Raw genomic sequence first — 111,996 nt, 5'->3', positions numbered from 1 at the left:
GCCGACGCCGCCCCGGCCGCGGCCGGGGCCGGAAGCCGTCCCGGGAGGCCGCCCCGCGACGGCTTCCTCCACCGGGTGCCCGAAGGCGTCGGTGCCTTCTTCGGCGCGCTCGGCCTGTTCTGCGTCCTGCTGGACCTCGTCGCCCCGCTGCGCGTGCTGCTCCGCCCGGTCGTCCGCGTCCTCGAACTCCTCCTCGTCCCGGTCAGCGCCAACCTCGCCTACGCCGCCTTCCTCTTCCTGCTGGCCGCGGCGACCGCCGCCCGCAAGAAGGTCGCCTGGTGGCTGGTCGTCGTCTACCTGGGCCTCGTGGTCCTCAGCGACGTGGTCGGCCTGGCGGCCGGCGAGTACGCCGAGTCGCTGCCGTCCCTCGTGGTCTGCTCCCTGGCGCTGCTGCTGCTCGTCGCCGCCCGCGACGAGTTCTACGCCGCCTCCCGCCGCGGCGCCGTGTGGCGGGCGCTGGCCGTGCTGGCCGCCGGGATCGCGGTGGCGATCCTGGCCGGCTGGGGCCTGGTCGCGCTGTTCCCCGGCACCCTGCCCGAGGGCCAGTACCTGGCCTGGGCCGCCGACCGCGTCTGCGGCGGACTGGTCGGCGCACGCGCCTTCGACGGCCGGCCGCCGCGCGCCGTCACCTTCCTGCTCGGCCTGTTCGGCGCGCTCGCCCTGCTCAACGCAGCCGCCACGCTGTTCCGCTCGCAGCGTCTGGAGGCGGCCCTGCACGGCGACGAGGAGGACCGTATCCGCGCCCTGCTGACGGCCTACGGCGAACAGGACTCCCTCGGCTACTTCGCCACCCGCCGCGACAAGGCCGTGGTCTTCTCGCCGAGCGGCAAGGCCGCCGTCACCTACCGCGTCGAGGCCGGGGTGTGCCTGGCCAGCGGCGACCCCGTAGGCGACCGCGAGGCCTGGCCGCACGCCATCGCCGCCTGGCTGGACGTCGCCCGCCGCCACGCCTGGGCGCCCGCCGTGATGGGCGCCTCCGAGGACGGGGCCAGGGCCTACGCCCGCGCCGGACTCGGCGCCCTGCAACTGGGCGACGAGGCGATCGTGCACGTCGCCGACTTCGACCTCGCGGGCCGGGACATGCGCGTGACCCGGCAGGCCGTGCACCGCGTCCGGCGCACCGGCGCCACCTGCCGCATCCGCCGCCACGCCACCCTCGGCGACGCCGAGATGGAGGAGGTGATCGACAAGGCCGACGCCTGGCGCGACACCGAGACCGAACGCGGGTTCTCCATGGCCCTGGACCGCCTCGGCGACCCCGCGGACGGCGACTGCCTCCTCGTGGAGGCCCTCAGCGCCGACGGGCGGCTGCTCGCCCTGCTCTCCTTCGTCCCCTGGGGCCAGGACGGCGTCTCCCTGGACCTGATGCGCCGGGACCGCGCCGCCCCCAACGGCGTCATGGAGTTCATGGTCGCCGAGCTGTGCGCGGCCGCTGCGAAGCGGGGCGTGCACCGCATCTCGCTGAACTTCGCCGTCTTCCGCTCGGCGTTCGAGGAGGGCGCCCGCATCGGCGCCGGGCCGGTGCTGCGGCTGTGGCGCCGCCTGCTGCTGTTCCTCTCCCGCTGGTGGCAGCTGGAGGCGCTGTACCGCTCCAACGCCAAGTACCACCCCGAGTGGTACCCCCGCTTCATCTGCTACGGCGACGCCGCCCAGCTCGCCCGGATCGGCCTGGCCTCCGGCATCGCCGAGGGCTTCGTCTCCGTACCCTCGCTGCGCAAGCTCTGGGGCAAGGGCCACACCGGGCACGGGCGCGGGCCCGCCGCGGCCGGCGCCCCGCCCGCCCCGGCGGTCCCCGGCGGCGAGGTGCGGCGGGCCGCGCCCGCCGACCCGCTCGCCGGCCTGCCCGAGCAGGTCCGGGTCCGCCACCGCACCCTCGACCGGCTGCGCGCCGCGGGCACCGACCCCTACCCGGTCGGCGTCCCGGCCCGCACCCGCGTCCTCTCCGAGGTCCGCGACGGGGAGCAGGTCACGGTCGCCGGGCGGATCATGCTGGTGCGCGACTTCGGCGGCATCGTCTTCGTCGTCCTGCGCGACTGGTCCGGCGACCGCCAACTCGCCCTCACCCGCTCCGGCTCCGGCCCGGCCCTGGAGCGCTTCACCGCCGACGCCGACCTCGGCGACCACATCACCGCCACCGGCCGGGCGGGCGTCAGCGACCGGGGCGAGCCGACCGTCTTCGTCACCTCCTGGACGCTGCTCGGCAAGTGCCTGCACCCGCTGCCCGACAAGCGCCGCGGCCTCGCCGACCCCGAGGCGAGGATCCGCCGCCGCCACCTCGACCTGGTGACGAGCCCCGAGGCCCGCGCCGTCGTCCGCACCCGCTCCGCCGCCGTCCAGGCCCTGCGCCAGGGCCTGCTGGACCGCGGTTTCCTCGAGGTCGAGACCCCGATGCTGCAGCAGGTCCACGGCGGCGCCCACGCCCGCCCGTTCACCACCCACATCAACGCCTACGACCTGGACCTGTACCTGCGCATCGCCCCCGAGCTGTACCTGAAGCGGCTCTGCGTCGGCGGCCTGGAGCGGGTCTTCGAACTGGGCCGCACCTTCCGCAACGAGGGCGTCTCCTACAAGCACAACCCCGAGTTCACGATGCTGGAGGCCTACCAGGCCTACGCCGACTACGACGTGATGCTCGACCTCACCCGCGAACTGATCCAGGCCGCCGCGACCGCCGCCCTCGGCCGTCCGGTCGCCCGCCGGGGCGGCACCGAGTACGACATCTCCGGGCCCTGGCCGGTCAAGACCGTCCACGGCGCGATCTCCGAGGCGCTGGGGGAGGAGATCGACGCGGGCACGGCCCTGGCGGTGCTGCACCGGCACTGCGACCGCGCGGGCGTGCCCTACACCGCCGACGACGGCCCGGGGGACGTGGTCCTGGAGATGTACGAGCGGCTGGTGGAGGAACGGACCGGACCGCCCACCTTCTACAAGGACTTCCCGACCGAGGTCTCCCCCCTCACCCGGCAGCACCGCACCGACCCGCGCCTGGCCGAGCGCTGGGACCTCGTCGCCTTCGGCACCGAACTCGGCACCGCCTACTCGGAACTGACCGACCCCGTCGAGCAGCGGCGCCGCCTCACCGCCCAGTCGCTGCTCGCCGCCGGCGGCGACCCCGAGGCGATGGAACTCGACGAGGACTTCCTCGACGCCCTCTCCTACGCCATGCCGCCCACCGGCGGCCTCGGTCTCGGCGTCGACCGGCTGGTCATGTTCCTCACCGGACTGACCATCCGCGAGACGCTGCCCTTCCCGCTGGTGCGCCGCCGCTGAACCGGACCGGACCGGCCCGGCACTGGGCCAGGCGGGTGTTTTCCCGGCCCCGCTCCGGCGGTCGCGTGGTCCCGAGGTGCTCCACGGGCGACTGATGAGTCATGCAGAAGGAACAGTTGCTCACGCGGCGGCGGGCCCTGCTCGCCGGGGCCGCCACCCTGGGGGCGGCGGGAGCGGCCGGCACCGCCGGTCTGCTGTTCTCCGGCTCCTCGGGCTCCTCGGGCTCCTCCGGCTCTTCCGGCTCCTCCGCCACTTCCGGCTCTTCCGGTCCTTCCGTGCGAGGCGCCGGCCCGGCCGGGGGCTCCTCTGCGGCGCGCGGCGCCCTCGCCCCCTCCGCCTACCGTCTGCGGCCGCTGACGGGCGAGGGCACGCCACGCGCCGTCCCCGGACCGACCCGGGTGCGCCGCGCGCCGATCCTGCGCATGCCCGGCCGCGGCCGGACCATGATGCTGACGTTCGACGACGGTCCCGACCCCCGATACACCCCGCACATCCTGGACACCCTGGCCAGGTACGACGTCCGGGCCACGTTCTTCGTGTGCGGGGCGAGGGCCGCCGGGAACCGGGACCTGCTGGCCCGGATGGCCGACGAGGGACACGTCGTCGGCAACCACACCTGGACCCACCCGCTGCTCACCAAGCTCTCCCGCCCCCGCATCCGCTCCGAGATGGAACGCACCAGCGACATCGTCGAACGCGCCTACGGCGCACGCCCCCTGTGGTTCCGCGCGCCCTACGGCGCCTGGAACCGGGAGGCATTCCGGCTCGGCGCCGAGATGGGCATGGAACCGCTGGCCTGGACGCTGGACAGCTTCGACTGGACCGAACCGCCCCCCGCCGCCGACGCGATCACCGACCAGGTGGTGGGCGGCGCCGCCCCGGGCTTCCTGGTCCTCAACCACGACGCCGGCGGCGACCGTTCGCAGACCGTCCGCGCGCTGCGCGCCTACCTGCCGGTCCTGCTGGACGAGGGCTACCACCTCACCGTGCCCCGCCGGTCGTACACCTGACCGGGCGTCGGGGCCGCCGGGCCGGGCGCCGCTCGGCGGACCGCGGCCGGTGGACCGCGGTCGGCGGACCTCGGCGGGTGGCCGTCGCTCAGCGGACCTCGGTCAGGCGGGCGAAGACGACGACGTTGCCGTCGTAGCCGATCCCCTGGGAGAAGCCGCCGCCGCAGGTGATCACCCGCAGCTCCGGTGCCCCCTTCGAGCCGTACACACGGTCCCCGGGGAAGCCCTCCTTGGCGAACACCTCGACGCCGTAGATCCCGAACACGGCCGTCCTCCCGTCCTGCCGCCGGATCTCGATCCGGCTCCCCTTCCGCAGCGCGCCCAGTCCGTAGAACACAGCGGGACCGGTCCTGTTGTCCACATGGCCGACGACGACGGCGGTGCCCTTCTCGCCGGGGGTGACCGCGCCGGTGAACCAGCCCGCCAGATTCGGGTTCTCCGGCGGCGGCGCGCCGACCCAGCCGTCCGCGTCCAGACCGACCGGTGTCATGGGTGCGTCGACCCGGATCACGGGGATCCTGACCCGTTGCGGAACCGAGTACGGCAGGGGCGCCGGGGCCGCCGAGGACGTACGGCTCCCGTCCGGGGCGACCGCTCTCGCGGGCTGCGGCGGGCCGGAGCCGAAGTCCCCCGAGCCACCGCGGACGAACGCGATCCCGGTGAGCAGGACGAGTGCCGTCACGCCCCACGGGACCTGCTTCCTCGGGGCGCGCTCCACCTCGTCGGCCGCCCCGGACAGCCCGCCCACAGACATCCGTCCTCCTCTCCCGCTCCCGCCGTCGCCCCTTCGAGCCCGCACACGAGAACGCTAAGGACCGCACGCGCGGCCGGCGACGGGGCGGGCGCGAACGGGTGGCCCGGCGGCTCCTCGCCGCCGTCCCGTGGCTCCGGGCCCGATGCCGGGCCGTGGTCAGGTGCCGTCCTCGCCGGCGCGGCGGCGCGCGAGACAGTACGCCGTGCCGAGCGCCCCGGTGACGAGGGCGGTGCCCATGCCGAGTTCCCCGAGGCCGAGGCCGGCGAGCGTTCCGCCCCCGCCCGCGCGGGCGCCGTGCTGGAAGGCGGCCGGGCCGCCGCCGTCCTGGCCGTGGCCGCCGGCGATCGTCAGGTCCGCGGCGCCGCTGTGGCCGTCGCAGGTGAACGTCACCTGGTAGACGGCACCCGGCCGGGCGTCCCCGTCGCCCCGCACGGTCCGGGACGAGCGCCCCCGCGGGATGCTGACCGCGTCGAAGACACCGGACGAGACGGTCGCGGGGCCCCGGCAGCCGCCCCGGCCGCGATCGATCTCCAGCGTGACCTGCGCGCCCGGCGCGACGGTGGACGGCCTCACGCCGACCCGGAACGCGGGGCCGCCGGGGTGGCCGTCGCCGCCGCTCGCCACGGCGGCAGGGGCTGCCAGGGCGAGAGCGGCGACGGCCGGCAGCGCGGCCGAGGCGGCACGTGCGACGCGCATGACGGTTCCTCCCGGTTCCCGAGGAGCGGCAGCGGAACTCCTGCGTCCGTGCCGGAAACGCACCTCGATGATCGAAACGCTAGGAAGGTCCGCGCCCGGCCGCGATCGCACCCGGGCGAACGGGGCAACCGGGTGCGCCGCCCAGGGGACGGCCCTCCCGGCGCCCCGTCGGCTGAGGGGCCGTCACCGTCCCGGTCCTTCGGCGAGGTGGGGGAACAGGGCGAGGAAGGGGTCCGCCGACGCCGCGATGCCCCGGCTGAAGGGGGCGTCGAAGTCCCAGATCAGGAAGAGCAGGAAGGCGATCAGCGCGGAGAACAGCCCGGCCAGGACCAGTTCCCGCGTCGTCCGCCTGATCTGGAGCGCGAACACCATGCCGATGGTGATCACGGCGCCCGCGATCAGCCCGAACCACACCACGCCCGGCATGGTCGCCCCCGTGGAGTCGGCCCGCGCGGTGCGTGCCTGGTCGGCCGCGGCCACCTGGTCCACGAGCGGCTGGTACGCCTGCGCCTGGAAGTCCGACGTCGGACGGTAGTCGGTGACGTCCGCGCGGACCCGGGCGAGCAGCCGTCCGCCCTGCGGGGTGACCTCGCCGCGGTCCGCCATCGCCTTCCACTCGGTGGTGACGACGTGTCCGACATAGGCGTTGACATCGGAACGAATGCGGTCACGGACGTCGGGCGGGTAGGCCCGGACCCGTTCGGAGACCTCGTGCAGCGCCTGGGCCTCCGCCTGGACGTGGTCCTGGGCGGCGACGCGGCCCTCCCAGACACCGGCGATGGCCAGGCCCAGGACGATGGCGTACACCACGCCGATCCACATCGTCATGTACTCGATGACGTCCGGGGTCTCACTGGGATCGTCGTCCTCGGCGGCCGTGCGGTGCCGCAGGAAGGTGACGATGACGACCACGGCACAGGCGGCCAGCATCGCGAGGACGAGAACAAGCCATTCCGACAACAGTTTCCTCCAGGGATCGGTGCGAGGGATCGGTGGGAGCGGTGCGAGGGATCGGGGTCCGGGCCGGGGTGAGGGCGGGGTCGGGGTCAGCGCGGACGGAGCGCGGCGACGGCGGCCAGCGCGGGCACCGCGATGAGCAGCACGTAGGTGACCGGCGACGGGCCGTGCTGGGGCGTGCGCCGGTGCGGCCGGGGGTGGTACGGCGGGTAGCTCACCGGCGTCACCGACGGGCGGGGGCGGGGCCTGGGTGCCGGCTTCGGAGCCGGTTCCGGGGGCGGGGCGGGCGCCGGCCGGGGCGGCGGGGGCGCCGGACGCGGAGGGGGCGGGGGCGCGGGCCGCGGTTTCACGGGCCCAGGCGCCGGGCGGGGAGCCGGCTCGGGAGGAGGAGGCGGTGGTGGCGGTGGAGGAGTGGGGGTCGGGGTGGGAGTCGGGGTGGGAGCCGGTGCCGGCGTGGGTCCGCACGGCGGGAACGCCGGCCGGGAGCCTCCGGCCACCGACACCGCCACCACGCCGTCCGGGCCCGTGGAGGCGTACGCGCAGGCGTCGGCCGCGGCCGGTCCGCTCGGCACGCCCACGCCCACGCCCACGCCCACGCACAGCCATGCCAGTGTCACCGGGACCAACACCCGGAGAATGAGGGCGAATCGGGTCGGTTCGGGTCGATGCACGACGAAGATCATGAGCCGCGACACGCCCCGGCACTCCGCCGGGAGCGCGGATTGCCCCGAAGGGGGGACGGGTGGCGCGAAACATGTCACGGCTCTCGAAAGAAATTCGCGCCGCCGTTGAACACAACCACCGCTCCCGTGCGTACCCAGTGTCGTGCGGCGGCGCAGCAGGGCGCCACAACACCATTGGGATCATTGGGAGTTGACGATGAAGACCTCCTGGCGGAGCGCCTCGCTCGTGGCGACGGCCGCAGCCGTGCTGGCGCTGACGACGGCGTGCGGTCAGGAAAGCACTCCGCCGGCGGGCAGCCAGAACGTGGGCGCGACGGCCCCGGTCGGCGGCTACGGCAACTCCGGCACGGGCACCGGCGTCGGCGCGGGCACGGGGGTCGGCAACGGCTACGGTGCCGACGGCCAGCAGTCCGCGGCCGGCTCCAAGTCCGCGGGGAAGCTCGCCGTCTCCGCCAACGCGGAGCTGGGCAAGGTGCTGACCGACAGCGCCGGGATGACCCTGTACCGCTTCGACCAGGACACGGCCGAACCCCCCAAGTCCTCCTGCGACGGCGACTGCGCCAAGACCTGGCCCCCGGTCCCGGCGGACGACGCCACCGCCGGCGCCGGCATCGACAAGGCCCTGCTGGGCGAGGTCACCCGATCCGACGGCACCAAGCAGCTGACCGTCGCCGGCTGGCCCGCGTACCGCTACGCGAAGGACGCCAAGGCCGGTCAGACCAGCGGCCAGGGCGTGGGCGGCAAGTGGTACGCCCTCGCGCCCGACGGCAAGAAGGCCTCGCTGTCGAGCCTGCCCGGCCTCTCGGTGAAGAAGACCGACCTCGGCGACATCGTCGTCGACAAGAACGGCATGACGGTCTACCGCTTCCTGAAGGACGAGGCGTGGCCCAAGCCGGTGTCCGCGTGCACCGGGGCGTGCCTGGAGAAGTGGCCGGCCGTGGCCCCGGTCGCCGCCGGCGACACCAAGGGCGTCAAGAAGAAGGGCCTGATGGGCTTCACCCGGCCGGACGGGGTCAAGCAGATGACCGTGAACTGCTGGCCGATCTACACCTTCTCCGGGGACAAGGTGCCCGGGGACATCAACGGCCAGGGCGTCGGCGGCACCTGGTACGCCGTCTCCCCGGACGGAAAGCCGGTCGGCGCGCCGGCGAAGTAGGTAACCCCCCGACCGGACCGCCCCCTCCGCACCGCACGGAGGGGGCGGTTCGCCGTGTCCGCATGTCCCCGCGATTGCTCCGTCGCGGGCGCGGGCAGGGCGAGTGCCGCAGGCAGTGACCGGGAACGGATGGTCAATTTCCGGTTCCGCTCGCTCCTTTGGCGGGCGATCAGTAGCCTCTGCTCGAACACCGGATCGCCTCAGCCTTGGAGAGATCGATGGAGCGTCCCGCCTGGGCCCCCCGGAGCATCGACATCTCGGTGCCGAGCGTCGCCCGCATCTACGACTACTACCTGGGCGGTTCGCACAACTTCGAGGTCGACCGGGAAGCGGCCCGCAGGGCCATGGAGTTCCTGCCGGGCATGCCCAAGATCATGCAGGCCAACCGGGCGTTCATGCGCCGGGCCGTGCGCTTCGCCCTCGACGAGGGCGTCACCCAGTTCCTGGACATCGGCTCCGGCATCCCCACCTTCGGAAGCGCCCACGAGGTCGCCCAGACCGCCCGTCCCGGCGCGCGCGTGGTGTACGTCGACCACGACCCGGTGGCGGTCGCGCACAGCCAGGCGGTTCTCGCGGGAAACGACGACGCGGACGTCGTCGCGGCCGACCTGCGCAAGCCCTCGGACATCCTCAACAGCCCCCAAGTGGAACGGCTGATCGACCTGAATCGGCCAGTGGCGCTGCTTCTCGTTGCCATACTGCACTTCGTGGAAGACGCGGACGACCCTTACTGTGCGGTGGGACAGTTGCGCGACGCCCTCGCGCCCGGCAGCCTGCTCGTACTCACGCACGCCTCGTACGAGGGGATCCCGCTGCCGCCGGAACGGAGCGAGGGTGCGGTGGACGTGTACAAGGACATTCGCAACCCGCTGATCATGCGTTCGCGCGACGAGATCGCGCGGTTCTTCGAGGGGTACGACATGGTGGAGCCCGGACTGGTGCCGATGCCTCAGTGGCGGCCGGAGACGGCACCGGAGGACGAGGATCCGTATGCCTTCTCCGGTTTCGCCGGCGTGGGGCGTACGGCGTGAGCGCGGAGCCGGACGGGCCGGAGGACAGACTGCGCCGGCTGACGACGATCTGGAGCCGGGCGGTCTTCCCGGTCACCGCGACGTCGCTCACCCGGCCGGAGTTCGAGGAACGACTCCTGCCGCTGGCCCGCCGGTTGAGCCAGGCGCTGCGGGCCAGGACGTTCGACGCCGGCGAGGGCGAGGCGGTCGGCGCGGCGCTGGTCGGCGCGCACTGCACCGCCCCCGAGGCGCTCAGCCGTTCCCTGGACTGCGTGGACGCCTACCTGGTGCTCTACTGCGGCGGGGACGGCGAGCAGGAGGACCTGCGCGCCCGCTCCTCCCGGCTGCAGCACGCGATGGCCGCCGGATTCGCCCGGGCGCTGCGGGACCGCACCCTGGCCGAGCAGGAGGCGATCGCGCAGGCCGCGCTGCGCGCCCAGGGCGTGGTGGCGCAGGCGCTGCACGCGAGCGAGGCCCGCTTCCGGGCGGTGTTCGAAGGCGCGGCCATAGGCATCGGGATCGCCGACCTGGAGGGCAACATCCTCCAGGGCAACGGCGCGTTGCTGCGCATGTTCGGCGGGGCCGAGCCGGGCATGCGCGGCCGCAACTTCAAGGAGTGGACACACGCCGAGGACGCCCCGCAGATCTGGCGGCTGTACGAGGAACTCGTGCGCGGCGAGCGTGAGCACTACCACGTGGAGAAGGCCTTCTCCCGCCCCGACGGAACGGCCCTGTGGACCAACCTGAGCGTCTCCCTGCTGCGGGACGCCGACGGCAGGCCCCAGTACCAGCTCGCCCTGATGGAGGACACCACCGAGCGGCGGCTGCTGAACCTCCGGCTGCGCTACGAGGCCACCCACGACGCCCTCACCGGCCTGCCCAACCGCACTCTGTTCTTCGAACGCCTGGAGAAGGCGCTGAACGCGGGCGAGGGCCAGCGCTTCGGCCTGTGCTACCTCGACCTGGACGGCTTCAAGACCATCAACGACAGCCTCGGGCACGCCGCCGGCGACCGCCTGCTCGTCGAGGTCGCCGACCGCCTCCAGTCCTGTGCGACGGCGCCCGGCGAGATGGTCGCCCGGCTCGGCGGCGACGAGTTCGTCGCGCTGACCACCGGGCCCGACACCGAGCGCGAGGTGGACGAGCTCGCCGCCCGCATCATGAACGCCCTCGTCGCGCCGGTCAGCGTCGACGGCCGGGAGCTGACCGTGCGCGGCAGCATCGGCATCGTCGAGGGGCCGGTGGGCGAGCGCAGCGCGGCGGAGGTGCTGCGCAGCGCGGACATCACCATGTACCGGGCCAAGTCGGCCGGCGGCAACCGCTTCGAGCTGGCCGACCCGGAGGCGGACGCCCGCGCCATCACCCGGCACGGGCTGACCACCGCCCTGCCGACGGCCCTGGACCGGGGCGAGTTCTTCATCGAGTACCAGCCGCTGGTGCACCTCGGCGACGGCAGTGTGCGGGGCGCCGAGGCGCTGGTGCGCTGGCTGCACCCGCAGCACGGGGTCCTCGGCCCCGATCGGTTCATCCCGCTCGCCGAGCACACCGGCCTGATCGTGCCGCTGGGCCGCTGGGTCATGGAGCAGTCGGTCCGTCAGGCCCGCGAGTGGCGCCGGCTCCGCGGGGACGGCTCCGCGGGGCCGCTGCGCATCAACGTCAACCTCTCGCCGTGCCAGCTCTCGCACCCCCATCTGGTGCAGGACACCGTCGAGATCCTGGAGCGGGAGGGCGTGGAGCCCGACGCCCTGTGCCTGGAGGTCACCGAGTCGGCCCTCATCGGCGCCGAGGACGATCTGCTCAAACCCCTGCGCCGGCTGGCCGAGATGGGCGTCGACATCGCCCTGGACGACTTCGGCACCGGCTACTCCAACCTGGCCAACCTGCGCCGGCTGCCCGTGAGCGTGCTGAAGCTGGACCGGTCCTTCACCCGGGGGATGCAGCAGTTCCCGGCGGACCCCGTGGACCTCAAGATCGTCGAGGGGATCGTCGCCCTCGCGCACAGCCTCGACCTCGCGGTCACCGTGGAGGGCGTGGAGACCGGCGCCCAGGCCGAGCAACTGCGCATTCTGGGCTGCGACACGGCACAGGGCTGGTACTACGCCCGCCCCGGCCCCCCGGAACGCCTCCACGAACTGGCCCTGGTGGACGCGACGGGCTGAGCCGGCCGGCCCGGCACGTCCGCTTCCGCCGGGTGCCGGCACGCTCGCTTCCGCGCGGTGAGCGGTCCGTCCGCCTCGGCGGGCGCCGGGCCCGCACGCTTACGGCCATGACCGGCCCGCGCGCCGCCGTGCGGCGCCCGGCCCGCTCGCTTCTGCCCGGCGCCCGGCCTGTCCCGCCTCCGTTCGGCGCCCGGCCCGCCCCCCGCCCGGCTTTCGCCGCGGGCCGCGACCACCTCACCGCTCCAGCAGCATCCGCTGGAGCTCCCGGGCCGCCCGTGGCGGGGCCACGTCGCTGCGGTGGGCCAGGGCGATGGTCCGGTGCAGGCCGGGCCGGGCCAGTGGGGTGACGCGCAGGCCGCGGCCGGACCGGGTCGCGACCATGCGCGGCACGACGGCCACCCCGAGCCCCGCCCGGACGAACCCCAGCACCGCGTCCATCTCGCCGCCCTCGACCGCGAAGTCCGGCTCGAAGCCCTCGGCGCGGCACGCGGCGACGGTCAGTTCCCGCAGGTCGTAGCCGTGCCGGAACATCACCAGACGCTCGCACTCCAGGTCCGACACCCGCACCGTCCGCCGGCCACCGCCCGGCGCGGACGCCTCCGGCGACGACACCACCACCAGGTCCTCGCGCAGCAGCTCCACCGTGGTCAGCGCCGGGGACGGAGTGGGCAGCGGGAGCACGATCAGCGCCAGGTCCAGGGCACCGCGCGCCAGTTCCCGAACGAGGTCGTGCGAGCCGCCCTCCTCGATCAGCAGCCGGATGCCCGGATAGCGGTCGTGGAAGGCACGCAGCACGTCCGGCAGCAGCCCGGTGCACAGACTCGGCGTCGCGCCGAGCCGCACCCGGCCGCTGCGCAGCTGCACCAGCTCCTGCACCTCGTGCCGGGCCGTGTCCGCGTCGGCGAGGATGCGGCGGGCCAGCGGAAGCAGCGCCTCGCCCGCGTCGGTGAGGGTGATGTTCCCCCGGGCCCGCAGGAACAGGTCCGCCCCCAGCTCCCGCTCCAGGGCCTTGATCTGCTGGGACAGGGACGGCTGCGCGACGTGCACCAGCTCGGCGGCCCGGGTGAAGTGCCGGGTCTCGGCGACGGCGACGAAGTACTGGAGCTGCTGGAACTGCACCCTGCCATCATAGACTCCGGCTATCGAAACGAGCCGGACCATGTCTTGGACCGATGGGGCCGTTCGGCCCTAGCGTGCTGAGTCATGGCACTGGCTACGAGGACGGACCGGCGGCCGTCCATGGCACGCACCGTGTGGGACTCCACCGTCGGGAAGAAGACCGTGATGGCGGTCAGCGGACTCGTCATGCTGCTGTACCTGGTCGCCCACATGATCGGAAACCTGAAGATCTACTTCGGGGCCGGCGAGTTCAACCACTACGCCCACTGGTTGCGCACCGTCGGCGAACCGTTCATGCACTACGGGTGGACGCTCTGGATCGTCCGCATCGTGCTGGTCGCGGCGGTCGTCGCGCACGCCGTCTCCGCCTACCAGCTCAGCCGCCGCGACATCAGGGCGCGCCCGGCGAAGTACGTCCACAAGCGGCCCCGGGCGAGCTACGCGACCCGCACCATGCGCTGGGGCGGGATCATCCTCGGCCTGTTCGTCGTCTGGCACCTCCTGGACCTGACCACCGGCACCGTGCACTCCGGCGGCTTCCAGGAGGGCCGGCCCTACCAGAACGTCGTGGACACCTTCTCCACCTGGTACGGCGACGTGATCTACATCGTCGCCATGCTCGCGCTCGGCCTGCACATCCGGCACGGCTTCTGGAGCGCCGCCCAGACCCTCGGCGTCGGCAGCCGCACCCGCGACCGCGCCCTGAAGACCCTCGCAAACGTCCTCGCGCTGCTGCTCACGGCCGGTTTCATCGCCGTACCCGTGGGTGTCATGACCGGAGTGGTGAGCTGACATGACTCCTTACACCGACTACCGCACGGGCGACCCGGTCGCCGACACCAAGGCCCCCTCCGGCCCGGTCCACGAGCGCTGGGACAAGCGCCGCTTCGAGGCCAGGCTGGTCAACCCCGCCAACCGGCGCAAGCACACGGTGATCGTCGTCGGCACCGGACTCGCCGGCGGCTCGGCGGGCGCCACCCTCGCCGAACAGGGCTACCACGTCGTCCAGTTCTGCTACCAGGACTCCCCGCGCCGCGCCCACTCCATCGCCGCGCAGGGCGGCATCAACGCCGCGAAGAACTACCGCAACGACGGCGACTCGGTCCACCGGCTCTTCTACGACACCGTCAAGGGCGGCGACTTCAGGGCGCGCGAGTCCAACGTCCACCGCCTCGCGCAGATCTCCGTGGAGATCATCGACCAGTGCGTGGCGCAGGGCGTCCCCTTCGCCCGCGAGTACGGCGGACTGCTCGACACCCGCTCCTTCGGCGGCGTCCAGGTCTCCCGCACCTTCTACGCCCGCGGCCAGACGGGCCAGCAGCTCCTCCTCGGCGCCTACCAGGCGCTGTCCCGGCAGATCGCGGCCGGGAACGTGGAGATGCACCCGCGCACCGAGATGCTCGACCTGATCGTCGTCGACGGCCGGGCCCGCGGCATCGTCGCCCGCGACCTGATCACCGGGAGGATCGACACGTACTTCGCGGACGCCGTCGTCCTCGCCAGCGGCGGCTACGGCAACGTCTTCTACCTGTCGACGAACGCCATGAACTCCAACGCGACCGCGATCTGGCGGGCGCACCGGCGCGGCGCGTACTTCGCCAACCCCTGCTTCACCCAGATCCACCCCACCTGCATCCCGCGCACCGGCGACCACCAGTCCAAGCTCACCCTGATGAGCGAGTCGCTGCGCAACGACGGCCGTATCTGGGTGCCGAAGGCGAGGGGCGACGACCGCCCCCCGAACGAGATCCCCGAGGACGAGCGCGACTACTACCTGGAGCGCGTCTACCCCTCCTTCGGCAACCTCGTCCCCCGCGACATCGCCTCCCGCGCCGCGAAGAACGTCTGCGACGAGGGCAGGGGAGTGGGCCCCGGCGGCCAGGGCGTCTACCTCGACTTCGCCGACGCGATCGCGCGCATGGGCCGGGCGAAGGTGGAGGAGAAGTACGGCAACCTCTTCGACATGTACGAGCGGATCACCGCGGAGAACCCGTACGAGGTGCCGATGCGGATCTACCCCGCCGTGCACTACACGATGGGCGGCCTGTGGGTCGACTACGATCTCCAGACCACGGTCCCCGGCCTGTTCGCGGTCGGCGAGGCCAACTTCTCCGACCACGGCGCCAACCGCCTCGGCGCCTCCGCGCTGATGCAGGGCCTGGCCGACGGCTACTTCGTCCTGCCCGCCACCATCAACGACTACCTGGCCCGCCACCCGCACCAGGACGCCGTCACCGGCGAACACCCCGCCGTCCGGGAGGCGGTGGCCGAGACCGAGGACCGCCTCCACCGGCTCCTCTCCGTCGACGGCGACCGCACCCCGGACTCCTTCCACCGCGAAGTCGGCGAACTCATGTGGGAGTTCTGCGGCATGGCCCGCACCGAGGCCGGCCTGCTCAAGGCCCTGGAGCGCATCCCGCAGATCCGCGAGGAGTTCTGGCGGCGCATCAAGGTGCCCGGCACCGGCGAGGAGTTCAACCAGTCGCTGGAGAAGGCCAACCGCATCGTCGACTACCTGGAGCTGGCCGAGCTGATGTGCCTCGACGCGCTGCACCGCTCCGAGTCCTGCGGCGGCCACTTCCGCGAGGAGTCGCAGACCCCGGACGGCGAGGCCGCCCGCAGGGACGAGGAGTTCTCGTACGCGGCCGCCTGGGAGTTCACGGGTACGGGCCGGGCCCCGACCCTGCACAAGGAAGACCTGGTCTTCGAGTACGTCCACCCCACCCAGCGGAGCTACGCATGAAGCTCACCCTGCGCGTCTGGCGGCAGAAGAACGCCGACGCCGACGGCACCATGTCCACCTACGAGGTGGACGGCATCTCGCCCGACATGTCCTTCCTGGAGATGCTGGACGTCCTCAACGAGCAGCTCATCCTCTCCGGCGAAGACCCCGTCGCCTTCGACCACGACTGCCGCGAGGGCATCTGCGGCGCGTGCAGCCTGGTCATCAACGGCGACGCGCACGGCCCCGAGCGCACCACCACCTGCCAACTGCACATGCGCTCCTTCCGCGACGGCGACACCATCGACGTCGAGCCCTGGCGTGCCGCGGCGTTCCCGGTCGTCAAGGACCTCGTCGTGGACCGCTCGGCCTTCGACCGGATCATCCAGGCCGGCGGCTACATCACCGCCCCGACCGGCTCCGCCCCCGAGGCGCACGCCACGCCCGTGCCGAAGCCGGACGCCGACCTCGCCTTCGAGCACGCCGAGTGCATCGGCTGCGGCGCGTGCGTCGCCGCATGCCCGAACGGCGCGGCGATGCTCTTCACCTCGGCCAAGGTCAACCACCTGAACGTCCTGCCGCAGGGCGCGCCCGAACGCGGGACCCGGGTGCTGGACATGGTGGCCCAGATGGACGACGAGGGCTTCGGCGGCTGCACCCTCACCGGCGAGTGCGCCACCGCCTGCCCGAAGGGCATCCCCCTCATGTCCATCACCAGCATGAACAAGGAGTGGCTCCGGGCGACCCGCAAGGCGGCCAGGCGGTAGCGCCGCCCGGACATCGGACGTTCGCCGGCAGTGTGCGGACGGGCGGAACCGGAGATGTGGTGCTCAACTCCGGTTCCGCCAAGCACACTACGGCCGGCACGACAGGGCCGAACGAGGGAATGCCGTCCGCACGGGGCGGGTCACGGCCGGGACGGCTGCCCGGTGCCGCCCCCGGCATTCAGCAGCCGCACATCCACGGGTCCCGCGCCGGACACGCCGAGGCCAGTCGTCCACGGGAGAAGTGGAAGCAGAAGATCCCGTCCTGCTTCCGTCCGGCCCTGGAGACCGTCATGACCGCCCTGCCCGCCTCGCCCCCCGCACGCGCCGCCGCGCCCGGCGCCTCCGGCTATGTGGTCTCGCTCGCCCGGGACCAGGACGACGTCCGGGCCGCGCAGCGTCTGCGGTACCAGGTCTTCGCCCAGGAGATGGGCGCCCGGCTCGACGGCCCCGAGCCGGGTCTGGACGTGGACGCCTTCGACGCGTACTGCGACCACCTCCTGATACGGGAATCCGGCACCGGTCAGGTCGTCGGCACCTACCGGCTGCTGCCGCCGGAGCGGGCCGCGGTCGCCGGACGCCTCTACGCCGAGAGCGAGTTCGAGCTGGCCCCGCTGGACGCGATCCGCCCCGGCCTGGTCGAGGTGGGTCGCTCCTGTGTGCACCCCGACCACCGGGACGGCGCCGTGATCGGGCTGATCTGGGCGGGGATAGCCCGCTACATGGTGGATCGCGGTCACGAATGGCTGGCCGGCTGCTGCTCCATCCCGCTCTCCGACGGCGGCGCGCTCGCCTCCGCCACCTGGGACCGGGTCCGGGCCAAGCACCTGGCCCCGGAGGAGTTCCGGGTACGCCCGCTGCTGCCGTGGATCCCGCCGGCCGCGGCCGGCCCGGCGGCCGGCCCGGAACTGCCGGCGCTGCTGCGCGGCTACCTCCGCCTCGGCGCCCGGGTGTGCGGCGAGCCCGCGTACGACCCGGACTTCGGCGTCGCCGACCTGTACGTGCTGCTGTCCATGCGCCGGGTCGACCAGCGCTACCTGCGCCACTTCCTCTCCCTCGTCCCCGCCCGATGAGCGCCTGGCTGCCCGGCGCGCCCTGCACCCCGCGGGCGTGCGTGGAGGCGACGAGGTCCGCTGCCGCCGTGCCCCGGGCCGTGCTGCGGCTCACGGCGGTGGCGGCCCTGGTCCTCGCCGGGGTCGCACTGTCCCCGTTCGCCGGCCGGATCCCGGCGGACTGGACACGGCGCTGGTGCCGGGCGATCGTCCGGGCCTGCGGCGTCCGCGTCCGCGTCACCGGCACCGCCCCGCCCTCCGGCGGCCTGCTCCTGGTCGCCAACCACATCTCCTGGCTGGACGTCCCGCTGCTCGCCGCGGTACGCCCGGCCCGGATGCTCGCCAAGACGGAGATCCGCCGGTGGCCGGTGGCCGGTCCGCTCGCGGCCCGCGGCGGCGCCCTGTTCATCGAACGCGACCGGCTGCGCGCCCTGCCCGACACGGTCGCGCGCGTCGCCGGGGCACTGCGCGGCGGCGCCGCCGTCGCGGCCTTCCCCGAGGGCAGCACCTGGTGCGGCCGGTCGCAGGGCACCTTCCGCCGGGCCGTCTTCCAGGCCGCGCTGGACGCGGGTGTCCCGGTCCAGCCGGTCCGCATCCGCTACCGCACCGCCACCGGAACGGCCAGCACGATCCCCGCCTTCGTCGGCGAGGACACCCTGGTGGCGTCGCTGTGGCGGGTGGTGTCCGCCCGCGGCCTGATCGCCGAGATCGAGGTACGCCCCGCTCTCGCGCCCGGCAGCCACCCGGACCGCCGCACCCTGGCCCGCGCCGCCGAACCGGGCACCACGAGCGAGCCCCGCTGGACGCATACGGCACTGGTGGCCTGAGCCCCGCCGCCCGTGGGCGGCGCCGCACGACCGAGCGGCCCCGCCCACGGCGGAACTCCCTCGCGGGAGAACCGGTCAGCCGCAGTACGCGTCCTGCCCGGGACGCGCACCCGTCGCCAGGAAGCGCGAGACCGTCCGGTCGCCGCACGCGTTGCCGTTGGCCAGGTAGGCGCCGTGGCCGGTGGAGTCGACCACCACCATGACCGCACGGTCGCCCAGTGCCTCACGCAGCCGCAGGGCACCGCTGAGGGGAGTGGCGACGTCACGGCGGTTCTGCACCATCAGGACGCGGGAGGAACCGGAACCGGTGATACGCACCGGCCTGCCCGGCGGATACGGCCACGCGGCGCAGAGCATCGCGTTGCGGGGCATCCCCGCGGTCAGCGGGTGCGCCGCGCGGCTCTCGGCGACCGCCCCGCGGTAGTCGACGGACGAGGACGGCCAGGCGACGTCGTTGCACAGGGTCGCGGCGGCGACCGCCGCGAGGTTCTGCTGCTGCTCCCGCGAGGGCGGTGCGGGCGCCGGCGGAAGCGGCGTGCCGTCCAGGGCGGCCCGCATCAGCCGGGCCAGGACGGGAAAGCGGCTCTGCGGGGCGTAGAAGCTGTCCAGCATCGTCTGCCGCAGCACGTTGCCGTCCAGCCGTGGCGGGTTGGCGCCCGGCCAGGGGATCGGATCGCGGTCGAGTCGTGCGGCCAGCCTCAGGAACAGCGGGCGCACTTCGGATGCGGCGGCCGCCAGCCTGACCGGGCTGCCGGGTGCCGACGCCCAGGCCGCGAACTCGGGAAAGGTGTCCTCCGCGCCGGTCTCGTAGCCGGCCAGCCAGGCGCGCGACAGACGGGCCGGGTCCGGGTCGTCGTTGCTGTCCAGCACCACGCGGTCGGCGCGGTGCGGGAACAGCTGGGTGAACACGGCGCCGACGTAGGTGCCGTACGACACGCCCCAGGCGGAGATTCGGCGCTCGCCGAGTGCGGCGCGGACGCGGTCGATGTCCCGGGCCTCGTTGACGGTGCTGATGTGCCGCAGCAGTGCGCCGCCGTTGCGTGCGCACGCCCGCGCCGTCCGCCGCGCGGTGGCCATGTTGCCGTCGATGGAACCGTCGGGGGCCGGCCACGGACGCAGCCTGGTCAGGGCGAGATCCTCCTGTGCGAGGCCGCAGGAGACCGAGGTGGACGGCGCCAGGCCGCGGGGCGCGAACCCGATCAGGTCGTAGCGGTCCCGGACCTCCCGCGGCAGCTTGCGCCCCTTGCCCGAAGGATCGCCGAGACTGGAGCCGCCGGGACCGCCGGGGATCAGCAGCAGGGCGCCGCGGCGGCCGGCCGGATTCTCGGCGGGGACGCGCGAGACGGCGATGTCGACCGTCGGTCCCCCGGGGTCGCCGTAGTCCATCGGCACGCGCACGGTGGCGCACAGGCGACGCGGGTCGGGACCGCCGTCCTGGCAGGCGGACCAGCGGAGCGAGGAGCGCGGGGCGGCCGCGGCCGCGGCCGGTGCCTGCGCCAGGGGCGCGACGAGACCGAGGAGCGCGACGGAGACGACGGTCCAGGCGGCCTTCTTGCGGGTGGTCTGCTTCATGGGCAAGAGCCTCGTGCACCGGGGCCCTGACCTGACATCCAGTCAGCTGGAGAGAATGCCGGGGGTGTGCCCCCCGTTCACCTCTCGGGTCGTCCCTCCTCTCACCGCTCGGCAGGGCGGGCCGGAGAGATCGCAGAGGTCGCAGGGGGCGGAGGGGCCGGAGAGGCCGGAGAGGCCGGAGCTGCCCCGGCGTGTCAGGCCGTCCCCGCGATCTCGCCGGCTCACCCCAGAGCCCGAGCCAGGTAGGGCGCGGTGGCGCTGCCCTCCGCCCGGGCCACCTCGGCCGGTGGCCCCGCCGCCACGATGCGGCCGCCCGCGTCGTCGCCGCCCGGCCCCAGGTCGACCACCCAGTCGGCGCCGGCCACGACCGACATGTCGTGCTCGACGACGATCACCGTGTGCCCGGCGTCGACGAGCCCGTGCAGCTGGCGCATCAGCACCTCGACGTCGGCCGGGTGGAGGCCGGTCGTCGGCTCGTCCAGGAGGTAGAGCGTGTGGCCGCGCCGGCCGCGCTGCAACTCGCTGGCGAGTTTGATGCGTTGCGCCTCGCCGCCCGACAGCTCGGTCGCGGGCTGGCCCAGCCGGAGGTAGCCGAGGCCGACGTCGAGGAGGGTGCCGAGGCTGCGGGCCACGGCCGGGGTGTCGGCGAAGAACTCCGCGGCGGCCTCCACCGTCAGGCCCAGCACCTGCGCGATGTTCCGTCCGCGGTAGGTCACTTCGAGCGTCTCGGGGTTGTAGCGCGCCCCGCCGCAGTCCGGGCACGGCGTGTACGTGCTCGGCAGGAACAGCAGCTCCACGCTCACGAACCCCTCGCCCTGACAGGTCTCGCACCGCCCGCCGGCCACGTTGAAGGAGAAGCGCCCGACGCCGTAACCCCGCTCACGGGCCTCGCCGGTGGCCGCGAAGACCTTCCGCACGACGTCGAACAGCCCCGTGTACGTGGCCAGGTTGGAGCGCGGAGTGCGCCCGATCGGCCGCTGGTCCACCGACACCAGCCGTCCGACCCCGGCCAGGTCCTCCGTGATCTCACCGATCAGCGTCGACTTCCCCGACCCCGACACGCCGGTGACGGCGGTGAAGGCGCCGAGCGGGAACCCGGCCGTCACCGCCCGCAGGTTGTGCCGGGTGACCGGTCCCACCTCCAACCGCCCCCGCCCCCGTCGGACTTCCCGCACGGCTGCGGGGGAGCGGTCGAACAGGAAGCGGGCCGTCGCCGACTCCGCCACCCCGGCCAGCTGGGCCACCGGCCCGCTGTGCAGCACCCGCCCGCCGTGCTCCCCGGCCCGCGGACCCACGTCCACCACCCAGTCCGCGCCACGCACCACATCGAGGTGGTGCTCCACGACGAACACCGAGTTGCCCGCCGCCTTCAGCCGCCCCAGCACCGTGGACAGCGCCTCGGTGTCCGCCGGATGCAGCCCGGCGGACGGCTCGTCGAGGACGTACACCACCCCGAACAGCCCGGACCGCAGCTGGGTGGCGAGCCGCAGCCGCTGCAACTCGCCCGCGGAGAGCGTCGGCGTGGCCCGGTCGAGACCGAGGTAGCCGAGCCCGAGCTCCACCACGGGAGCGATCCGGGCCGACAGATCGTCGGTGAGGACGCGCGCGACCTCGGAGGTCCCGTGGAGCAGACCGGCGAGCTCGGTGAGCGGCAGCGCGGCCAGCTCGGCGATCGTCCGGCCCGCGAAGGTCACCGCCAGCGCCTCCGGACGCAGGCGGCTGCCGCCGCAGGCCGGGCAGGGTCCACTGGTGAGGAAGCCCTCGGCCTTCGCCCGCAGGGCCGGGCTCTTCGAATCGGCGAACGTCTTCATCACATACCGGCGGGCGCTCATGTACGTGCCCTGGTACGGCCGTTGGATCCGGTCGGCGTCCCGCACCGGGTGCACGGTCACCACCGGCTGCTCGTCCGTGAACAGGATCCACTCCCGCTGCCCGGCGGGCAGTTCGCGCCAGGGCCGGTCCACGTCGTACCCGAGCGCGTCCAGGATGTCCCGCAGGTTCTTGCCCTGCCAGGCCCCCGGCCACGCGGCGATCGCGCCCTCCCGGATCGACAGTGCCGGGTCGGGAACGAGCAGTTGCTCGCTCGTCCGGTGCACCCGCCCGAGCCCGTGGCACTCCGGGCACGCCCCGGCCGCGGTGTTGGGCGAGAACGCGTCCGAGTCGAGCCGCTCGGCGCCCGGCGGGTAGTCACCGGCCCGGGAGAACAGCATCCGCAGGGAGTTGGACAGGTTCGTCACCGTCCCCACGGAGGAGCGCGATGTGGGCGCCGCCCGCCGCTGCTGCAGCGACACGGCGGGCGGCAGACCGGTGATCTCCCCGACCTTCGGCGCACCCACCTGGTGGATCAGCCGGCGGGCATACGGCGCCACCGACTCGAAGTACCGCCGCTGCGCCTCCGCGTACACCGTCCCGAACGCCAGCGACGACTTCCCCGACCCCGACACCCCCGTGAACACGACCAGCGCGTCCCGCGGAATGTCGACGTCGACACCCCGGAGATTGTGCTCCCGGGCACCGCGGACACGGACGTACGGATCGTGGGGGGTGTGCATGGTGGGGGCTCCGTGCGGGACTGCTGGACTGCGGGTGTGGGCCATGAGGGGCAAACCACGCAATCGTATGCGAGGCCGTCCCCCGCGCCCCGAGGCCGAAAACGTGTCGCGTCCTCGCTCGCGCCGCCGCTAACGTGTGACCGTGTCCGCCGCAAAGACCTCCTTCGTCTGCCTGCCCTGCCGGGCCTCCTTCAAGCAGCCGTACGACCCGGACAGGCCCGACCGGATCTGCCCGAACTGTGCGGGCCCGCTGATCCATGTGGGCTCGGCCTTCGCCGCGCCTCCGCGCCGTGACCGGGCGGCCTGGCGCGTCCTCTCCGTCCTGCTCCACGCGGGCGTCGGCTTCCACAAGAGCTGCTGCGGCGGGCCGGGTTACCGCCCGCGCACCCTGCGCGAGATCCGTCAGCGGACGACCCACGCCCGTCGCAGCGGGGAGCCCCTCGGCAGGGCCCTCGTACGGTACGACGTGCCGTGACCGGGGCCGCCGCGACGCGGGGCCGACCCGTGGACGGCCCCGGCACCATCCGAGATCCAGAACCTAGTCCTCCAGCCGCACCGGCATCAGGATCGAGAACGTCTCCTCGTCGTCGGGCCGGCGGATCGCGAGAGGCGCCGTGGGGGCGCCGAACTCCACGATCAGTTCGTCCCGCGCGCCCGCGGCGAGCGCCTGCAGCAGGAACTCGCGGTTGACGGCGACGCGGTTCTGGTCGTCGTCACCGTCGTCGCGGACCGTGACCGTGCCGCCGTCCGCGATGCCGAGCACGCTCAGGTCGCAGGGCACGCCGTCCTGCTCGCGCACCTCGCCCGCCCGGACGGGCCCCGTCTCCAATGCCTTCCGGAACCCCGCCACGTCGACGAGGGCCCGGCGCCCGGCGGGCAGGCTGACGAGGCGGCGGTAGTCGGGGAAGTCGTGGCCGAGGGACTGGCCGGCCGTCTCACGGTCGCCCGCCTCCAGGGTCACGCGGTCCCCGTCCACACCGAGCCGGACGGGCTCGGCGCCGCCCAGCAGCGCCCGCATCGCGTCGACGAGCGGGGTGGGCACGACGACCTGGACGCGGGGCCCGTCGTGCCCGTCGGTGCCGGTGTGGGCGACCGCCATCCGGTAGCGGTCGGTGGCCACGACCCGGAGTCCGTCGCCCTCGATGTCGAACAGCACCCCGCCCAGCATCGGCAGCTCGGGGTCTCCGCCCGCCGCGAAGCGGACCGCGTCCAGTGCGGCCGCCAACTCGGCTGCGGGCACGGTCAGTCGGACGGAGGCGGGGCGCGAGGACGTCATGGGGCTCTCCCTGTGGTCGAGTGGAGCTCGGAGCGTGGAGAACTCACGGCGGGCATCGGACAGCCCCGCTTCGAGACGGCGCAGATGCGCCTGGAGAAGCCCGCGCACCAGATCGGCGTCCGCGCCGGCCCATCCGGCCAGTACCAGCCGGATGTCGGCCAGCGGCATCCCGGCCCGGCGCAGCCCGGCCAGCAACCGCGCCTCTTCGAGCTGCTCCGGCTCGTACCAGCGGTAGCCGCTCTCCGGATCCACCCAGGCGGGGACCAGCACCCCGGCACGGTCGTAGAACCGCAGGGCGCTCACGCCGAGCCCGCTGTCGCGGGCCATCTCCCCGATACTGCGCATCTCGCTCTCCACACCCGGGACTCTGGGCCCTCGACCAGGTCGAGGGTCAACCCGCCGCCCGTCAGGCAGGGCAGTCGGCCAGCGTGGTGGCCGCTCCCCAGCGGATCATCAGGTAGTGGTTTCCGCCGATCACCGCCACCGCGTAGCGGGTGTACGGCCAGGCGTCGCCCGCGAGGTCCCTCTGGTTCACCAGGGCCCGGCACGCCTCGCCCGCGGTCATGGAGGCCCAGCTCTCGACCTGTTTCTGGTTCCACGCCCCGTAGTCCGACCACACGTACATCGCCGAATTGCCGGGGTCGAAGCCCACTTTGAGCTCCGCGTTGCCGAGCACGCGGTCGGTGCCGAGTATCGGGCGCATCCCGTTGGTCCGCTGGATGATCGTCCGGGCGGCGTGGTCGGCGACCCGGAACTCGTCGCGGTCGGTGCTGGGGATCATCGCCTGCCCGAGCCCCTGCTCGTCCGGCGTCCAGCCTTGTACCGCACCGGAGCTCTGTCCGGCGCCGGTGCCCTGCCCGCCGTCGTTGTCGGCGGCCGACCTGCACTTCACGTTGGTGACGAAGTCGTCCTGCCAGGTCACCTGCGGATCCTGGCCCGCCCCTTCCCGCACCATGACATAGGTGCGGTACGGCAGGTTCGGGTGCACGCGCAGGACGACGTCCCTCAGCGTCTGGCACATCGACCTGGCGATCTGCGTCTCCGCGTACATCGCGCCCTGCTCGTCGGAGGTCAGCCGGTACGAGAGGTAGACCTCCCGGCGCGGCTGGTGGAACCGCACGCTCCCTGGAGTGAAGTCGACGCCGTCGCTCAACTCCTGTGCCAGGACACCCTGGTCGTGCAGCACCCCGCGGGCCACGTCGTGCTCACCCTCGCCCTGCGCCGTACGCGTCTGGGCCCAGCTCTGCGCACTCGCCGAGTTGCCGTTCGCCGCCTGGCGCTGCCGTGCCTTGCCGTCCGTTCCGGCGTTCGCCCCGGCGGAAGAGGTGGCCGAGGCCGGTCCTTTGCCGTCCCCGCCGTCGCCGGGCATCAGGGCCACCACGCCACCGGCCAGGGCGCCGATGACGGCGGCGGCGACAACCAGCTTGCCCAGCCGGCGCTTTCGGGAACTGCTCCTGGGCACCTGCCACGTCGGGTCGTCGCCGGGCGGAATGTCCCAGAGGGCCTCGACCATGTTCCCGGCCTGCGTGGGCAGCGCGTCGACACTCACCACCTGGGTGGCCTGGGAGGCGAGCAGTTCCCAGCACTCCTGGGCGGCCTCGGCGGCCGACGGGCGATTCCCGGGCTCCTTGGCCAGGGCCCGCTCCACGACCCCGCGCAGAGGGCCGGGGACGCCCTCCAGGTCCGGCTCACCCGACATCACACGGAACGCGACCACGTCGGGCGCACCCGTCCCGAACGGCATTCTTCCGGTGGCCGCGTAGGCCACCAGCGCTCCCCAGGCGAACATGTCGCCCTCCGGCCCGGTGGCCCCCGTCCGGTACTGCTCGGGGCTGATCCAGCCGGGGGTGCCGGTCATCACTCCGGTGCGGGTGACGCTGGTGCTGTCGGCGGCGTGCGCGATGCCGAAGTCCAGTACGCGGGGGCCGGAGGGCGTGAGGATGACGTTCTGCGGTTTCACGTCGCGGTGCACCACCCCGACGGCGTGGACGGTGGCCAGCGCCTGCGCCGTGGCGGCCGCGAGCGTGTAGAGCGTCCCCGCCGTGGCGAGCGCGCCCCGCGCGGCCACATGCTCGTTCAGGGTCGGGCCGGGGACGTAGGGCGTGGCCAGCCACGGGGTCTCCGCGTCCGTGTCGGCGGCGAGCAGCGGTACCAGGTAGGGGCCGGTGACGCGGGAGGAGAGTTCGACCTCGCGCCTGAAGCGCGCCCTGAACTCCGCCTCCTGGGCCTGCTGCGGATGAATCACCTTCACGGCCACGCGCGTGCCGTCGGCGGCCACTCCCGCGTGGACGGTCCCCATGCCCCCGGCGCCGAGACGGCCGATGATCCGGTACGGGCCGATGCGGGAGGGGTCGCCGGGACGGGCCGGCTGCACTCTGGCACCGGAGCCGATTTCACTCACTGGTTCTTCCTTCTCCGGTTCCCCGCGGGCCGGCTCCCGGCGACCCCGAACCGGGTGGCGGCAACGACAGCGCCCTCCCGCATGCGCGGTCCCCTCCCCGGCCGTCTGCTTGCGAACCGCGAGTCTATGCCCGGTACCTGTTGAAAGTCAGTCAGGTGCGTTATGCCCGCGAGAAGTTGCGCTGCGCCCGGTCCTGGGACGGTCAGACCCGCCGAGTCCGCGCCGTGAAGATCCGGGCCAGGCGGCGGTAGGAGTCCAGCAGGGCCGTGCGGTCGTACGTGCTCGTCGTGACGAGGAGTTCCTGGGCGCCCGTCTCCTTCAGGACCGTCTCCAGTTCGTGCGCGACCTGGTCCTCGGTGCCCGCGAGCTGTCCGGCGAGGCCGGACTCGTAGCGGTCGCGCTCCTTGGCGGTCATCGGCAGGGACTCGACGCGGTCGGCCGGGGGCAGGGGAGGGAACGTGCCGTGGGTGCGGGCGTGCGCCATGGACCAGGCCTCCGGGATCAGGATGCGGCGCGCCTCCTCGGGCGTGGCGGCGACGGCGACCGTGCCGGAGATCACGACGTACGGCTCCCGGGCCCACGGGGAGGGGCGGAACGCGGCGCGGTACCGGTCGATGCCGCGCAGCATCCTCTCGCGGTCGCGCAGGTCGCCGATGACCATGGGCAGGCCGGCGCGGGCGGCGATCGCGGCCCCCTCGCCCATCGCCAGTACGAACGGCGGCACGCTCAGGCCCTCCGCCGGCCGCGCGTGCACGCCCGTGGGCGAGGTGCCGCTGAACCAGCCGAGCAGCTCGTCGAGCTGCGCCGCGAAGTCGTCGGCGTCGTCCTTGCCGCGGCCCAGCGCCCTGCGCACACCGTCGGTGAAGCCGACCGAGCGCCCCAGCCCCATGTCGACACGGCCCGGGAACAGCGCCTCCAGCACGCCGAACTGCTCGGCCACCACCAGGGGCCGGTGGTTGGGCAGCATCACCCCGCCCGTGCCCACCCGGATGCGGCTGGTCGCGGCGGCGACGGCGGCCGCGAGCACGGTCGGCGCCGACCCGGCCACGCCGGGCACGCCGTGGTGCTCGGACACCCAGAAGCGGTGGTAGCCGAGGGCCTCCACCTCCCGCGCCAGCCGTACGGTGTCCCGCAGCGCCTCGGCGCCGGGGTGGCCCTCGCGGGTGCGGGAGCGGTCGAGCACGGAGAAACGGGCGGAAGCGATCGCGGAACTCACACGGGGTTCAACGCCCGCCGGCGCCGGGGATTCCCGAGGCCGCCGTCATCCCCTGACGGCCGTGGTGCCGTGACCGCGGCCCGTGCGGCCGCTCCGCGCCGAGCCTCCGACCGGTTGCGAGGGGTCCGGGAGCGCACCAGACTCGGAGGCGGTGAGGCAGGCCCGCCTCACAGGCCGGCCTGCCGCGCAAGGTGCCGCTGCCCGCGGAAAGCGGGCGGGGCGCGCACCGTATCGAAAGCGCGAACGGACCCCTGTGCCACGCCCCCGATCCGCCCGGACGTCGCACGCCGCGCGTCCGTCCGCGGATCGTCCTCTCCCAGCGGGGTGCCGGCCATGGGCGACATGAACGCAACTGCACTGCAAAGCCTGCGCGAGGCGCTGCGGGGACCCGTCGTCACCCCCCAGGACCCGGGGTACGACGACGCCCGCGGCATCTACAACGCCATGATCGACCGGCGTCCCGCGGTCATCGCGGGCTGCACCGACACCGCGGACGTGCGGGCCACACTCGCCTTCGCCCGGGACGCCGGGCTGGACCTCGCGGTGCGCGGCGGCGGGCACAGCGGGCCGGGACTGTGCCTGGTGGACGGCGGGCTCACGCTGGACCTGTCGCCCATGCGCTGGGTACGGGTGGACCCGGCCGCGCGCACGGCCCAGGTCGGCGGCGGCAGCCTGCTGGGCGACCTCGACCACGCGACGCACACCTTCGGCCTCGCCGTGCCCGCGGGGATCCAGTCGACCACCGGGGTCGGCGGCCTCACGCTGGGCGGCGGCCACGGCCACCTCACCCGCAGGTTCGGGCTCACCGTCGACAGCCTGGCCGCCGCCGACGTGGTCCTCGCCGACGGCTCCTTCGTCACCGCGTCCGAGGAGGAGCACCCCGATCTGTTCTGGGCGCTGCGGGGCGGCGGCGGGAACTTCGGGGTGGTCACGTCGTTCACGTTCCGGTTGCACCCGGTCAGCACGGTCGGCGCCGGTGTGACGCTCTGGCCGGTCGACCGCACTCCCGAGGTGCTCCGGTGGTACCGGGAGTTCCTGCCCGCCGCGCCGGAGGACCTCTCCGGCTTCTTCGCGCTGCTGGCCGTACCGCCGGCACCGCCCTTCCCCGAGCCGCTCCACGGGCGCAAGGTGTGCGGGGTGGTGTGGTGCCACACCGGCGAACCGGACGCGGAGCGGCTGGAGGAGGCGCTGGCCGTGGTGAACGAGCCCGCGCCGCCCGCCTTCCACTTCGCCACGCCCCTGCCGTATCCCGCCCTGCAGACCATGTTCGACGACCTGCTGCCGCGGGGCCTGCAGTGGTACTGGCGCGGCGACTTCTTCGACACGATCTCCGACGCCGCGATCGAGGTGCACCACAAGTACGGGCAGAACCTGCCCACCGACCGGTCGACGATGCACCTGTACGCGGTCGACGGGGCGGCACGCCGCCCGGGCGCCGACGACACCGCCTGGGCGTACCGGGACGCCGTGTGGTCCGGTGTGATCGCCGGCATCGATCCCGACCCCGCCAACGCCGGCCTGGTCCGGCAGTGGTGCGTCGACTACTGGAGCGACCTGCACCCGCACTCCATGGGCGGCTCCTACGTCAACTTCCTGGGCGCGCAGGAGAGCGCGGACCGCGTCCGCGCCACCTACCGGGGCCACTACGACCGGCTGGCCACCGTCAAGCGCGTCTACGACCCGGAGAACTTCTTCCGCGCCAACCAGAACATCGCGCCGGTGCCGTCGCACGGGTGACGCGTCGGCACGGGCGACGCCTCGTGACGCGTCGGCATGGGCGCCGCCTCGCCGGTGACGCGTCGGGTGCCTCGGGGGCCGCGCCTCAGCGGCCGACGCCTCACGGGCCGGAGGCCGACGCCTCACGGGCCGGACGCGCCGCCCTCCGGCTCCGGTCCCCAGTACTCCGGCCCGCCGCCGCGCCAGTCGATCAGGGGGGAGACGGTGACCTCCGCGGGGTCGACCTCCAGGCCGGCGCGCCGCAGGAACTCGGCGACGTCCCCGACGTTGTACGCCAGCCCGAGGATCTCGCCGTTCACACGGACGCGTCGGCCGCCGGTCGGGGAGGGCGGGTGCACGATCACGGGCAGTGCTCCGGACATGTCTCCATGATCGGGGGTACGGCCCCGACCCGCATCCGGGCGGCGCCCGGCATCCGCCGGCCCGGGCCGTCCCGCCAGGCTCCGGCTCTTTCCGGCTCGTGCGGCCGGGGGAGCCGACTCGTGCGGCCGGGGACGGTCAGTCCGTGTCCTCGATGCGGAAGCCGACCTTCAGGCAGACCTGGAAGTGCTGGATCTCGCCGTTCTCGATCTGGCCCCTGACCTGGGTGACCTCGAACCAGTCCAGGTTGCGCAGGGTCTGCGAGGCCCGGCTGATGCCGTTGCGGATGGCCTGGTCGACACCCTCGGTCGAGGTGCCGACGATCTCGGTGAGCCGGTAGGTGTGGTCGGTCATGCGGGTGCTCCTCTGCGCCGCTGAGGGTGACGCGCGCCGGGCCGTGTGCGGCCGGGCGCGCGTGGGTCACGCGTCACTCCACCGTGCCGTATGCGCAGACACCGCGCGAGGTGGGCGGGCGGCGGCCCGTGTGCCCGGTCGCGTCCGCGCGCGGCGGGCGCCGGACCTGGGGAAGCGATCCCCGTGATCCGGCGCCCGCCCGGCAGCCGACTCGGGGCCCAGGGCGTCAAAACCCCTTCAGGCCCCGAACGCCTCACCCCGCCACACTCAGCGACAGCGCGAAGCGGCCCTCCTCGTCCGTCCACCAGTGCGCCAGCTCCAGCCCGGCCGCCGCGAGTTCCGTGCGCACGCTCTCCTGGCGGAACTTCGCCGACACCTCGGTGCGCATCTCCTCGCCCGCCGCGAAGTCGACGGCCAGACCCAACGCGGGCACCTTCACGGTCTGGGCGGTACGGCTGCGCAGCCGCATCTCGATCCACTCCCGCTCGGAGTTCCAGCGAGCGACGTGGTCGAAGGTGTCCGGTTCGAAGTCGGCGCCGAGTTCGCGGTTGACGACGGTCAGGACGTTCTTGTTGAACGCGGCGGTCACCCCGGCCGCGTCGTCGTATGCCCGGACCAGGACCTGTTCGTCCTTGACCAGGTCGGTGCCGAGCAGCAGGGCGTCGCCGGGGGAGAGCAGGGCGCGCACCCCGGTGAGGAACTCGGCCCGCTCGGCGGGCAGCAGGTTGCCGATCGTGCCGCCGAGGAACGCCAGCAGCCGCGGGCCCGGTGTGTCCGGCAGGGTCAGCCCGGCGGTGAAGTCGGCGATCAGCGCGTGCACGTCCAGCTCCGGGCGCTCGGCGACCAGCGCCTTCCCGGCCTGGGTGAGCGCGCTGTCGCTGACGTCCACGGGAACGTAGGTGCGCAGGCCGGTGAGCGCGTCGATCAGGTACCGGGTCTTCTCCGACGAGCCGGATCCCAGCTCGATGAGGGTGCGGGCGGGCAGCGCGGTGGCGATCTCGCCCGCGCGGGCGACGAGGATCTCGCGCTCGGCGCGGGTCGGGTAGTACTCGGGCAGTTCCGTGATCTGCTCGAACAGGTCGCTGCCGTGCGCGTCGTAGAACCACTTGGGCGGCAGCCACTTGGGGTCGGAGGTCAGGCCGTGCTGGACGTCGGCGCGCAGGGCGGCCGCCATGGCGTCCTCGGGCAGGGTGCGGGTGACATGGAACGGACTCACGTACGGCGCTCCTCTGGTGGTGCGGATGCCAGATCCTCGGCGGGGTCCTTGAGCGGGGTGAGCAGGACGTCCGTGCGGCTCGCCGCGAGCAGCGTGCGGTCGGGGACCTCCCGCCAGTGCGGGTCGTCGTCGTAGGGCTCGGAGGCCACGACTGTGCGGCGGCCGGGCTCGGCGAGGTACCACAGGGCGTCGCCCCAGGCGGTGGCGACGATCGTCTCGCCGTCGGTGAGCAGCAGGTTGAGCCGGGACCCGGGGGCCGCGGCGGCGATCTCCAGGACGGTGTCGGCGAGTGCCTGGCCCGCCTCGGTCCGGCGTCCGGCCCGCCCCCGCGGCTCACCGGGGTCGCCGCCGCGCAGCCGGGCCAGCACCAGCGCCCACACGAGGGCGGAGTCGGTACGGGCCTCCAGCGCCAGCATGTCCAGCGGCGGCAGGGCGCGGGACACCGCGGCGAGCGAGCCGGGCCAGCCGGTCACCGCGCCGTTGTGGCTGAACAGCCAGCGGTCCGCGGCGAACGGCGCCGCCGCGGCCTCCCCGTCCGCGCCCGGCAGGGTCGCGTCGCGCACCGCCGCGAGCAGCGCGGTGGTGCGGACGACCCTGGCCAGGTCGGTGAAGGACTGGTCCGCCCAGATGGGCCCGGCCCGGCGGTAGCGGGCCGGCACCGGGTCCCCCTCTGCGTACCAGCCGATCCCGAAGCCGTCGGCGTTGACGGTCCCGTACCGCTGGCCCCGGGGCGCCCACGACTGGCGGTACAGGCCGTGCGGCGGCTCCAGGAGGATCCGGCCGAGCGGCACCTCGGGTCCCAGATAGGCGACATGACGGCACATCAGGCGGCTCCGGAGCGGGCGGTGCGGAATCCGGAGAAGATCTGCCGCCGGATCGGATAGTCCCAGTTGCGGAACGTGCCCCGGCAGGCCACCGGGTCCACGGCGAACGAACCGCCGCGCAGCACCTTGTGCTCGGGCCCGAAGAAGACCTCCGAGTACTCCTTGTACGGGAACGCGGCGAAGCCCGGGTACGGCAGGAAGTCGCTCGACGTCCACTCCCACACGTCGCCGATCAACTGGCGCACGCCCAGGGGGGATTCACCGGCGGGGTAGCTGCCGGCCGGTGCCGGGCGCAGGTGGCGCTGGCCGAGGTTGGCGTGCTCGGGGGCCGGGTCGGCGTCGCCCCACGGGTAGCGCGTCGAGCGGCCGGTCGCCGGGTCGTACCGGGCCGCCTTCTCCCACTCGGCCTCGGTGGGCAGCCGGCGTCCGGCCCAGCGGGCGTAGGCGTCGGCCTCGTACCAGCACACGTGCAGGACCGGCTCGTCGGGCGGCACCACCTCGGTGACGCCGAAGCGGCGGCGCAGCCACTGCCCGCCGTCGCGGCGCCAGAAGAGGGGGGCGTGGATCTCGTGCCGCCGGATGTGGTCCCAGCCCTCGGCCGTCCACCAGCGGGGGTCGTCGTAGCCGCCGTCCTCGACGAACGCCAGATACGCTGCGTTGGTCACCGGGGTGGTGTCGATCCAGAACGTGGGCACCTCCCGCGCGTGCGCGGGCCGTTCGTTGTCCAGCGCCCAGGGCTCGGTCGAGGTGCCCATGGTGAACGGGCCGCCGGGGACGAGGACTTCGGCCGGTCCGGTGAACAGCGGCGCGGGGTCCGGATCCGGGGCGGTCAGGGCCTGCGGGCCCTTCCGCAGCTGATGGGTGATCAGCATCGTCTCGTCGTGCTGCTGTTCGTGCTGGGCGATCATCCCGAAGGCGAAGCCCGCCTCGGTCAGCCGGGTCCCGTGGAACGCGGTGCTCTCCAGCAGGTCCAGCACCCGGCCGCGCACCTCGGCCGCGTAGGCCCGTGCCTCGTCGGGCGGCAGCAGCGGCAGCGACGGCCGTTCGGCGCGCGGATGCTCGAAGGCGTCGTACAGGCCGTCTATCTCGGGGCGTATCGCCTCCCGCCCGGCGACGGCGCGCAGCAGCCACAGCTCCTCCTGGTTGCCGATGTGCGCGAGGTCCCACACCAGCGGGGACATCAGCGGGGAGTGCTGGGCGGTGAGGTCCGGGTCCTCGACGCAGCCGGTCAGGAGCGTGGTGCGGTCGCGGGCCGTGACGAGCGAGGACAGCGCCCGCTCACGCAGGAGACCGGCGTCGGCCTCGGTGCCGGTCCCGGTGTCGGGTACGGGGGCGGTCATGTGCGGATGTCCTTCCCGTGGGCGGAGGGGGTCTTCCCGGTCGAGCCGGTCGAGTCGGTCGAGCCGGTCGGGCGGAGCCGGGACGGGGAGGGCTCCGGTCCGCGCAGCCGGTCGAGCAGATCGTCGGCCGGGCAGCGGCCCTTGCGGACATAGCGGTCGTGGTACGCGGCGACGGCGGCCGTCACCCCGGGGGTCGCGCCGAGCCTCGGCAGGGCCTCGATCGCCGCGTCGAAGCAGGTGACGGCCGCCTCGTACAGGTCGGGGTCGGCGAGCCCGGAGCGGGCCGCCTCGATCCACAGCGGATTGTGCGGCGCGGGCAGCGACAGGGCGCGCTCGGCGAGCGGCTTCACCACCCGGTACGCGGTCTCCGCCGCCTGCGGATCGTCGAAGAGCGCCGCCGTGACCGCGAGCGGCACGATCCACCCGTCGTCGCCGGGCTGCGCGTCGATCATGCGGAACTCGAGATGGCCGCGCGGTCTGACCGGCGGGAACAGGGTGGTCAGGTGGTAGTCGAGATCGTCCCGGGTGGGTGGCCGCGGGGCCCCGCCCCGAGTCCACTCCCGGAAGGTCAGGCCGTCGGGCACGTCCCAGGGCCCGTCCTCGCGCCGTACGCACATCACCGGCGCGTCCAGCACATGCCGGGCCCACGCGCTGCGCGGGTCGCCGTCCAGCGGTGGCGCGCCCGCCCGCCCGGGGCCTATCTCCAGCCACAGCAACTGCCGGGTGGACAGCCAGCCCGTGGGCTCCCGTCCGACCAGCGGGGAGTTGGCGAACGCGGCCACCAGCACCGCGCCGAGCTGGTGCGCGAGCCACCAGCGCCGCCCGTGGCCGAGCGGCCCGGGCTCCTCGTGCCCGGCGTCCAGACACACCTGGACGGAGGCCGAGGCGCACATCATGTGCCGGCCGGCCGGTCCGGTCCGGTCCAGCACGGTCTCCATGGCGTCGTAGCGCTTCTCGCGCAGGAACCGCCGGGGCGGGTGCCAGGGGTCGTGGCCGATGCCTACGAGGCGGAGTCCGTCGGCGGCGAGCACGGCGCGTACGGCGTCGAGGTCGGCGGAGACGGTGCCCACGCACTCCATCAGGGAGGCGGCGGGCGGCGAGCTCAGCTCCAGCTGGCCGCCGGGTTCGACGGTGAGCGCCGACCTCAGGGGCAGGGTCCGCAGTGCGGTGTAGACCGCGGCGAGTCGTTCGGGGGAGAGGGGGGACTGCGGCGTCCGCAGCTCGTGAATGAACCATTCCACTTCGACCCCGAGGGTGCGGGGCGGTCCGGTCTTGAAGCAGATGCCGTGGACCAGCGCCTCGACCTCGGCCTCGGTGACGGCGGTACGGGGCTCCGTACAGCCGCTTTCCGCTTCGGACATGTCGGGATCCTCCTGAGACTCCACGACGTCGCCGGCCTGGATCCGATGGTCCCGGCCGGCTTGCTCCGTCTACCCAAGACGCTCGCGTCGATCCGCACAAGGGGGCAGATCATGACGAACCTCTGACGTCCCTTCCTCTCCGTCGTGCGCTCCGGACGCACCCTGCGCCGGAAAAAACTTGGTTGCACCGCATGTCCAGGATCGCTCACGATGCGTTCATGAGCACGACGGGGGAGACCGCGCAGGCCGCGGGCATGGCGCCCACGGGGGTGGCGCCATGAGCGCGCGCCTGCGCGGCGTCGCGCGGCAGACGGAAGACATCGTGGCGGCGGACGCCTACCGCACCGCCGACGGGCGGGAGGTGTCCCTCGCGGCGGCGATCGAGGCCGCCCGGGACGGAACCCGGATGTTCGGCCCGGAGCCGGTCGCGGTGCCGTCCGCCCCGGCCGGTGAGACGTTCGTCGAGGTCACGGGGGAGAGCAGCCTGGAGGCCGCGCGCCGGCTCACCGGACCGGTGGCCGTGCTCAACTTCGCCTCGGCCCGCAACCCCGGCGGCGGCTACCGGGATGCGTTCGCAGTGCACCGGGCTTCAGCCCGGTGGTGAATAGCATCCTGTCGTGGCGACGCGGAGCGTCGCGTATTCCTGGTCGGCGGAGCCGGCCGTCGCGTGTTCACCACCTGCTGCGCAGAGCGCCGCGACGGCTGCTCCCGGCGGGTCTGGGGGATGCTCACACGGGCCGGTTCTGCTGCTCGATGTACTGCTTGACCACGGAGAGCGGGGTACCGCCGATGGTTCGGGCGAAGTAGGACCCGGACCAGCGCTTGTTGGCCCGCCAGTAGTGCTGCACCCGGTCGGGGAATTCTCCCCCAGCCTTCGGCCGGGAGGTGCCCCCAGGCGCAGGCGTCGGGAGGAGACTCCCTTGAGGGAGTTGATGAGCCGGGCAGTCCTGATGTTCTGCATGTCAGCCATCACCCGACTTTGTAGGGTGATCGGTATGCAGCTTCGGTACGGCTTCCGCCTGTACCCGGCACCGTGCCAACGCGCGGCGCTGGCGAGGGCGTTCGGGTGCGCCCGCGTGGTGTTCAACGAAGCGGTGCGCGCTCGTGAAGACGCCCGCGCGGCGGGCAGGCCGTTCCCGAGCGCGGCCGAGCTGTCCCGCACCCTGATCACCCAGGCCAAGCGGACCGCCGAACGTGCCTGGCTGGGCGAGGTCTCCGCAGTGGTGCTGCAGCAGGCGCCGCGCGACGCGGAGGCCGCCTACCGCAACTTCTTCGCCTCCCTCAAAGGCGAGCGCAAGGGCCCGAAGCTGGGCGCGCCGAAGTTCAAGTCGCGCAAGGACTCACGGCAGTCGATCCGGTTCACCGCGAACGCCCGCTGGTCCATCACCCCGGCCGGGCGGCTGAACCTGCCGAAGATCGGTGAGGTACGGGTGAAGTGGTCCCGCGCCCTGCCGTGTGTGCCGTCTTCGGTGACCGTCATCAAGGACGCCGCGGGCCGGTACTTCGCGTCCTTCGTCATCGACACCGACCCGGAGGCGGACGCGCGGCGCATGCCCGACGCCGAGGCCGGCATCGGGATCGATCTCGGGCTGACGCACTTCGCGGTGCTGTCCGACGGCATGAAGATCGGCTCCCCGCGTTTCCTGCGCCGCGCGGAGAAGAAGCTGAAGAGGACACAGCGGGAGCTGTCCCGCAAGCAGAAGGGATCAAAAAACGGCGAGAAGGCCCGCCGGAAGGTGGCCCGCGCGCACGCGCGGGTGGCTGACGCGCGCCGCGAGTTCCACCATCAGCTCTCCACGAAGCTGATCCGCGAGAACCGAGCGGTCGCCGTGGAGGACCTGGCGGTGGGCGGCCTGGCGCGGACCCGGCTGGCCAAGTCCGTGCATGATGCGGGCTGGTCGACGTTCGTGCACATGTTGGAGTACAAGGCGCAGCGGTACGGGCGCACCTTCGTCAAGGTCGGCCGGTTCGAGCCCACCAGCCAGGTGTGCTCCGTCTGCGGGCACCGCGACGGGCCCAAACCCCTCAGCGTGCGGGAGTGGACTTGCGCGGCCTGCGGCACCGTCCACGACCGGGACCACAACGCCGCGAAGAACGTGAAACCGGCCGCCGGACTGGCGGTGACAGCCTGTGGAGCGCCGGTAAGACCAGAACCCGTTCTGGCACAGCGCGAGGAAGCAGGAAGCCGCGGAAGCCCGCCCGATGCCCGTGCCGCCTAGCGGCACAGCATCGAGCGAGCAGGCCGGAATCTCCCTCCTTCAGGAGGGAGAGCAAGTCAACGGCGACTGGTCCTCGGGGCCTGGGGCTGCGGGGTGTTCCGGAACGACCCGGCGCGGGTGGCGGGTGCCTTCCGCGCCCTGCTCGGGCCCGGCGGGCGGTTCGCGGGCACCTTCGAGCACGTGGTGTTCGGGGTGCTGGACCGCACGCCGGGGAGCGTGGTGCGCGCCGCGTTCGCGCGGACGTTCCCCGAGCCACAGCTCGGGGGTCAGGGCCTGTCCGGCGGGGGCGGGCGCGTCAGTTCCAGCCGTACCGCTCCCGCAGGCGGTGCACGACGGAGTTGAACCGCATCCGGTCCAGCGCGCACGCCTCGCGGCGCATGCCCTGCTCGTGCAGGCGCAGCACGCGGTCGACGTCCACCCAGGAGTCACGCCCGGTCCGGTCCCAGGGGCCGTTGCCTATGGGGACCCACTCCCGGTCGCCGTCGTGCCGCTTGCTGGACAACTGGACGGCGAGAAACGTTCCGGCCGGCTCGCGGGCCACGACCAGCACCGGTCGGTCCTTGCCCCGCCCGTCGTTCTCCTCGAAGGGCACCCAGGTCCACACGATCTCCCCGGGGTCCGGGTCGCCGTCGTGGTCGGGGGAGTACTCGGTCCGCACCCGGCCGACCTCGCGGGGGTCGGCCTCGGTGGTGGCGGTGGGGCCGTGGCGGCCGGGGACGCTCTCATCGGTAAACGCAGTCACGGGGGCACACCCTAGAGCGTGCGCACGCGAGCGCCGCGGGCGGCCCGTGAGGCGGTCAACTGCCGTACGTGCGGGGGCGTGGGCCGCTCAGCGCGCGGAGCCCTCGGTGTAGCGGCGGATCCGCATGCCCGGGCGGCGCCGGTGCACCGTCAGATAGGCCAGTCCGTCCGTGCCCGCGGTGAGGGCGCGGGTGGAGCCGTGCGGCAGCCACACCACGGCGCCCTCGGCCAGGAGGCGCGGCTCCTCGGTGGCGCCCGCGCCGAGCACGCCGTCACCGGAGACGACGAGGAGCAGCACGTCCAGATCCGCCTCGGCGTGCGGGGCGATGCGGGAGCCCGGGCTCAACCGGACGAGATTCGCGTCGAGTTGGCGTCCGGCCTCCGTGAGCTTCCACAGCACCCCGGAGGGGTCCGGCCCGGCGTCGGCCGGCACCCGGACGTCGTACAGGACGCGCGGGTCGGTCGCGGCCGGCGTGACCGGTACGGCAGGCCCGGCCGGCGCGGCCGGGACGGTCGACTCGGTGGGCGGTGTCATGGCGTTCCCCGTGTTTCCTCAGTGCCCTGCATTCCCGTCGTCCCCTCTGGTTGTGGCGCCGGTGCCTCATTATTACATGTAGTATTCGTAAAAAATCGCCGCGGGTGCGGCGGAGGTCAGGAAGGGTGAAGGCGCGTGGCCACCACGCAGGAGAGTCCCCGCCGGCGCGAGGTGCTGGATGTGCTGCGGGCCGCCCCGGCGCCGCTCGGGGTCGCCGAGACGGCCGAGCGGATCGGCGTCCACCCCAACACCGTGCGCTTCCACCTCGACGCCCTGGTGGCCGACGGCCTGGTCCAGCGGCGGGTGGAGGAGCCCTCGGGGCGCGGTCGCCCCCGTACCGTGTACGCGCCGCAGCCCGGCATGGACCGCGGCGGCACGCGCGGCTACCGCCTGCTGGCGCAGATGCTGCTCAGCCGGCTGGCCGCCGAGGGCCCCGGGGCGCGGGAGAGCGCGACGGAGGCGGGCCGGGCCTGGGGCAGCTTCCTCGTCGATCCGCTGCCGCCCTTCGAGCGGCCGACGGCCGAGGGATCGGCCGCTCGCCTGGTCGCCCTGCTGGACGACCTGGGCTTCGCGCCGGTCGCGGAGCGGGACGGCGACGGCGGGCCGCCGCGCCGGATCCGGCTGCGCCACTGCCCCTTCCTCGAACTGGCGGAGGAATACGGTCAATTGGTGTGCCCGCTGCATCTGGGGCTGATGCAGGGCGCCCTGGTCGAGCTGCGGGCCCCGCTGACCGCGGCCGGGCTCGAACCGTTCGCCGCCCCCGACTCCTGCCTGGCCCACCTGGCCGAGGCCACCGCCGCATGACGCACACCGGCCGCGGGCCGCGCCCCGGCAGAAAGGCAGCACCCCGATGAACACCACCTCGGCCGCCACGGCGAGCGCGGTCACCTTCGTCTGGCTCGGCATGGTACTGGCGATCTCCTTCCTGGAGGCGCCGCTGAAGTTCCGCGCCCCGGGCGTGACGATCCCCATCGGCCTGGGCATCGGCCGGCTGGTCTTCCGGGCGCTGAACCTCGTGGAGGTCGCCTTCGCCGTCGCCGTGATCGCCGCGGTCGCCGCGGGCGGCGCACCGGCCCCGATCGCCGGACTGACCGGCGCGGTGGCCCTGGTGCTGCTCGGTCAGCTGGCCGTCGTCCGCCCGCGCCTGAACCGCCGGTCCGACCGGGTCCTCGCGGGTGAGGACCTGCCGCGCTCGCGCGGCCACGTCGCCTATGTGGCCCTGGAGACGGCCAAGGTGGTGGTCCTGGTCGTCCTGGGCGTGAGCCTGCTCGCGGCGTGACGACGGCCCGGAGCCCGCGCCGAGGCGGGGGCTCCGGGCCGTGTCCGGACGGGCCTCAGCTCTCGTCGCGCTCCACCGGCACCTTCTGGGCCGGCGGCACCGCACCGTTCGGCGACGGCGAAGTGCCGTTCGCGTGCCCGTTCTGGTTCATCGACGACAGCAGCTGCCGGGCCAGGCCCAGCCCGGTGCCGCCCATGGTGAGCGCCTTGGCGAACAACTCGGCCATGCCGTCGGCGCCGTTGAGCAGCACCATGTTGTCGACATTGCCGAAGGCCGACGCGCCGGCCTGGACGATCTCCGGCCAGTTCTCGGCGAGTTGCTGGGCGACGACGGCCTCCTGGTTCTCGGCCAGGGCGGCCGCCCGCGCCTTGATGGCCTCCGCCTCCGCCAGGCCCTTGGCCTTGGTCGCCTCGGCGTCCGCCAGGCCCCTCGCCTGTGCCGAGGCCGCCTCGGCCTCACCGGTGGCCCGGGTCGCCGCCGCGGTGGCCGCGCCCCGGGTCTTGGTGGCCTCGGCCTCGGCGCCCGCGGCCGTCTTCACCCGGGTCGCCTCGGCCGCCGCCGCGAGCTCCGTCTCCTTGGCCTTGGCCTGCGCCGCCGAGATCCGCGCGTCGCGCTCGGCCTCGGCCAGCGTGCGCTTCTCGTAGGCCTTGGCGTCCGCGGGCTTGCGCACGTCCGCCTGGAGCTGCTGCTCGCGCCGGTGCGCCTCCAGCTCGGCGACGCGCGTCTCCTGGACGACGACCTCCTGCCGGGCCGCGGCGTCGGCGAGCGGACCCGCCTGCCGGGCCTTCGCGCCCGCCTTGTCCCGCTCGGCCTGATAACCGGCCTGCAGGATCTCGCTGTCCCGGGTGGCCTCGGCCATCCGGGCGAACGACTGCTGCTCCGCCTCCGTGGCGAGACGATTCGCCTCCGCCTGCGCGATGCGCGCGTCCCGCTGGACGGCCGCCGCGTGCGGCATGGCCAGGTTCTGGATGTAGCCGGTCGGGTCCTCGATCTCGTGGATCTGCAGCGAGTCGACGATCAGGCCGAGCTTCTCCATCTCCGTGCCGCAGGCCGCCCGGGTCTGCCCGGTGAGCTTCTCCCGGTCGCGGATCATGTCCTCGACCGTCAACCCGCCCACGATGGAGCGCAGATGACCGGCGAAGACGTTGTGCACCCGCTCCGACATCAGCCTCTGCTGGTCCAGGAAACGACGGGCCGCGTTGGCGATCGACACGAAGTCGTCGCCCACCTTGAAGATGACCACGCCCCGCACCTTGAGCGGAATGCCCTGGTGGGTCACGCAGTCCACCTGGAGTTCGGTCTCGTTCAGATCCAGGGAGAGCTTGCGCACCGCCTGCACCCCGGGCAGCACCAGCGTGCCGCGCCCGGTGACGATGCGGAAGCCCATGCCCTCCTCGAGACCCTCGGTCCGGTGCTTCGAACCGGAGATGATGAGCGCCTCGTTCGGCTCGGCCACCCGCCACATCATCTTGAACAGACCGATCAGCACGAGAACGGCAACGACGACCGCCCCCGCAACGACGCCGACAACCATCGGCATACGCCCCCTTTGCATGGTGCCCTTTCGGCACCGAACGAAGGGGAGTGTGCTCCTGCGCGAGGCCGGGGTGAAGACGCCGGCGGATCCTTGTTGCAATCTTGACGCGAACGGGCCTCACCTGCGGAGGATCCGGCTCAACTGTCGTACGCCGCCGTGACGTAGACGGTTCGCGGGGGCAGGTACTCCACCACCATCACGACCGTCCCCCGCTCGAGGCGGTCCGTCCCCGCCGGGTAGGCGAGGAAGTGCTCGGCCCCGCCGCGCACGCGGACGATCACCTCACCGACCAGCCCGGGCCCGACCGTTCCGGTGACCCGCCCCATCAGCCCCACCATCGACGCATCGTCCATGGTCACAGCGTACGGGCTGCGAACCCGCTCACGGGGTGGCGGAGTCCGCGACGGTCCGCTCGGCCGGCCACCGCTCGTGCCAGCGCAGCTCCGCCTCCAACTGCGCGGCCAGCGACACCAGCAGCGGTTCGCTGTTCGCCGGGCCGAGGAGCTGTGCGCCGACCGGGAGCCCGCCGGCGACGAAGCCCGCGGGCACGTTCACGCCGGGCCAGCCCAGGACGTTCCACGGCCAGGCGTAGGGGCAGACGGCGATCATGGCGCGGTCGGTGGCCAGCCCCCCGAGGTCCCGCATCGCGCCGATCCGGGGCGGGGGACCGGCCGTCGTCGGCGCGAGCACCACGTCGTACGCCTCGAAGAACGCCCCGATACGGCGGTGCATGACCGCCTCGGCGCGCCGGGCCGCCCGCAGCGGGACCCCACCGAGCAGCCGGCCCAGCCGGGCGGCGCCGTGGGTGCGGCGGTCCAGCAGCCGGGGGTCGGGCGCCTCCCGCACCCGTTCGGCGATGCCGGCGGTGGCGCGCGGCACGAAGGTCAGCCCGATCTGCCCGTACGGCGGGTCGGCCTCCTCGACCAGATGTCCCGCGGCCGCCAGCCGGTCCGCGAGGGCGACGACCCGGGCCCGCACCTCCGGATCGAGCCGGGCCGGCACGGCGGTGAACGGCGGCTTGAGGGAGAGCGCGATGCGCAGCCGGCCGGGGTCACGGCCCACCGCCGCCGACACTTCCAGCGGCAGGGGGCGGTGCGGGTCCCGCGGGTGGTTGCCACTCGCCGCGTCCAGAAGCAGGGCGGCGTCGGCCACGGTGCGCGCCAGCGTGCCGTTGACCGTGATGCCGTGGAAGGACTCGCCGCGCGGCCAGGTCGACACGCGGCCGCGCTGCGGCTTGATGCCGACCAGGTGCGTCCAGGCGGCCGGGATGCGCACCGAGCCGGCGCCGTCCGAGCCGAGGGCGGCCGGCACCAGTCCGGCGGCGACCGCGGCCGCCGAACCGCCGGACGAGCCGCCCGGGGTGCGGTCGGTGGCCCACGGGTTGCGGGTGTCGCCGAAGGCGGGCCCCTCGGTGAAGGGCCACTGCCCGAACTCGCAGGTGTTGGTCTTGCCGACGATCACGGCACCGGCCGCGCGCAGCCGCCGTACCGCCTCGCCGTCCTCCGGCACCGGCGGGAACTCCCCCTGGCAGCCGAAAGCGGTGGGCTCGCCCGCCACATCCATGTCGTCCTTCACGGCCACCGGGACACCGAGCAGCGGCCGCCGCGCCCCGGCGGACAGTTCCCGGTCAGCCGCCTCCGCCTCGGCGAGCGCGGCCTCGGCCCGCACGATGCGGAAGGCGTTCAGGGCGCCCTGCGCCGCCTCGATCCGGGACAGCGTCTCGGCGACGAGCGCGCGGGACGACACCTCCCCGGCGGCGAGGGCACGGGCGGTCGCGGCCAGGCCGGCGGCACGGTCGAGCGTCATGCGGGACACCTCCGGGAACGTCGGTCTACTGAACGGTAACGTCCGGGGAGGGCGCAGCGGAACGGCGCCTGCGGGCGCTTCGCCGCCCACCTTGCCGAGGGAGGCCGGAGAAACGTTTCATCCGGCGTCGGACCGGCTCGGCTCGGCTCCGGTGACGGCGGCCCGGGCGGCGGTCGGACGGCGGTCCGGGCGGCGGCCGGTCACCGCGCGAGCAGTCTGCGCAGCCAGTCCAGGTGCGCGGCCTGCGCGGACCGGGACACGGCCGCCTGCGGGGCGAAGCCGTCGAAGCCGTGGAAGCCGCCGGGCCAGACGTGGAGTTCGGCCACACCGCCGGCCTGCCAGATGCGGGAGGCGTAGGCGACGACCTCGTCCCGGAAGGTCTCCGCGGAGCCGACGTCGAGGAAGGCCGGGGGGAGGCCCGACAGGTCCTCGGCGCGGGCGGGCGCCGCGTAGGGGGACACGTCCGGGCCGCCTCGCCGGTCGCCGAGCAGTGCCGTCCAGCCGGTCTCGTTGGCCGCGCGGTCCCAGGGGGCGACGCCCTCCATCTGATGGGCGGAGGGGCTGTCGTTGCGGTCGTCGAGCATCGGGTACAGCAGCATCTGCCCGGCCGGGCGCGGGCCCCCGCGGTCCCTGAGCAGCAGCGCCAGCGCGGCGGCCAGGCCACCGCCCGCGCTGGCTCCGACGAGGACGATCCGCTCCGGGTCGCCGCCCAGCTCCTCGGCGTGCTCCGCCGTCCACAGCAGGCCGGCGTGGACGTCCTCGACGGGCGCGGGATGCGGATGCTCCGGTGCCAGCCGGTATTCCACCGACACCACGACCGCGCCGAGTTCCCGGGCCCAGTCCAGGGCCGTGCTCACCCCGAGTCGGTTGGTGCCGAGGACCATGCCGCCGCCGTGGATGTGGTAGATCACCGGTCGCGGCGTGCCGTCCGCCGGCCCGGTCGGGCGGCAGACCAGCAGGGAGACGTCGGGCGCGTTCCGGGGGCCGAGCACCGTCCGGTCCTCCACCTCGAAGGCGCCGTCCATGGTCAGGTCCAGCGCCTCGGCCAACTCGACGGCCGGGCCCCTGCGGGCGTCCGGGATGTCGTCCGGAGTGAAGTCCGACCGCAGCAGTTCCTCGCACGGCTCCAGGGCGGCGGCGAGCTCGGGGTCGAACGGGGGCGGGACCTGGGTCATGGGTGCTCCTGCTCCGGGTGCGGGACGCGGTGGCCCGTACGGCGATGGACGCGATCCGTGTACCCCGCCCTCGCGCCACCGAGCCGCACGGCACAGCGTGGCACGGCAGACCCGGCACGGGTTCGGCCCCGGTACGGGTACGGCTCTGGCACGGGTACGGCTCTGGCTCGGGTGCGGCGCCGGCGCGGCACAGCCCCGGTACGGCAGAGTCCCGCCACGGGTACGGCCCCGGCACTGCGGGGCCCCAGCACTGAGGGGCCGGAGCGGTGAACGCTCCGGCCCCTTCGCGGTATGTCGCACCCGTCCCGGCGTGCCGCCCCTTCCGGGCGCGCCGCCTCTTCAGGCCGCCCGGGCAGCGGTACGGCCCGGGCCCCGGCCTCGACCGAGGCCCCGGCTCGGACAGCCCAGGTTCAGGCCGGCCCAGGTTCAAGCCTGGGCCAGGTTCAGGCCGGCCCAGGTTCAGGCCGGCCCAGGTTCAAGCCCCGCCCAGGCTCAGGCGGCCGCGCCGACCGTGCCGTGCAGGCGGGCGACGACCTCGGTCAGCTGCGCGGCGACCTCGGCGTCGTCGACCGGGTGGGTCTCGGCGAAGCGGGTCACGGAACCGGGGATGGACAGCTTCAGGTCCTCGATCACCTTGCCGCCGGCGATGCCCACGGCCTTGCGGGTGTCGTCCTGCGCCCAGACGCCGCCGTACTGGCCGAAGGCGGTGCCGACCACGGCGACGGGCTTGCCGCCGAAGGCGCCGGCGCCGTACGGGCGGGACAGCCAGTCGATGGCGTTCTTCAGCACGGCCGGGATGGTGCCGTTGTACTCGGGCGAGAAGAAGAGGAAGGCGTCGGCGGACTGGGCGGCCGCGCGCAGCCGGGCGGCCGCGGCGGGCACGCCGCCCTCGACGTCGACGTCCTCGTTGTAGAAGGGCACGTCGGCCAGGCCCTCGAACAGCTCGACCTCGGCACCCGCGGGGGCGAGCTTGACGGCGGCCTCGGCGAGCTGACGGTTGTGCGAACCGGCGCGAAGGCTGCCGACGAGCGCGAGGATGCGAACAGACATGGGGGACTCCAAGGGAGGGTGAAACACTGCGGTAACGATCCGGACCGAGGTCCGCTTAATGTCTATCAGGCTAACCGGACCGGGGTCCAGTTTCATTCCCGTGCTTTACGCTGTCTTCATGTCCAGCGCTCTGCCGCCCCTCCCCGGACCACAGGAGTCCCTAGACAACCCGGTCCTGCTCCAGCTCGGCACCGGTGTGGACGAGCCGTGCCTGCGCGCCGACGCCGCGCGCAACCGCGCCCGGCTGCTGGACGCCGCCGCCCGCCTGGTGGCGGAGCACGGCGCGGCCGGCGTCACGATGGAGGCGGTGGCCGCGGCCGCCCAGGTGGGCAAGGGGACGGTCTTCCGCCGCTTCGGCGACCGTACCGGCCTGCTGCGGGCGCTGCTGGACCACTCCGAGAAGAAGTTCCAGGCCGCCCTCCTCAGCGGCCCGCCCCCGCTCGGGCCGGGCGCCCCGCCCGTGGAGCGGCTGCGCGCGTTCGGCTGCGCCACCCTGCGCCGCACCGCCGCCGAACTGGAGCTGCAAATGGCGGCCGAATCCGGTCCCGACCGCCGCTACCTGGTGCCGGCCCGCCGGGTCCAGTACGCCCATGTGGCCATGCTGCTGCGGCAGGCGGTGCCGGACGGGGACAGCGAACTGCTCGCGCACTCCCTGATGGGGTACCTCGACCCGGTCCTCGTCCACCACCTGACCCGGCAGTGCCAGATCCCCATGGACCGGCTGCAGGCCGGCTGGCAGGACCTGGTCGCGCGCGTGACCAGCACGGGGACGCCCCGGCAGGACGCCTGAGGAACCCGCGGGACCTGGCGGGCGGCAGGCCCCGCGCCGCTCCCGCTCGCCCCGCCCCGAGCGCTCCCGACCGCTTCTGCCAGGATGCGGTACGTCATGGTGCAGATACCGGAACCGCCCGTGCCCTCGCCGCCCACGAGCGCCGACGTGGCGCGCCTGGCCGGAGTATCCCGCGCGACTGTCTCCTACGTCCTGAACGACAGCAGCGCCGTGCGGATCAGCGAACCCACGCGCCGCCGGGTCCACGAGGCCGCCAGGGAGCTCGGGTACGTGCCCCACGCGGCCGCCCGCAGCCTGCGCGCCGGCCACAGCCGCATGGTGCTGATGCCCGCGCCGGCCACTGCGGCCGGGCCCCTCTACAGCAGGTTCATCGACGAGCTCCAGGGGGCGCTCGGCCGCCTCGACTACACCGTCGTGCAGCACGGCACCCCGGGCCGGCACGGCGACGAGGCCGCCCGGGCCTGGGCCGAGCTGAGACCGGCCGCCGTGCTGGTGCCCGGCTCCGGCCTCGGCCCGGAGGGCGTAGCGGTGCTCCGACGTGCCGGCGCCCGCGCCGTGGTCACCCTCGGCACCGAGTCCGTCGAGGGCGCCCACGCCCTGCTCATGGACCACGAGGCCGTCGGCCATTGCGCGGGCGTCCACCTGCGCGCCCGCGGCCGGCGCCGGATCGGCGTGGTCGTGCCCGAGGACCGCGGGCTGGACGTCTTCTCCCGGCCCCGCCTGGCCGGCGTGCGGCGCGCCCTCCACGGCACCGGCGGCACCGTGACCGAGCTGCCGCTGGCCTACCAGGAGCGGTCCGCCGCCCGGCTGGCCGACCGCTGGCGCGGCCTCGGTCTCGACGCGGTCTTCGCCTTCAACGACGAGTACGCCATGCTCCTGATGCGCGCCCTGCAGGACGCGGGTGTCCGCATCCCCGAGGACGCGGCCGTCGTCGGCGCCGACGACCTGCTGCTCGGCCGTCTGCTGCGGCCGCGGCTGAGCACCGTCCACATCGAGCTGCCCTCCGGCCGCGACCTCGCCGAACTCGTCGACCGCGCCGTACGCGACCCGGGCACCCCGCTCCAGAGGCACAGGGTGCTGGGCGCGACGGTCGTGCACCGCGAGTCCAGCTGACGCTGTGCGGCCGCTACTGGGATCGATTCGCAGTGCACCGGCCTTCAGTGCCGGCCAGTCCTGCTGTTCTGCATGTCAGCCATCACCCGACTTTGTAGGGTGATCGGTATGCAGCTTCGGTACGGCTTCCGCCTGTACCCGGCACCGTGCCAACGCGCGGCGCTGGCGAGGGCGTTCGGGTGCGCCCGCGTGGTGTTCAACGAAGCGGTGCGCGCTCGTGAAGACGCCCGCGCGGCGGGCAGGCCGTTCCCGAGCGCGGCCGAGCTGTCCCGCACCCTGATCACCCAGGCCAAGCGGACCGCCGAACGTGCCTGGCTGGGCGAGGTCTCCGCGGTGGTGCTGCAGCAGGCGCTGCGCGACGCGGAGGCCGCCTACCGCAACTTCTTCGCCTCCCTCAAGGGGCAGCGCACGGGCCCAGGCTGGGCGCGCCGAGATTCAAGTCGCGCAAGGATTCACGGCAGTCGATCCGGTTCACCGCGAACGCCCGCTGGTCCATCACCCCGGCCGGGCGGCTGAGCCTGCCGAAGATCGGCCGGGTGCGGGTCACGTGGTCACGGACGCTGCCGTGTGTGCCCTCTTCGGTGACCGTGATCAAGGATGCGGCGGGCCGGTACTTCGCGTCCTTCGTCATCGACACCGACCCCGAGGCGGACGCGCAGCGCATGCCCGACACCGAGGCCGGCATCGGCATCGACCTCGGACTGGCCCACTTTGCGGTGCTGTCCGACGGCACGAAGATCGGCTCCCCGCGTTTCCTGCGCCGCGCGGAGAAGAAGCTGAAGAGGACACAGCGGGAGCTGTCCCGCAAGCAGAAGGGATCAAAAAACGGCGAGAAGGCCCGCCGGAAAGCCGCCCGCGCCCACGCCAAGGCGGCTGACGCGCGCCGGGACTTCCACCACCAGCTCTCCACGAAGCTGATCCGCGAGAACCAAGCGGTCGCCGTGGAGGACCTGGCGGTGAAGGGACTCGCGCGCACCCGGCTGGCCAAGAGCGTGCATGATGCGGGCTGGTCGACGTTCGTGCACATGCTGGAGTACAAGGCGCAGCGGTACGGGCGCACCTTCGTCAAGGTCGGCCGGTTCGAGCCCACCAGCCAGGTGTGCTCCGTCTGCGGGCACCGCGACGGGCCCAAACCCCTCAGCGTGCGGGAGTGGACTTGCGCGGCCTGCGGCACCGTCCACGACCGGGACCACAACGCCGCGAAGAACGTGAAATCGGCCGCCGGACTGGCGGTGACAGCCTGTGGAGCGCCGGTAAGACCAGAACCCGTTCTGGCGCAGCGCGAGGAAGCAGGAAGCCGCGGAAGCCCGCCCGATGCCCGTGCCGCCTAGCGGCACAGCATCGAGCGAGCAGGCCGGAATCTCCCTCCTTCAGGAGGGAGAGCAAGTCAACGGCCGTCCTGCTCCGCCTGCGCCTGCTGCTCGGCGACCGCCTTGCGGACCTCGTTCATGTCGAGGTTCCGGGCCTGGCCGATCACGTCCGTCAGGGCGGCCTCCGGCAGCGCCCCGGGCTGCGCGAACACGGCGACCTGGTCGCGGACGATCATCAGCGTGGGGATGGACTGGATCCCGAAGGCCGCCGCCAGCTCCGGCTGCGCCTCGGTGTCGACCTTGCCGAACACCAGGTCCGGGTTCTCCTCGGCCGCCTTCTCGTAGACCGGGGCGAACTGACGGCACGGCCCGCACCACGACGCCCAGAAGTCGATGAGAACGAACTCGTTCTCCGTGACCGTCTGGTCGAAGTTCTCCTTGGTGAGCTCCACGGTGCTGCTCATGACCTGTTCTCTCTTCCTGGTGTGGGGTGGAAGCCGTCGGCACAACACGGCCGACCCTACGGGTATTCCGCGCCCCTACCCGTGTGGCCCGCACGCACACCACCCACCAGACTGACCCCATGACGGAAACGGAATCCATCGCGTACGACGTCGTGGTGCTCGGTGCCGGGCCCGTGGGGGAGAACGTGGCCGACCGCACCCGCGCGGCCGGCCTGTCCACCGCGGTCGTGGAGAGCGAGCTGGTCGGCGGCGAGTGCTCGTACTGGGCCTGCATGCCCAGCAAGGCCCTGCTGCGCCCGGTCATCGCGCGCGCCGACGCCCGCCGCCTGCCGGGCCTGCGCCAGGCGGTGCAGGGGCCCCTCGACACGGCCGCGGTCCTCGCCCGCCGGGACGAGTACACCTCCCACTGGCACGACGACGGCCAGGTCGGTTGGCTGGACGGCATCGGCGCCGACCTCCACCGGGGGCACGGGCGCCTCGACGGCCCCCGCACCGTCACGGTCACCGGCCCCGACGGCGCCCGCACGGTGCTGACCGCCCGGCACGCCGTCGCCGTGTGCACCGGCAGCCGCGCCCGGCTGCCCGGCCTTCCGGGCCTCGACGGCGTCGAGCCCTGGACCAGCCGCGAGGCCACCAGCGCCAAGGCGGCACCGGGCCGGCTCATCGTCGTCGGCGGCGGCGTGGTCGCCACCGAGATGGCCACCGTCTGGCAGGCCCTCGGTTCGCGGGTCACCCTCCTGGTGCGCGGCAAGGGGCTGCTGTCCCGCATGGAGCCCTTCGCCGGCGAACTGGTGGCCGAGGCGCTCACCGCGGCCGGCGCCGAGGTGCGCACCGGCACCTCGGTGGAGTCGGTGACCCGGGAGAACGGCACCGTGGTGGCCGTCACCGGCGCCGGCGACCGCGTCGAGGCCGACGAGATCCTCTTCGCCACCGGGCGCGCCCCGCGCACCGACGACATCGGCCTGGACACCGTCGGCCTCGAACCGGGCTCCTGGCTGTCCGTCGACGACACCCTCCGAGTCGACGGCAGCGACTGGCTGTACGCCGTCGGAGACGTCAACCACCGCGCCCTCCTCACCCACCAGGGCAAGTACCAGGCCCGGATCGCGGGCGCCGCCATCGCCGCCCGCGCCGCGGGCGTGCCCGTACTGGAGACGGACCCGTGGGGCGCCCACGCCGCAACCGCCGACCACCGGGCCGTCCCGCAGGTCGTCTTCACCGACCCGGAGGCGGCGGCCGTGGGCCTCTCGCTGGCCGAGGCGGAACGGGCCGGGCACCGCGTCCGCGCCGTCGACGTGGACCTCTCGTCGGTCGCCGGGGCGGGCCTGTACGGCGAGGGCTACCGCGGCCGGGCCCGCATGGTCGTCGACCTCGACACGGAGATCCTGCGCGGCGTCACCCTCGTCGGCCCCGGCGTCGGCGAACTGATCCACTCGGCGTCTGTCGCCGTCGCCGGGGAGGTCCCCGTCGACCGTCTGTGGCACGCCGTCCCGTCGTACCCGACCATCAGCGAGGTGTGGCTGCGGCTGCTGGAGGCGTACCGGGGCTGAGGCGTACCGGGGCTGAGGCGTACCGGGGCTGAGGCGTACGGGGACCGCGCTGTCCGGGGGGCGAGCCGCCCCGGGGCCTACGGGTTCCGCGGCAGCTCGAAGCCGAGGGCCCGCGCGGCCTCCTCGGGCGTGGGCTGGGCCCAGTGCCGCGCCATCGCCTCGTTCGAGGAGAGGGAGCGCGGTTCGGCCCGGTCGAGGTAGAGGACGCCGTCGAGATGGTCCGTCTCGTGCTGCACGATGCGCGCGGGCCATCCGGCGAACACCTCGTCCACCGCCCGCCCGTGCTCGTCCCGCGCCCGCAGCCGCACCTCCGCGTGCCGGGCCACCACCGCCTGCCAGCCCGGCACGCTCAGACATCCCTCGAAGAACGCGGCCCGGGCCGTGCCGACCGGCTCGTACGACGGATCGACCAGCACGCGGAACGGCTGCGGCACCCGTCCCCGCGCCCGCCGCACCTCCTCCGGCACCGGCGCGGGGTCCTCGACGACCGCGATCCGCAGCTCCACACCGACCTGCGGCGCGGCCAGGCCCACCCCCGGCGCCGCGTGCATGGTGAGGCGCAGCGCCTCCACGAACCGGGCCAGCAGCGCGGGGTCCAACTGGCCGTCGAACGGCACGGTGCCGCGCCGCAGCACCGGATCACCGGCCGCCACGATGGGCAACGGGCCGCCGACGGCGAGGAGTTCCTCGACCCGCTCGGCAAGGGGCGCACGACCGTGGGGAGATGCCATCGCGCCAGCATGACACGGCGGCCCGCCGGGGGAGTGCGAACGGGCCACCGCGGCGAAGCGGCGTGGTCCGGCACGCCGACGCCGGACGCGGACTCACCCCTCGCCGAAGTCGCCCGCGAGCGCCGCGGCGACGCGCAGGTGTGTCCGGGCCTCGTCGTGCCGTCCCTGGCGCTGGAGGGTGCGGCCCAGCATCAGCCGGGCGTAGTGCTCCACCGGGTCCCGCTCGACGATGAGACGCAACTCGTGCTCGGCGCGGTGCAGTTGGGCCGAGTGGTAGTAGGCCCGGGCCAGCAGCAGCCGTGGCCCGGTCTGCTCCGGCACCTCCTCGACCAGCCCGCCCAGCACACGCGCCGCCGCCGCGTAGTCCCGTGCCGCGTAGAACAACTGCGCGCGCTCCCAGCGCTCCGCGGGCGTTCCGCGGCCGTAGTACGTCGTGTCCACTCGTGACCTCCTTCGGACGCGGCAACGGAGGCAGGTGGTTGAATATTCCACTATCGGAGGCGCCTCGCGCGTGGGCGGGGCGGCACGCTGACGGAACGGCTCGGGCGGGGCTAGGTTGGGCGGCATGAGCAATCTTGATCGCGAGGCGGTGCCCGCCGTGTGCGGCGGCCGTGGTTTCGTGGTGGCGGAGCCGGTGCGCGAGCTCCTCAGCCCACGGCGCGTCAGGCTCGGCGAGTCCACCGAGGTCCGGCGGCTGCTGCCGAACCTGGGCCGCCGGATGGTGGGCGCCTGGTGCTTCGTCGATCACTACGGCCCCGACGACATCGCCGACGAACCCGGCATGCAGGTGCCCCCGCACCCGCACATGGGCCTGCAGACGGTGAGCTGGCTGCACGAGGGCGAGGTGCTGCACCGGGACTCCACCGGCAGCAAGCAGCTGATCCGCCCCGGCGAACTGGGCCTGATGACCTCCGGCCGGGCGATCAGCCACTCCGAGGAGAGCCCGAGGTCGCACGCGCGCTTCCTGCACGGCGCCCAGCTCTGGGTCGCCCTGCCCGACAGCCACCGCGGCACCGACCCGCACTTCGAGCACCACGCCGCGCTGCCGACCGTCACGGCGCCGGGCCTGAAGGCCACGCTGATCCTCGGCACGCTCGACGGCGCGACCTCGCCCGGCACCACGTACACCCCGATCGTCGGCGCCGACCTGGCCCTGGCGCGCGGCACGGACGTACGCCTGCCGCTGGAGCCCGACTTCGAGTACGCCGTCCTGGTCATGTCGGGCGAGGCCCACGTCGACGGTGTGCCGGTTCTTCCCGGCTCCATGCTCTACCTCGGCTGCGGCCGCACGGAACTTCCCCTGCGCGCCGAGTCCGACGCGGGGCTCATGCTCCTGGGCGGTGAGCCGTTCGAGGAGGAGCTGATCATGTTCTGGAACTTCATCGGCCGCACCCAGCAGGAGATCGAGCAGGCCCGCGCGGACTGGACGACGGGCACCCGCTTCGGCGAGGTGAAGGGCTACGACGGCGCCCCGCTGCCGGCCCCGGCGCTGCCGCCCGTGCCGCTGAAACCGCGCGGAAGGGTGCGCTGACCGGGGGCGGGCGCGGATTCGCGGGGACGCCGACTGACGGGGGCGCCGACTCACGGAGGCGTGCCGCCGACTCGAGCGGGCGCGCCGACTCGCGCGGGCGCTCCGGCCGGGGCGACTTGGTGGCGCGTCGACCGGGGGCCGACCCGGTGGTGCCGGTGCCGACCGGGTGGTGCGCCGACCCGGCGCGGAGCGGCCGTCACTCCTCGATCAGCGCGACCGTGTCGAGACCGGCGTGGCGCAGGGTCCGCTGGGCGGTGCGCCGCGCGCCCCGGACGGTGAGCCGCGCGATCGCGGGCCGTTGCGTGGCCGCGCGCAGCAGGGCGTAGGCGCACGCCAGATCGAGTCTGGTGACGCCGCTCAGGTCCACCACCCATTCGTCCGCCCGGCGCAACAGCGGATCGTCGAGTCGCTCCTCGAGCTCGCGCACGGTGCCGAGGTCGAGGTCCCCGGCCAGGGCCAGCTCGGCACGCCGGCCACCGGCCGTCGCGGCGGCCACGGCGGACAGGTGCGGGGCGGGAGGGTGTGATGCGGATGCCATGGCGACCTCCTCCGCCACCCGTTCGGCTGAAGCGGTACCCCCATTGTCGCGCCGCCGCCGACCCGTGGCCGAAGGGGGTGTACGCCGGGCGGGGGAGTGCCGGAGAGCCCGCGTCGCGGGAGGCAAATGTTGCTGCCCCCAAGCCGTCCGCGCAGGCTGGGAGGGCATGACAGCGCTGGGTCACCAATCCGTCACGCTTCCCTACGTCTAGGGGGCCGCATGGCCGTCGAAATCAGGCCTCTCATCAAGCCCTCCCGGCTCAAGAGCCGTGGAGGTCTCTGGGGCGAGTGTCTGGCAGAGTTCCTGGGAACCCTCGTCCTCGTCGCGTTCGGCTGCGGCGTGGTCGCCATGGCGGTCGCGGCACTGCCCGGGTCGGGACGCACCGAGGGCCCCACCACCTTCTTCATCAGCGTCGGCGACTGGCTGCTGATCACCTGGGGATGGGCGATGGCCGTGGTCTTCGGCGTGTACGTGGCCGGAGGCGTCAGCGGGGCCCACATCAACCCGGCGGTGACGCTGGCGTTCGCGGTCCGGCGCCGCTTCCCCTGGATCAAGGTGGTCCCGTACTGGATCTCCCAGCTCGCCGGCGCCTTCACCGGCGCGGCTCTGGTCTACGGCGTCTACCACAACGCGATCGGCGCCTTCGACCAGGCGATGCCGGGGCCGAAGACGAACGGGCACACCCTCGCGTCCTTCTCGATCTTCGGAACGTTCCCCGCGCCGTACTTCCACGGGGGCAACTGGGGTCCGCTGATCGACCAGGTCGTCGGTACCGCGTTCCTGGTCATGCTCGTCGCGGCGATCATCGACCTGCGCAACACCGGAGTGAAGGCCAACCTCGGGCCGCTGCTGGTCGGGTTCGCCGTCGCCGCCATCGGCATGTCCTACGGGGCGAACGCCGGGTACGCCATCAACCCGGCCCGTGACTTCGGCCCGCGGCTGTTCACCTGGGTCGCCGGATGGCAGGACCTCGCGCTCCCCGGCACCCTGTCCGGGGCGTTCAGCAACTACTTCTGGATCCCGATCGTCGGCCCGCTCGTCGGCGGCGTGATCGGCGTGCTGGTCTACGACCTGTTCATCGGCGACATCCTGCATCTCCGCGCCCAGCAGGGCGAGGCCCCCGAGGTCGGGCGGGCCCGGCCCGTGACCGCGGCGGACGAAGAGTAACCGCGGCCGGTGAACCGGCGGCGGGTGAGGGAGCGCCGGCCACCGGCCACCGTCACCGCGGACCACCACACCACCGGCCTGCCCCTCGCCCGGCTGGCCCGGGAGCAGACCTTCCTCCTCCTGGAGATGATCGCGGACGACCGGGCACTGCGCTTCCACTCCCGGGACGTGCTGGCCACCGCGATGTGCGAGGTGGCGGCCGGACGGACGCCCCGGGCCGCTCTGGGAGCGGGCGGATCGGGGGTCCTCGTCCGCCTGCGCCGCGTCCTCGACCCGCAACCGCGCCCGACCCGCACGGCATGGCTGTGCATCGTGGCGGCGACGCTCGCGGCGCCCTCGCTGCCGCTGCTCGCGGTGTGCGGGCCCTGAACCCTGACCTGTCGAGCCCTTTCCCCTGAACCCTGAATACCTCCACGGCCCATCGCTGCCGGCGGCCGGCCCCGCGGGTCACCCGGCCCCGGCGGCAGGCGTCTGCCGCCTCGGCTCCCGCGCGCCCCGGCGGCAGGCGCCCGCTGCCTCGGCTCCCGCGGGCGCACGGCTTCCGCGGCCTCGGCGCCCGCCGACGCGGAGGCGCCCGCACGCCGAGGCGCCCGGCCGGAGGGCCGGGCGCCTCTTCCGCGTGGCGGAATGTTCAGGCCGCCGGGCGGAGCCCCAAGCGGCTACTTGAAAGACCGCAGCCGCAGGCTGTTGGTGACGACGAAGACCGAGGAGAAGGCCATCGCCGCCCCCGCGATCATCGGGTTGAGCATGCCGAAGGCGGCCAGCGGCAGGGCGGCCACGTTGTAGCCGAAGGCCCAGAAGAGGTTGCCCTTGATGGTGGCCAGCGTCCTGCGGGACAGCCGGATCGCGTCCGCCGCCACCAGCAGGTCGCCCCGTACCAGCGTCAGGTCCCCGGCCTCGATCGCCGCGTCCGTGCCGGTGCCCATCGCCAGACCCAGGTCGGCGGTGGCGAGGGCGGCCGCGTCGTTGACGCCGTCGCCGACCATCGCGACCGTACGGCCCTGCGCCTGAAGCCGCTTGACCACGTCCACCTTGTCCTGGGGCAGGACCTCGGCGATCACCTCGTCGATGCCGACCGAGCGGGCGACCGACTCGGCGACCACCTGGTTGTCCCCGGTGAGAAGCACGGGCCGCAGGCCCAGCCGCCGGAGTTCCGCCACGGCCCGCGCGCTCGTCTCCTTGACCGCGTCGGCGACCGCGAGCACACCGCGGGCCTCGCCGTCCCAGGCCACGGCGACCGCCGTCCGGCCCTCGGCCTCCGCGGCGGCCTTGGCCGCGGCGAGGTCCCGGGGCAGCCGGATGGCCCACTCCTCCAGGAGCTTCTCCCGTCCGACGAGTACGGCGTGGCCGTCGACGACGCCCTGCACGCCGAGCCCGGCGACGTTCTCGAAGCTCTCCGGGACCGGCAGGGCGCCGGCCCGCTCGCCGGCCCCCGCCGCGATCGCCTGGGCGATCGGATGCTCCGAGGCGTGTTCCAGCGCCCCCGCGAGCCGCAGCAGTTCCCGCTCCTCGACGCCCTCGGCGGCGACCACGTCCTGCAGGGCCATCCGGCCGGTGGTCACGGTGCCGGTCTTGTCCAGCACCACGGTGTCGACCCTGCGGGTGGACTCCAGCACCTCCGGGCCCTTGATGAGGATGCCGAGCTGGGCACCGCGGCCCGTGCCGACCATCAGGGCGGTCGGCGTGGCCAGCCCCAGCGCGCACGGGCAGGCGATGATGAGGACGGCCACGGCCGCGGTGAAGGCGGCGGTCGCGTCGCCGGTGACGAACAGCCAGGTCAGCAGCGTGGCCAGGGCGATGAGGATGACCACCGGCACGAAGACCGCGGAGATGCGGTCGGCAAGGCGCTGCACCTCGGCCTTGCCGTTCTGCGCGTCCTCCACCAGCCTGGCCATCCGCGCGAGCTGGGTGTCCGCGCCGACCCGCGTCGCCTCCACGACCAGGCGCCCCCCGGCGTTCACGGTCGCGCCGGTCACCGCGTCGCCCACGGTCACGTCCACCGGCACGGACTCGCCGGTCAGCATGGAGGCGTCCACCGCCGAGGTGCCCTCGACGACGGTCCCGTCCGTCGCGACCTTCTCGCCGGGCCTGACGACGAAGCGGTCGCCGACCGCCAGGTCGGCCACGGGAACGCGTACTTCCGCACCGCCCCGCAGTACCGAGACGTCCTTGGCGCCCAGTTCGAGCAGGGCGCGCAGGGCGGCGCCCGCCTTGCGCTTGGACCGCGCCTCCAGATAACGCCCGGCCAGGATGAAGGCGGTCACCCCGGCGGCGGCCTCCAGATAGATGGAGGTGGAGCCGTCGGTGCGGGAGACGGTGAACTCGAAGCCGTGCCGCATCCCCGGCATACCGGCGTGGCCGAAGAACAGCGCCCACAGGGACCAGCCGAACGCGGCGAGGGTGCCGATGGACACCAGCGTGTCCATGGTGGCGGCGCCGTGCCGGGCGTTGGTGAACGCGGCCCGGTGGAACGGCAGGGCGCCCCAGACGACGACCGGCGCGGCCAGCGTCAGGGACAGCCACTGCCAGTTGTCGAACTGCAGCGCCGGCACCATCGCCAGGAGGACGACGGGGACGGAGAGCGTCAGGGACACCAGCAGCCGCTGCCGCAGGGAGAGCAGCTCGCCGTCCGCCGCCGGGGCCTCCCCGCCCAAGTCCTCGGTCTTGGGGGCCGGGGGCGGCGGCTGCTCCGCGGTGTAGCCGGTCTTCACCACCGTGGCGATGAGGTCGGCGACCTCGACGCCCGCCGGGTACGAGACCTTCGCCTTCTCGGTGGCGAAGTTGACCGTCGCCGTGACCCCGTCCATGCGGTTGAGCTTCTTCTCGACGCGCGCCGCGCACGAGGCGCACGTCATTCCGCCGATGGAGAGCTCGACCTCGGACGAGGCCGCGGGTGTCGTGCCGGCAGACGTCTTCTCGGTTGCCGTGCTGGTCATACGTATCTCCTGAGGGAGGCCGGGACGCACAGCGTCCGTATCAGCGGAGCGATACGTCCCGGCGCGGGGGAGCGACTGCGCGGGCCGCCGGGGCAGGGCCCGGCGGGGGTCAGGCGCGGCCGACGAGCTCGTAGCCGGCCTCGTCGACGGCTGCGCGTACGGCGGCCTCGTCGAGCGGCGCGGCGGAGGTGACGGTGACCTCGCCGGTCGCGGCGACGGCCTTGACCGCGGTGACGCCGTCCAGGGCGGATATCTCCTCGGAGACGGCGCCCTCGCAGTGGCCGCAGGTCATGCCGGAGACCTTGTAGACGGTGGTGACGCCGCGGTCCTCGGCCGCGGCACCCGGGCCGCAGGAACCGCCGCAGCAGGAGCTGGAGTTCGTCTGTTCGGTCGTCATGGTTGCTTCCTCGGGGTCGGACGTGCGGAGTCGATCGTAGGACGGGGTGTTGCCCAGCCCGTCCTCACGATGTCAACACTATACCCCCCTGGGGTATTCCGTCACGCGTGTCGGCGGACCGTCCTGGCGGGGAGGGGTGCACCCCGGTCAAGTGGCGGCAATACCCCGTACGGGTATAGTGGCCTCAAGTCTTTCGCGACGAGCGGGACGTGGAACGAGATGACGAAGACCGCAGGTCGGTGGGGTGATGCGCCGGTGGGCGCCGTCCGCTGGGCCCGGGCCGTCGTCGTCGCGCTGCTGGCCGCCGTCGCCGTGCTCGTCCACCACGATGCCGCCGGGCCCATGGCCGTTCCGGGACCGTCCGCGGCCATGGGTGCGATGCACGGCATGGGTGCCATGCACGGCATGGGTGCCATGCACGGCATGGGCGCGACGCATCGCTCGGGTGCGACGCACCGCATGAGTCTGGTGTCCCCGGCCGCCGTGCCGACCACCACGGCGGTCACCGCGATGGGCGGGGCCGGTGCCGACCTCCCGGCGGGCAGTGGTGACAGCACCTGTGCGAGCGCGGTCACGGGGCACTGCTCGGCCGCGAGCCTCGACACGGTGCAGCTCGTGCCGCCGCCCCCAGACCCCCGCGCCGGCCCGGCGGACGCCGTCCGCGGCGTCCGCGCGGCGCACTCTCCGCACGGGGTGGCGCACCGCGCTCCGCCCGACCTCTCCCTCCTCTCCCGGCTGCTCATCTAGGCCGCGCCCCGGGCGTCACCCTCGCGCAACCGTCCGGGAGCGAGGTGTGCCCGCCCACGGCCCGACCGACGGAGCACATCGAGAAGAGGACCCATCATGAACAGCATCAACCGCCGATCCCTGCTGCTGGCGGGACTCGGCGCCGCGGGCGCGGGCGCCCTCGCGGCCTGCAGCGGCGCCTCCGGCACCTCCGGCACGTCCGGTATCTCAGGGGACCACGCCGGGCTGGTCGGCCCCGCCGACGAGGTGGTCGCCGCCACGGAGAGGAAGCGCGGGGGCACCGGCCGGGTGCGGAAGGTCACGCTGACCGCCGCGCCCGCCACGCTCGACCTCGGGGGCGGTGTCAAGGCCAGGAGCTGGGCCTTCAGCGGCCGGACCCCGGGCAAGGAGCTGCGGCTGTCCGCGGGCGACACGCTCGCCGCCGAGCTCTCCAACCAGCTCCCGGGCAGGGCCACGACCTCCGTCCACTGGCACGGCATCGCCCTGCGCGCGGACATGGACGGCGTGCCCCCGGCGACGCAGGCCGCCGTCCGGGCGGCAACTTCACCTACCGCTTCATCGCGGACACGCCCGGCACCTACTTCTTCCACCCCCACGTCGGCGTCCAGCTCGACCGCGGCCTCTACGCCCCGCTGATCGTCGAGGACCCGCACGAGCCGCTGAAGTACGACGACGAGTGGGTGGTCGTCCTCGACGACTGGGTCGACGGCGTGACGGGCACCCCCGACGAGGTCTTCGCGGAACTCCGGCGGGGCATGGGCGGCATGGGTGGCACGGACGGCGGCATGCGCGGCGGCACGGACGGCATGGGTGACATGCACGGCGGCATGGACGGCATGGACGGCATGGGTGACACGGACGGCATGTCCATGAAGTTCATGCTCATGGGCGCCCGGAGTCCGCTGCTCGGGGGCGACGCCGGTGACGTCGAGTACCCGTACCACCTGGTCAACGGCCGCGTCCCGGCCGACCCCGAGGTCTACCGGGCCAAGCCCGGCTCCCGGGTCAGGATCCGGATCGTCAACGCCGCGAGCGACACGGCGTACCGGGTGGCGCTCGGCGGCCACAGGATGACCGTCACCCACACCGACGGTTTCCCGGTCCGGCCCGGTGAGACCGACGCGCTGCTGATCGGCATGGGGGAGCGCTACGACGTCACGGTGACCCTCGGCGACGGCGTGTTCCCGCTGGTCGCGCTCGCCGAGGGCAAGAACGCCAGTGGCAGGGCCCTGGTCCGCACCGGCGCCGGCGGTGCGCCCGGGCCCGCCGTCCGCCCGTCCCAGCTAAGCGGCATGGTCATGACGGCGGACCGGCTGAAGCCGGCCGACGACGTCCGTCTCCCGGCGAAGCGGACCGACCGGGTGCACCGCATCGAACTGACCGGGGGAATGGCCCGGTACGACTGGGGCATCAACGGCAGGCGGTTCGACATGAACGACCCGACCGCGCACCCGGTCCTCGTCGAGAAGGGCCAGCGGGTCCGGCTGGACTTCGTCAACCGGACCACCATGTGGCACCCGATGCACCTGCACGGGCACACCTACCAGCTCGGCACCGGCGGCCCGCGCAAGGACACCACGATCGTGCTGCCGAACAGGACGGTGTCCGTCCATCTGGACGCCGACAATCCCGGCCGGTGGATGCTGCACTGCCACAACGCGTACCACGGGGAGTCCGGGATGATGGCGCTGATGGCGTACCGGGCCTGACGGGGACGGGACCCGGGGGAGGGGGAAGCGCGGCACACCGCCCGCTCCCCCCGAACCGGACGACCGGGCAGGCGCGTTCACGCCCCGGAGCCGGAGCCGGAGCCGGAGCCGGAGCCGGAGCCGGAGCCGGAGCCGGAGCCGGAGCCGGAGCCGGAGTCGGGATCCCTCCCCACGGCGCGCAGGGCCTTGCGCAGCGCGCTGCGCTCGGCGGGGGTCATGTGGCTGACGAAGTGGGCGAGCGCCACGGGCCGGTCCTCGCTGGCGTCGAGGGCGTCCTCCATGAGGGCGGCGGAGTACTCCTCCCGGGTGCGGACCGGTTCGTACAGCCAGGCGCGCCCGTCCTTCTCCTCGCGCACCAGCCAGCCTTTGGAATGGAGGATGTTGGCGACGGTCATCACCGTGGTGTAGGCGACGGGCCGGGTCCGGTTGATGTCGTCGACGACCTCCCGCACGGTCGCCGGGCGCTTCCACCTCCACAGGCGGTCCATGATCTCCGCCTCCAGTTCCCCCAGCTGTCGCATGGCCCCGCTGCTCTCCCTTTGCCGTGGTGGTCGACCTCATCGTAGAGCGCGCCCCCGGAGCACAACGGAGCCTTGGGACAGGTGGCCACCGCGCACCCCCACCGGCGCCGCGCCTTCGCCCCGCCCCGGCCCCCAGGACGCCGAGTGGTCAGGCCGCCGCCGTCCGCCGAGACTGAGAGATGGGTCCGCGTACCGGCAGGGCAGCCCGCACACGCGCTCAGGAGGTGGCGCCGTGACGTCCTTCTCACCCGGATTCCGCGGGCGCGCCCGTTCACTGGCGGACCGCCTGCCGCCCGGCCAGTACCCGACCGAGTCCTTCCCCGTGCTGTCGGCCGGGCCGACACCGCGCGTGGCGACCGACACCTGGACCTTCACGGTGACCACCGAGCGCGGCGAGACCCACGCCTGGAACTGGGACCGGATGATGGGCCTGCCGCAGCAGGACACCGTCCAGGACATCCACTGCGTGACCCGCTGGTCGAAGTTCGACACGCGGTGGCGCGGGGTCCCGCTCGACGTCTTCCTGGAGGGCGTCGAGACGGCCGCGCACCACGCCGTCGTCGACAGCTACGGCGGCTACACCACCAACCTCGCGCTGGAGGACCTCCTCGACGGCAGGGCGTGGATCGTGCACGGCTACGACGGCTACCCCCTGTCGCCCGAGCACGGCGGCCCCGCCCGGCTGCTCGTGCCGCACCTGTACCTGTGGAAGTCGGCGAAGTGGGTGCGCGGCCTGCGGCTCACCACGGAGGACGAACCCGGCTTCTGGGAGTCCGTCGGCTACCACGGCCACGGCGACCCGTGGCGCGAGCAGCGCACCTGGGGCGACTGACCGTGCGCATCACCTGGCGCGCCGCGCGGCTGGCCGAGCGCCACGTCCAGTCCCGCTCCGCCCGCTCCCTGGTCTTCGCCGTGCCCGGCTGGCCCGGCCACCTGCCCGGACAGCACGTCGACGTACGGCTCACCGCCGACGACGGCTACCAGGCCGTACGCAGTTACTCCCTGGCGGCGCCCGCCGACGGCGACCGCGTCGAGCTGGGCGTCCAGGCCGTCCCGGGCGGGGAGGTCTCGCCGTATCTGGCGCACCTGCTGCCGCTGGAGGCGGACGTCGAGATGCGGGGACCGCTCGGCAACTGGTTCGTGTGGCGCGGCGAGGACAGCGCGCCGGTGCTGCTGGTGGCCGGCGGCTCGGGAGTGGTCCCGCTCGCGGCGATGGTCCGCGCCCACCGGCGGTCCGGCTCGCGCAGCCCCTTCCACCTGCTGTACTCGGTGCGCGGCCCCGAGGAGGTCTGGTACCGGGACGACCTCTTCCACGAGGATCCGCTGGTCGACGTGCGCATCGTGTACACCCGCAGGTCACCGCGGGACATCTCCCGCGAACCGGGCCGGGTGAGCGCGGACGACCTGCACGAGCCGGTGGCCCGGCTGGAGCCGGGCAGCCCCGTCTACATCTGCGGGCCGACCGGATTCGTCGAGTCCGTCGCCGACCTGCTCGTCGCCCTCGGCCGCGACCCCGCCGCCATCCGCACCGAACGCTTCGGCTGACCCGTCCGCCCGTGCCAGGGGAGGTCCCCATATGTCGGACACCACCACCCATCTCGACGGCAACTGCCTGGCCGGTCCGCTCTCGGAGGTCCTCTCCGTGGAGACCACCACCGCCTGGTGGCGCTGCCCGGAGTGCGCGCGGTCGGGCCCCCTGGCCCAGCTTCACGTCTACGGGCCCGAGCCGGGCCTGACCGCCCGGTGCCCGGGATGCGCGCACATCGCCCTGCGTCTGGTCCGGGAGGGCGAGCACATCTGGCTGACCCTGGGCGGCGGCACGGGCGCCTTCCGGTTCCGCGCCGGGGAGGCGGCCCGCCCCCGGTGACCGGATTGATGCGATCGCCACCGCGGTCTCCCGGGGTGTCCTGTCCCCGGGGCATTCGGCCGTCCCGAGGAACGCGACCGCCGGCCGGTCGAAAAAAATCAACGTTGCACACTGCAAGATTGGGTACCCGGGCGGCGTAGGCGGCGGCTGCGCCGTCACGCGCCCCGTTCGTGCAGGAAGGCGGTCGACCCGATGTCCCGCAACCCTCCCCCCGAAGCACCCGACGTGTCCGCGGTGGACGTGACACGGCTCGAGCGGGCGCTGCGAGCGGCCGTGGACGCCGAGGTGCGGTTCGACGTGGGCAGCACGGGCGCCTACTCCACGGACGGCTCCAACTACCGCCAGGTCCCCCTCGGCGTGGTGGTCCCGCGGACCGTCGAGGCCGGGGCCCACGCCGTGGAGGTGTGCGCCCGCTTCGGCGCCCCGGTCCTGTCGCGCGGCGGCGGCACCAGTCTGGCGGGCCAGTCGGCCAACGCCGCCGTGGTGATCGACTGGAGCAAGTACTGCCACGGCCTGATCTCCGTCGACCCCGAGGCCCGCACCTGCGTGGTCGAACCGGGCATCGTCCTCGACGAGCTGAACCGGCGGCTGTCCGGCCACCGTCTGCAGTTCGGCCCCAAGCCGTCCACGCACAGCCACTGCGCCCTGGGCGGCATGATCGGCAACAACTCCTGCGGCGCCTCGGCCCAGGCCTACGGCAAGACCGTGGACAACGTGCGCCGGCTGGAGGTCCTCACCTACGACGGCCTGCGCATGTGGGTCGGGCCGACCTCGCCCGCGGAGCGGGCTCGGATCACCGCTGAGGGCGGGCGCCGCGCCGAGATCTACGACGGCCTGGAACGCCTGGTCGGGGAGTACCTGGGCGACATCCGGCGCGGCTACCCGAAGATCCCCCGGCGGGTCTCCGGCTACAACCTCGACTCGCTGCTGCCGGAGAACGGCTTCGACGTCGCCCGGGCCCTCGTCGGCAGCGAGGGCACCCTGGTGACCGTCCTGCGCGCCGAACTTGACCTGGTCCCCGTGCCGCCGTACCAGTCGCTGCTGGTCCTCGGGTACCCGGACATCTGCCGGGCGGGGGACGACGTGCCCCGGCTGCTCCAGCACTGCTCGCCCAGCCAACTGGAGGCGCTGGACGGGCGCATGGCGCAGCTGATGCGCGAGGAGGGCGCCCACCTGGAGTCGCTGGCCGCGCTGCCCGAGGGCGGCAGCTGGCTGCTGGTGCTGTACAGCGGTGACAGCCAGGAGGACGTCGACGAGCAGGCGCACGCGCTGCTGCGCGCCGTCGGCCGCGGCGAGAAGGACCCGGACGTGGCCTTCTCCGACGACCCCGAACGCGAGCAGAGGATGCTCAAGGCCCGCGAGGCCGGCCTCGGGGTGACCGCGCGGCCGCCGGACGACCGGGAGACCTGGGAGGGCTGGGAGGACTCGGCCGTACCGCCGGAGCGGCTCGGCGCCTATCTGCGCGACCTGAAGGGCCTGTTCGACGAGTTCGACTACGACCATCCGTCCCTGTACGGGCACTTCGGGCAGGGCTGTGTGCACACCCGCATCCCGTTCGGGCTGAAGACCGCCGAGGGCGTCGCCGACTTCCGCCGCTTCCTGGAGCGGGCCGCCGACCTCGTGGTCTCCTACGGCGGCTCGCTGTCCGGCGAGCACGGCGACGGGCAGTCGCGGGGCGAACTGCTGACCCGGATGTTCGGCGAACGGCTGGTGACCGCCTTCGGCGAGATGAAGAGGCTGTTCGACCCGGGCAACCGGATGAACCCGGGCAAGGTCGTCGACCCCAACCCGGTCGACGGGCAGCTCCGCCTCGGCCCCGCCTGGCGGCCCGCCACGCCCGCGACCCACTTCAGCTATCCGGAGGACGACCACTCCTTCACCCGCGCCGTGATGCGCTGCGTCGGCATCGGCAACTGCCGCAGCCACTCCGGCGGCGTGATGTGCCCCTCGTACCGGGCGACCCGGGAGGAGGAGCACTCCACCCGGGGCCGGGCCCGTCTGCTGTTCGAGATGCTCGCCGGGCACGCCGACTCCACGATCACCGACGGCTGGCGCTCCACCGAGGTGCGCGACGCCCTCGACCTGTGCCTGGCCTGCAAGGGCTGCAAGTCGGACTGCCCGGTCGGCGTCGACATGGCCACCTACAAGGCCGAGTTCCTCTCCCACCACTACGAGGGCCGGCTGCGTCCCGCCGCCCACTACTCCATGGGCTGGCTGCCGTTGTGGGCCCGGCTTTCCCGGTTCGCCCCGTCCCTGGTCAACGCGGTGCTCCAGGCGCCCGGTCTGGCCCGCGCCGGCAAGCGGCTGGCCGGGGTGGCCGAGGAGCGGCAGACACCGGTGTTCGCGCGGCAGTCCTTCGTCCGGTGGTGGCGCGAACGGGGCGCCGAGGAGCCGGACCCGGCCGACCCGCGGACCGTGCTGCTCTGGCCCGACACCTTCAGCACCTACTTCCACCCCTCCGTCGCGATCTCGGCCGTACGGGTCCTGGAGGACGCGGGCTTCAAGGTCGCCGTCCCCGCCGAACCCGTGTGCTGCGGCCTGACCTGGATCTCCACCGGCCAGCTGACCGTCGCCCGGAAGGTGCTGCGGCGCACGCTGGACGTGCTGCGGCCCTATCTGGAGGCGGGCACCGCGATCATCGGCCTCGAACCCTCCTGCACGGCGGTGTTCCGGTCCGACGCGCCCGAACTGATGCCGGGCGACCAGGACGTGCGGCGGCTGGCCGGGCAGCTCCGCACCTTCGCCGAGCAACTCGTGCACCACGCGCCCGACGGCTGGGAGCCGCCGCGGCTCACCCGGCAGGCGACCGTGCAGACCCACTGCCACCAGCACGCGATCATGAAGTTCGACGCCGACCGGGAACTCATGCGCCGCGCCGGCCTCGAAGCCGACGTCCTGGACGAGGGCTGCTGCGGCCTGGCCGGCAACTTCGGCTTCGAACGCGGACACCACGACGTCTCCATGGCCGTCGCGGAACAGGGCGTCCTGCCCGCCGTCCGCGCGGCGGCCCCCGGCAGCCTGGTGCTCGCCGACGGCTTCAGCTGCCGCACCCAGATCGAACAGGGCGGCACCGGCCGCCGGGCCCTGCACCTGGCCGAGGTGCTCTCCCTCGGCCTCCAGGGGAACCTGCCCAGCCGGGAGCCCGAACGCCTGGCCGAGCGGCCCGCCCCGCCGGCCGGGCCGGCCCGGTGGGCGGCCACCGCGGGTGCCGCCCTCCTCGCGGCGACCGCGGCGACCGCGGCCGGCCGGACGGCGCTCAGACACCTGCGCCGCCGGTGACCCCCGCCCTCCGCACGGCCCGCCCCCGGGCGCCGTGCGACACCACCCTCCGGAAAGGTCTTCGAACATGTCGATGAAGGTTTCCGACCACGTCCTCGAGCGCCTGCGCGACTGGGGTGTGGAGCGCGTCTTCGCCTACCCCGGCGACGGCATCAACGGCCTGCTCGCGGCCTGGGGCCGGGCCGACGACAACCCCCGGTTCATCCAGGCGCGCCACGAGGAGATGGCCGCCTTCGAGGCCGTCGGCTACGCCAAGTTCTCCGGCCGGGTCGGCGTGTGCGCCGCCACCTCCGGCCCCGGCGCCATTCACCTGCTCAACGGCCTGTACGACGCCAAGCTCGACCACGTGCCGGTCGTCGCGATCGTCGGCCAGACCAACCGCAGCGCCATGGGCGGCTCCTACCAGCAGGAGGTCGACCTGCTGACGCTCTACAAGGACGTCGCCTCCGACTTCTGCGAGATGGTCACCGTCCCCGAGCAACTGCCCAACGTGCTCGACCGGGCGATGCGCACCGCCATGGCCCGCCGCTCGGTCACGGCCGTCATCCTCCCCGCCGACGTGCAGGAACTCGACTACTCGCCGCCCCCGCACGCCTTCAAGATGGTCCCCTCCAGTCTCGGCATGCCGCACTACGCGCCCGTGCCCACCGACGAGGACCTCGCCCGCGCCGCCGAGGTGCTCAACGCCGGTGAGAAGGTGGCCCTTCTGGTCGGCCAGGGCGCCCGCGGGGCCCGTCAGGAGGTCATGGCGGTCGCCGAACGCCTCGGCGCGGGCGTCGCCAAGGCGCTGCTAGGCAAGGACGCCCTGGACGACGACCTGCCCTACGTCACCGGCTCCATCGGCCTGCTCGGCACCCGGCCGTCGTACGAGCTGATGAGGGACTGCGACACCCTTCTCGTCATCGGCTCCTCCTTCCCGTACACGCAGTTCCTGCCGGAGTTCGGGCAGGCGCGGGCCGTGCAGATCGACATCGACCCGCACATGGTCGGCCTGCGCTACCCCTTCGAGGTGAACCTCGTCGGCGACGCCCGCGAGGCGCTGACCCGGCTGCTGCCGCTGCTGGAGGCGCGCAAGAACACGGCCTGGCGCAAGAAGGTCGAGAAGGACACCGCCCGCTGGTGGGAGGTCATGCAGCGGCGGGCCGCGGTCGACGCGGACCCGATCAACCCCGAGTACGTCGCCCACACCCTCAACGACCTGCTGCCCGACAACGTCATCCTGGCCTCCGACTCCGGCTCCGCCGCCAACTGGTACGCCCGCCATCTGAAGCTGCGCGGCGCCATGCGCGGCTCGCTCTCCGGCACCCTGGCCACCATGGGGCCCGGAGTGCCGTACGTCATCGGCGCCAAGTTCGCTCACGGCGACCGCCCGGCGATCGCGCTGGTGGGCGACGGGGCGATGCAGATGAACGGCATGGCCGAGCTGATCACCGTCGCCAAGTACTGGCGCGAGTGGGAGGACCCGCGCCTCATCGTGGCCGTCCTGAACAACCAGGACCTCAACCAGGTCACCTGGGAGATGCGCGCCATGGAGGGCGCCCCGCAGTTCCTGCCGTCCCAGTCGATCCCCGACGTCGCCTACGCCGACTTCGCCCGGCTGATCGGCCTGGACGGGATCCGGATCGAGAAGCCCGGCGACGTCCAGGGCGCCTGGGAGGCCGCGCTGGCCGCCGACAAGCCGTGCGTGCTCGACTTCGTCACCGACCCGGCCGTGCCGCCCGTCCCGCCGCACGCCACCCTCGACCAGATCGAGGCCGCGGCGACCTCGATCCTCAAGGGCGACAGCGACCGGGCCGGCATGGTCCGCCAGGGCCTGAAGGCCAAGGTGCAGGAGTTCCTGCCCGGCGGCCGGCACCGCGAGGACCGGCCCGGCGCGGAGGACGGGAAGTGAGCGACATCCCGGTCGTGGAGCGCGTGGACACCGCGGTGTTCACCGTTCCCACCGACGCGCCCGAGGCGGACGGCACCCTGAGCTGGGACAGCACCACGCTCGTCCTGGCCACCGTCCGCTGCGGCGACGTCACCGGCCTCGGCTGGACCTACGCCCCGCCCGCCACCGCCCGCGTGGTCGACGGCCTGCTCGCCGGCGTCGTCACCGGATCACCGGCCTGGGACGTACCGGGTACGAACGAGGCCATGCGGCGCGCGGTGCGCAACGCCGGCCTGCCCGGCGTGGCCGCCCAGGCGATCGCCGCCGTGGACGTCGCCCTGTGGGACCTCAAGGCCCGGCTGCTCGGCCTGCCGCTGGTCCGGCTGCTCGGCGCCGCCCGCGAGGACGTGCCGGTCTACGGCAGCGGCGGCTTCACCACCTACGACGACGAGCGGCTGGAGCGGCAACTGCGCGGATGGGCCGAGGAGGAGGGCATCCCCCGCGTCAAGATCAAGATCGGCGAGTCGTGGGGGCGCCGCGAGGAGCGCGACCGGCAGCGCGTGGGCAGGGCGCGCGCCGCCATCGGCGACCGGGCCGACCTGTACGTCGACGCCAACGGCGGCTACGACGCCAAGCAGGCCGTACGCGTCGGCCGGGCCCTCGCGGACCAGGGCGTGACCTGGTTCGAGGAGCCCGTCTCCTCCGACCACCTCACCACCCTCGCCCTGATCCGCGGGCAACTGCCCCTGGACGTCGCCGCCGGCGAATACGGCTACACGCTGCCGTACTTCGAGCACATGCTGGCCGCGGGCGCCGTGGACTGCCTGCAGGCCGACGTCACCCGGTGCGGCGGCATCACCGTCTGGCTGCGCGTCGCCGCCCTCGCCGAGGCCCGCGGCATCGCCGTCTCCGGGCACTGCGCCCCGCACGCCCACGCGCACGCCGCCGCCGCGGTCCCCAACCTGCGGCATCTGGAGTGGTTCCACGACCACGTGCGCATCGAGCGCCTCCTCTTCGACGGCTGCCTCAACCCGGACGGCGGCACCGTCGCGCCGGGCGCCGACGGCGCGCCCGGGCTCGGGCTGACCCTCGCCGGCGGGCGCGCACAGACCTACCGAGTGGGCTGAGACCAGGAGGCAGCACCGATGAGCAGCACATCCTTCCCGCCGCACGCGCTGCACGACTACGCGCTGCTGGCCGACGGGGAGCGCGGCGCCCTGATCGGGCCCGACGGCGCCGTCAACTGGCTGTGCGCGCCCACCTGGCACGACGACGCCGTCTTCGCCTCGCTCATCGGCGGCGCGGGCGTCTACGCCGTGACCCCGCGCGGGCGCTGGGTCCCGGGCGGCTACTACGAGGACGGCACGCTGATCTGGCGCAGCCGCTGGATCACCACCGACGGCGTGATCGAGTGCCGCGAGGCCCTCGCCCTCCCCGGCGAGCCGGGCCGCCTGGTCCTGCTGCGGCAGGTGCGCGCCGTCGAGGCGACCGCCCACCTCAGAGTCGTACTCGACCCGCGCGGCGACTACGGCCGCGCCCCCCTGACCTCCACGCACCGCGACGACGACGGCGTGTGGCACCTGCACACCGGCCGCCACCGGCTGCGCTGGCAGGGCGCCCCGTCGGCGACCGTCCGGGCCGAGGGGCTGACCGCCGATCTCGTGCTCCAGCCCGGCCAGAGCCACGACCTGGTCCTGGAGTGCTCCGACTCGCCGCTGCCGCACACCACGCCCCCGGCCGACCGGGCCTGGCAGGCCACCGAACGGGCCTGGCGGCGGGCCGTCCCCGCGCTGGAGCGGACCGCGGCCCCCGGCGACGCCCGGCGCGCCTACGCCCTGCTGCGCGGGCTGACCGCGCACGGCGGCGGCATGGTCGCCGCGGCCACGACCAGCCTGCCCGAGCGCGCCGAGGAGGGCCGCAACTACGACTACCGGTACGTGTGGATCCGCGACCAGAGCTACGCCGGACAGGCCGCGGCGGCCGCCGGCGCCCCGGAACTCCTCGACTCCGCGGTCCGTTTCGTGGGCGAGCGGCTGCTGGCCGACGGGCCCCGCCTGGCCCCCGCGTACACCGTGTACGGCACGCCCGTCCCCGGTCAGCGGGAGCTCGACCTGCCCGGCTACCCGGGCGGCTTCAGCCGGGTCGGCAACCACGTGGAGAAGCAGTTCCAGCTCGACTGCTTCGGCGAGGCCCTGCTGCTGTTCGCCGCCGCCGAACGGCACGGCCGGCTCGGCGGCGACGGCTGGAAGGCCGCCGAGACCGCGGTGCGGGCGGTCGCCGAGCGGTGGCGCGAGCCCGACGCGGGCATCTGGGAGCTGGACGACCGGCCCTGGACGCACAGCCGGCTCACCTGCGTCGCCGGGCTGCGCGCCCTGGCCGGCGCGGCCCCGGGCCGACCGCTCGCGGGCACCTGCGCCGACCTCGCCGCCACCCTGTTCGCCGAGACCGCGGCGACCTGTGTGCACCCCGACGGCCACTGGCAGCGCGCCCCCGGCGATCCCGCGGTCGACGCGGCCCTGCTGCTGCCCGCCCTGCGCGGCGCGCTGCCCGCCGGCGACCCGCGCGCCCGCGCCACCCTCGCCGCCTGCCGCGCGCAGCTCACCCAGGAGCACTTCGTCTACCGGTTCCGTCACGACGACCGGCCGCTGGAGGAGGCCGAGGGCGCGTTCCTGCTCTGCGGGTTCCTCATGGCGCTGGCCGAGCACCAGCAGGGCGACGCGGTCGAGGCGTGCCGCTGGTTCGAACGCAATCGCGGCGCCTGCGGGGCGTCGGGACTGTACGCGGAGGAGTTCGACATCGCCCAGCGCCAACTGCGCGGCAACCTCCCGCAGGCCTTCGTCCACGCCCTGTTTCTGGAGAGCGCCGCCCGCCTGGCCGAAGACCCCGCCCCGGGCCCGCCCCGGATCCCGCCGGGGACCTCGCCGCATCCCGCCCAGCGCCCCGAGCCGCCCGGGGCGCGCCGTCCAGCAAGGAGCTGACATGAACCAGACCGTCGTCATCACCGGTGCCAGCGCCGGCATCGGCCGCGCCACCGCGCGCCTGTACGCCGGGCGCGGCGCCAACGTCGTCCTGATCGCCCGCGGCCGGGCCGGGCTCGACGCGGCCGCGAAGGAGGTCGAGGCCCTGGGCGGCCGGCCGCTGGTCCAGGTCGCCGACGTGGCCGAACCGGACCAGGTGGAGGCCGCCGCCTCGGCCGCGGAGGAGTACTTCGGCCCGATCGACGTGTGGATCAACTGCGCGTTCAGCACCGTCTTCGCGCCGTTCGAGGAGATCACGCCGAAGGAGTACCGGAGGGCCACCGAGGTGACCTACCTCGGCTTCGTCAACGGCACCCGCACCGCCCTGAAACGGATGCTGCCCCGCGACCGCGGCACCATCGTGCAGGTCGGCTCCGCGCTGGGGGAGCGGTCGGTGCCGCTGCAGTCGGTGTACTGCGGGGCCAAGCACGCCATCAACGGCTTCACCTCCTCGCTGCGCACCGAACTGCTGCACCGCGGCAGCGCCGTGCACGTGACGATCGCGCAGATGCCGGCCGTCAACACCCCGCAGTTCTCCTGGGTGACCACCCGCCTGCCCCGGCACCCGCAGCCCGTCCCGCCCATCTACCAGCCGGAGGTCGCGGCCCGCGGCGTCGTGCACGCCGCCGACCACCCGCGCCGCAAGCAGTACTACGTCGGCGCCACCACGCTCGCGACGATCTGGGCCAACCGCCTCTTCCCCGCCCTGCTGGACCGCTACCTGGCCCGCACCGGGTTCGACTCCCAGCAGACGGACCGGCGCCCGCCCACCGGCGAGAGCAATCTCTTCGCGCCCGTCGACGGCACGGAGGGCACCGACCACGAGGCACACGGCATCTTCGACGAGGTCGCGCATCGCCGGTCCTTGCAGGCCGCCCTGGCCCGCCACCCCGCCGCCGTCGCCTCCGCGCTCGCCGTGGGCGCCGCCGCCACCGCCGGGGCAGCGCTCGGCAGGCGCGGCGGGCCGGGCGCGAGCGGGCACGGAGGAGCGCTCCGGCCGGGCCGCGTGAGGAGGAGGGGATGACCGCGGGGACGGCCGCCGTCCGGTGCCGTTGCCCTCTGCAATGATGCTCCGCACATGATCGTGTTCCGCCCGCCCGGGCGGACCGGCGCGAGGGGACACCATGCCGCAGCACCCCACCGAACCGGCCCCCACCGAACCGGCCCCCACCGAACCGGCCCCGGCCGAACCGGCCCCGGACGCTGGGCACCACGCGCTGGACCGCGAGGCCGAGGAACTCGGCACGGCCGTGATGGCGGCCTCCCGGCTCTTCGTGGCGATCTCCGCCCGCGCCCTCGCCTCCACCGCCGAGTCGCTCACCCTGCCCCAACTGCGGGCGCTGGTCGTGCTCGACACCTGCGGCCCGGTCAAGCTCGCCGCCCTCGCCGCCACGCTCGGCGTCAACCCCTCCACCGCGCTGCGCATGGTGGAACGGCTTGAGGCGCTCGACCTGGTCGACCGCAGGACCAACCCCGCCAACCGGCGCGAAGTCGTGCTGACCCTGACGTCCGCGGGGCAGGACCTGGTCACCCGGGTCCTCGCCCACCGCCGCGCGGAGGTCCGCCGGCTCGTGCAGCGGCTGCCCGCCGCGGAGCGCGCCGCGCTCGTCCCCGCCCTGCGCGCGCTGACGGCCGCGGCCGGCGAGTTGGCGGTGGAGTCCGCCGACCACGCCCGCACGGTACGCGACGTCGCCGACGACCCACTGGCCCCCGTGCCTCAGCCGGACAGCCCCTAGGGCCGAGGCGCGGGGCGCGGACCGGCCCCGTGACTCGCCCGGGTCCGCCGGGGTACTCGCCCGACGAAGCCCGGGACGCCCTGGCCCGAGCGCACCGACGGTTCTTGTCGCGGTAGTACGAGAGCTCGAGCAGCGCGATCGACAGCGCCCAGCCGCGCCTCCGCGCCCAGGCCGCCTCGCCCGTCCGGTCCGGCCGGCGCGCGCGGGGCGTCGGGTCCGTCTCCAGCGCGGCGCGGAACCGCGCCCGGCCGTCGGCCGGCAGCACGTACCAGGCCACGATCAGATCGACGGCCGGGTCGCCGAGCCCCAGGCACCCGAAGTCGATGACGGCGTTCAGCCGCCCGCGCGTCAGCAGCAGGTTCGCGGGTTGCAGATCGGAGTGGATCCACACGGGCGGCCCGTCCGGCGGCGGGGTGCACAGGGCCGCGTCCCAGGCGGCGGTGGCCTCCCGGACATCGATCACCTCGCGCAGCGCGGCGATGGCCGCACGGGTCTCGCCGTCCCGTGCCGCCAGGCGTTCACTGCGGTACGCGGGCGGCCCGCCCGCCGGGTCGACACGGTGCAGCGCGGTGACGAAATGCGCCAAGTCCCCTGCCAGCAGCGCCGGTTCGGTGAGGGCGCCGGGCTCGGCGATGTCCCCGTCGAGCCAGCGGTACACCGACCAGGGCCATGGGCAGCCCGCGTCCGGTGCGCCCAGGCCCAGAGGCTCGGGCACGGCCACCGGGAGTGCCGGGGCGAGCCGCGGCAGCCAGTGGTGCTCCTTGTGCACGTCGTCCGCCGCCCCGGGGGTGCGCGGGAGCCGGACGACCATGTCCCCCCCCCGAGCCGGTACATCACGTTGGACGTGCCCGCGGAGCGGACCCGGGCGAGCGGCAGCTGCGCCCACCGCGGGAACTGAGTGGCGATCAGCCGGCGCACGAGGGAGGGCGGGAACATCGGCTCACCGGGATGCAAGGTGTCGGTCTGGATGTCGGCACACATGGAGCGCAAGCAAACGGTGCGACCTCGTGACACGTCAACCGGTTGGGCGGCCTGCGGTGGGGCGGCCCCGCCCGGCCGGATGGCGTCGACCGGCCGGCGGGGAGACGATGAGAGCGAGGGCCGGGCCCCCGCCGCTCCTCTGTGCGCCTTCCCCCGAACTCCGCCCGGAGACGGAGACCGGCCCGGCCGGAGACCCCACGGCCGGAAGGGAGAACACCGTCATGCTGGAAGTGAAGACGGTCGACAAGCCGGACGAGCGACGCGACTTCCCCCGGGGTCACCTCGAGGCCGTCCACCTCACCGGGCTCGACTTCGCCGTGGCCACCTTCGAACCGGGCTGGCGCTGGACGGAGTCGGTCGGCCCGATCGCCGGCACGAAGAGCTGCCAGATCCACCACAACGGCTTCGTCGTCCAGGGACGGATGCGCCTCGTCATGGACGACGGCGGCGAGAGCGAGGTCGGCCCCGGCGACGTCTTCGTGTGCCCGCCCGGGCACGACGCCTGGGTGGTCGGCGACGAACAGGTCGTGGTGTACGACTTCGCGGGAGCCATGGCGCAGGAGTACGCCAAGAGGCCGTCCGACGGCTAGGACGAGGCTAGGACGACGACAAGGACGACGACAGAGTCGGACCGGCGACGTCAGATCGGCAGCAGCCGCGAGATCAGGGTCCCCAACTGGCGGACGGTGCGGCACTCGTGCATCTCCACCAGCTCGGCGTAGGCCGGCGCGGCGGAGTCGCCCGTGCCCCACTGGGCGCGGGGCTCGGGGTTGAGCCAGTACAGGCGGCGGGCCCGCCGGGCGATCTCCCGTACGGCCGCCAGGTTGGGGTCGCTCTGGTTGGTGCGGGCGTCGCCGAGGACGAACACCGTGGTGCGCGGGCCGACCGTGTCGCCGTACCGCTGCGCGAACTCGCCCAGCGGGACGCCGTAGTCGCTGCTGCCGTGCCAGCCGGTGAGCCGCGCCTCGGCCTGGATGCGGGCGCCGAGGCCCTCCGGGTCGACCGCGCCGTGCCGCAGCATCCCGGTCACCTCGTCGATCCGGTTGACGAACGCGAACACCCGGACCTTGCTGAACTGGTCGTGCAGCGCCTGCACCAGCAGCATCGTGAAGTCGGAGAACCCCGCCACCGAGCCGGAGACGTCGCACAGCAGCACGAGCTCCGGACGTGCGGGCCGGCGTCGGCGCAGCACCGGCCGCATCGGCACGCCGCCCGTCGAGAGCGAGCCGCGCAGCGTGCGGCGCAGGTCGATCGAACCGCGGGCGGCGCGGCGCCGGCGCGCGGCGAGCCGGGTGGCCAGCTTGCGGGCCAGCGGCTGTACGGTCCGGCGCAGCTCGGCGAGCCGGTCGCGGCCCGCGTACAGGAAGTCGACCCGGTCCGCGCTCGGCGCCACCGCCCGCCGCGCGATCTCCTCCCGCCCGCGCCGCTCGGCCACCCGGCGCCGCGCCTCCGCGCCGACCTGCCGGCGGAACTCCTCGATGCGGCGCCGGATCTCGTCGTCGAGCAACCGGTCGGCGAACCCGGCGTCGCCGCCGCCGGCCCGGATGCTCGCCCGCACCCGGGCCAGCAGCGTCTGCGGACGGATCCGGTCCAGCGTCTGGTACGCCGACCAGCCGTCCGACCCCGGTGCGGCACCGTAGCCGCCGAAGCCGTCGACCGCCTCGATCGCCAGCCGCTCCATCAGGGCCGTGTCGCCCGCGGCGAGGGCCTCGGCGAGCCGGTCGCGCAGCCCCTCACGGTCGGCGGGTCCTCCCTCCGGAGCGCCGACGCCGCGCGGGAAGTACAGGTCGAAGACCGGGTCGAACACCGCCCGCTGCGCGCTGCCGTGCAACAGCGTGGCGGCCAGGCCCTCGCGCAGCAGCTCGCGGTCCGCGAGGCCGAGCGCCTCGACCGAGCGCGCCGCGTCCAGGCTCTCCCCGGTGCCGACCCGGAGGCCGTGCGCCCGCAGCGCGCCGACGAACCCGGTGAGCCGGTCCGCGACCCCCGCCGGCGCGGAGGCGCTCATACCGCGTCCAGGTCGAGCTTGGCCGCCGCCTTCAGCACGTCCTCCTGGTGCTTGAGCAGGACGCCCAGGCTGTCGCGGACGACGCCCTCCTCCAGGGTGGCGGCGCCGAGGGCGAGGAGCGTGCGGGCCCAGTCGATCGTCTCGGCGACCGAGGGCGCCTTCCGCAGGTCCATCGCCCGCAGGGCGCCCACGACTCGCACTACCGACGCGGCCAGCGCCTCGTCGAGGCCCGGCACCTTCAGCGTCACGATGCGCCGCTCCAGCTCCTCGTCGGGGAAGTCGATGTGCAGGAACAGGCACCGGCGGCGCAGCGCCTCGGACAGCTCGCGGGTGGCGTTCGAGGTGAGCACCACGAAGGGGCGGCGGGTCGCGGTGACCGTGCCCAGCTCGGGGACGGTCACCTGGAAGTCGCTGAGCACCTCCAGCAGCAGTCCCTCCATCTCGACGTCGGCCTTGTCGGTCTCGTCGATCAGCAGCACCTTCGGGTCGTCGCCCCGGATCGCCGTCAGCAGCGGGCGGGTCAGCAGGAACTCCTCGCTGAAGATGTCCGTGCGTGTCTCGTCCCAGCTCTCGTCCCGGCCCGCGCTGATGCGCAGCAGCTGCTTGGCGTGGTTCCACTCGTATAGGGCGCGCGACTCGTCGACGCCCTCGTAGCACTGGAGCCGGACCAGCCGCGCCCTCGCGACCTGCGCCACGGCCTTGGCCAGCTCGGTCTTGCCGACCCCGGCGGGCCCCTCGACCAGCAGCGGCTTGCCGAGCCGGCCGGCCAGGAAGACGGTGGTGGCGACCGCGGGCGAGGCGAGGTAACCGGTCTCGGCCAGACGGGCGGAGACTTCGTCGACGGAACTGAACAACAGGGCCTCCAGCGCGGCGCGGGCGAATCTGCATCCGAGCCACTATCTAAGCGCTTGTTCAGCCCCTCTGTCACCCGGTCCGCGCCGCGGGCGTCCCGTCCGCCTCCTCCGTGACGAGGACCACCTCCAGCGTCCGCGGCCCGTGCACCCCTTCCACCCGGTCCAGTTCGATGTCGCTGGTCGCCGACGGTCCGGAGATCCAGGTCAGCGGGCGGGCCGGGTCCAGCCGGGCGAGCGCCTGGGGCACCGAGGAGACCACCTGGCCGGGGACCCGGACGACGCAGACGTGGTGGTCCGGGACGAGCGTGATGCGGCGGCGCCCCTGGTCCGCGGAGCCGTCGAGGACGATCGTGCCGGTCTCGGCGACGGCGACGGCGCAGCCGGTGACCACGCTGTCCACCCGGTCGAGCTCGCGGGCCGTGCTCTCCGCCCGGTCCGCGACCCGGGTGACCTCCGTCGCCGTCAGCCAGCCCTCGTCCAGTCCCGGCGGGACGACGACGGACGCCGCCCCTCGGTCGTCGAGCAGGCGGGCGATCAGCCCGGGCAGCCCCGCGGCGTCGGTCCGGTGCACCACCGCCCGGTAGTCCGCCAGGTTCTCCGCCAGCAGTTCCACCGTCCGGGCGGCGGTGCGCTCGCCGTGCTGCTGCCGGTAGTCCCGCGGTACGGCCTGCTCGTACGGCGTGTCGTCCGGTGGGACGTCCGACAGCGCGCGCCGCACCCGGCCCAGGATCCGGTCCCTGCTGCTCACTTCGCGCCGTCCTTTCCGCCGTGCGTGCGCTGCCACCAGTCGCGGAACGGCTCCGCCGGCACCGGCGGCAGGTCCCGGGTGCCGCTCCACGCCCGGCCGGGGCCCGGCAGGGTCCGCGGGTGGAAGCGGCGGGAGCGGGACGCCAGGCGCTGGCCGGTGCGCAGGGCGGCCGGGTGGGTGAACGCCCAGCGGGCCGCGCGCATCGCCGCCCGCTCGGCGGCATGGCCCTTGGCCGGCTTCAGCACCACCTTGTTGCCCTGCCGGGTCACCTCCCCGCCCTCGGCGACCCGCTCCCGCAGGTGCACCAGCACCTCGGGGATGTCGATGGCGACCGGGCACACCTCGTAACAGGCGCCGCAGAGCGAGGACGCGTACGGCAGTGAGGCGTCGATCTCGCTTGCGGTGCCCCGCAGTTGAGGGCTGAGGATCGCGCCGATCGGCCCCGGGTAGACGGATCCGTAGGCGTGGCCCCCGGCCCGCTCGTACACCGGGCAGACGTTGAGACACGCCGAGCAGCGGATGCAGCGCAAGGCCTGCCGCCCGACCTGGTCGGCGAGCGTGTCGCTGCGGCCGTTGTCCAGCAGCACCAGGTGGAACTCCCGTGGCCCGTCGGCCCTTTCGGCGTCCGTCGTGCCCGTCCACATCGAGGTGTACGGGTTCATCCGCTCGGCCGTGGAGGAGCGGGGGAGCGTCTGCAGGAACACCTCCAGGTCGCGCCAGGTCGGCACGATCTTCTCGATGCCGACCACCGAGATCAGCGTCTCGGGCAGGGTCAGGCACATCCGGCCGTTGCCCTCGGACTCCACGACCACCAGCGTGCCCGTCTCGGCGACGACGAAGTTGGCGCCGGAGATGCCGACCCGGGCGCGCAGGAACTTCTCCCGCAGGTGCAGCCGGGCCGCCTCGGCGAGTTCGGCGGGCGTGTCCGTCAGGCCCTCGGGGGCCGGGCGCCCCCACTCCTTCATCTCGGAGCGGAAGATGTCCCGGATCTCGCCGCGGTTGCGGTGGATGGCGGGGACCAGGATGTGCGAGGGCCGGTCCTTGCCCAACTGCACGATCAGCTCGGCGAGATCGGTCTCGTAGGCCCGGATTCCCGCCGCCTCCAGCGCCTCGTTGAGCCCGATCTCCTGCGTGGCCATCGACTTGACCTTGACGACCTCCGACTCGCCGGTGGCCCTGACCAGTTCGGTGACGATCCGGTTGGCCTCCTCGGCGTCGGCGGCCCAGTGGACGGTGCCGCCCGCCGCCGTGACCGTCTCCTCCACCTGCACCAGATAGCGGTCGAGGTGACGGAGCGTGTGGTCCTTGATCCGGCGGCCCGCCTCGCGCAGTTCCGCCCAGTCGGACATCTCCGCGACCGCCTTCGCCCGCTTGGCGCGGATGGTGTGCGTGGCGTGGCGCAGGTTGCCGCGCAGGGTCGGGTTCCGCACGGCCTCGTGGGCGGCCTCGGGAAAGGCCGGGAAGGCGGGCATGCCTACGAACGTCGTGTTCATGCTGCCCGTCCCTCCTCCGTGCTCGCCAGGATCTCCGCGATGTGCACCGGCCGCACCGCCGTGCGCAGCCGGGCCATGGTCCCGCCGAGGTGCATCAGGCACGAGTTGTCGGCCGCGCACAGCACCTCCGCGCCGGTCGACTCGGCGTTGCGCACCTTGTCGGCGCCCATCGCCGCCGAGACGTCCGCGTTCTTCACCGCGAAGGTGCCGCCGAAACCGCAGCACTCCTCGGCCCCCGGCAGTTCCACCAACTCCAGTCCGCGCACGGCCTCGAGGAGCCGCCGGGGCCGGTCGCCCAGCCCGAGGCCGCGCAGCCCGTGACAGGTCGGGTGGTAGGTCACCGTGTGCGGGTAGTACGCGCCGACGTCCGTCACCCCGAGCACGTCCACCAGGAACTCCGTGAGCTCGTACGTCTTCGGCACCACGGGCGCCAGCGTGGCCGCGAGCGTGTCCCCGCGCCCCTCGGCGCGCGCCCGTTCACCCATCCGCGGATACAGCTCCCGCACCATCGCCCCGCACGACCCGGACGGCGTCACGATCGCGTCGTAGTCCCCGAAGACGCCGGCGAAGTGCCGGGCGAGCGGCTCGGCCTCATGGCGGTACCCGGTGTTGTAGTGGGCCTGCCCGCAGCACGTCTGGGCCATCGGGAAGTCCACCTCGACGCCCAGTCTGGTCAGCAGGGCGACCACGGCGCGCCCGGTGTCCGGATAGAGCGTGTCGTTCACGCAGGTCAGGAACAGGGCGATGCGCATCGCGGCTCCTCGTGGTCGATCATCGGACGATGGCAGCCTAATTTCCGGGGACACCCCGGGACAGACCCCGGTCACGGCGCGGCGAGCCTGGCCTCGGCCGCCCACCGGGCCGCGTTGCCGTCGCGGCGGTCGGCCGGCGCCCAGGCCTCGGCGACCGCCCTGCGGTGGGGCAGGGCGAGGGAGCCGAGGCCCCAGGCCCTACTGGGCGTCCGGCGAGGCGACCGTGCGCGTGGTGGCAGCGCACCGTGCTTGGACCCGTAGCTCCTTCAAGCAGTCTCTGCGGTCGCCCGACGACGCGGACGGAGTTCACCCATCCGTCAGAGCGTGTTTGTGGCAACTGCCAGATCGACTGCTTAACGTGCGCTGACGGCCTCCGCAGTTGGAAGGAAACGCACATGAGACGCGCCACCAAGGTCTCCGCCGCAGCTGTCGGCCTGGCCGTCATCGCGGTCACCGGCACCGCCGTCGCCGCGGCGAACCGGAGCGACAACGATTGGCCCTACGCCCACCACCGCGCGGCGTCGTACACGCTGGCGGCTGTCGGCGACATCGCCTGCGAGCCCGACGACACCGAGAACGCCGGCACCCCGACGTCACTCAAGTGCGGCAGCCCGACTCTGGGCGGCATGAGCGCCGAGTTCGCCACCGCGAAGCAGGCCACGGACATGCGCCCCGACGCTGTAGCACTGATGGGCGACGAGCAGTACCAGGTCGGCAAGCTGACCGACTTCGAGCAGTCCTTCGAGCAGGCATGGGGCGGCCTGAAGATGCTCGAGCGTCCGTCGCCCGGCAACCACGAGTACTACCCGTACACCAAGAAGGGCGACAACGAGTCCGGGCAGAACGGTGCGGGCTACTTCGGCTATTTCAACGGCCACGACCAGGCCGGCACGCCGAACCCCCAGGGCCAGGCCGGCGACGACACCGCCGACAAGCAGGGGTGGTACTCCTACAACCTCGGCAACTGGCACGTCATCTCGCTCAACGCCGAGTGCAACTCCGACGCGTTCAACCACGACTGCTCCACGACGGACAACGGCCTCCTCGGCAAGGAGACCCGCTGGCTCTCGCAGGACCTGGCCGCCAACACGCGTCAGTGCACGATCGCGTACTGGCACCAGCCGACCTTCAGCGCCACGACGGCCTCGAGCGCCACAGTGCCCGCGTCCGCACCGGGCGCCGGAGGCACCGAGGGGGCAGCGACCGACGCGTGGTGGAAGCTCCTCTACCAGCGCCACGCCACGCTCATCCTCAACGGCCATGAGCACGCCTACGCCCGGCTGCGCCCGATGGACCCGGCCGGCCAGTCCGACCCGGCGCACGGCATCCCGGAGTTCATCGTCGGCTCCGGCGGCGAGGCCATCGACACCCTCGCCGGCACGCCGGGCAACTACGACAACCCCAACGTGGTCACCGCCCAGGCCGGCGCCTTCGGTGTCATGAAGCTCATCCTCAAGTCCCACAGCTACAGCTGGGACTACAAGCCGGTCCTGCCGGGCCCCGGCTTCGACTCCACGGCGCTGCAGTACCACGACTACGGGAGCGGCGCCTGCAAGTGAGACCACCGGTGTGGCGGTTCGGGTCCAGGATCAGCGGGAGGTCGAGTCGGGAGATGAGCGGTGACTCCACGGTGCACGGTTTCCTCTGCTCGACCCAGGTCCGGCGCAGCGCAGTCTTGATGATGTCTTGATGCGCGGCCGGTTGTCCCCGGGTGCCGCACCGTGTTGGATCTTCTCTGCCCGAGCGGGTGTCCGGGCAGAGAGCTGGGACGATGACTGGGGACGCCGGACCCGGGCTGATGAGGGTGGTGTACTTCGAGCAGACGTCTGCGCTGATGACGGGCGCGGGCGTGCTGTTGTCCGAGGGGTTGCTGGTGGCCTTGATCGGGACGCCCGACCGGCTGGAGATCCTGCTGGTGGGCACAGTCGCGGTCGCTCTGGTGTCCCTGGCGTTGGTTCCCTTCGGTTTCCGTCTGCCTGCCCGGCTCCGCCGTAAGTACGAGCAGGCTGTGCAGATCGACACCCTCGGTCAACCGTGCGCCGGGCGGGATGCGGCGCGAGGGCTGTCACTACGGTGCACGGCCGGATTCGTCGGGGCGGGAGTCTGCTGGATGGTGCTCATCGCGCTCGCGTCCCGCGAGCTGATGCCGCCCGTCATGTTGGTTCCCGTCGCCGTGACCCAGTGGGCGCGGTCCCGGGCGACAGCGCGGTGGGAGCGGGAGAACGGTGCAGCCCTGTGGCAGGGCGTCCCCGGGGTCCTGGGCGCCCGGGGTCCGGTCTACCGAGTTGCGGCGGATGCCGGGGCGTGAACCCACGACCTCTTCGTCCCGAAGCACTTGAACAGGTTGCCGACCTTGCACCGGCGCTCACCTGACCGGCTGCGCTGGTCCTCAGCGTTTCCGCTGGTGACGGAGGCTTCAGGCACCTGACACAAGGCGCCCCGGCAGGATGCGAACCTGCGCACGCGGCTCCCGGGCCGTGTGCTGAACTGGGACGCGGCCCGTCCGTCCGTCCCGGGAGATCCGTTGACCGTGAGCTACCGCCAGCCCGGCGTCGTCCTCACCGACCGCCACTTCACCGTCCCCCTCGACCACGACGACCCGGCGGGGGAGACCATCGACCTCTACGCCCGCGAGGTCGTGGCCGGGGACAAGGCGGGCAAGGACGACCTGCCGTGGCTGGTCTACCTGCAGGGCGGCCCGGGGTTCGGGGCGAATCGCTTCGTCGGCAAGCAGGCCTGGCTCGGCCGCGCCCTGGAGGACTACCGCGTCCTGCTCCTGGACCAGCGCGGCACCGGCCACTCCACCCCCGCCAACCGCCAGACGCTCCCGCTGCGCGGCGGCCCCGCCGAGCAGGCCGCCTACCTCACGCACTTCCGCGCGGACGCCATCGTCCGCGACTGCGAGGCGATCCGCCCGCAGGTCACCGGTGGCGCCCCCTGGGCCGTACTCGGCCAGAGCTTCGGCGGCTTCTGCACGGTCCACTACCTCTCCACGCACCCGGAGGGCCTGAGCACCGCGCTCGTCACCGGCGGACTGCCCTCCCTCGACGCCCACGCCGACGACGTCTACCGGGCCGCCTACCCGCGCGTCGAACGCAAGGTCGCCGCCCACTACGCCCGCTACCCGCAGGACGTGGACCGCGCCCGCCGCATCGCCGACCACCTCCTCACCCACGACGTGGTGCTCCCGAACGGCCACCGCTTCACCGTCGAGGCCTTCCAGTCGCTGGGCATCCTGCTCGGCGGCGGCGAAGGCAGCCACCGCCTCCACTACCTCCTGGAGCACGCCTTCGTCCGCGCCGCGGACGGATGGACCCTGTCCGACGCCTTCCAGGAGGAGACGCAGGGACTGCTGTCGTACGCCGGCCATCCCCTGTACGCGCTCGTCCACGAGGCGATCTACGGCCAGGACACGCGCCCCACCGCCTGGGCCGCCGAGCGGGTCCGCGCCGAGTTCCCGCAGTTCGACGCCGCCAAGGCCCTCGCGGGCGACGGGCCGGTGCTGTTCACCGGCGAGTCCGTGCACCCCTGGATGTTCGACTGCGACCCCGCGCTGCGCCCGCTCCGCGAGACCGCCGAACTGCTGGCCGCCCACACCGGCTGGAAGCCGCTGTACGACCCCGCCCGCCTCGCCGCCAACGAGGTCCCGGTCGCCGCGGCCGTCTACCACGACGACATGTACGTCGACACCGCCCACTCCCTGCGGACCGCCCGCGCCATCCGCGGCCTGCGGACCTGGGCCACCGACGAGTTCGAGCACGACGGCGTGCGCGCCGGCGGCCCGCGCGTCCTGGACCGGCTGCTCGCGCTCGCCCGCGACGAGGTCTGAGAACCGCCCGGCCGGTGATCCCGGCCGGCGCCTAGGATGATCCGGACGGGCCGGGTGACCGGGTGATCGGGTGACTGACGGACCGTAGGGCCGGCGGACTGCGGACTGCGGACTGCGGACTGCGGACTGCGGACCGGGGATCCGGCGGACCGACGGACACGCACACGCCGGACACGGCACACGGCACACGGCACACCGAACACGGGGCGGGGGACGGGATGGCCGGCACGGGGGACGAGGAAGTCCTGGCGGGGCGCTTCGAGGAGCACCGCGCCCATCTGCGGGCGGTCGCCTACCGCATGCTCGGCTCACTGCCGGAGGCCGAGGACGCGGTCCAGGAGACCTGGCTCAAGCTCACCCGCACGGACCCGGACGCCGTCGAGAACCTGGGCGCCTGGCTCACCACCGTGACCGGCCGGGTCTGTCTCGACCTGCTGCGCGCCCGGAAGGCACGGCGCGAGGAGCCCATGGACGACACCTTCGTCCCCGACCCCGTCGTCCGGCCCCTGCCCCGCACCGACCCGGAGCAGGAGGCGCTCCGGGCCGACTCGGTGGGCCTGGCCATGCTCGTCGTCCTGGAGGCCCTGCAGCCGGACGAACGGCTGGCCTTCGTGCTCCACGACCTGTTCGCGGTCCCCTTCGACGACATCGCGCCCATCGTGGAGCGCACCTCGGCCGCCACCCGGCAGCTCGCCAGCCGGGCCCGCCGCCGGGTGCAGGGCGCCGCCCCGTCCGCCGAGACCGACCTCGGACGGCAGAAGGAGGTGGTCGACGCCTTCCTCGCGGCCTCGCGCGAGGGCGACTTCGAGGCGCTGGTCGCCGTCCTCCACCCCGACGTGGTGCTGCGGGTCGACGCCGGTGCGCTGCTCCGGGGCGCCGCCACGTCCAAGGTGGTCCAGGGCGCGAGGACGGTGGCCGCGCAGGCGCTCACCTTCGCCCCGTACGCCCGGGCCGTCCGGCTGGTGCTGGTCAACGGCACGGTCGGGATGGCCACCGCGCCCGAGGGGCGGCCGCTGTCGGTCATGGGCGTCACCGTCGCCGACGGCAGGATCACCCGCATGTACGTCCTGGCCGACCCCGAGCGGCTCGAACACCTCGGTCTGGCAGCGGCGTTGGAGGACTGAGCGGCCGCGCAAGGTAATCCGGTTGCGAGGCCGGGACCGCCACTGCGAGGGTCCTTCCATGATCGCCTTCTCCGCGCACGACGGCACTCGTCTCGCCCTCCACCTGAGCGGCCGGGGCGGGCCGCCCGTGATCTGCCTGCCGGGCGGTCCCGTGCGGGCCTCGGCCTACCTCGGGGACCTCGGCGGTCTGCCCGCCCACCGGCGACTGGCCCTGCTGGACCTGCGGGGCAGCGGAGGGTCCGCCGTCCCGCGGGACCCGGCGAGCTACCGCTGCGACCGGCTCGTCGACGACGTGGAGGCGCTGCGCGAGCACCTCGGTCTGGACCGCGTGGACCTGCTGGCGCACTGCGCCGGCGCGAACCTCGCGGTGCTGTACGCGGCCCGCCACCCGGAGCGCGTCGGGAGGCTGGCGCTGATCACCCCGAGCGTGGCCGCCGTCGGCATCACCGTCACCGCGGAGGCCCGGCTCGCCACGGCGCGGCTGCGCGAGGACGAGCCGTGGTTCCCGGCGGCGTACGCGGCCCTGGAGGAGGTCGTGGCGGGCCGGGCGACCGGCGATCACTGGGCGGCCGTCGCCCCGTTCCTGCACGGTCGTTGGGACAAGGCCGCGCAGGATCTCGACGCGGCCGACGCCGAGGAGAGGAACGGTGACGCCGCGCCCGTGTACGCCGCCGAGGGCGCCTTCGACCCGGACGCCACCCGCGCGGCGCTCGCCCGGCTCGACGCGCCCGTGCTCGTCCTCGCCGGCGAGGTCGACCTCAACTCCCCGCCGCCCGCGATGGCCGAGTACGCCGAGCTCTTCCCGCAAGGCCGCCTGGTCATCCAGCCCGGCGCCGGGCACCACCCGTGGCTCGACGACCCCGAGCGGTTCGTGGCCACCGTCGCCCCGTTCCTGCGGTGACCCGGCCGTCCCGGGTGCCCGGCACAGGTCAGTAGGGTGGACGTCATGTCGGATCCGACCACCGCCCGCCCCGAACGAGGCCACGCGGATCACGCGGATCACGCGGACGGCGGGCCCGGCCGGGCGGCGCTGCGCGGCGACTGCGCGCGCTGCTTCGGGCTGTGCTGCGTCGCCCTGCCCTTCGCCGCCTCCGCGGACTTCGCACTCGACAAGCCCGCCGGGACGCCCTGCCCGAACCTCCGGGACGACCACCGCTGCGGCATCCACGCGCGGCTCAGGCAGCGGGGGTTCACCGGCTGCACGGTCTACGACTGCTTCGGCGCCGGGCAGAAGGTCTCGCAGGTCACCTTCGGCGGCCGGGACTGGCGTACGGGATCCCGGGAGGACGCCCGGCGGATGTTCGAGGTGTTCCCGGTGGTCCGGCACCTGCACGAACTGCTCTGGTACCTGACCGAGGCCCTCGCCCTGCCCGCCGCCCGTCCGGTCCACGCCGACCTGCGCCGGGCCCTGGCGCGGACCGAGGAGCTCACCCGCGGCACGCCCGGGGAACTCGCCGCGCTGGACGTCGGCGCGCACCGGCAGGAGGTCAACGTCCTGCTGCTGCGCGCCAGTGAGCTGGCCCGCGCCGGGGTGCGCGGACGGAAGAAGGACCGGCGCGGCGCGGACCTGATGGGCGCCCGCCTCAGGGGGGCGGACCTGCGCGGGGCCACCCTGCGCGGCGCCTACCTGATCGCCGCCGACCTCACCGGCGCCGACCTGCGCGGTGCGGACCTGATCGGCGCCGATCTGCGGGACGCCGACCTCACCGACGCCGATCTGACGGACGCGTTCTTCCTGACCCAGCCGCAGATCGACGCGGCCCGGGGCAGCGCCGGCACCCGGCTGCCGGCCTCAGTCGGCCGCCCCGCGCACTGGACGGCGCGTGTCTGAGGCGGCGCTCCCGGGAACCGGCACGGGCGCGGGGGCGGTGACGGGCGTCCGCCGCTCCAGCCGTAGCCGCAGGCCCTCCGGCATGAGGGTCAGCCGCTCGGTCACCCTCAGCCGGTAGGCCGGGTCGGCCCGCAGGTCGTAGCGGCGCAGCAGCAGTCCGAGGACCAGCGTCGCCTCGTGCAGCGCGAACTGGCGGCCGATGCACGCCCGGGCTCCGGTGCCGAACGGCTTGAACACGTGCGGCGGGCGGGCCCGTACGGCCCGCGCGTCGAACCGGTCCGGGTCGAACCGCTCCGCGTCCGGGCCCCACACGCCGGGGTCCCGGTGCAGCATCGGCGTCAGCACCAGGGTCCAGGCGCCCCGGCGCATCGGATGCTCCCCGGCCAGCACCGTGTCCTGCCGGGCCTCCCGGGCGAAGGCGGGCGCGGTCGGCCACAGCCGCAGCGACTCGTCGAGCACCCGGCGCACGTAGCGCAGCTTGGCCACCTGTTCGTAGCCGGGCGCCGCCTCGGTGCCCCAGACCCGGTCGACCTCGTCCCGGGCGCGGGCGGCCACCTCCGGATGCCGGGCGAGGTAGTGCAGGGCGAAGGACAACGCGCCCGAGGTGGTCTCGTGGCCCGCCACCAGGAAAGTGATCACCTGACGGCGTACGTTCTCCGGCGACAGCCGCTCCCCGGTCTCCGGATGGGCCACCTCCAGCATCCGGTCCAGCAGGTCGCCGTCCCCGCCCGCCGTGCGGCGGGCGCGTACGAGGTCGTCGACCGTGCGGTTGAGGTAGTGGATGTCGGCGGCGTTGCGGCGGGTCGCACCGCGCAGCAGGACCGGGGCGAGTGGGGCGGGGACGGTGTTGAGCCGCTGCGCGTAGCTGAGCGTGCCGACCATCGCGGTGACGAACGGGTGCGGGCGGGCGCGTTCGAAGGAGCCGAAGTCGTGCCCGAAGCCGGTGCGCGCGATGGTCTCCAGGGTCAGCTTGGTCATGTCGCCGGGCACGTCCACGGTGCGACCGGCGGCCAGCTCGCGGTCCCAGTGGTCGGTGAGCCGCCCGGTCACGTCGAGCATCATCACGTGGTAGCCCGCCATGGCCTCCCGGCTGAAACCGGGCGCCAGGACGTCATGGGCGAGCTGCCAGTTGGGCTCGTGGTTGTACGCCGTGAAGAGGCCGTCCCCGGCGACCGGCCGCAGGTTGGCGACGCCGAGGCCCACGTGCTTGGCGAACCGCGCCTCGTCGGCGAGGTCGGCGACCAGCCCCGCGCCCCACACGAACACGAACTCGTTGCCGAACGCCTTGCGGCGGAAGATCGGGCCGAGCGCGCGGGCGTGGCGCATCGAGTCCTGCACCGGCGTGCGCCGGTCGGCCCCGAGCACGTCGCCGAGCAGGGGGACCCGGCGCGGCGGGTGCGGAATGCGGTGCAGCTCGGGCCAGCCCTGTTCCGCGCCGCGAAACCCCCTCGGCAGCCCGGCCGGCGTCCTCGTCTCCGCCATGACGCGATCTCCCTTGATCCAGCGGACCGTCGAGCGGGTGCTCCGCTCGTGTTGTACGTCGGTTCAATAGCGCGCTTCAGTCTGGTCCGGTTGTTGAACCGGCGTCAAGTAAAGTGCGGGCATGGCCGCGAACCAGGGGGAGCGCACGCGCCGCCGGCTCAGCACCGAGGAGCGCAGGGAGCAGCTGCTGTCGGTGGGGGCGCGGCTGTTCTCGGAGAGTCCGTACGACGACGTGTGGATCGAGCAGGTCGCGGAGATCGCGGGGGTCTCCCGGGGGCTGCTCTACCACTACTTCCCGACCAAGCGGGACTTCTTCGCGGCCGTCGTGGAGCGGGAGAGCGAGCGGATGCTGCGGATGACCGCGGCCGTGCCCGGAACGCCGGTGCGCGAGCAGCTCACGGCGGGTCTGGACGCCTACCTGGAGTACGTCCAGGCCCACGCGCACGGCTACCGCGCCTTCCACCGCGCCGACGCGGCGGGCGACCAGGCCGTGCGCCGGGTCTACCAGCGGGCCCTCGCGGCTCAGGAGCGGCAGATCCTCGACGCCCTCGCGGCCGACCCCGAGTTCGGCCCGCTCGCCGCCCGGCGCCCCGACCTGCACCTGGCCGTCCGCGGCTGGCTCGCCTTCACCACCGCCGTCTGCCTGGAGTGGCTGCGCGGCCCCGGCCTGCCGCGCGCACAGGTGCGCGACCTGTGTGCCAGGGCCCTGCTGGGCGTTCTGGCGGACTGAGCGTCCGTGGCGCGGCCCGCGCGGGGGTGTGGTTGGCGCACACTTCGTTCTCCGATAGGTTAGGCAAGGCTTACCTAAGGAGGTTGCGGATGGGTGGGAGCCACACGTGGGCGGCCGTGCCCGGGGCGGCTGAGCGGGCGCGATCGGTGCTCGCGGCCGCGTGGTCCTGCGCGGTGACCGCGGAGGGCGGCCGGGAGGAACTCGTCGGCGCGCACAGGGCGGCGGGGGACGGCCGGGTGCTGCTGCGGGTGCCCGAGGACAGCGCCCTGCGCGCGGCCGCGATCTGCGCGCCGCGGGGCGAGCCGGCCGCCGTGCTGGAGTTCGCCGACGTCGCACCCGTCCCCGTACGCCACCGGATCCGGGCCCGGCTGTGGCTGGCCGGCCGGTGTGTCCAGGAGGCCGGACACCTGGTGTTCCACCCCTCGCGCGTGGTGCTGCGCCAGGACTCCGGCGCCGTCCAGGTCGACCGCGACGAGTTCGCCGCCGCCGCGCCCGACCCGCTGGCGCGGGCGGAGGCCGGTCTGCTCACCCACCTCGCCGCCGCCCACCTCGAGGCGGTGGAGCGGCTGACCCGGCTCGTCGGGCCCGACAGTCTGCACGGCGCGGTGCGCGTCCGGCCGCTCGCCGTCGACCGGCACGGACTGACCCTGCGCGTCGAACGGGCCCGCCGCCACGGCGACGTACGGCTGCCGTTCCACGCGCCGGCCGACGACGTCTCCCAGCTCACCGAACGCCTGCACGTCCTGCTCGCCCAGGCGGCCGCCGCGTCCTGCCCCCGTGGCCCCCGCGGACTACAGCGGCAGCGCACAGACCGCGACGGGTGAGGCGAACGGCTCGCCCGCGAGCCGCAGCGCGCCGCTCGCCCGGTCCACGTGGAAGACGCTGACCGAGCCCGACTTCTGGTTCGCCGTGAACAGCAGGCCTCCGCCCGGCGCCAGCGCGAGCTGCCGCGGGAAGGCGCCCGCGACCGGCACCGTGCCCAGCAGCCGGAGCCGGGCCCCGTCCGCCTCGACGGCGTAGCGGGCGACGCTGTCGTGGCCCCGGTTGGCGAGGAAGGCGTACCGGCCGTCCGCCGTCACCACGAACTGGGCGGGGTAGTTGGTGCCCCCGGCCGAGCCCGTGGACTGCGGCGCTCCGACGGTCAGCCGGCCGGTCGCGGGGTCGTACGCGCAGACGGCCACGGTGTCGTCGACCTCGTTGGCGAGGTAGGCGTACCGGCCGCCGGGGTGGAAGGTGAGGTGGCGGGGCCCGGCACCCGGCCGTGTGCGCGCCCGGGCGACCTCGGTCAGCGTGCCGGTCCGGGTGTCCAGACGGTACGTGTAGACGGTGTCGGTGCCGAGGTCGACCGCGAGGACGTGGCCGCCGTCCGGACTCGTCACGAACTGGTGGGCGTGCGGGCCCTGCTGCCCCGGTCCGGGCGGCGGGTCGGTGTGCGTCACCAGGGCGGTGCGCTCGCCGATCGCGCCCGAGGCGTCGACGGGGTGCACGGCCACGCTTCCGGACGGGTAGTCGGCGCTCAGCAGCCAGCGCCCGGTGGGGTGCACGGAGAGATGGCAGGGGCCCGCCCCGCCGGTGCTCCGGGTGCCCAGCACCCTGCCGTCCGCGAGCCGTACGGCGGTGACACCCCCGTCCTGACGCTCGTCGACCGCGTACAGCGTGCGGCCGTCCGGGTGTGCGGCCAGGTAGGAGGGGGCGGCGACGCCGGTCACCGTGCCCCGGCCGGTGACGGCGCCCGTCACCGGGTCGTACCGGGCCAGACCGATGCCCGTACCGCCGCCCTCCACGGAGGTGTAGGTGCCGAGGTACAGCGGCCGGGGGCCGGTCGATCCGGCCGCGGGCCCCCGCTCCCGCGCGGCCGGCCCCGGTGCGGTCGGGACGGAGCCGGGAGGCGGGTTGGAGCCGGTGGACGGGCCCGAGGGCGGGCCCGCGGCCGCGGGGTCGGACCGGGGGGCCGCCGGGGCCGGAATCGCGGCCACCGCCGCGACTCCCGTCAGCGCCCCGACGAACCGGCGCCTGCTCCAGCCACCGCGCCGCCCGCGCCTTCCCGCACCACTGTCCATGCCCGCACCTCAGGTCGTCGGCTGCCTCGGTCGTGACCGCCACCTTGGCGTCCGGGCCGGGCCAAGGGCAAGTACGGCAAAGGACGTTGCGGGCCCCGCAACGACGCCGGGCAGGTCACCCGAAGAAGCTGCGGGGCGCGCGAGGGTCTCGGTCCGGGGCGGTGCGCGGCGGCCACGGGGCGGGGGGCGTGGGCCCCCGGGCTACCAGTCCCCGTCCTCCACCGGCTTGCCCGGCGCGTCCTTGAGCGGGGTGACCTGGTGCGGCGAGGGCGGCTGCCACGGCTCGTGGTCGTCGCCGAGCCAGTCCCCGGCCGGGCGCACCCCCGAGAGGGTGTCGGTGGGGGCGAGGTCCTCGGCGTCCTCGTCGTAGTAGTCGTACCAGGGCAGTCCCGCGCGCGTGTACGCGGCGCGGTCCACCGGCGACGGCGGGGGAGCCTCGCCGGTGATGCGCCGCCACTCCGGGGGCGTCACCAGATGGACGAAGACGCGCCCGGCGGGCTCCTCGGACCAGGAGGCGAGCGGCCGTTCGTCCCGGTACACCTCCTGGCGCATCGAGCCGCCCACACCGAGCCCCATGGCCGCGGCGGGCCGGGGCCGGCCGGCGCCCGGCGCCGCTCCGGGTGCGGCGGGCGCCGGGACCGCGCCCGGAGCGGGCGGGGCCGCCATCGGGAACGCCGCGCCGTAGCCGCCGATCGCCGGCCGCGCCCGGGCCCGCGCCGCACGGCGCAGTTCCTCCTCCGCCCGCCACTTCGCCAGCTCCTCGTCCCGGAGCCGGAACGACTGGAGCTGGACGCCGCCCCACACCTCCTCGCCGGTGACCTGGCCCTCGACCGTCGCCCCGAGCCCCAGCGGCACGGCGACGAACTGGCGGACCGTGCCCTTGCCGGAGTTGATGCCGTCCAGCCAGGGCTGGCGGGGCAGCACCACGTAGTTCTGGGGCCGTCGCGAGAGCCGGTCGCTCCACGGCCTGCCCGACACCGCGCACACCTTGCCCACGCCGACCTGGAGCGCGGCCGGCTCGGTCGAGCCCGCGAAGCTCAGCCACATGGCCTCGCGCAGGTACACCGGCAGCATCACTCCGCCGCGGGAGCGCCACTGCCCCGGCACCGTGTCCGGGAAATCCGCCACCCGCCGGACGGGGAACTCGCCGAGCCCCGGCGGCAGCGGATGGGTGCCCTTCTCCGGCAGGCGCAGGGTGCGCACGAACCGCACCGCCACCCCGCCCGGCAGCCGCAGTGTGTTCCCGTCGATCCGCACGGTCGTGTCGGTCATGCGCGCGCTCCCCTCCGTAGTGGACCCCGTCACGGAGAACGCCGCGCACCGTCCTCATGGTTCCGGCGCAGCCGCTCGGGCACCCCCAGCCGGTTCCTGAGCCGGGTCAGCCGGGACATGCGCTCGCTCCGCGCGCGTGTGTGGCAGTCCAGCTCCTCGAGGAGCCGCCGCGAGCGGTGTTCGGTGTCCATCTCGTCGATGATGCGGTTGACCTCGGTCAGCACCGCGCCCTGCAGATGCCAGTGGCGGCTGTCCCGCTGGACGTCCTCCAGGAGCAGCTGGGCCAGCTTGTCGCGGGTCGCGGCGGCCTGCCGCAGTTCGGCGGCGAGCCGGGACTCGGCGGACTCGGCGCTGACGCTGACGTCGGTGGTGACCAGCACCGCGAAGCTCACCACCGCGTCGCCGATCTCGGACAGCAACTGCTCGACGACGGCACCCGTCGACGGCGCGAACAGCGGCTCGGGGTCCCGCTCCTTGGCCAGGTCGGTGAAGGAGCGCGCGAGCACCCGGAGCACGACCGTGCAGATCTCCACCGTGTCCAGGCCGGTGCGCAGCACGACGCGGTGCAGCAGGCCCTCGCGCACCCGCGGATTGAGCCGGAGACTGTCCTCCGCCCGCCGCAGGGCGGCGTCCACGTCGGAGATCTCGTGGTCGAGGCGGCGCGCCTCGTGCAGCCGGGCCGCCGCGTGCTCCACGGGGGTGGCCCCCGCCGCCTCCTCGCCCATGCGCAGCATCAGCCGGCGCACCCGGCGGGCCAGGTCCTCGATCGACTCGCCGGCCTGTTCGGTCCACACCGGGGGAGCGAGCAGCACGTTGCAGGCGAGGCCCACGGTCGCGCCGATCAACGTCTCCACCACGCGCGCCCAGGCCGTGGTGCCGACGGTGGTGACGCCGAGCACCAGCATGGCGCTGATCGCCACCTCGGGCACGAACTCCTCGACCCGGACCAGGTGCCCGACGGCCAGCGCGGCGAGGATCACCAGGGCCAGGCTCCACCAGGTCAGCCCCACCAGGAGGGAGAAGGCGATGGCGACGAGCACCCCGGCCACCACCGAGTTCACCCGGCGGAAGCCGGTGGTCAGCGTGGCGTACAGGGTCACCTGGACGACGAGGAGCGCGGTCAGCGGAGCCGTCAGCGGCGCCGGTTCCGGGCTCAGCCGCAGCGCGATGACATACGCGATCGTCGCCGCGGCCGTCGACCGCAGCGCCTGTACGACCACGGGGTCCCGGTGTTTCTTCAGCCACTGGGGGACGGACGACGTCCAGTTACGTACAACTTGCATCACTTGCGCTGTTCCCCGTTCCCCCGGGCCACGAACATGATCACCGCGCCGGTGGGGGATCAGGAGTACAGCTTGTCCAGGAAGGAGGCCAGGTTGCCCGTGGTGCGGGCGATCTGCTCCTGGGTGGTGAGGCTCTCCTCGAAGCGGCTCCCCGAGTCGGGGACCTTCCTGCCGCGCACGTAGAGCGAGCAGGCCAGGTCGGTGCACATGTACAGGCCCACCGAATTGCCCTCGCGGCCCGCCGCGCCCGCCTTGCGGGCGGTCATCAGGGACACCCCGCCGCCGCGGTGGGTGGTCAGGCACAGCGAGCACATGCTGCGGTGCAGGAAGCCGCGCTGGGACGAGGGGAAGCGGAGGGCCACGCCCACCAGCCCGCCCTGGCGCTCCGTGACCAGACAGCTGCGATCGGGCGCCCCGGGGTCCCGCCAGCCGAGGAAGTCGAGGTCGTCCCAGGGGAGGCCGTCGAGGTCGCGGGGCACCCACATGCGCTTGGCCTCGCCCTTCGAGCAGTTGATGAAGGAGGTGCGGATGTCCTGCTCGGTCAGTGGCCTCATGGGGTCTCCCGGGTCTGCGTCTGCGGCGCGAAGGAACCTAAAGGTTTTAGGTTCTTGGCTAGGGTAGGCAGGCTGGGGGAGCGGAGCCAAGGGATTTCCGCACCGGGTCCGGCTCTCCGGAGCCGGCCTCCCGCATCAAGGGCCGGCTCTCCGCGGCCTGCCTCCCGTGCCGGTCCGGCTCTCCGGCGCGGGTCCGCATCCACCGCGGCCGGTCCGCGTCCACCGCGTCCACCGCGGCCGCTCCGTCGCATCGCGCGACCGAGCCACGCTCCCGGCCCGTCTACGTCCGCGTGGCCGGCGCCGGCGGCCACGCCCCCGGCGTCAGCACCCCGAGCGCGTAGGCGCGGGCGACCAGCTCCGTACGGTTGGCCGCGCCCCAGCGGGCCGACAGGCGCCGCAGGTGATAGGTCACGCCGTCCGTGGTCAGGTTCGTCTCGCGGGCGGCCCGCGCGGTGGTGGCGCCGCCGGCCAGCAGCGCCAGGATCCGCGCCTCCACGGGCGTGACCGGCTCGGGCTCGGCGGCCCGCGGCCGGTGCTCGCCGGCCACCCGCAGCATCACCAGCAGCGCCGGCGTGTCCTGCACGGTGTCGCTCACCGGGTCCGCCGTCAGCTCCCCGCGCCACTCGGCCCCGGCGGCGTCCCGCCAGCACACCGACACCTGGTACCGCGACCGGTGCCGCAGCCGCAGCGCCTGCGCGATCCGGTCCACCTGCGTCGCCTCGCGCGGAGTGAACAGCTCCAGCACGCTCCGGCCGCGCAACCGCCCCGGCGTCGTCCCGCACGCCGCCGCCATCGCCGGATTGGCCTGCACGACGACGCCGTACACGTCGCACACCGCGACCGGCACCGCCACCCGGTCGAACAGCGTCAGCGCCCGGTTCCGCCAGAGCACGGCCTCCCCCCGCGCCGCGTCCACCCGTACCTCCTGCCACACCCGGCCCGCCGCGCACAAGGCCCGGCGGCGAACGGGCACTACACAATCATGTAGTGCCCCGGGGCGGCCCGCCGGGGCCCGTCGACCACGCTGGAGCGCAGTACGCCCGTACCGCGAAAGGCAGTTGTCGCGTCATGCCCCCCACCGCACCCCACCCCCTGAACGCGGACGCCCTCCCCGGCGTGCCCGTCGTCGACGTCTCCGCCACCGGACCGGGCCGCACCCCGATCCAGCAGGTCATGGACCTGATGCGCACGCACGGGCCGGTGCTCGTGCGGCGGCTGCACGGGCGGGACGCGCTGTTCGTCGGCGACCTCGACCTCGTCACCGACCTCTCCGACGAGCGGCGGTTCGCCAAGCACATCGGCCCCGCCTTGGAGAACGTGCGGGAGTTCACCGCCGACGGGCTGTTCACCGCCCACAACGACGAGCCCAACTGGGCCCGCGCGCACGACATCCTCATGCCGGCCTTCGCGCTCGGCTCGATGCGCGCCTACCACCCGGTGATGCTCGCGGTGGCCCGCCGCCTCATTGCGTCCTGGGACCGCGCCGCCCGCGCGGGGCGGCCCGTCGACGTGCCCGACGACATGACCCGGATGACCCTCGACACCATCGGACTGGCCGGATTCGGCTACGACTTCGGTTCCTTCGAGCGCGAACAGCCGCACCCCTTCGTCGAGTCGATGGTCCGCTGCCTGGAGTGGAGCATGACCCGGCTCGCCCGGGTCCCCGGCCAGGACCACTCGGCGGCCGACGCGGCCTTCCGCACGGACGCCGCCTACCTCGCCGGGGTCGTCGACGACGTCGTCGACGCCCGCGCCGGCACCGACCAGAGCGGGGCCGGGGACCTGCTCGGCCTGATGCTCACCGCCGGGCACCCCGCCGACGGCGCCACCCTGGACGCGGCCAACATCCGCAACCAGGTCATCACCTTCCTGATCGCCGGCCACGAGACGACGTCCGGCGCGATGTCCTTCGCGCTGTACCACCTCGCCAAGGACCCCACCGCGCTGCGGCTCCTCCAGCGCGAGGCCGACGCGCTGTGGGGCGATACCGCCGACCCGGAGCCCACCTACGAGGACATCGGCCGGCTCACCTTCACCCGCCAGGTCCTCAACGAGGCCCTGCGGCTGTGGCCGACGGCCGCCGCGTTCACCCGGCACGCCCTCGAGGACACCCTGCTCGGCGGGCGGATCCCGCTGCGGGCAGGGCAGCCCGTGACCGTGCTCGCCCCGATGCTGCACCGGCAGCCGGTGTGGGGCGACAACCCCGAGCTGTTCGACCCCTCCCGCTTCGCGCCCGAGGCGGAGGCGGCCCGCCCGGTGCACGCCTTCAAACCGTTCGGCACCGGTGAACGGGCCTGCATCGGACGCCAGTTCGCGCTGCACGAGGCGACCATGCTGCTGGCGATGCTGGTCCACCGCTACCGGCTGCACGACCACGCCGGCTACCGGCTCACGGTCAAGGAGACCCTCACCCTCAAGCCCGACGGCTTCACGCTCACGCTGACCCCGCGGACCGCGGCGGACCGCGTGCACCCCCCGCTGCCGGGCGCCGCCCACACGCGGGGGCAGACAGGCCCGGAGACCCGGCAGGCGGACCCGCACGCCCTGCCCGCCCGCGTCCGCCCCGGCACCGCCGTCCTCGTCCTGCACGGCAGCAACTACGGGACCTGCCGGGAGTTCGCCGGCCGGCTCGCCGGCGAGGCCGCCGCGCTCGGCTGCGCCACCCAGGTCGCCCCGCTCGACGCCTGGGCGGGCGGCCTGCCCACCGACCGGCCCGTCGTCATCGCCGCCGCCTCCTACAACGGCCGCCCCACCGACGACGCCGCCGCCTTCGCCGCCTGGCTGGAGGGCACCCCGGATCTCTCCGGAGTCACCTACGCCGTCCTCGGCGTCGGCGACCGCAACTGGGCCGCGACCTACCAGCACGTACCGACCCGCATCGACGAGCGTCTCGCCGAACTGGGCGCCACCCGTCTGACCGGGCGCGCGGCCGCCGACGCCTCGGGCGACCTCACCGGCGCCGTCCGCGACTTCACCGTCCGCCTGCGCGCCGCCCTGCTGGAGCGGCACGGCGACCCCGACGCCACCGGAGCCCCGGCCGGGCCGACCACGCCCTACGAGGTCCGCACCCTGACGGGCGGACCGCTGGACGCCCTGGCCGAGCGACACGGGCTGGTCCCCATGACGGTCACCGAAGCCCACGACCTCACCGCGCCCGGACACCCCCGCAGGAAGCGGTTCGTGCGCGTCGCGCTGCCGGACGGCGTCACCTACCGCACCGCCGACCACCTCACCGTGCTGCCGGCCAACGCCCCCGCCCTCGTCGAGCGCGCCGCCGCCGCGTTCGGAGTCGGCCTCGACACCGTGCTGGACATCCGCGCCGGCCGCCCGCGCGGCGACGGGCTCGCCGTTGACCGTCCCTTGACGGTACGTCAGCTCCTCACCCACCACGTCGAACTGCAGCAGCGCCCCGGCACGGCCCAGCTGGCCGCCCTGGCCGCCGCCAACCCGTGCCCACCGGAGCGCGCGGCCCTCGCCGCGCTGACCGACGACCCGCGCACCCTCGTCGAGCTCGTCGAGGACCACCCGGCCCTGCGCGGCGCGCTGGACTGGCCGCACCTGCTCGACCTGCTCGGCCCGCTGCGCCCCCGCCACTACTCGATCTCCTCCTCGCCGGCCGCCGACCCGCGCCACGCCGACCTCATGGTCTCCCTGCTCGAAGCCCCGGCACGCTCCGGCCGGGGCGTCCACCGCGGCACCGGGTCCGGCCACCTGGCGTCGGTCGCGCCGGGCGACACGATCCTCGCCCGCGTACAGCCCTGCCGGGAGGCCTTCCGCGTCGACGGCTCGACGCCCGTCGTCATGGTCGCGGCGGGCACCGGCCTCGCCCCGTTCCGCGGCGCGATCGCCGACCGCACGGCAGCGCTCGCCGCGGGCGCCGAACTCGCCCCCGCCCTCTGCTACTTCGGCTGCGACGCCCCCGACGCCGACTTCCTGCACGCCGAGGAACTGCGCGCCGCCGAGGACGCCGGAGCCGTCTCGCTGCGCCCCGCGTTCAGCGCGGCCCCCGAAGGCGGCGTCACCTTCGTCCAGCACCGCATCGCCGCGGAGGGCGACGAGGTGTGGGCGCTGCTGGACGCCGGAGCCCGGGTGTACGTCTGCGGCGACGGCGCGCGCATGGCGCCGGGCGTCCGCGAGGCCTTCCGTACCCTGTACCGCACCCGCACGCCCGGCGCCGACGGTCCGGCGGCCGAGCGGTGGCTCGCCGAGCTGGTCACGGCCGGACGGTACGTCGAGGACGTCTACGCGGCGGGCTGACGGCGGGCGGGGCGGGGGCGGGCCGGTGTGGGCGTGTGCACCGGGCGACGTCCCGCCGGCCGGGCCCGCCCCGGCCGTCGTCCGGCCGGCCGCCGCCCTCGTCGCCATCGCCGCCGTGCCGCCCGCTTCTGCGCCCCGGCCTCGCGCAGCCCCGCGGGCGGTCGGCTCTCACGCCTTAATTTATTGCGTGGGCTAAGCCTGGAAGAAGTCGCGCCCCGGCCGTTCCCGGCGGTATCTTGCAGGTCGATCAGGGGTGCGAAGCGAGGGAGTCACATGGCGGGGCGGAACGGGCGCACGGTGCGCGATCTCAGACGGGGCAACCGCACGGCCGTGCTGCAGCGCCTGTACTTCGACGGCCCGCTCAGCCGGTTCGAGCTCGGCCCGGCGACCGGCCTGAGCTCCGGCTCGGTCAGCAACGTGGTCGCCGACCTGATCGCCGACGGCCTGGTGGAGGAGGCCGGCAGCGTCGACTCCGACGGCGGCCGCCCCCGCACCCTGCTGCGCGTCGTCCCGGGCAGCGGCCACATGATCGGCGTGGACGTCGGCGAGACCCGGGTGCGCGTCGAACTGTTCGACCTCACCCTGACCGAACTGGCCCGCACCCAGCGGCCCCTGGAACCGCAGCGCTACGACGTCGAGGTGATCACCGGGCACATCCGGGACGGCGTCGCCGAGGTCCTGGCAGCCGCCGGTCTCGCGCCGGAGCGGCTCCTCGGCGTCGGCATCGGCGTCCCCGGCATCGTCGAACGCACCCCGGACCGCGGCGCCGTGGTGCACGGCCAGACCATCGGCTGGGACGCGGTCCCGCTGGAGGAACTGCTCCGCGCCGGGTCCCGGCTTCCCGGCAGCGTGCCCTGCTTCATCGACAACGGCGCCAAGACGCTCGGGCAGGCCGAGATGTGGTTCGGTGCCGGGCGGGGCGCCGGGAACGCGCTCGTGGTGCTCTTCGGCTCCGGAGTCGGCGCCTGCCTCGTGACCCCCGAGGTCGAGCACGGCCGCGCCGTCGAATGGGGACACCTGACGGTACGGGTCCGGGGCCGCCGCTGCCGGTGCGGCGCCCTCGGCTGTCTGGAGGCGTACGCCGGTGCGGAGTCGCTGCTGGCCCGCTGGCGCGAGGAGGGCGGCCGGCCCCCGCAGGACGCCGACGAGGAGAGCGCGCTCGCCGCCATGCTGGCCGCCGCCTGTCCGCCGGAGGGCACGGAGGCCGACCCGGTGGCGCTCGCGGTGCTGGAGGAGACCGCCGAGTACCTGGGCGCGGGCCTGTCGGACCTGATCAACCTCTTCCAGCCGGAGCGCATCCTGATCGGCGGCTGGGCCGGCCTTCAGCTCGGCGCCCACTTCCTGGCCGCCGTACGCCGCCACGCCGTGGCGTACGCGCTGCGCCACCCGGCCGAGCGGGTGACCGTCGACCTCGGGCGCCTCGGCCCCGACGCCGTCACCGTGGGAGCGGCGATCCTGCCGCTCGCCGACTTCTTCGCCCGCGGCGGCCGCCGCGCCGAACCGGCCCCGCAGGCCCAACTCCCCGCCTGGCAGGCGTCCTTGGAGGGCCGCAGGCCGTAGAGGCCGCGGCGTGCCGCCTGGCCCGAAGCGGCGCCCGGTCCGGTGCGCCGCCTGGTCCGGCGTGCCGCTTGGCCCGAAGCGGAGCCTGGTCTGGGGTGCCGCGCCCGGTCCGAGGCGACGCCAGGCCCGAAGCCGGCCCGAAGCGGCGGCCGGCCCGGCGTGCCGCCTGGTCCGGTGTGCCGCCCGGCCCGAGGCGACGCCTGGCCCGAAGCCGGCCCGAGGCCGCACCCGGCCGGAGCAAGCGCCCGGCCGGAACACGCCACGCGGCCCGGGGAGGCGGCCGGGAACGGTCGGTCCGGGCCCCCAGCCCGCCGCCCTCCGGGCAGCGAGGATCATGGGGAGCACCGTCCTCATCTCATCCGGTCGTTCGAAGGAGTCCGACGTGAGTCATGACATCGCCGGTGTCCGTGCGCAGTTCCCCGCGCTGAAGGCGGGCTGGGCCCACTTCGACGGGCCCGGCGGCAGCCAGACGCCGCAGCCCGTCATCGACGCCGTCGCGGACGCCCTGGCCGGACCACTGGCCAACCGGGGGGCCGTCACCCTGGGCGAGCGCAACGCCGAGGCCCTCGTGACCGGCGCCCGGCAGGCCATGGCCGACCTGCTGGGCGCCGACCCGTCGGGCATCGTCTTCGGGCGCAGCGCGACCCAGCTGACATACGACGTCGCCCGCACGCTCGCCAAGACGTGGGCGCCGGGCGACGAGGTCGTGGTGACCCGGCTCGACCACGACGCCAACATCCGGCCCTGGATCCAGGCCGCGCAGACCGTCGGAGCGGTCGTACGCTGGGCCGACTTCGACCCGGCCACCGGCGAACTGACCCCCGAGGACATCGGCGCCCACCTCTCGGACCGCACCCGGCTGGTCGCGGTCACCGCCGCGTCCAATCTGATCGGCACCCGCCCGGACGTGCCCGCCATCGCCCGCCTGGCGCACGAGAGGGGCGCCCTGGTGTACGTCGACGGCGTCCACCGCACCGCGCACACCCCCGTCGACCTCGCCGGGCTCGGCGCCGACTTCTTCGCCTGCTCCCCGTACAAGTTCCTCGGGCCCCACCTCGGCGTGGTGGCGAGCCGCCCGGAGCTGCTGCGCACCCTGCACCCGGACAAGCTGCTGCCCTCCAGCGACGAGGTCCCCGAGCGTTTCGAGCTGGGCACCCTGCCCTACGAGCTGCTCGCCGGGACCCGGGCCGCCGTGGACTTCCTCGCCGGCATGGACCCGGAGGCGAGCGGCACCCGGCGCTCGCGCCTGGTCACCTCCCTGACCTCCCTCGAACGCCATGAGGGCGCCCTGCGCCGCCGCATCGAGGCCGGGCTGGCCGGATTCCCGGAGATCACCGTGCACTCCCGGGCCGCCGAGCGCACGCCGACCCTGCTGCTGACCATCGACGGGCGCAGCACCCAGGACGCCTGCCGCCATCTCGCCGGGCGCGCGGTGGCCGCGCCGTCCGGTTCCTTCTACGCCGTGGAGGCGTCCCGCCACCTGGGACTGGGCGACGGGGGCGGACTGCGCGTCGGGCTCGCCCCGTACAGCAGCGACGACGACGTGGACCGGCTTCTGGAGGGGCTGGCGGAGTTCCTGTCGGCGGGTCCCCGCCGGGCCGGCGCCCCCCGGTAGGCGGGGGAGCCGTCCCGGCACCGCGAGCCCGACGCGTGGCGTCAGGGCTTGCGGGCCACGCCGCCGTAGATGTCCGTGGGCTCGGGCGCGGTGCCGGGCTCCGGACGCCACAACGGGCAGGAGACGATGCCGGGTTCGAGCAGTTCCAGCCCCTCGTAGTAGGCGGCGAGCTGCTCCGGGCTGCGCAGTACGTACGGGACGGCGCCGGTGTCGTCGTAGCCCTGCTGGGCCTGCTGGAGCGCAGCGTCGGTGTCGGTGCTGTCGTAGTGCACGAAGCAGCTGCCCGACGGCAGCGCGGCCTGGAGGCGGCGGACGATCGAGACGGCCTCCGCGTGGTCCTGGACGTGGCCCAGGATGCCCATCAGCATCAGCGCGACCGGGCGGTCGAAGTCCAGCAGCTCGCGGGCCTGTTCGACGATCTTCTCGGGTGCGTGCAGATCGGCCTCGATGTACTCGGTGACCCCCTCGGGGGTGCTGGTGAGCAGGGCCTGGGCATGGCGTAGGACCAGCGGGTCGTTGTCGACGTAGACGATGCGCGACTCGGGCGCGATGCGCTGGGCGACCTGATGGGTGTTGTCGTAGGTCGGCAGTCCGGTGCCGATGTCGAGGAACTGGCGGATCCCGAGGTCGCCGGCCACCAGGCTCACGGCACGGATCAGGTAGTGGCGCGAGGCGCGGGCCATGGTCTCGATGGTGGGGGCGACCTCGCGGTACTCGTCGCCCGCGATCCGGTCGACCTCGTAGTTGTCCTTGCCCCCCATCCAGTAGTTCCAGATGCGAGCCGAGTGCGGCACCGTGGTGTCGATCTTCGACAGCGCTTCCTGATCGGGGGCCGGCCGGCCGTCTGCCATGAGGGATCTCCTGCCGTGCGTCACGCGGTCCGCAGTCAAAGCTAGCGTCAACGAGGCTGTGCAGGGGGCGAGTTCGCGATCCGGGGGGGGAGCACCCGCACGGCGGGAGGGTCGTGCGGGTGCTCCGGTGGTGCCGGCGGTGGCAGTGGGCCGGGCGGATCGTCCGCCCGGGCTCGGGCGGCCGGGTCAGTCGACCAGGAAGTCGGCCAGACCGGCCTTGGCCCCCTCGAGGAAGGTGATCATCTCGTCCCGGGTGTACACCAGGGCGGGCCCGTCGGGGTCCGTGGACTGGCGGAAGGCGACACTTCCGTCGGACAGGCGCTTGGCCTCGACGCAACTCCCGCCGTTGGTACCGCTCCAGGGCTTTTCCCAGCCCTCGGTTCCCAGATCGCCGGCGGGCATGCCGTTGTGGATGCGGCCCTCGGATCCCATGGTCACAACTCCTTACGCAGCTCACCCAGGATGTCCCTGGTCCGTGCGACCGGCTCCGCCTGCACGGACATCCGGTCCAGTACTTCGAGATAGGCGACGACGTCCTCCGGACGGTCGTAGTAGACCGAGCCGGCGAGGTTCTCGGTGTAGACCACGTCGGGCAGTTCGGAGAACCCGAAGCGGAAGTGGTGGAAGGGCCCGTAGGCGCCCGGGTGGGCTCCCACGGCGAAGCGCATGACCTGGACGCGGACCTTCGGCATGTCCAGGACCTCGACGAGCCGGTCGACCTGGGCCCGCATCACCTCGGCCCCGCCGACCGGACGGCGCAGCACCGTCTCGTCCACGATGGCCCACACGGCCGGGGCGTCCGGCTTGCTGAGCAGGTCCTGGCGTCTGAGGCGCAGGGCCACGCGGCGGGCGATCTCCTCCTTCGAGTCGTTGGGGAAGCCGACGCGCAGGAGCGCCGCGGCGTAGTCGTGCGTCTGCAACAGGCCCGGTACGTAGTGGGGTTCGTACAGACGGATGACGCTGGCTTCGCTCTCCAGGCTGACATAGGCGCTGAACCATTCGGGCAGTACGTCGCGGAACGTGTACCACCAGCCCGGCTTGTTGGCCTCCCGGGCCATGGACACGAAGTCGTCGATCTCCGCCGACGGGACCCCGTAGGCGCGCAACAGCTCCTTCACATAGGGGATGCGCAGGCCGACCTCGGCCTTCTCGATCCGGCGGACCGTCAGCGGGGTCACCTCGATGGCCCGTGCCGCCTCCTCGAAGGACACCCCGGCCCGCTCCCGGAGGTGCCGCAGCCGCTTGCCGAGAACCATGCGCAGGACGGTGGGTGCGCTGCCGCCCGAGCGGTTCTCCCTCACGTCCTACCTCCCGGGGCGGCCGTCACAGCGTGCAGTGTGGCACGCCGTCGACGTCACGGACAGGATGATGCGGATCGTTCTGAAATTATCAGAACGCAGGTTGCGAGCCGAGTGTGCCGGAGACCATAGTGATCCCGGTAGCTGCCGTACGTGTGGCCGCGGCGGACGGCCAACTCGGTGCGATGGCAACGGATGTGATGTTCCGGCAGGTGCGCTCCGCCGCACCCGGCCGTGTAGCGAGACCTGGATGGCCACCGTGATCGACGGACAGTCACCGTCACAGTCGGGAAGCCCGAGCGCGGGCCCGGGGTCCGCCGGGGCGCCGCAGCCCCCGGCGCGCGGCCCGGTGCTCGCGGCCGAGCTGCTGCGCAGGGCCGACGAGGACCGGGAGCTGACACGGCGGGCGGGCGCCGATCCCACGCCGGAGCGCCGTCGCGACGTCGTGCGGTGCCATCGGGAGAACGCCGAGGCGCTGGCCGTGATCGTGGGCCGGCACGGCTGGCCCGGGGCCGATCTGGTGGGCGCGGCCGCCTCCACGGCGGCGCTGATGATCCTGCTGCACGCCCCGGACCTCCGCTTCCGCCTCCGGTGCCGGGACCTCATCGCCCAGGCCACGGCGGACGGCCGCTGTCCCGCCGTCCACCTCGCCTACATCGCCGACCACTGCGCCGTGGAACTGGGCGAGCCCCAGTTCTACGGCACCCGGGTCAACCCCGCCACCCTGTGCCCGTACCCCGTCCGCCGGCCCCAGACCGTCGACGAACGCCGCCACGACGTGGGCCTCGGCCCCCTCGCGGAGCAGATGCGGGCGCTGCGCCTCGACGGTTGACCACCCTCCGGTTTCGCGGCCCGCAGGGGCGGTACCCGCGCCTCGCCCGGAATACGACATGTGAGCCGCTCGACGACGCGAGCCACGCGAAGCGAAGGGAGTACGCCGTGGTCGAACACCGCGATGAGGCTCCCGGTGAGAACGGCGCGCCCGTTCCCCGGGACATGCCGGACCAGCAGGCCCGGACGGGTGAGGGCCCCCGGGAGGACGACACCGACCGTGAGCGGGGCGACACGGGCGGCGGCGAGCCGGCCGAAGCCGCCTCCGAGGGCCCCGACATCCGCCTCCCCGACACCGACGAGGCGGGCACCGGCCGCAAGGGCGCCCCACACTCGGGCACCGTGCACCCCGAACACCCCGTCCCGGACGAGTCCTCGGCCTGAGCCCGACGGACCGGCACCGCACCAGGCCGGACCCCGCGGATCCTCGGGAACCGCGGGGTCCGGTACGTGCACGTCAGCCGACCTTGCGCCCCCGCAGGGGCTCCGTGTCGGCGCCGTCGCCGTGCCGCAGTCCCTCCAGGAGCTCCCGCAGCGCCTCGGTCGCCGTGCGTTCGGGGCGCCAGCCCAGTTCCGTGTGGGCGCGGGCGCAGTCCATCAGGGGGAGGCGGAGCACCGCGTCGAAGAGGTGGGGTGAGGCGGGCAGCAGGTGCAGGCCCCAGGCGGCGGCGATCGCGGAGCGGGCCGCCGGGCGGGGCAGCCGTACGGTGCGCAGGCCCAGCATCTCGCTCAGCACCCGCGCGTCCAGCGGGGGCTCCGCGGCCAGGTTGAAGGCGCCCCGGACCTCGTGGCGCAGCGCCAGGAGGTAAGCCCGCGCGGCGTCGTCGGTGTGCAGGGCCTGCACCCGCAGGCCCGGGACGTCCGGCAGGAACGGCAGCAGCTCGGGCCGGAGCGCCGGACCCGGCAGGAACCTTCCGCCGAAGATGCGCCGCTGCTCGCTCGCCGACTCCCGCTTGAAGAGGAAGGCGGGCCGCATCCGGACCACCCTGACCTCCGGGTGGTCGCGCTCGAAGGTGTCCAGGGCCCGCTCCAGATAGGCCTTCTCCCGGCAGTACGCGGCGTCCGGCCACCCGTGGGTGGGCCACGACTCGTCCACCGCGCGGTCCTTCGGCCCCGGCGAGTACGCGCCGACCGACGACGCGTGCACGAGCACCGGCACCCGCGCGGCGGCCACCGCCTCGAAGACCCGGATGCTGCCGAGGACGTTGGTGCGCCACGTGGTCGCCGGGTCGTGCGTGGGCTGGAAGGCCCACGCCAGGTGCACCACGGCGTCGGCGCCCTCGAACTCCTCCGCCAGAGGCGCCCGTTCGGACGACAGATCCACCGCCGACCACTCGGTCCGCGGCGGCGACCACCCCGGGATCCGGCGGGCCAGACCCCGTACCGATCCGGTGTCCGCGTCCTCGGAGAGAAGGCGTACGACGCTCGTTCCCACATTGCCGGTGGCGCCCGTGACGACGACTCTGCGGCCCGTAGCGCTGCTCACCCGGGACTCCTCTCGACGGCTGCCGATGCTGTGGCCCCGGGTACCCGGTCCGCGCCGCCCGACGCGGCCCGGCCGGGCCGAAGCGCCCGGCGGCCGGTGGGGGAGCGGACCCGGCCCGGGAGGCGCATGACGCCGGAGGTAATCGACCGGCTGCCGCCCGCGCGGAACCATCGGGGACGTAACCGCTCACCGCCGGATTCCGGGAGGTCCTCCATGCCGTACTTCACCAGCCCCGTCGACGGCACGCGGCTGCACTTCGTCGACTACGGGCCGGCCCAGGGACCCGTGGTCGTCTTCGTGAACGGCGCCTACCTCGGTACCGAGATGTGGGAGTTCCAGATGCTGCCGCTGGCGGCGGAGGGCTACCGCTGCGTCGGCCTCGACCGGCGGGGCCACGGCCGCTCCGCCGACGTGTGGGACGGCTACGGCCTCGACGGCCTCGCCGACGACCTGCACGGGCTGCTGGCCCATCTGGACCTGAGCGCGGTGACCCTGGTCGGCCACTCGATGGGCGGCCTGGAGATCGTGCGGTGCCTGACCCGGCACGGTGCCGGGCGGGTGGCCCGGGTGGCCTTCGTCGCCGGGATCGCCCCGGGCGTCGTCCGCTCGGCCGACAACCCGGGCGGCGCCGACGCGGCCGTCGTCCGCGCCGCCAACGAGGCCTGCCGCCGCGACCGGGCGGCGTTCTTCACCGCCTCGGCCGACGACTACTTCGCCCTCGGCCGCCCCGGCAACGCCGTGTCGGGGGCCTACGTCCAGTACGTCATCGACTGCTGCATGACGGCCACCGCCCGCGCGACGGCCGCCGTGCAGGACATGATCGCCGAGGCGGACGTCACCCCCGAGGTGCCCAAGCTCGACCTGCCGGTCCTCGTCGTGCACGGCACCCACGACACCTCCGCGCCCCTGGCGGCCACGGGCGGCCGGGTCGCCCGGCTGGCGCCCGACGCCACCCTGAAGGCCTACGAGAACGCGGGCCACGGCCTGTACGTCACCCATGCCGACCGGCTCACCGAGGACCTGCGGGAGTTCATGACGGCGCGCTGACGGGCGTGCGGGGCGGGCCCGCTCCGGCACCGGAACCGGCCCGCCCCGTCAAGCGCCCCGACACGGCCCCAAGGGTCTCGACACGCCCCGACGCCCCGCCCGGCCCGCGGATCCCGTGAACGCGTTCACGCGAACGCGTTCACACCCGTGAGGTCCGCCGACAGGTCCCACAGCCGGGCCGCCTGCTCCGGGTCGACGGCCCAGCTCATGACGCCGGTCCGCTCACCGTCCGACGGGGCGGGCTCGGCGATGTCGCAGTCCTCGAGATAGACGCCGCCGAGGCCGTCGAGCTGCGGGGAGGTCGCCGCCCACACCTGGGTGGCGGCCCCCTGCTGCGGGGTCTTGAATCCCTCGGGGTTCAGCGGGTTGCCGTGTTCGTCGATCCAGCCGCGCTCCACCATCTCCTCCTTCGCCAGGTGCCGCTGGAGGGGGGTGAGGATGCCACCGGGGTGCAGGGCGAAGGCCCGGACGCCGCTGTCGCGGGCGAGGGCGTCGAGGTGGACGGCGAACAGCACGTTCGCCGTCTTGGCCTGCCCGTACGCCTCCCACTTGTCGTAGCCGCGCTGCCAGTGGACGTCGTCCCAGCGCACGGGGGAGAGGTGGTGGCCGCGGGAGGAGACCGAGACCACCCTGGCCGCGCCGGGCGCGATCGCCGGCCACAGGCGGTTGACGAGGGCGAAGTGCCCCAGGTGGTTGGTGGCGAACTGGGCCTCCCAGCCGGGGCCGACCCGGGTCTCCGGGCAGGCCATGATGCCGGCGTTGTCGATGACCATGTCGAGGGTGCGGCCGGAGGCCAGGAAGCGCTCGGCGAAGGCGCGGACGCTGTCCAGGTCGCCGAGGTCGAGCTCGTCCACCTCGGCGCCGTCGACGCCGGCCAGGGCCTCCCGTGCGGCGGCGGGGCGCCGGGCGGGGACCACCACGCGCGCGCCCGCCCGGGTGAGCGCGCGGGTGGTCTCCAGACCGAGGCCCGAGTAGCCGCCGGTGACGAGGGCGAGCCGCCCGGTGAGGTCGATGCCCCGCAGGACGTCCTCGGCGGTGCTCGTGGCGCCGAAACCCGAACCGATCTTGTTCTGTGCGGTAGTGCTCATGTCCAGCACGCTAGGGATTGAAGTGCTCTCGAAGTCAAGCGGAGCCGGTGGAAGGACCGTGGCCGCGACCCGAGCGGGGGAGGCCGGCCGGTCAGCCGCGCGACTCGCCCGGGGCGGCCGGAACGACCTCCGCCCACACGTTCTGGGCCTGCAGGAGCAGCGTGCCGAGGACTGTGGTCCCGGCCGTCCCCCGGCCCGCGTGTTCGCGCAGCGCCTCCTGCAGGCGGTCGTGCAGTTCCTCCATCTCCTCCCGCGTCGCACGGTCCGGCGGCTGCGCGGCCCGCCCGTGCAGGATGCGGTCGCCCTCCGCCCCGCACCGGTCCGCGATCAGCTCCACCAGCCGCGCGTACGTCCGCCGGATCGGGGCGTCGGGCGGCGCGGGCGTACGGTCGTCGTCGGCCGCCACCGCGAGTGTCCGCGTCAGCGACCGGATGTGACCGGTGACGCGGCTCCAGCGCTGGTCCTCCGCCTCCGGCGGGACGTGCGAGGGAGCCCGGCCCAGGGTGCGCAGGGCGCCGTGCGTCAGACGCAGGCTCTCCCGGCTCCAGCCGCGTGCCGCCCGGAGCGTCTCCAGCCGGTGCTCCAGCCGGTCCGAGGCCCCGGACCAGGAGGCCGCCGCCTGCGGCTCCCAGTCGTCCCGGCCCAGCTCGGCCGCGATCCCGTGCAGCACCTCGCCCGCCTCCCGGGCGAGCGCCCCGAGGTTCTCCCGGACGTCGCGCAGATGGATCGGCGGCAGGACGAACGCGTTGACCGCGACCCCGATCACCGCGCCGAGCGCGGCCTGGCCCAGCCGGTGGCCGACCGCCGACACCGAGACGCTTCCCGTGGCGAGCGTGAACACCGCCGTGGTGGCGGCGTACACCCCCTGGTCGCCGAAGCGGCGCCAGTTCGCCAGGAGCATCAGGGCCGGCACGCACACGGCGAGCGCCCCGGTGGTGTCGCCGGTGACCGCCTGCGCCCCGGAGGCGAACAGCGCCCCGGCGCAGATCGCGGTGAACTGCTGCGCCGCCTGCCGCAGCGAGCTGTAGACCGTGGCCTGCACCAGGACCAGCGCCACCCAGGGCGCCATCAGCGCCATCGGGTCGTCGAGCCAGTTGCGGGCCACCAGCCAGGCGAGCAGGGCCGCCGCCGCGGCCTTGAGCGACTGCACCACCAGGTCCCGCTCCCGGCCCGGGCCCCGCCAGGCCGCCAGGGCCGCCCCGAGGACCGCCCGTGCCTCCCGGCGCACCACGCCGGGCGAGTCGGTACCACTCCCGCGCCCCGGGATGCCCGCCTCCTCGCGGGCGGCTTCCGTCCCATGCGTCATGCGGTGCGGGTATCCCGCGGGCCCGGGGTCCCATGCGGGGCGCGGGCCGGACGTGACGACGCTCTCAGGCCAGCGCGCTGTCCGGCAGGGACGCGAGGAGGTGGGCGGGGTCCTCGTAGACCGCCTCCGCCCCCGCCTCCTCCAGGTCCCGGCGCGGGATGCCGCCGCACAGCACGCCCAGACAGCGCACCCCGGCCCGGCGGCCGGCCCGCATGTCCCAGACGGTGTCGCCCACGAACACCGCCCGCTCGGCGGGCACCCCGACCAGGTCGAGCGCGTGCTCGACGGGTTCCGGCGCGGGCTTGCCCTCCGTCACGTCGTCGGCGCTCGCGGTCGCGGCGATGGCGTCGTCCGCGTCGATGGCACGGCGCAGCGCGCCGAGCTCCGCCCCGCCCGCCGAGGTCGCCAGGACCACCTTCCAGCCGCTCCCGTGCAGCCGCCGCAGCAGCGGCCCGGCGTCCCGCAGGGCGGGCAGCCGGTCGAAGTACTGGGCGTAGAGCGTCTTGTGGGCGGCGCTGAGCCCGGCGTCCCGCTCCCGGTCGCGGTCCTCGCCGAGGAGGTGGGCGATCAGGTCGGTGGAGCCCAGCCCGACCGCGCGGTGGACGGCGTGCATGGGCACGTCGTGCCCGGCCTGCCGGAAGGCCTCCCACCAGGTGACGACGTGGAGGTGGTTGGTGTCGACGAGCGTTCCGTCGACGTCGAACACGGCGGCACGGTCCATCCGGGGTCCTCTCGTTGTGGGGGCCTCCCACCGGGCTCCCTCGCCGGGAACGGGTACCACGTCAGACGCCCGCCACGCCGGACGGCGTACGGCGTTCCCGGGCCCAGGCCAGCAGCTCGTCCCGGGACCACGTGTTCACCACCCGCTCCGGCGGCACCCCGCACTCCTCGGCCCGCGCGCAGCCGTGGATCTGCCAGTCGAGCTGGCCGGGCGCGTGGGCGTCGCTGTCGATCGAGAACAGCACGCCCGCCTCGACGGCCCGGCGCAGCAGCCGCCGCGGCGGGTCCAGCCGCTCCGGGCGGCTGTTGATCTCCAGCGCCGTCCCGGTCTCGGCGCACGCGGCGAACACCGCGTCGGCGTCGAACTCGGACTCGGGCCGCCCCCGGCCGGAGACCAGCCGTCCGGTGCAGTGCCCGAGGACGTCGGAGCGCGGATCGCGCACCGCGGCCACCATGCGGCGGGTCATCGCGCGGGCGTCCATCCGCAGCTTGGAGTGCACGGAGACGACCACGACGTCCAGCCGGTCGAGCAGCTCCGGCTCCTGGTCCAGCGAGCCGTCGTCGAGGATGTCGCACTCGATGCCGGTCAGCAGCCGGAACGGCGCCCAGGTCTCGTTCAGCTCCGCGACCACGCGCAGCTGCTCGCGCAGCCGCTCGGCGGAGAGCCCGCGGGCCACCGTCAGCCGCGGCGAGTGGTCCGTCAGCACCGCCCACTCGTGACCGAGGCGTGCGGCCGTACGGCCCATCTCCTCGACGGGGCTGCCGCCGTCGGACCAGTCGGAGTGCAGGTGGCAGTCGCCGCGCAGCAGCGCCCGCAGCCGCTCCCCGCCCGGCGCGCGCGGCTCCTCCGCCTCGTCCCGGAGCTTCTCCAGATAGCCGGGCACCTGCCCGGCCAGGGCCTCGCGCACGACCTGCGCGGTCTTGGGTCCGACGCCCTTGAGCGACTCCAGCGTCCCGTCGGACGCCCGCCGGGCCGTCTCCTCGGCGGGCAGTTCGGCCACCACCCGGGCGGCGGTACGGAAGGCGCGTACGCGGTACGTCGGCGCCAGGGACCGCTCCAGCAGAAAGGCGATCCGGTCCAGTGCCTCGACGGGGTCCATCGCCACCTCCTCCCCCAGCGTTCCGCAGGCCCGTCGGGGGCGCACGACGAGGCGGCCCCGCGCCCCCCGGCGCGGCGCGTTCTACGCTGGAGGCATGACCGAAGTCGAGAGCCCGCACATCTCCCGTCCGCGGATCATGGTGCTCAAGGTGCAGCCGGGCTCCCCGCCCTTCCGCATCGTGGAGATCGACGGTCAGATGGTCGGCGAGGCGAGGAGCATCACGGACGTGCTGGAGGCGGCCGCCGCGTACGGCATCGTGGTCCACGACCTCGACGATCCGGACGTGGTCCGCTGGGTCGGCGGCGACAAGTTCACCTGGCACCTCCGCCGCTGAACGCCCGCCCTCCGCAAGCCGCCCGCGGGCACCGGAAGGCGGGCACGGGTCCGGTCCGGCGGATCAGCCGCGGGTGCCGGACGGGCCCTCGCACCGGTTCAGCCGACCGTCCACTTCTGGTTGGAGCCGCCCGTGCAGGTCCAGATCTGCAGCCGGGTGCCGTTCGCCGCGTTGTCGCCGGTGACGTCCAGGCACTTGTCCGCCTGCGGGTTCACGATGTCGTGCGCCGGGGAGACGGCCCACTTCTGGTTGGGGCCGCCGGTGCAGTTCCACAGCTGGACGGTGGAGCCGTCCGCGGTGCCGTTGCCGGTGACGTCGAGGCACTTGCCGAGGGCGCGGAGCGTGCCGTCGGCGGCGACGGTCCACTGCTGGGCGGCGGTGCCGTTGCAGTCGTAGAGCTGTACCGGGGTGCCGTCGGCGGAGTTCGCGGCCGCCACGTCGACGCACTTGCCGGCCGGCCCCCGTATCGCGGCGCCGCCGGGCGTGCCGCTCGTCGTCACCGACACGGAGTCCACCACCAGTTGCTGCGGGAAGGCGGTCGAGCCGTCCGGGTCGCCCGGCCAGTAGCCGCCCACCGCCAGGTTCAGGACGAGGAAGAACGGCTTGTCGAACACCCATGTCCGTCCGCCCAGGTCCGCGGGCGTGCGCCGCTGGTAGACGGTGCCGTCCACCGACCAGGTGATCGAGCCGGGTGCCCAGTCGACGGCGTAGGTGTGGAAGGCGTCCGCGAAGGCCTGGCCGTTCGGCAGCGAGTAACCGGCGCCGATTCCGCCCGATCCCGAGTAGCCGGGGCCGTGGAGGGTGCCGTGCACGGTCGACGGCTCGAACCCGACGTTCTCCATCACGTCGATCTCGCCCGAGGCCGGCCAGCCGACCTGACCGATGTCGGTGCCGAGCATCCAGAACGCGGGCCACATGCCCTGCCCGCGCGGGATCTTCATCCGCGCCTCGACGTGCCCGTACTGGGCGGCGAACCGTCCGGAGGTGTTCAGCCGGGCCGAGGTGTACTGGCAGGAGCCGTACCAGCACCGGTAGTCGGCCGGATTCTCGCGCCGGGCGGTGATGACGAGGTGCCCCTGGCCGTCCAGGGCCGCGTTCCTCGTGCCCGCCGTGTAGTACTGCCGCTCGTGGTTGTCGACGTTGTCGCCGGTCTCCGTCCGCCACTTGGCGGAGTCGACGGCCGCGCCCGCGGGCCCGTCGAAGGTGTCGGAGAACGTCGCGGCGGCGGAGACGGCCGGGGCGCCGGCGCCGTCGTGGCCGCCCGCGCCGGGCCGATCGCGGCGGAGCCGGCCAGGACGGCGGACAGGGGGGCGAGAAGACATGCGCGGAGCAAGCGTGGAGAGGCCACGGTTCTCCCTTCCGTGGGGGGGGCCCCCCCCCGGGGGCCCCCCCCCGGGGGGGCCCCGGGGGGGGCCCCGGGGGGGGCGCCCCCGTGTGGTGGGCCCCCCCTCGCCCGGGCTGGGCGGCGGCGCCCCCCTCGGCCCCGCGCGGGGGGCCGCCCC

General features: G+C 74.1%; 97 protein-coding genes and 6 pseudogenes (1 of these 103 running past the window's edge). 51 read left to right on the top strand and 52 right to left on the bottom strand.

The window, feature by feature from the left end; genetic code table 11:
- Positions 1-3,270: the 3' portion of a bifunctional lysylphosphatidylglycerol synthetase/lysine--tRNA ligase LysX gene (gene lysX / locus ACIPM1_RS09785; protein ID WP_402431372.1), read on the top strand. It extends 12 nt beyond the left edge of the window; only the last 3,270 of its 3,282 coding nucleotides appear in the window; the start codon falls outside the window, past its left edge; the stop codon is at positions 3,268-3,270.
- Positions 3,271-3,371: 101 nt separating this feature from the next.
- Positions 3,372-4,280 carry a polysaccharide deacetylase family protein gene (locus tag ACIPM1_RS09780; protein WP_402431369.1) on the top strand — a complete coding sequence of 303 codons (909 nt, stop codon included), beginning with the start codon at positions 3,372-3,374 and terminating at the stop codon, positions 4,278-4,280.
- Between the two features lie 88 nt (positions 4,281-4,368).
- Here the strand turns inward: ACIPM1_RS09780 and ACIPM1_RS09775 are convergent, their stop codons facing one another.
- The 4 genes from ACIPM1_RS09775 to ACIPM1_RS09760 form a co-directional block, all read right to left on the bottom strand.
- Complete coding sequence (locus ACIPM1_RS09775; RefSeq protein WP_402431366.1) at positions 4,369-5,034, bottom strand: class F sortase; 666 nt, start codon at positions 5,032-5,034, stop codon at positions 4,369-4,371.
- Between the two features lie 156 nt (positions 5,035-5,190).
- Entirely contained in the window at positions 5,191-5,730 is a 540-nt protein-coding gene (locus tag ACIPM1_RS09770) for a hypothetical protein (protein WP_402431363.1), read from the bottom strand.
- Positions 5,731-5,913: 183 nt separating this feature from the next.
- Positions 5,914-6,690 carry a hypothetical protein gene (locus ACIPM1_RS09765; protein ID WP_402431360.1) on the bottom strand — a complete coding sequence of 259 codons (777 nt, stop codon included), beginning with the start codon at positions 6,688-6,690 and terminating at the stop codon, positions 5,914-5,916.
- Between the two features lie 86 nt (positions 6,691-6,776).
- Positions 6,777-6,905 (bottom strand): hypothetical protein, encoded by a 129-nt coding sequence (locus ACIPM1_RS09760; protein ID WP_402431357.1) that lies wholly within the window; start codon positions 6,903-6,905, stop codon positions 6,777-6,779.
- 661 nt (positions 6,906-7,566) lie between these two features.
- On the opposite strand from ACIPM1_RS09760, the gene ACIPM1_RS09755 reads away from it, so the two are divergent.
- The 3 genes from ACIPM1_RS09755 (at position 7,567) to ACIPM1_RS09745 (ending at position 11,695) form a co-directional block, all read left to right on the top strand.
- Positions 7,567-8,526: an SCO0930 family lipoprotein gene (locus ACIPM1_RS09755; protein WP_402431864.1), complete on the top strand. Its 960-nt coding sequence runs from the start codon at positions 7,567-7,569 to the stop codon at positions 8,524-8,526.
- A gap of 218 nt (positions 8,527-8,744) precedes the next feature.
- Positions 8,745-9,557, top strand: a complete 813-nt coding sequence (locus ACIPM1_RS09750) for an SAM-dependent methyltransferase (RefSeq protein ID WP_402431354.1) — start codon at positions 8,745-8,747, stop codon at positions 9,555-9,557.
- Positions 9,554-11,695 (top strand): putative bifunctional diguanylate cyclase/phosphodiesterase, encoded by a 2,142-nt coding sequence (locus tag ACIPM1_RS09745; protein WP_402431351.1) that lies wholly within the window; start codon positions 9,554-9,556, stop codon positions 11,693-11,695. The genes ACIPM1_RS09750 and ACIPM1_RS09745 overlap by 4 nt, the downstream gene beginning before the upstream one ends.
- A 234-nt stretch (positions 11,696-11,929) precedes the next feature.
- Here the strand turns inward: ACIPM1_RS09745 and ACIPM1_RS09740 are convergent, their stop codons facing one another.
- Positions 11,930-12,814 (bottom strand): LysR family transcriptional regulator, encoded by an 885-nt coding sequence (locus ACIPM1_RS09740; RefSeq protein ID WP_402431348.1) that lies wholly within the window; start codon positions 12,812-12,814, stop codon positions 11,930-11,932.
- 120 nt (positions 12,815-12,934) lie between these two features.
- Here ACIPM1_RS09740 and ACIPM1_RS09735 point away from each other — a divergent pair, with 120 nt between their 5' ends.
- The 5 genes from ACIPM1_RS09735 to ACIPM1_RS09715 all read left to right on the top strand — a co-directional run bounded on the left by ACIPM1_RS09735 (position 12,935) and on the right by ACIPM1_RS09715 (position 18,179).
- A complete protein-coding gene (locus tag ACIPM1_RS09735) occupies positions 12,935-13,606 on the top strand; it encodes a succinate dehydrogenase (protein WP_402431345.1) in 672 nt (223 codons plus the stop codon).
- 1 nt (position 13,607) lies between these two features.
- Complete coding sequence (locus tag ACIPM1_RS09730; protein WP_402431342.1) at positions 13,608-15,557, top strand: fumarate reductase/succinate dehydrogenase flavoprotein subunit; 1,950 nt, start codon at positions 13,608-13,610, stop codon at positions 15,555-15,557.
- Positions 15,554-16,303, top strand: a complete 750-nt coding sequence (locus ACIPM1_RS09725; RefSeq protein WP_402431339.1) for a succinate dehydrogenase/fumarate reductase iron-sulfur subunit — start codon at positions 15,554-15,556, stop codon at positions 16,301-16,303. Before ACIPM1_RS09730 ends, ACIPM1_RS09725 begins: the two co-directional genes overlap by 4 nt.
- A 290-nt stretch (positions 16,304-16,593) precedes the next feature.
- Positions 16,594-17,373, top strand: coding sequence for a GNAT family N-acetyltransferase (locus ACIPM1_RS09720; RefSeq protein WP_402431861.1), 780 nt, complete (start codon positions 16,594-16,596; stop codon positions 17,371-17,373).
- Positions 17,370-18,179: a lysophospholipid acyltransferase family protein gene (locus tag ACIPM1_RS09715; protein ID WP_402431336.1), complete on the top strand. Its 810-nt coding sequence runs from the start codon at positions 17,370-17,372 to the stop codon at positions 18,177-18,179. The genes ACIPM1_RS09720 and ACIPM1_RS09715 overlap by 4 nt, the downstream gene beginning before the upstream one ends.
- Positions 18,180-18,254: 75 nt before the next feature.
- On the opposite strand, the gene ACIPM1_RS09710 is transcribed toward ACIPM1_RS09715, so the two are convergent.
- Positions 18,255-19,751 (bottom strand): alpha/beta hydrolase, encoded by a 1,497-nt coding sequence (locus ACIPM1_RS09710; RefSeq protein ID WP_402431333.1) that lies wholly within the window; start codon positions 19,749-19,751, stop codon positions 18,255-18,257.
- A gap of 221 nt (positions 19,752-19,972) precedes the next feature.
- Positions 19,973-22,303 (bottom strand): ATP-binding cassette domain-containing protein, encoded by a 2,331-nt coding sequence (locus ACIPM1_RS09705; RefSeq protein WP_402431330.1) that lies wholly within the window; start codon positions 22,301-22,303, stop codon positions 19,973-19,975.
- A 142-nt stretch (positions 22,304-22,445) separates the two neighbouring features.
- Between ACIPM1_RS09705 and ACIPM1_RS09700 the strand changes: the two genes are divergently transcribed.
- Complete coding sequence (locus ACIPM1_RS09700; RefSeq protein ID WP_402431328.1) at positions 22,446-22,778, top strand: deoxyxylulose-5-phosphate synthase; 333 nt, start codon at positions 22,446-22,448, stop codon at positions 22,776-22,778.
- 63 nt (positions 22,779-22,841) lie between these two features.
- Here ACIPM1_RS09700 and ACIPM1_RS09695 read toward each other — a convergent pair whose 3' ends face one another.
- From ACIPM1_RS09695 to ACIPM1_RS09685, 3 genes are all read right to left on the bottom strand, one after another.
- Positions 22,842-23,924, bottom strand: coding sequence for a MerR family transcriptional regulator (locus tag ACIPM1_RS09695; RefSeq protein WP_402431325.1), 1,083 nt, complete (start codon positions 23,922-23,924; stop codon positions 22,842-22,844).
- 61 nt (positions 23,925-23,985) lie between these two features.
- A complete protein-coding gene (locus ACIPM1_RS09690) occupies positions 23,986-25,980 on the bottom strand; it encodes a serine/threonine-protein kinase (protein ID WP_402431322.1) in 1,995 nt (664 codons plus the stop codon).
- A gap of 202 nt (positions 25,981-26,182) precedes the next feature.
- A complete protein-coding gene (locus ACIPM1_RS09685; RefSeq protein ID WP_402431319.1) occupies positions 26,183-27,196 on the bottom strand; it encodes an LLM class flavin-dependent oxidoreductase in 1,014 nt (337 codons plus the stop codon).
- A gap of 333 nt (positions 27,197-27,529) precedes the next feature.
- Here ACIPM1_RS09685 and ACIPM1_RS09680 point away from each other — a divergent pair, with 333 nt between their 5' ends.
- Positions 27,530-28,933, top strand: coding sequence for an FAD-binding oxidoreductase (locus ACIPM1_RS09680; RefSeq protein ID WP_402431317.1), 1,404 nt, complete (start codon positions 27,530-27,532; stop codon positions 28,931-28,933).
- 122 nt (positions 28,934-29,055) lie between these two features.
- On the opposite strand, the gene ACIPM1_RS09675 is transcribed toward ACIPM1_RS09680, so the two are convergent.
- The 6 genes from ACIPM1_RS09675 to egtA form a co-directional block, all read right to left on the bottom strand.
- Positions 29,056-29,295, bottom strand: a complete 240-nt coding sequence (locus tag ACIPM1_RS09675; protein WP_402431314.1) for a hypothetical protein — start codon at positions 29,293-29,295, stop codon at positions 29,056-29,058.
- Between the two features lie 136 nt (positions 29,296-29,431).
- On the bottom strand, positions 29,432-29,647 hold the full coding sequence (locus ACIPM1_RS09670) for a dodecin (protein ID WP_402431311.1): 216 nt from the start codon (positions 29,645-29,647) through the stop codon (positions 29,432-29,434).
- Positions 29,648-29,900: 253 nt separating this feature from the next.
- Positions 29,901-30,863 carry an L-histidine N(alpha)-methyltransferase gene (egtD, locus tag ACIPM1_RS09665; RefSeq protein ID WP_402431308.1) on the bottom strand — a complete coding sequence of 321 codons (963 nt, stop codon included), beginning with the start codon at positions 30,861-30,863 and terminating at the stop codon, positions 29,901-29,903.
- Positions 30,860-31,687 carry an ergothioneine biosynthesis protein EgtC gene (gene egtC, locus ACIPM1_RS09660; protein WP_402431305.1) on the bottom strand — a complete coding sequence of 276 codons (828 nt, stop codon included), beginning with the start codon at positions 31,685-31,687 and terminating at the stop codon, positions 30,860-30,862. Before egtC ends, egtD begins: the two co-directional genes overlap by 4 nt.
- Positions 31,687-33,027, bottom strand: coding sequence for an ergothioneine biosynthesis protein EgtB (gene egtB, locus ACIPM1_RS09655; RefSeq protein ID WP_402431302.1), 1,341 nt, complete (start codon positions 33,025-33,027; stop codon positions 31,687-31,689). The genes egtC and egtB overlap by 1 nt, the downstream gene beginning before the upstream one ends.
- A complete protein-coding gene (egtA, locus tag ACIPM1_RS09650; protein WP_402431299.1) occupies positions 33,024-34,388 on the bottom strand; it encodes an ergothioneine biosynthesis glutamate--cysteine ligase EgtA in 1,365 nt (454 codons plus the stop codon). Before egtA ends, egtB begins: the two co-directional genes overlap by 4 nt.
- A gap of 277 nt (positions 34,389-34,665) precedes the next feature.
- Between egtA and ACIPM1_RS09645 the strand changes: the two are divergent.
- Positions 34,666-34,950: pseudogene (locus ACIPM1_RS09645) on the top strand (TIGR02452 family protein); the annotation flags it as partial.
- 166 nt (positions 34,951-35,116) lie between these two features.
- Here the strand turns inward: ACIPM1_RS09645 and ACIPM1_RS09640 are convergent.
- Entirely contained in the window at positions 35,117-35,236 is a 120-nt protein-coding gene (locus tag ACIPM1_RS09640; protein ID WP_402431296.1) for a transposase, read from the bottom strand.
- A gap of 147 nt (positions 35,237-35,383) precedes the next feature.
- On the opposite strand from ACIPM1_RS09640, the gene ACIPM1_RS09635 reads away from it, so the two are divergent.
- Both ACIPM1_RS09635 and ACIPM1_RS09630 read left to right on the top strand, forming a co-directional pair.
- Positions 35,384-36,607 carry an RNA-guided endonuclease InsQ/TnpB family protein gene (locus ACIPM1_RS09635; RefSeq protein WP_402431858.1) on the top strand — a complete coding sequence of 408 codons (1,224 nt, stop codon included), beginning with the start codon at positions 35,384-35,386 and terminating at the stop codon, positions 36,605-36,607.
- 60 nt (positions 36,608-36,667) lie between these two features.
- Positions 36,668-36,949: pseudogene (locus tag ACIPM1_RS09630) on the top strand (TIGR02452 family protein); the annotation flags it as partial.
- Here ACIPM1_RS09630 and ACIPM1_RS09625 read toward each other — a convergent pair.
- Positions 36,903-37,349, bottom strand: a complete 447-nt coding sequence (locus ACIPM1_RS09625) for a type II toxin-antitoxin system PemK/MazF family toxin (protein WP_402431293.1) — start codon at positions 37,347-37,349, stop codon at positions 36,903-36,905. The pseudogene ACIPM1_RS09630 and the gene ACIPM1_RS09625 overlap by 47 nt on opposite strands.
- 87 nt (positions 37,350-37,436) lie before the next feature.
- Positions 37,437-37,883, bottom strand: a complete 447-nt coding sequence (locus tag ACIPM1_RS09620) for a cupin domain-containing protein (RefSeq protein WP_402431290.1) — start codon at positions 37,881-37,883, stop codon at positions 37,437-37,439.
- A 135-nt stretch (positions 37,884-38,018) separates the two neighbouring features.
- On the opposite strand from ACIPM1_RS09620, the gene ACIPM1_RS09615 reads away from it, so the two are divergent.
- Together ACIPM1_RS09615 and ACIPM1_RS09610 are read left to right on the top strand one after the other, a co-directional pair.
- A complete protein-coding gene (locus ACIPM1_RS09615; RefSeq protein WP_402431288.1) occupies positions 38,019-38,687 on the top strand; it encodes a helix-turn-helix transcriptional regulator in 669 nt (222 codons plus the stop codon).
- Between the two features lie 46 nt (positions 38,688-38,733).
- On the top strand, positions 38,734-39,162 hold the full coding sequence (locus ACIPM1_RS09610) for a hypothetical protein (protein WP_356181819.1): 429 nt from the start codon (positions 38,734-38,736) through the stop codon (positions 39,160-39,162).
- A gap of 55 nt (positions 39,163-39,217) precedes the next feature.
- Here the strand turns inward: ACIPM1_RS09610 and ACIPM1_RS09605 are convergent, their stop codons facing one another.
- The 5 genes from ACIPM1_RS09605 to ACIPM1_RS09585 form a co-directional block, all read right to left on the bottom strand.
- Positions 39,218-40,702: an SPFH domain-containing protein gene (locus ACIPM1_RS09605; RefSeq protein ID WP_402431284.1), complete on the bottom strand. Its 1,485-nt coding sequence runs from the start codon at positions 40,700-40,702 to the stop codon at positions 39,218-39,220.
- 134 nt (positions 40,703-40,836) lie between these two features.
- Positions 40,837-41,052 carry a hypothetical protein gene (locus tag ACIPM1_RS09600; RefSeq protein WP_356181824.1) on the bottom strand — a complete coding sequence of 72 codons (216 nt, stop codon included), beginning with the start codon at positions 41,050-41,052 and terminating at the stop codon, positions 40,837-40,839.
- Between the two features lie 28 nt (positions 41,053-41,080).
- Entirely contained in the window at positions 41,081-42,505 is a 1,425-nt protein-coding gene (locus ACIPM1_RS09595; RefSeq protein ID WP_402431280.1) for an amidase, read from the bottom strand.
- A gap of 200 nt (positions 42,506-42,705) precedes the next feature.
- Positions 42,706-43,680: an alpha/beta hydrolase gene (locus tag ACIPM1_RS09590; RefSeq protein WP_402431277.1), complete on the bottom strand. Its 975-nt coding sequence runs from the start codon at positions 43,678-43,680 to the stop codon at positions 42,706-42,708.
- 492 nt (positions 43,681-44,172) lie between these two features.
- Positions 44,173-44,730 carry an NAD(P)H-dependent oxidoreductase gene (locus ACIPM1_RS09585; RefSeq protein WP_402431274.1) on the bottom strand — a complete coding sequence of 186 codons (558 nt, stop codon included), beginning with the start codon at positions 44,728-44,730 and terminating at the stop codon, positions 44,173-44,175.
- Positions 44,731-44,848: 118 nt separating this feature from the next.
- Between ACIPM1_RS09585 and ACIPM1_RS09580 the strand changes: the two genes are divergently transcribed.
- The 3 genes and pseudogenes from ACIPM1_RS09580 (at position 44,849) to ACIPM1_RS09570 (ending at position 47,964) form a co-directional block, all read left to right on the top strand.
- Positions 44,849-45,520: a TetR/AcrR family transcriptional regulator gene (locus tag ACIPM1_RS09580; protein WP_402431271.1), complete on the top strand. Its 672-nt coding sequence runs from the start codon at positions 44,849-44,851 to the stop codon at positions 45,518-45,520.
- A gap of 84 nt (positions 45,521-45,604) precedes the next feature.
- On the top strand, positions 45,605-46,633 hold the full coding sequence (locus ACIPM1_RS09575; protein ID WP_402431268.1) for a LacI family DNA-binding transcriptional regulator: 1,029 nt from the start codon (positions 45,605-45,607) through the stop codon (positions 46,631-46,633).
- Positions 46,634-46,741: 108 nt separating this feature from the next.
- Positions 46,742-47,964 (top strand): annotated as a pseudogene (locus ACIPM1_RS09570) (RNA-guided endonuclease InsQ/TnpB family protein).
- A 56-nt stretch (positions 47,965-48,020) separates the two neighbouring features.
- Here the strand turns inward: ACIPM1_RS09570 and trxA are convergent.
- Positions 48,021-48,407, bottom strand: coding sequence for a thioredoxin (trxA, locus tag ACIPM1_RS09565; protein ID WP_402431265.1), 387 nt, complete (start codon positions 48,405-48,407; stop codon positions 48,021-48,023).
- Between the two features lie 119 nt (positions 48,408-48,526).
- Here trxA and ACIPM1_RS09560 point away from each other — a divergent pair, with 119 nt between their 5' ends.
- Positions 48,527-49,957 carry a dihydrolipoyl dehydrogenase family protein gene (locus ACIPM1_RS09560; RefSeq protein ID WP_402431262.1) on the top strand — a complete coding sequence of 477 codons (1,431 nt, stop codon included), beginning with the start codon at positions 48,527-48,529 and terminating at the stop codon, positions 49,955-49,957.
- Between the two features lie 77 nt (positions 49,958-50,034).
- Here ACIPM1_RS09560 and ACIPM1_RS09555 read toward each other — a convergent pair whose 3' ends face one another.
- Positions 50,035-50,688: a peptide deformylase gene (locus ACIPM1_RS09555; protein WP_402431259.1), complete on the bottom strand. Its 654-nt coding sequence runs from the start codon at positions 50,686-50,688 to the stop codon at positions 50,035-50,037.
- Between the two features lie 93 nt (positions 50,689-50,781).
- A complete protein-coding gene (locus ACIPM1_RS09550) occupies positions 50,782-51,129 on the bottom strand; it encodes a tetratricopeptide repeat protein (RefSeq protein ID WP_402431257.1) in 348 nt (115 codons plus the stop codon).
- Between the two features lie 124 nt (positions 51,130-51,253).
- Here ACIPM1_RS09550 and ACIPM1_RS09545 point away from each other — a divergent pair, with 124 nt between their 5' ends.
- Positions 51,254-52,219 carry a pirin family protein gene (locus tag ACIPM1_RS09545; protein ID WP_402431254.1) on the top strand — a complete coding sequence of 322 codons (966 nt, stop codon included), beginning with the start codon at positions 51,254-51,256 and terminating at the stop codon, positions 52,217-52,219.
- Positions 52,220-52,415: 196 nt separating this feature from the next.
- Here ACIPM1_RS09545 and ACIPM1_RS09540 read toward each other — a convergent pair whose 3' ends face one another.
- Complete coding sequence (locus ACIPM1_RS09540) at positions 52,416-52,757, bottom strand: STAS domain-containing protein (RefSeq protein WP_402431251.1); 342 nt, start codon at positions 52,755-52,757, stop codon at positions 52,416-52,418.
- A 219-nt stretch (positions 52,758-52,976) separates the two neighbouring features.
- Between ACIPM1_RS09540 and ACIPM1_RS09535 the strand changes: the two genes are divergently transcribed.
- Complete coding sequence (locus ACIPM1_RS09535; RefSeq protein WP_402431247.1) at positions 52,977-53,924, top strand: MIP/aquaporin family protein; 948 nt, start codon at positions 52,977-52,979, stop codon at positions 53,922-53,924.
- A gap of 9 nt (positions 53,925-53,933) precedes the next feature.
- A complete protein-coding gene (locus ACIPM1_RS09530; protein WP_402431244.1) occupies positions 53,934-54,293 on the top strand; it encodes a hypothetical protein in 360 nt (119 codons plus the stop codon).
- Positions 54,294-54,583: 290 nt separating this feature from the next.
- Here ACIPM1_RS09530 and ACIPM1_RS09525 read toward each other — a convergent pair whose 3' ends face one another.
- Both ACIPM1_RS09525 and ACIPM1_RS09520 read right to left on the bottom strand, forming a co-directional pair.
- Positions 54,584-56,860, bottom strand: coding sequence for a heavy metal translocating P-type ATPase (locus ACIPM1_RS09525; RefSeq protein ID WP_402431241.1), 2,277 nt, complete (start codon positions 56,858-56,860; stop codon positions 54,584-54,586).
- A 109-nt stretch (positions 56,861-56,969) separates the two neighbouring features.
- On the bottom strand, positions 56,970-57,257 hold the full coding sequence (locus tag ACIPM1_RS09520) for a heavy-metal-associated domain-containing protein (RefSeq protein ID WP_402431238.1): 288 nt from the start codon (positions 57,255-57,257) through the stop codon (positions 56,970-56,972).
- A 219-nt stretch (positions 57,258-57,476) separates the two neighbouring features.
- Between ACIPM1_RS09520 and ACIPM1_RS09515 the strand changes: the two genes are divergently transcribed.
- A complete protein-coding gene (locus ACIPM1_RS09515) occupies positions 57,477-58,004 on the top strand; it encodes a hypothetical protein (RefSeq protein WP_402431235.1) in 528 nt (175 codons plus the stop codon).
- Between the two features lie 96 nt (positions 58,005-58,100).
- Positions 58,101-59,713 (top strand): annotated as a pseudogene (locus tag ACIPM1_RS09510) (multicopper oxidase family protein).
- Between the two features lie 77 nt (positions 59,714-59,790).
- Here ACIPM1_RS09510 and ACIPM1_RS09505 read toward each other — a convergent pair.
- Positions 59,791-60,234: a BlaI/MecI/CopY family transcriptional regulator gene (locus tag ACIPM1_RS09505; RefSeq protein ID WP_402431232.1), complete on the bottom strand. Its 444-nt coding sequence runs from the start codon at positions 60,232-60,234 to the stop codon at positions 59,791-59,793.
- 232 nt (positions 60,235-60,466) lie between these two features.
- On the opposite strand from ACIPM1_RS09505, the gene ACIPM1_RS09500 reads away from it, so the two are divergent.
- The 9 genes from ACIPM1_RS09500 (at position 60,467) to ACIPM1_RS09460 (ending at position 72,003) form a co-directional block, all read left to right on the top strand.
- A complete protein-coding gene (locus tag ACIPM1_RS09500) occupies positions 60,467-61,066 on the top strand; it encodes a molybdopterin-dependent oxidoreductase (protein ID WP_356181876.1) in 600 nt (199 codons plus the stop codon).
- A complete protein-coding gene (locus ACIPM1_RS09495) occupies positions 61,036-61,779 on the top strand; it encodes an FAD-binding oxidoreductase (protein WP_402431228.1) in 744 nt (247 codons plus the stop codon). Before ACIPM1_RS09500 ends, ACIPM1_RS09495 begins: the two co-directional genes overlap by 31 nt.
- 31 nt (positions 61,780-61,810) lie before the next feature.
- A complete protein-coding gene (locus tag ACIPM1_RS09490) occupies positions 61,811-62,101 on the top strand; it encodes a DUF6510 family protein (protein ID WP_356181882.1) in 291 nt (96 codons plus the stop codon).
- A gap of 192 nt (positions 62,102-62,293) precedes the next feature.
- Positions 62,294-65,380: an FAD-binding and (Fe-S)-binding domain-containing protein gene (locus ACIPM1_RS09485; protein WP_402431225.1), complete on the top strand. Its 3,087-nt coding sequence runs from the start codon at positions 62,294-62,296 to the stop codon at positions 65,378-65,380.
- A gap of 67 nt (positions 65,381-65,447) precedes the next feature.
- A complete protein-coding gene (locus tag ACIPM1_RS09480) occupies positions 65,448-67,271 on the top strand; it encodes a thiamine pyrophosphate-requiring protein (protein WP_402431222.1) in 1,824 nt (607 codons plus the stop codon).
- A complete protein-coding gene (locus tag ACIPM1_RS09475; protein WP_402431219.1) occupies positions 67,268-68,377 on the top strand; it encodes an enolase C-terminal domain-like protein in 1,110 nt (369 codons plus the stop codon). Before ACIPM1_RS09480 ends, ACIPM1_RS09475 begins: the two co-directional genes overlap by 4 nt.
- Before the next feature lie 18 nt (positions 68,378-68,395).
- The gene (locus ACIPM1_RS09470; RefSeq protein ID WP_402431216.1) at positions 68,396-70,228 is read left to right on the top strand and encodes a glycoside hydrolase family 15 protein; all 1,833 of its coding nucleotides are present in this window, start codon (positions 68,396-68,398) and stop codon (positions 70,226-70,228) included.
- Between the two features lies 1 nt (position 70,229).
- On the top strand, positions 70,230-71,291 hold the full coding sequence (locus tag ACIPM1_RS09465) for an SDR family oxidoreductase (protein ID WP_402431213.1): 1,062 nt from the start codon (positions 70,230-70,232) through the stop codon (positions 71,289-71,291).
- A 100-nt stretch (positions 71,292-71,391) separates the two neighbouring features.
- Positions 71,392-72,003, top strand: a complete 612-nt coding sequence (locus ACIPM1_RS09460; RefSeq protein WP_402431210.1) for a MarR family winged helix-turn-helix transcriptional regulator — start codon at positions 71,392-71,394, stop codon at positions 72,001-72,003.
- A 100-nt stretch (positions 72,004-72,103) separates the two neighbouring features.
- Here the strand turns inward: ACIPM1_RS09460 and ACIPM1_RS09455 are convergent.
- Positions 72,104-72,984, bottom strand: a pseudogene (locus ACIPM1_RS09455) (aminoglycoside phosphotransferase family protein); the annotation flags it as partial.
- Positions 72,985-73,205: 221 nt separating this feature from the next.
- On the opposite strand from ACIPM1_RS09455, the gene ACIPM1_RS09450 reads away from it, so the two are divergent.
- Positions 73,206-73,574 carry a cupin domain-containing protein gene (locus ACIPM1_RS09450; protein ID WP_402431207.1) on the top strand — a complete coding sequence of 123 codons (369 nt, stop codon included), beginning with the start codon at positions 73,206-73,208 and terminating at the stop codon, positions 73,572-73,574.
- Between the two features lie 50 nt (positions 73,575-73,624).
- Here ACIPM1_RS09450 and ACIPM1_RS09445 read toward each other — a convergent pair whose 3' ends face one another.
- From ACIPM1_RS09445 to ACIPM1_RS09425, 5 genes are all read right to left on the bottom strand, one after another.
- Positions 73,625-74,989 carry a VWA domain-containing protein gene (locus ACIPM1_RS09445; protein WP_402431204.1) on the bottom strand — a complete coding sequence of 455 codons (1,365 nt, stop codon included), beginning with the start codon at positions 74,987-74,989 and terminating at the stop codon, positions 73,625-73,627.
- Positions 74,986-75,843, bottom strand: coding sequence for a MoxR family ATPase (locus ACIPM1_RS09440; RefSeq protein ID WP_356181905.1), 858 nt, complete (start codon positions 75,841-75,843; stop codon positions 74,986-74,988). Before ACIPM1_RS09440 ends, ACIPM1_RS09445 begins: the two co-directional genes overlap by 4 nt.
- Before the next feature lie 70 nt (positions 75,844-75,913).
- Complete coding sequence (locus ACIPM1_RS09435; protein WP_402431201.1) at positions 75,914-76,591, bottom strand: lactate utilization protein C; 678 nt, start codon at positions 76,589-76,591, stop codon at positions 75,914-75,916.
- A complete protein-coding gene (locus tag ACIPM1_RS09430) occupies positions 76,588-78,084 on the bottom strand; it encodes a LutB/LldF family L-lactate oxidation iron-sulfur protein (protein ID WP_402431198.1) in 1,497 nt (498 codons plus the stop codon). Before ACIPM1_RS09430 ends, ACIPM1_RS09435 begins: the two co-directional genes overlap by 4 nt.
- Complete coding sequence (locus ACIPM1_RS09425) at positions 78,081-78,836, bottom strand: (Fe-S)-binding protein (RefSeq protein ID WP_402431194.1); 756 nt, start codon at positions 78,834-78,836, stop codon at positions 78,081-78,083. Before ACIPM1_RS09425 ends, ACIPM1_RS09430 begins: the two co-directional genes overlap by 4 nt.
- A 395-nt stretch (positions 78,837-79,231) precedes the next feature.
- On the opposite strand from ACIPM1_RS09425, the gene ACIPM1_RS09420 reads away from it, so the two are divergent.
- The 6 genes from ACIPM1_RS09420 to ACIPM1_RS09395 all read left to right on the top strand — a co-directional run bounded on the left by ACIPM1_RS09420 (position 79,232) and on the right by ACIPM1_RS09395 (position 85,620).
- The gene (locus ACIPM1_RS09420) at positions 79,232-80,395 is read left to right on the top strand and encodes a metallophosphoesterase family protein (RefSeq protein WP_402431191.1); all 1,164 of its coding nucleotides are present in this window, start codon (positions 79,232-79,234) and stop codon (positions 80,393-80,395) included.
- Positions 80,396-80,607: 212 nt separating this feature from the next.
- Entirely contained in the window at positions 80,608-81,144 is a 537-nt protein-coding gene (locus ACIPM1_RS09415; RefSeq protein ID WP_402431188.1) for a hypothetical protein, read from the top strand.
- Between the two features lie 216 nt (positions 81,145-81,360).
- Entirely contained in the window at positions 81,361-82,665 is a 1,305-nt protein-coding gene (locus ACIPM1_RS09410; RefSeq protein WP_402431185.1) for an alpha/beta fold hydrolase, read from the top strand.
- A gap of 218 nt (positions 82,666-82,883) precedes the next feature.
- Complete coding sequence (gene sigJ / locus ACIPM1_RS09405) at positions 82,884-83,789, top strand: RNA polymerase sigma factor SigJ (RefSeq protein ID WP_356181953.1); 906 nt, start codon at positions 82,884-82,886, stop codon at positions 83,787-83,789.
- Positions 83,790-83,847: 58 nt separating this feature from the next.
- Complete coding sequence (locus ACIPM1_RS09400; RefSeq protein ID WP_402431181.1) at positions 83,848-84,690, top strand: alpha/beta fold hydrolase; 843 nt, start codon at positions 83,848-83,850, stop codon at positions 84,688-84,690.
- A gap of 45 nt (positions 84,691-84,735) precedes the next feature.
- Positions 84,736-85,620 carry a pentapeptide repeat-containing protein gene (locus ACIPM1_RS09395; RefSeq protein ID WP_402431178.1) on the top strand — a complete coding sequence of 295 codons (885 nt, stop codon included), beginning with the start codon at positions 84,736-84,738 and terminating at the stop codon, positions 85,618-85,620.
- Here the strand turns inward: ACIPM1_RS09395 and ACIPM1_RS09390 are convergent.
- Positions 85,582-87,102: a cytochrome P450 gene (locus ACIPM1_RS09390; RefSeq protein ID WP_402431175.1), complete on the bottom strand. Its 1,521-nt coding sequence runs from the start codon at positions 87,100-87,102 to the stop codon at positions 85,582-85,584. The two genes, ACIPM1_RS09395 and ACIPM1_RS09390, sit on opposite strands and share 39 nt — an antisense overlap.
- A 121-nt stretch (positions 87,103-87,223) precedes the next feature.
- On the opposite strand from ACIPM1_RS09390, the gene ACIPM1_RS09385 reads away from it, so the two are divergent.
- Both ACIPM1_RS09385 and ACIPM1_RS09380 read left to right on the top strand, forming a co-directional pair.
- Complete coding sequence (locus ACIPM1_RS09385; RefSeq protein WP_402431172.1) at positions 87,224-87,832, top strand: TetR/AcrR family transcriptional regulator; 609 nt, start codon at positions 87,224-87,226, stop codon at positions 87,830-87,832.
- A gap of 89 nt (positions 87,833-87,921) precedes the next feature.
- Positions 87,922-88,656 (top strand): DUF2470 domain-containing protein, encoded by a 735-nt coding sequence (locus ACIPM1_RS09380; protein ID WP_402431169.1) that lies wholly within the window; start codon positions 87,922-87,924, stop codon positions 88,654-88,656.
- On the opposite strand, the gene ACIPM1_RS09375 is transcribed toward ACIPM1_RS09380, so the two are convergent.
- The 5 genes from ACIPM1_RS09375 to ACIPM1_RS09355 all read right to left on the bottom strand — a co-directional run bounded on the left by ACIPM1_RS09375 (position 88,624) and on the right by ACIPM1_RS09355 (position 93,917).
- A complete protein-coding gene (locus ACIPM1_RS09375; RefSeq protein ID WP_402431166.1) occupies positions 88,624-89,892 on the bottom strand; it encodes a lactonase family protein in 1,269 nt (422 codons plus the stop codon). The genes ACIPM1_RS09380 and ACIPM1_RS09375 overlap by 33 nt on opposite strands.
- A gap of 201 nt (positions 89,893-90,093) precedes the next feature.
- A complete protein-coding gene (locus ACIPM1_RS09370) occupies positions 90,094-91,164 on the bottom strand; it encodes a hypothetical protein (protein WP_402431164.1) in 1,071 nt (356 codons plus the stop codon).
- 29 nt (positions 91,165-91,193) lie between these two features.
- A complete protein-coding gene (locus ACIPM1_RS09365; RefSeq protein ID WP_356181977.1) occupies positions 91,194-92,447 on the bottom strand; it encodes an FUSC family protein in 1,254 nt (417 codons plus the stop codon).
- A gap of 59 nt (positions 92,448-92,506) precedes the next feature.
- Positions 92,507-93,001 (bottom strand): FBP domain-containing protein, encoded by a 495-nt coding sequence (locus ACIPM1_RS09360; protein ID WP_402431160.1) that lies wholly within the window; start codon positions 92,999-93,001, stop codon positions 92,507-92,509.
- Between the two features lie 280 nt (positions 93,002-93,281).
- The gene (locus tag ACIPM1_RS09355) at positions 93,282-93,917 is read right to left on the bottom strand and encodes a PAS domain S-box protein (protein WP_402431855.1); all 636 of its coding nucleotides are present in this window, start codon (positions 93,915-93,917) and stop codon (positions 93,282-93,284) included.
- 152 nt (positions 93,918-94,069) lie between these two features.
- Here ACIPM1_RS09355 and ACIPM1_RS09350 point away from each other — a divergent pair, with 152 nt between their 5' ends.
- The 3 genes from ACIPM1_RS09350 to ACIPM1_RS09340 all read left to right on the top strand — a co-directional run bounded on the left by ACIPM1_RS09350 (position 94,070) and on the right by ACIPM1_RS09340 (position 100,433).
- Positions 94,070-97,258 carry a bifunctional cytochrome P450/NADPH--P450 reductase gene (locus ACIPM1_RS09350; RefSeq protein ID WP_402431157.1) on the top strand — a complete coding sequence of 1,063 codons (3,189 nt, stop codon included), beginning with the start codon at positions 94,070-94,072 and terminating at the stop codon, positions 97,256-97,258.
- A 273-nt stretch (positions 97,259-97,531) separates the two neighbouring features.
- Positions 97,532-98,818, top strand: a complete 1,287-nt coding sequence (locus ACIPM1_RS09345; RefSeq protein WP_402431154.1) for an ROK family protein — start codon at positions 97,532-97,534, stop codon at positions 98,816-98,818.
- Positions 98,819-99,200: 382 nt separating this feature from the next.
- Positions 99,201-100,433: a cysteine desulfurase-like protein gene (locus ACIPM1_RS09340; protein ID WP_402431151.1), complete on the top strand. Its 1,233-nt coding sequence runs from the start codon at positions 99,201-99,203 to the stop codon at positions 100,431-100,433.
- A gap of 41 nt (positions 100,434-100,474) precedes the next feature.
- Here ACIPM1_RS09340 and ACIPM1_RS09335 read toward each other — a convergent pair whose 3' ends face one another.
- The 3 genes from ACIPM1_RS09335 to ACIPM1_RS09325 all read right to left on the bottom strand — a co-directional run bounded on the left by ACIPM1_RS09335 (position 100,475) and on the right by ACIPM1_RS09325 (position 102,540).
- Positions 100,475-101,284 carry an SAM-dependent methyltransferase gene (locus ACIPM1_RS09335; protein ID WP_402431148.1) on the bottom strand — a complete coding sequence of 270 codons (810 nt, stop codon included), beginning with the start codon at positions 101,282-101,284 and terminating at the stop codon, positions 100,475-100,477.
- Positions 101,285-101,470: 186 nt separating this feature from the next.
- Complete coding sequence (locus tag ACIPM1_RS09330; RefSeq protein WP_402431145.1) at positions 101,471-101,716, bottom strand: DUF397 domain-containing protein; 246 nt, start codon at positions 101,714-101,716, stop codon at positions 101,471-101,473.
- Positions 101,717-101,718: 2 nt separating this feature from the next.
- A complete protein-coding gene (locus ACIPM1_RS09325; RefSeq protein WP_402431852.1) occupies positions 101,719-102,540 on the bottom strand; it encodes a helix-turn-helix domain-containing protein in 822 nt (273 codons plus the stop codon).
- A 292-nt stretch (positions 102,541-102,832) separates the two neighbouring features.
- Between ACIPM1_RS09325 and ACIPM1_RS09320 the strand changes: the two genes are divergently transcribed.
- Together ACIPM1_RS09320 and ACIPM1_RS09315 are read left to right on the top strand one after the other, a co-directional pair.
- Positions 102,833-103,414, top strand: a complete 582-nt coding sequence (locus tag ACIPM1_RS09320) for a DUF6624 domain-containing protein (RefSeq protein ID WP_402431142.1) — start codon at positions 102,833-102,835, stop codon at positions 103,412-103,414.
- Between the two features lie 107 nt (positions 103,415-103,521).
- Positions 103,522-103,797, top strand: a complete 276-nt coding sequence (locus tag ACIPM1_RS09315; protein WP_402431138.1) for a hypothetical protein — start codon at positions 103,522-103,524, stop codon at positions 103,795-103,797.
- 73 nt (positions 103,798-103,870) lie between these two features.
- Here the strand turns inward: ACIPM1_RS09315 and ACIPM1_RS09310 are convergent, their stop codons facing one another.
- The gene (locus ACIPM1_RS09310) at positions 103,871-104,899 is read right to left on the bottom strand and encodes an SDR family oxidoreductase (RefSeq protein ID WP_402431135.1); all 1,029 of its coding nucleotides are present in this window, start codon (positions 104,897-104,899) and stop codon (positions 103,871-103,873) included.
- Positions 104,900-105,112: 213 nt separating this feature from the next.
- Here ACIPM1_RS09310 and ACIPM1_RS09305 point away from each other — a divergent pair, with 213 nt between their 5' ends.
- A complete protein-coding gene (locus tag ACIPM1_RS09305) occupies positions 105,113-105,946 on the top strand; it encodes an alpha/beta fold hydrolase (protein WP_402431132.1) in 834 nt (277 codons plus the stop codon).
- Between the two features lie 125 nt (positions 105,947-106,071).
- On the opposite strand, the gene ACIPM1_RS09300 is transcribed toward ACIPM1_RS09305, so the two are convergent.
- The 4 genes from ACIPM1_RS09300 to ACIPM1_RS09285 form a co-directional block, all read right to left on the bottom strand.
- Positions 106,072-107,034, bottom strand: a complete 963-nt coding sequence (locus tag ACIPM1_RS09300) for an SDR family NAD(P)-dependent oxidoreductase (protein WP_402431129.1) — start codon at positions 107,032-107,034, stop codon at positions 106,072-106,074.
- A 91-nt stretch (positions 107,035-107,125) separates the two neighbouring features.
- Positions 107,126-108,340, bottom strand: coding sequence for an aromatic acid exporter family protein (locus ACIPM1_RS09295; protein ID WP_402431126.1), 1,215 nt, complete (start codon positions 108,338-108,340; stop codon positions 107,126-107,128).
- Between the two features lie 64 nt (positions 108,341-108,404).
- Positions 108,405-109,061 carry an HAD family hydrolase gene (locus ACIPM1_RS09290; RefSeq protein WP_402431123.1) on the bottom strand — a complete coding sequence of 219 codons (657 nt, stop codon included), beginning with the start codon at positions 109,059-109,061 and terminating at the stop codon, positions 108,405-108,407.
- Between the two features lie 61 nt (positions 109,062-109,122).
- Positions 109,123-110,160 (bottom strand): PHP domain-containing protein, encoded by a 1,038-nt coding sequence (locus tag ACIPM1_RS09285; RefSeq protein WP_402431120.1) that lies wholly within the window; start codon positions 110,158-110,160, stop codon positions 109,123-109,125.
- Between the two features lie 94 nt (positions 110,161-110,254).
- Here ACIPM1_RS09285 and ACIPM1_RS09280 point away from each other — a divergent pair, with 94 nt between their 5' ends.
- Positions 110,255-110,494 carry a hypothetical protein gene (locus ACIPM1_RS09280; protein ID WP_356182018.1) on the top strand — a complete coding sequence of 80 codons (240 nt, stop codon included), beginning with the start codon at positions 110,255-110,257 and terminating at the stop codon, positions 110,492-110,494.
- A 98-nt stretch (positions 110,495-110,592) separates the two neighbouring features.
- Here the strand turns inward: ACIPM1_RS09280 and ACIPM1_RS09275 are convergent.
- Positions 110,593-111,842 (bottom strand): annotated as a pseudogene (locus ACIPM1_RS09275) (lectin).
- Positions 111,843-111,996: the final 154 nt, after the last annotated feature.

The organism is Streptomyces sp. NPDC086766, from assembly GCF_044746005.1.
Taxonomy (GTDB): domain Bacteria; phylum Actinomycetota; class Actinomycetes; order Streptomycetales; family Streptomycetaceae; genus Streptomyces.
This window is presented reverse-complemented; position numbering and strand designations above follow the sequence as displayed.

What these genes read in the sequence shown, in the direction of transcription:
- ACIPM1_RS09395 (WP_402431178.1), top strand. Translation starts at nt 84,736, where the DNA reads ATGTCGGATCCGACCACCGCCCGCCCCGAACGAGGCCACGCGGATCAC.
- ACIPM1_RS09775 (WP_402431366.1), bottom strand. Translation starts at nt 5,034, where the DNA reads ATGTCTGTGGGCGGGCTGTCCGGGGCGGCCGACGAGGTGGAGCGCGCC.
- ACIPM1_RS09535 (WP_402431247.1), top strand. Translation starts at nt 52,977, where the DNA reads ATGGCCGTCGAAATCAGGCCTCTCATCAAGCCCTCCCGGCTCAAGAGC.
- ACIPM1_RS09680 (WP_402431317.1), top strand. Translation starts at nt 27,530, where the DNA reads ATGGGCGACATGAACGCAACTGCACTGCAAAGCCTGCGCGAGGCGCTG.
- ACIPM1_RS09695 (WP_402431325.1), bottom strand. Translation starts at nt 23,924, where the DNA reads ATGCGCAGTATCGGGGAGATGGCCCGCGACAGCGGGCTCGGCGTGAGC.
- egtA (WP_402431299.1), bottom strand. Translation starts at nt 34,388, where the DNA reads ATGTCCGAAGCGGAAAGCGGCTGTACGGAGCCCCGTACCGCCGTCACC.
- ACIPM1_RS09540 (WP_402431251.1), bottom strand. Translation starts at nt 52,757, where the DNA reads ATGGCATCCGCATCACACCCTCCCGCCCCGCACCTGTCCGCCGTGGCC.
- ACIPM1_RS09720 (WP_402431861.1), top strand. Translation starts at nt 16,594, where the DNA reads ATGACCGCCCTGCCCGCCTCGCCCCCCGCACGCGCCGCCGCGCCCGGC.
- ACIPM1_RS09735 (WP_402431345.1), top strand. Translation starts at nt 12,935, where the DNA reads ATGGCACGCACCGTGTGGGACTCCACCGTCGGGAAGAAGACCGTGATG.
- ACIPM1_RS09555 (WP_402431259.1), bottom strand. Translation starts at nt 50,688, where the DNA reads ATGGCATCTCCCCACGGTCGTGCGCCCCTTGCCGAGCGGGTCGAGGAA.
- ACIPM1_RS09710 (WP_402431333.1), bottom strand. Translation starts at nt 19,751, where the DNA reads ATGAAGCAGACCACCCGCAAGAAGGCCGCCTGGACCGTCGTCTCCGTC.
- ACIPM1_RS09585 (WP_402431274.1), bottom strand. Translation starts at nt 44,730, where the DNA reads ATGTCTGTTCGCATCCTCGCGCTCGTCGGCAGCCTTCGCGCCGGTTCG.
- ACIPM1_RS09670 (WP_402431311.1), bottom strand. Translation starts at nt 29,647, where the DNA reads ATGACCGACCACACCTACCGGCTCACCGAGATCGTCGGCACCTCGACC.
- trxA (WP_402431265.1), bottom strand. Translation starts at nt 48,407, where the DNA reads ATGAGCAGCACCGTGGAGCTCACCAAGGAGAACTTCGACCAGACGGTC.
- ACIPM1_RS09750 (WP_402431354.1), top strand. Translation starts at nt 8,745, where the DNA reads ATGGAGCGTCCCGCCTGGGCCCCCCGGAGCATCGACATCTCGGTGCCG.
- ACIPM1_RS09605 (WP_402431284.1), bottom strand. Translation starts at nt 40,702, where the DNA reads ATGCCGATGGTTGTCGGCGTCGTTGCGGGGGCGGTCGTCGTTGCCGTT.
- ACIPM1_RS09375 (WP_402431166.1), bottom strand. Translation starts at nt 89,892, where the DNA reads ATGGACAGTGGTGCGGGAAGGCGCGGGCGGCGCGGTGGCTGGAGCAGG.
- ACIPM1_RS09490 (WP_356181882.1), top strand. Translation starts at nt 61,811, where the DNA reads ATGTCGGACACCACCACCCATCTCGACGGCAACTGCCTGGCCGGTCCG.
- ACIPM1_RS09350 (WP_402431157.1), top strand. Translation starts at nt 94,070, where the DNA reads ATGCCCCCCACCGCACCCCACCCCCTGAACGCGGACGCCCTCCCCGGC.
- ACIPM1_RS09575 (WP_402431268.1), top strand. Translation starts at nt 45,605, where the DNA reads ATGCGGTACGTCATGGTGCAGATACCGGAACCGCCCGTGCCCTCGCCG.
- ACIPM1_RS09675 (WP_402431314.1), bottom strand. Translation starts at nt 29,295, where the DNA reads ATGTCCGGAGCACTGCCCGTGATCGTGCACCCGCCCTCCCCGACCGGC.
- ACIPM1_RS09525 (WP_402431241.1), bottom strand. Translation starts at nt 56,860, where the DNA reads ATGACCAGCACGGCAACCGAGAAGACGTCTGCCGGCACGACACCCGCG.
- ACIPM1_RS09620 (WP_402431290.1), bottom strand. Translation starts at nt 37,883, where the DNA reads ATGACACCGCCCACCGAGTCGACCGTCCCGGCCGCGCCGGCCGGGCCT.
- ACIPM1_RS09420 (WP_402431191.1), top strand. Translation starts at nt 79,232, where the DNA reads ATGAGACGCGCCACCAAGGTCTCCGCCGCAGCTGTCGGCCTGGCCGTC.
- ACIPM1_RS09470 (WP_402431216.1), top strand. Translation starts at nt 68,396, where the DNA reads ATGAGCAGCACATCCTTCCCGCCGCACGCGCTGCACGACTACGCGCTG.
- ACIPM1_RS09300 (WP_402431129.1), bottom strand. Translation starts at nt 107,034, where the DNA reads ATGAGCACTACCGCACAGAACAAGATCGGTTCGGGTTTCGGCGCCACG.
- ACIPM1_RS09390 (WP_402431175.1), bottom strand. Translation starts at nt 87,102, where the DNA reads ATGGCGGAGACGAGGACGCCGGCCGGGCTGCCGAGGGGGTTTCGCGGC.
- ACIPM1_RS09580 (WP_402431271.1), top strand. Translation starts at nt 44,849, where the DNA reads ATGTCCAGCGCTCTGCCGCCCCTCCCCGGACCACAGGAGTCCCTAGAC.
- ACIPM1_RS09515 (WP_402431235.1), top strand. Translation starts at nt 57,477, where the DNA reads ATGACGAAGACCGCAGGTCGGTGGGGTGATGCGCCGGTGGGCGCCGTC.
- ACIPM1_RS09485 (WP_402431225.1), top strand. Translation starts at nt 62,294, where the DNA reads ATGTCCCGCAACCCTCCCCCCGAAGCACCCGACGTGTCCGCGGTGGAC.
- ACIPM1_RS09370 (WP_402431164.1), bottom strand. Translation starts at nt 91,164, where the DNA reads ATGACCGACACGACCGTGCGGATCGACGGGAACACACTGCGGCTGCCG.
- ACIPM1_RS09635 (WP_402431858.1), top strand. Translation starts at nt 35,384, where the DNA reads ATGCAGCTTCGGTACGGCTTCCGCCTGTACCCGGCACCGTGCCAACGC.
- ACIPM1_RS09400 (WP_402431181.1), top strand. Translation starts at nt 83,848, where the DNA reads ATGATCGCCTTCTCCGCGCACGACGGCACTCGTCTCGCCCTCCACCTG.
- sigJ (WP_356181953.1), top strand. Translation starts at nt 82,884, where the DNA reads ATGGCCGGCACGGGGGACGAGGAAGTCCTGGCGGGGCGCTTCGAGGAG.
- ACIPM1_RS09610 (WP_356181819.1), top strand. Translation starts at nt 38,734, where the DNA reads ATGAACACCACCTCGGCCGCCACGGCGAGCGCGGTCACCTTCGTCTGG.
- ACIPM1_RS09325 (WP_402431852.1), bottom strand. Translation starts at nt 102,540, where the DNA reads ATGGTTCTCGGCAAGCGGCTGCGGCACCTCCGGGAGCGGGCCGGGGTG.
- ACIPM1_RS09385 (WP_402431172.1), top strand. Translation starts at nt 87,224, where the DNA reads ATGGCCGCGAACCAGGGGGAGCGCACGCGCCGCCGGCTCAGCACCGAG.
- ACIPM1_RS09520 (WP_402431238.1), bottom strand. Translation starts at nt 57,257, where the DNA reads ATGACGACCGAACAGACGAACTCCAGCTCCTGCTGCGGCGGTTCCTGC.
- ACIPM1_RS09780 (WP_402431369.1), top strand. Translation starts at nt 3,372, where the DNA reads ATGCAGAAGGAACAGTTGCTCACGCGGCGGCGGGCCCTGCTCGCCGGG.
- ACIPM1_RS09755 (WP_402431864.1), top strand. Translation starts at nt 7,567, where the DNA reads ATGAAGACCTCCTGGCGGAGCGCCTCGCTCGTGGCGACGGCCGCAGCC.
- ACIPM1_RS09425 (WP_402431194.1), bottom strand. Translation starts at nt 78,836, where the DNA reads ATGCGCATCGCCCTGTTCCTGACCTGCGTGAACGACACGCTCTATCCG.
- ACIPM1_RS09365 (WP_356181977.1), bottom strand. Translation starts at nt 92,447, where the DNA reads ATGCAAGTTGTACGTAACTGGACGTCGTCCGTCCCCCAGTGGCTGAAG.
- ACIPM1_RS09560 (WP_402431262.1), top strand. Translation starts at nt 48,527, where the DNA reads ATGACGGAAACGGAATCCATCGCGTACGACGTCGTGGTGCTCGGTGCC.
- ACIPM1_RS09320 (WP_402431142.1), top strand. Translation starts at nt 102,833, where the DNA reads ATGGCCACCGTGATCGACGGACAGTCACCGTCACAGTCGGGAAGCCCG.
- ACIPM1_RS09480 (WP_402431222.1), top strand. Translation starts at nt 65,448, where the DNA reads ATGTCGATGAAGGTTTCCGACCACGTCCTCGAGCGCCTGCGCGACTGG.
- ACIPM1_RS09295 (WP_402431126.1), bottom strand. Translation starts at nt 108,340, where the DNA reads ATGACGCATGGGACGGAAGCCGCCCGCGAGGAGGCGGGCATCCCGGGG.
- ACIPM1_RS09595 (WP_402431280.1), bottom strand. Translation starts at nt 42,505, where the DNA reads ATGACGCTCGACCGTGCCGCCGGCCTGGCCGCGACCGCCCGTGCCCTC.
- ACIPM1_RS09280 (WP_356182018.1), top strand. Translation starts at nt 110,255, where the DNA reads ATGACCGAAGTCGAGAGCCCGCACATCTCCCGTCCGCGGATCATGGTG.
- ACIPM1_RS09380 (WP_402431169.1), top strand. Translation starts at nt 87,922, where the DNA reads ATGGGTGGGAGCCACACGTGGGCGGCCGTGCCCGGGGCGGCTGAGCGG.
- ACIPM1_RS09430 (WP_402431198.1), bottom strand. Translation starts at nt 78,084, where the DNA reads ATGAACACGACGTTCGTAGGCATGCCCGCCTTCCCGGCCTTTCCCGAG.
- ACIPM1_RS09450 (WP_402431207.1), top strand. Translation starts at nt 73,206, where the DNA reads ATGCTGGAAGTGAAGACGGTCGACAAGCCGGACGAGCGACGCGACTTC.
- ACIPM1_RS09460 (WP_402431210.1), top strand. Translation starts at nt 71,392, where the DNA reads ATGCCGCAGCACCCCACCGAACCGGCCCCCACCGAACCGGCCCCCACC.
- ACIPM1_RS09445 (WP_402431204.1), bottom strand. Translation starts at nt 74,989, where the DNA reads ATGAGCGCCTCCGCGCCGGCGGGGGTCGCGGACCGGCTCACCGGGTTC.
- ACIPM1_RS09545 (WP_402431254.1), top strand. Translation starts at nt 51,254, where the DNA reads ATGAGCAATCTTGATCGCGAGGCGGTGCCCGCCGTGTGCGGCGGCCGT.
- egtB (WP_402431302.1), bottom strand. Translation starts at nt 33,027, where the DNA reads ATGACCGCCCCCGTACCCGACACCGGGACCGGCACCGAGGCCGACGCC.
- ACIPM1_RS09285 (WP_402431120.1), bottom strand. Translation starts at nt 110,160, where the DNA reads ATGGACCCCGTCGAGGCACTGGACCGGATCGCCTTTCTGCTGGAGCGG.
- ACIPM1_RS09705 (WP_402431330.1), bottom strand. Translation starts at nt 22,303, where the DNA reads ATGCACACCCCCCACGATCCGTACGTCCGTGTCCGCGGTGCCCGGGAG.
- ACIPM1_RS09465 (WP_402431213.1), top strand. Translation starts at nt 70,230, where the DNA reads ATGAACCAGACCGTCGTCATCACCGGTGCCAGCGCCGGCATCGGCCGC.
- ACIPM1_RS09305 (WP_402431132.1), top strand. Translation starts at nt 105,113, where the DNA reads ATGCCGTACTTCACCAGCCCCGTCGACGGCACGCGGCTGCACTTCGTC.
- ACIPM1_RS09590 (WP_402431277.1), bottom strand. Translation starts at nt 43,680, where the DNA reads ATGACCCAGGTCCCGCCCCCGTTCGACCCCGAGCTCGCCGCCGCCCTG.
- ACIPM1_RS09600 (WP_356181824.1), bottom strand. Translation starts at nt 41,052, where the DNA reads ATGGACGATGCGTCGATGGTGGGGCTGATGGGGCGGGTCACCGGAACG.
- ACIPM1_RS09415 (WP_402431188.1), top strand. Translation starts at nt 80,608, where the DNA reads ATGACTGGGGACGCCGGACCCGGGCTGATGAGGGTGGTGTACTTCGAG.
- ACIPM1_RS09345 (WP_402431154.1), top strand. Translation starts at nt 97,532, where the DNA reads ATGGCGGGGCGGAACGGGCGCACGGTGCGCGATCTCAGACGGGGCAAC.
- ACIPM1_RS09505 (WP_402431232.1), bottom strand. Translation starts at nt 60,234, where the DNA reads ATGCGACAGCTGGGGGAACTGGAGGCGGAGATCATGGACCGCCTGTGG.
- ACIPM1_RS09715 (WP_402431336.1), top strand. Translation starts at nt 17,370, where the DNA reads ATGAGCGCCTGGCTGCCCGGCGCGCCCTGCACCCCGCGGGCGTGCGTG.
- ACIPM1_RS09730 (WP_402431342.1), top strand. Translation starts at nt 13,608, where the DNA reads ATGACTCCTTACACCGACTACCGCACGGGCGACCCGGTCGCCGACACC.
- ACIPM1_RS09330 (WP_402431145.1), bottom strand. Translation starts at nt 101,716, where the DNA reads ATGGGATCCGAGGGCCGCATCCACAACGGCATGCCCGCCGGCGATCTG.
- ACIPM1_RS09290 (WP_402431123.1), bottom strand. Translation starts at nt 109,061, where the DNA reads ATGGACCGTGCCGCCGTGTTCGACGTCGACGGAACGCTCGTCGACACC.
- ACIPM1_RS09725 (WP_402431339.1), top strand. Translation starts at nt 15,554, where the DNA reads ATGAAGCTCACCCTGCGCGTCTGGCGGCAGAAGAACGCCGACGCCGAC.
- ACIPM1_RS09770 (WP_402431363.1), bottom strand. Translation starts at nt 5,730, where the DNA reads ATGCGCGTCGCACGTGCCGCCTCGGCCGCGCTGCCGGCCGTCGCCGCT.
- ACIPM1_RS09360 (WP_402431160.1), bottom strand. Translation starts at nt 93,001, where the DNA reads ATGAGGCCACTGACCGAGCAGGACATCCGCACCTCCTTCATCAACTGC.
- ACIPM1_RS09335 (WP_402431148.1), bottom strand. Translation starts at nt 101,284, where the DNA reads ATGGCAGACGGCCGGCCGGCCCCCGATCAGGAAGCGCTGTCGAAGATC.
- egtC (WP_402431305.1), bottom strand. Translation starts at nt 31,687, where the DNA reads ATGTGCCGTCATGTCGCCTATCTGGGACCCGAGGTGCCGCTCGGCCGG.